Source organism: Nonomuraea sp. NPDC049158 (assembly GCF_040648335.1).
In the GTDB taxonomy this organism is placed as follows: domain Bacteria; phylum Actinomycetota; class Actinomycetes; order Streptosporangiales; family Streptosporangiaceae; genus Nonomuraea.
The window spans coordinates 118,369-233,711 of record NZ_JBEZDM010000001.1 but is presented as its reverse complement, the minus strand read 5'-3'; the positions used below and the strand labels follow the sequence as shown (position 1 = coordinate 233,711).

The following is a 115,343-nucleotide window of genomic DNA, read 5'->3' as shown; positions in this document are numbered from 1 at the left end:
GCCCCGCGCTGCTCGGCCAGTCGATGTTGGCGACCGAGGAGACCCACATGCCCCGTAACTGCCGCTTGGGCGTCGCGGGATCGGTCACGCACGCCGCCGCCGAGACGGCGGGAGCCGTGGCGGGCACCACGAGGGCGGTGAGCACAAGGGTCATCGTGGCCAGGATGGTGCGCAGGGGGTGCGTGGTCACGAAAAGAAGTTTCAGCTTCTCTCGAACTGAGCGCAATAGTCTTCAGCCAATCGAGGGGGCCCAACTTTCCGTCCCACATGTCCGAGTACGGGCGGAAAGTTTCTTCTAACTCGTCAGTAATGTCAATTATCGACATCTGTCAGGAACCGGCTTACTGTGCAGCCGTCGACCCTTAACGAGGGAGCTCCCATGTCACTCTCCCCCAAGCGATTAGCGGCTCTCGTCTCCTCGGTCCTCGCCGCCCTCCTGGTCTTCGCGGGTCAGCCCGCCGTCGCGGCCAAGGACACGCCGCTCTCCGACGCCTTCGCCCGCGCCGCCGCGGCTCAGGACGTCCCGCGCGACCTGCTCGTCGCGCTCGCCTACGCCGAGACCCACCTCGACGGCCACAACGGCGAGCCCAGCGCCAGCGGCGGCTACGGTGTGATGCACCTGGTCAGCAACCCCACCACGAAGGCGCTGGAGAAGGCCTCCAGACTCACCGGGTTGCCGGTCAAGAAGCTGCGCGCCGACACCGCGGCCAACATCCTCGGCGGCGCCGCGCTGCTGCGCGCCAACGCCGACGAGCTCGGCCTCGACGAGGCCGCCAGGAAGGACCCCGGCCGCTGGTACGAGGCCGTGGCGAAGTACGGCAACACCGCCTCGCCCCAGCTCGCCCGCCTCTACGCCGACGCCGTCTACGAGCTGCTCGGCCTCGGTCTCCAGGCCAAGGACGTACGCGTGGCGCCGCAGGAGGTGACGGCCGACCGCGGCCAGTACGCCGAGACGCGCGCCTTCGGCGCCGCCGAGGCGGCCAGCCCCGACTACCCGGACGCCACCTGGGCGGCCGCCAGCTCCAGCAACTACACCGCCTCCAGCCGCGAGTCGAGCTACGCCATCGACCGGGTGGTCATCCACGTGACGCAGGGCTCCTACGCCGGGACGATCTCCTGGTTCCAGAACCCCAGCGCCCAGGTCTCGGCCCACTACGTGGTCAAGTCGTCCAACGGCGCGATCACCCAGATGGTCCGGGACAAGGACATCGCCTGGCACGCCGGCAACTGGACGTACAACACCAGGTCCATCGGCATCGAGCACGAGGGCTACGTCAGTGAGGCCTCGTGGTTCACCGACGCGATGTACCGATCCTCGGCCGCGCTGACCAAGTACATCTGCGACAAGTACGGCATCCCGAAGGACCGCAGCCACATCATCGGCCACTCCGAGGTGCCCGGCGCCGACCACACCGACCCAGGGCAGTACTGGAACTGGACCACGTACATGAGCTACGTGACCGGTGGCGGCGGCACCCCGACATGGACCGCCACGGTCGACAACACCACCTCCGGCCAGTTCACCGCCAGCGCGAACTGGGGCACCTCCACCTACTCCACCCAGCGCTACGGCGCCGACTACCGGTTCGCCGACCCCGTGGCCGCCAGCGACCCGGCCTGGTATCAGGCGACCATCCCCAGCGCGGGCACCTACCGCGTGGAGGTCTGGTATCCGGACGATCCCGGCTACAACAGCTCCGCGCCGTACATCGTGGCCGCCTCCGGCGGCAACCAGACGGTGTACGTGGACCAACGCTCCGGCGGCGGCAGCTGGAAGAGCCTGGGCACCTTCTCCCTCGCGGCGGGCACCGCCAACGTCGTGGGAGTCAGCCGGTGGACCTCCGGCACCGGCCTGGTGATCGCGGACGCCGTCCGCATCAGCAAGGTCTGAGATCTGGTACGGCCCGTGCCCGATCGCGCGGGCCGTACTTGTTCGCCGCGGCCAAATAAACGTCGATAAATATATGCCCATTCGCTAATAAGTGGACCGATGGAAACTTCCCCCTTTGCACGTCCTGGCAAAGGATGTTAGATGGAGGGGTCTTGACCGACCACGCTTCGGGGCGGCGCGGCAGTCGATCGCACTCCGGCAAGGAGGCTCGTGCACATGGCGCTGGTTCTTGACGGCGTCCGCGTACGGCAGCGCGGGGAAACCTGGCTGCACGACATCCACCTGGAATTATCCCATGGAATGACCACGCTCGTCGGGCCGATGGCCGCGGGGAAGACGACGCTGATGCGGGTCGTCGGAGGGCTGCTTCCACCCGACGCGGGGCGGGTCGTGGTGAACGGAAAAGACGTAACGGCTATTTCCGTGCGCAAACGCTCGGTCGCCTTCGTCTATCAGCAATTCATCAATTATCCCTCGCTCTCGGTCTACGAGAACATCGCCTCACCGCTGCGCATGGCGCGTTCCTTTCCCAAGAAAGACATCGATCGGCGGGTGCGCGAGGTCGCCGAAATCATGGGCATCGGCGACCTGCTCGACCGCCGGCCCGCCGAGCTGTCCGGCGGCCAGCAGCAGCGCACCGCGATCGCCCGCGCGCTGGCCCGGCCGGTCGACGTGCTGCTGCTCGACGAGCCGCTGGCCAACCTCGACTTCAAGCTCCGCGAGCAGTTGCGGAGCGATCTGAAGAACATGTTCCGCGACTCGCCGGGCGTGGTCCTCTATTCGACGGCCGACCCGGCCGAGGCGCTGACCTTCGCCTCGCCGACGGTGGTCCTGGGCGAGGGCCGGGTGCTGGACGTGGGCGACGTGGCGGACATGTACGCCCAGCCGCCGACGCTGGCCGTCGCCGCCACACTCAGCGATCCGCCGCTCAACCTGCTGCCCGGCGTCGTGCGCGAGGGCCGGATCGAGTGCCTGGGCAGCTCGTTCCCCTCCCCCGGCGCGCACGCCTCGGGGCGGAACGTGGTGCTCGCGGTACGCCCCCACCAGGTGACGATCCAACGGAGTGGAGCCGGCGTGCTGGAGTTCCCGGCGGAGATCAGGCTCGCGGAGGTGACGGGCAGCTCGACCTTCCTGCACCTGCAGCTCGTCGATGGGCGGCACCTGGTCGCCCAGCTGCCGGGCCCCCAGCTCTTCACCCCCGGCGAGCGGGCCATGGCCTACGTGGACCCGGCGCACATCTTCGTCTTCGACGAGGCCGGCGGGCGCCTGCTCGCCACCTCCGCCGCGGAGGTCGACCTGCATGGCTGACATCCGGCTCGAAGGCGTGGGACACAGCTACGACGGCGGCCGGACCTGGGCGCTGCGGCCGATGACATGGACCTGGCGCAGCTCGCGGGCGTACGCGCTGCTCGGCCCGAGCGGGTGCGGCAAGACGACGCTGCTGAACATCATCTCGGGGCTGCTCTCCCCCACTGTGGGACGGATCTTCTTCGACGACCGCGAGGTGACCGCGGTGCCGACGGCGGGCCGCAACATCGCGCAGGTCTTCCAGTTCCCGGTGCTGTACGAGGAGATGTCGGTCTACGACAACCTGGCCTTCCCGCTGCGCAACCGGAAGTATCCCAAGGCGGAGATCGACCAGCGGGTACGCCGGGTCTCGCAGCTCCTCGGCCTGGACGACCACCTCAAGCGCAGGTCGCGGCGGCTGGACCCGGGCCGGCAGCAGATCGTCAGCCTGGGCCGGGGGCTGGTCCGCTCCGAGGTGGCCGCCGTACTCCTCGACGAGCCGCTCACCGTCGTGGACCCCGCGCTCAAGTGGACGCTGCGCAGCAAGCTCAAGGAGATCCACCGCGACACCGGCCACACGCTCATCTACGTCACCCACGACCAGACCGAGGCGCTGACCTTCGCCGACGAGGTGGTGGTGCTCAACGAGGGCGCGATCGTGCAGGCGGGTGAGCCGACGGAGCTGTTCCTGTCGCCCGCGCACGAGTTCGTCGGCCACTTCATCGGCTCGCCCGGTATGAACGTCGTGCCCGCCGAGATCGCCGACGGAGTGGTCAGGGTGGCGGAGACGGACGTCGGGCAGGCGGTCAGCGACCAAGAGGGCGAGCTGGCGCCGGGGCCGGTGCGCATCGGGGTACGGCCGGAGTTCGCCCGGCTCGGCGGTGAGGGAGCCTCGCCCGGACTGCCCGTACGGGTGACGGGGGTGGACCGGATGGGCGCCTACAACCTCGTGCACGTGGAGGCCGGCGGCCATCCGATGATCGCCAAGACGGAGGCGGACGCCCGGTTCGCTCCGGACACCGTGGAGTTCCTGCGCTTCGCACCGGATCGCGCGTTCCTGTTCAGGGACTCGGTCAGGTGCGGGTCCATCGCACCACTCGACGGGCTCGATGGAAAGGGCGCACCGCTCGACGGGCTCGACGAACTCGACGGAGAGGGCGCATCGTGACCGAGCAGAGCGTCACCGTCGCGGGCAGCCAGGTGGGCGGCGAGATCGTCACCGGCGCCGCCCCGCAGGACGGCACCCCCGACACCCGGGTGAGCCTCAAGCCGAAGAACAACCGCGCCTGGCTCCTCGTGCTGCCGGTCGTCGTGTCGGTGGCCTTCACCGCCGTGATCCCGCTGATGACGGTCGTCAACTTCTCCGTCCAGGACATCTTCAGCCCCGACGACCGGATCTTCGTGGGGCTGGAGTGGTTCAGGTCCGTCGCCCGCGACCCCGAGATCCGCGCCGCGTTCGTCCGGACGCTGCTGTTCTCGGCCCAGGTGCTGCTGCTGGAGATCCCGCTCGGGGTGGCGCTCGCGGTGGCGATGCCGCGCCGCGGGGTCTGGGTGTCGGTGGCCCTGGTCATCGTCGCGCTGCCGCTGCTCATCCCGTGGAACGTGGTGGGCACCATCTGGCAGATCTTCGCCCGCGCCGACATCGGGCTGGGCGGCTGGACGATCAACAACGTCCTGGGCATCGACTTCAACTACACGCTGGACTCCACCGACGCCTGGATCACGGTCCTCATCATGGACGTCTGGCACTGGACCCCGCTGGTGGCGCTGCTGGCCTACGCGGGCCTGCGGTCGATCCCCGACCCCTACTTCCAGGCCGCGCAGATCGACGGCGCCTCGGCCTGGGCGACCTTCCGCCACATCCAGCTGCCGCGCCTGCGCGGGGTGCTGACGATCGCGATCCTGCTCCGGTTCATGGACAGTTTCATGATCTACACCGAGCCGTTCGTGGTGACGGGTGGCGGGCCGGGCAACGCCACCTCGTTCCTGAGCATCCTGCTGTCGAAGGTCGCCGTCGGGCAGTTCGACCTGGGGCCGGCGGGCGCCTTCTCGCTGCTGTACTTCCTCGTCGTGCAGATCGTCTCGTACGTCTTCTTCACCGTGCTGACCAGGTCAGGGAGGTGACCGCGATGGCTGAGGAGCAGGTGGCCGTGGCGCGGCGGGCCGGGCGGCAGCTGCCCTGGGCGCGGGCGGTGTTCTGGCTGTACGCCGCCACCCTGATGCTGCCGCTGCTGTGGATGTTCGGCATGTCCATCCGCCCGAATGAGGACATCCTCGGCAGCTTCTCGCTCATTCCGCAGCGGACCACGCTCGACAATTACCGGACCTTCTTCACCGACCCGGTCTGGTATTCGAGCTATCTGAACTCCATCATCTACACGTCGCTGAACGCGGTGATGTCGCTCATCGTGGCGCTGCCGGCCGCCTATGCCTTCTCCCGGTTCAGGTTCGCCGGGGACAAGCACCTGTTCTTCTGGTTGCTGACGAATCGCATGGCGCCACCGGCCGTGTTCCTGCTGCCCTTTTTCCAGATTTATCAGAGCGTGGGGTTGTTCGATACGCACCTGGGCGTGGCCATCGCGCACATGCTGTTCAACGTCCCGCTCGCCGTCTGGATCCTCGAAGGATTCATGTCCGGGATACCGCGCGAGATAGACGAGACGGCGGCGATCGACGGCTATTCCCTGCCGCGGTTCTTCCTGCGCATCTTCCTGCCGATGATCCGCTCCGCGGTGGGCGTCACCGCCTTCTTCTGCTTCATGTTCAGCTGGGTCGAACTGCTCATCGCCAGGACCATCACCTCGGTCAACGCCAAGCCGATCGCCGCCACGATGACGCGGACGGTGAGCGCGGCCGGAGTGGACTGGGGCCTCCTGGCCACGGCGGGCGTGCTGACCATCATCCCCGGAGCCATCGTCATCTGGTTCGTGCGCAACTACGTGGCTAAGGGCTTCGCTCTTGGAAGGGTCTGACGATGCAGTGGATGGTGTGGACCCTCCCCACGGCCCTGGTCTTCATCGGCCTGGCGCTGCTGCTGTGCGGCATGGCGATCTGGGGCCACTTCTCGCCCCCGGTGGCCCGGCGCGGCTTCCTGCGCATCGAGACCGACCGTGGCGACCGCTTGTACATCGGCCTGATCAGCGCGGCCGTCGTACTCGCCGGCTGGATCGCCGTCACCGACCTGTCCATGTGGCTGGCTCTGGCGTGCGCGCTCCTGGTGACCATCGTGATCGGGATTTGGGGCTGACCGAAGGAGGCATGAGGCGATGAGACGTCCAAGAGGCAGGACCACGGCCGTTGGCCTGGCCGTGCTCGTCCTACTGGGGGCCGGGTGCTCAGCGGGCGAACAGCAGCCCAAGAGCGACTTCACCGAAGCCCAGGGGAAGGCGGCGGCGCAGAAGTGGGTGTCGAGCGAGTTCACGCCGAGCACCCTGTCCAAGGATCAGCAGCTCGCGGAGATGGACTGGTTCACCAAGGCCGCCGCGCCGTACCGCGGCATGGAGATCAACGTCGTCTCCGAGACGATCACCACCCACGAGTACGAGTCGCAGAAGCTCGCCAAGGCGTTCACCGACATCACCGGGATCAAGGTCAAGCACGACCTGATCCAGGAAGGTGACGTGATCGAGAAGCTGCAGACGCAGATCCAGGGCAACCAGAACATCTACGACGCCTACGTCAACGACTCCGACCTCATCGGCACTCACTCCCGGGGCAACTACGTCTTCCCGCTCTCCGACTACATGGCGGGCGAGGGCAAGGCGATCACCTCGCCCACCCTCGACCTGAACGACTTCATCGGCACCAGCTTCACCACCGGGCCGGACAAGAAGCTGTACCAGCTCCCCGACCAGCAGTTCGCCAACCTCTACTGGTTCCGCTACGACTGGTTCACCAATCCCACGTACAAGAAGCAATTCAAGGAAGCCTACGGCTACGACCTGGGCGTGCCCGTCAACTGGGCGGCCTACGAGGACATCGCCGACTTCTTCACCAACAAGGTCAACGGCAACGGGACCATCGACGGCAAGAAGGTCTACGGCCACATGGACTACGGCCGCAAGGACCCCTCGCTCGGCTGGCGCTTCACGGACGCGTGGCTGTCCATGGCCGGCAACGGCGACCCGGGCATCCCGAACGGCCTGCCGGTGGACGAGTGGGGCATCAGGGTGGAGAACTGCCGCCCGGTCGGCTCCTCGATGACCCGCGGCGGCGACACCAACGGGCCCGCCTCGGTGTACGCGCTGACCAAGTACGTCGACTGGCTGAAGAAGTACGCGCCGAAGGAGGCGGCCGGCATGAACTTCAGCGAGGCCGGACCGGTGCCGGCGCAGGGCAACATCGCCCAGCAGGTCTTCTGGTACACCACGTTCACCGCCGACATGACCAAGCCGGGTCTCCCGGTGGTCAACGCCGACGGGACGCCGAAGTGGCGTATCGCGCCCAGCCCGCATGGCGTCTATTGGAAGGAAGGCAACAAGCTGGGCTACCAGGACGCCGGCTCCTGGACCCTGCTCAAGAACACGCCCAAGGAGCGCAGGGCGGCGGCCTGGCTGTACGCCCAGTTCGTCACCTCGAAGACGGTCTCGCTGAAGAAGTCGATCACCGGCCTGACCTTCATCCGCGACTCCGACATCAAGAGCGACTACTTCAAGGACAACTCCGCGAAGTACGGCGGCCTGATCGAGTTCTACAACTCCCCCGCCCGCAAGCAGTGGACGCCGACCGGGACCAACGTGCCCGACTATCCGAAGCTCGCCCAGCTCTGGTGGCAGAACGTCGCCACCGCCGTCACCGGTGAGACCACCGCCCAGCAGTCGATGGACAATCTGGCCAAGCAGCAGGACGACATCATGTCGCGGCTGGAGCGCCGCGGCGGCAACTGCGCGCCCAAGCTGAACCCGGAACGCGACGCCCAATACTGGCTGGACCAGCCCGGCGCCCCCGCACCGAAGCTGGCCGACGAGCGCGGCAAGCCGGCGACGCTGGACTACGACAAGCTCATCGCCCAGTGGAAGTCCGGAGGCTGATCAGTCGCGGCGGGACCGGCGGGTAATCTGTCGGTCCCCTTCCTTAGTGTGCCTACGCGGCCAGTAAGCGCGAATGATTGGATCGGTGCCGTGGAGGCCTCCGTCGAGCAGCTCGTGTACGTCCGTGAGGACGAATACACGGTTGCCCGGATGACCGATGCCCGAACGGCCGACACTCGCCAGACCGATACCCGGACGAGCGCCGACGGCGGGCTCAGCTTCGTCGCGGCGGGCCGCGCGCTGGCCGGCGTACAGCCGGGCGAGACGCTCGCCCTCACCGGCGAGTGGGGCGAGCACCCCCGCCACGGCAGGCGCTTCACGGTGACGGCGTGCGAGCGGATCGTGCCGTCCACCACCCGGGCCATCCAGCTCTACCTGGGCTCCGGCCTGATCCGCGGCATCGGCCCGCGGCTCGCCCAGGCCATCGTCGGCCACTTCGGCGAGGCGACGCTGACCGTCATCGACACCGAGCCCGAGCGGCTCAGGGAGGTCATCAACATCGGCCCGGCGCGGCAGGGCCAGATCCTGGAGGCGTGGCGGGAGCAGAAGGAGATCGCCGCGCTGATGGTGGTCCTTCAGGGCTTCGGGGTCAGCCCGCTGCTCGCGGCCAAGATCTTCCAGGTCTTCGGCCGCGACTCGGCCGAGCTCGTCACCTCCGACCCCTACCAGCTCATCGGCCGGGTGCGCGGCATCGCGTTCGGCACGGCCGACAAGATCGCCCTCCAGTCGGGGGTTCCCGAGCACAGCCCGCAACGGATCAAGGCGGCGCTGCTCGACCGGCTGGAGACGGCCGCCGCCAGGGGCGGCCACTGCTACCTGTCGCTCACCGCCCTGCTCACCCAGACCGCCGAGCTCGTCGAGCAGGATCAGGACGTGGTGCGGCCGATGATCGACGCCCTCACCGCCGAGCGGCGAGTGGTCGTCGAGGCGGCGCCCGACCAGATCGTGGTCTACGGCAAGGAGCTGCACAGCCGCGAGCTCAAGCTGGCCGAGCACCTGGGCAGGCTCTGGCAGGCCCGCTCGACGCTGCCCATGCGCGACTTCCGTGAGGACCCGGAGCTGCACGACGACCAGCGAGCGGCCGTGACCATGGCGCTGACCAGCACCGTCTCGGTCCTCACCGGCGGTCCTGGCTGCGGCAAGAGCCACACGGTGCGGGTCATCGCGGCCACCGCACGGGCGATGGGCGGCCGGGTGACACTCGCCGCGCCCACCGGGAAGGCGGCCAAGCGCCTGTCGGAGCTCACCGGGCTGCCGGCCATGACCGTCCACCGGATGCTGGCCTACGAGCCCGACCCCGACGCGCTGTTCGACCAGACGCCCGCGCAGGCCGACCTGATCGTGGTCGACGAGGCGTCCATGCTGGACCTGCACCTGGCCACCCGGCTCACCTCGGCCATCCCGTCGGGCAGCCACCTGCTGCTCGTCGGCGACAGCGACCAGCTGCCCAGCATCGGGCCCGGCAGCGTACTGGCCGACCTGCTGCGGGTCGAGGAGATCCCGCGCGTACGGCTCACGCATGTCTTCCGCCAGGCCGACGGCAGCGGCATCATCCACAACGCCCACCGCATCCGGGCCGGGCAGCTGCCCGGGATCCCGGGTGGCGGCGGCTTCTGGTTCGAGGAGCTCGACGACCCCGAGGCCGTCGCCGAGCGGGTCGTGCACCTGGCGACCGTGGCGATCCCCCGCAAGCAGGGCGTCGAGCCGGGCCAGGTGCAGGTGTTGTGCCCGATGCGCAAGGGCGTGGCGGGCACCGCCGAGCTCGGCCGCCGGCTCCAGGAGCGGCTCAATCCCGCCCAGGAAGGCCGGGCCGAGCACTGGTCGGGCGCCTCGGCCTTCCGGGTCGGTGACCGGGTCATGCCGATCCGCAACAACTACGACAAGGGCGTCTTCAACGGCGAGACGGGCACGATCATCGGCATCGTCCAGGAGCAGCGGCTCGTGGAGATCGCGATCGACGACGGCGAGACGGTGACCTACGGCTTCGACGAGCTCGACGACCTGACCCACGCCTACGCGATCAGCGTGCACCGCTCGCAGGGCAGCGAATACCCGTTCGTGGTCGCGCCCCTCGTCGCAGAGTCCGGCGGCATCATGCTGCGCCGCCGCCTCCTCTACACCCTGGTCACGCGGGCCCGGTCGTGGGTGGTGCTGGTCGGCGAGCGCAAGGCCCTGGAGCTGGCGGTCGCCCGGCTCGGCGACCGCCGCAACACCGGCCTCACCCGGCGTCTGGCGCATCTGCTGGCCTGACCTTTTTGCTGGCCTGACATCCCCGAAGGAGCACCATGGCCATCGACTTCACTCTCGCCCCCGAGCACGAGAAGATCCGCGACCGGGTCCGGGCCTTCATCCAGGGCACGGTCATCCCGGCCGTCGAGGAGGTGCCGGAGAGCGACCGCGACGCCTATCTCCGGACGATCTTCCGGCTGCGCGAGAAGGCCAAGGCCGAAGGGCTGTGGCTGCCGCACATGCCGAAGGAGTGGGGCGGCATGGGGCTCGGCCACGTCGAGCTGGCCATGGTGCAGTCGGAGGCGGCCAAGACCCGGCTCGGGCCGTGGGTGCTCAACTGCATGGCGCCCGACGAGGGCAACATGCACACGCTGCTGCACTGGGCGAGCGACGCGCAGAAGGAGAAATACCTGCGCCCCCTGCTTGAGGGGAGCAAGATGTCGTGCTTCGCGATGACCGAGCCGGAGGTCGCCGGCTCCGACCCCACGCTCATCCGCACGCGGGCGGTCAAGGACGGCGACGAGTGGGTGATCAACGGCCACAAGTGGTTCATCTCCAACGCCCGGCGGGCGGGCTTCGCCATCCTCATCGCCAGGACCGAGCTCGACCTGCCCGAAGGGGCGCGGGGCGCCAACACGGCCTTCCTCGTCGACCTGCCCTCGCCGGGCTGGAACGACATCCGCGAGGTCGAGACCATGCACGGCTCGACGGGCCACAGCGAGATCGTCATCACCGACCTGCGGGTGCCCGACGACCAGGTGCTCGGCGGACGGGGCAACGGCCATCGGCTCGGCCAATACCGCCTGGGCCCGGCGCGGCTGGCCCACTGCATGCGCTGGATCTCGCAGGCGGAGACGGCGCTCGACATGATGGTCGACCGCGCACTCAGCAGATACAGCCACGGCTCCGTGCTCGCCGACAAGCAGGGGGTGCAGTGGCTCATCGCCGACTCGGCCATGGAGCTCTACCAGTGCAAGCTGATGGTGCTGCACGCCGCGTACAAGATCGACAAGGGCGAGGACTTCCGTACGGAGGTGTCGATGGCCAAGCACTTCGTGGCCAACAGCCTCAACCGCATCATCGACCGGGCGATCCAGGTGCACGGCGCGCTCGGCTACTCCACCGACACTCCGCTGGCCAGTATGTTCCAGCACGCCCGCTGGGCCAGGTTCGCCGACGGGGCCGACGAGATCCACCAGATGCGCATCGCCGAACGGACCATCGCCGCCTACCGCGACTCAGGCTCCACCGCCGCGGCCACCGGCGGCCTCCCCCTGTGACCCGCCGTCAGGGGCTGAGGGCTCTTGGGGCGATGAGGGTCGCCCGCCTTCCGCCGGGCGACACAGCGAGTGTTCGGCGACGACACTTCCCCCTTCTCCGGCCAAGCCTCCGCCGAAGTACGGCGGGGTCGCCCAAGGAGGCGGGCCAGCCAAGGTGACGAGCGGGCCCGACCCGCCCGACTGCCAGCCGAGCAGGCGGCGCGGATGGGCGGGCGGCCGACCCGACCTCCGTTCTGCTGGGCGCACGACCGACGAACAGCCCGACCAATAGCCTCATTCCTGCACCTCAACAGCGCCGGAAACACAAGAGCGGCGGCATCACCACGGCTTCCGCCGCTACTGGCGCATCAGCGCTACTCGTGACCGCTCTCGACGAGCGATCGTCGGATCCTTTGATCAGGGCTGGCTGCTCTCTTCCCTTCTTGAATCAAGCTAGTATTCTTGATTCAAGAAGGGAGGCGGCCATGGACATCCGCGCCATCGGCGAGCGCGTCCGCACCGAACGGGAGCGGGCCGGACTCAACCAGCGGGACCTGGCCCGGCTGGCCGAGCTGTCGCAGCCCACCCTGGCCCGGATCGAGCTGGGCACCCGCACTCAGCTGACCGTCGCCGAGCTTGACCGCATCGCCACTACCCTCGGCATTCCCCTGACTGATCTCACGCGCGGCAACCCGGTTCGCGAGCGCATCCGCATCGCCGCACGCATCGGCCAAGCTGAGCCGGAGGCAACCGCAGCCGCGGTAAGGCAGGCCGTCGACATCCTGGTCCTCGACGACCGGCTGGACCAGTTGGCCGCACCGCACCGCGCCCCCGTCACAACAGCACCAGGACTGCCGGATCCCGGCCTTCCACCCGATGCGCAGGGGCAGGGGCTTGCTCGCACGGTCCGCTCCCTCCTCGACCTCGGCGGTGCCCCGCTGGCCGACCCGGGGGAGCTGGCAGAACGGCTGACCAGCGCCGACACCGCAGTGCTCGACTTCCCCGCTGGAATCGACGGGTTCACCATCACCGATCCCGTCCGCGGCGTCGTCCTCATCACCGTCGGCTCCCGGGCCGTCGCCGAACGGCAGCGCTTCACCTTCGCCCACGAACTCGGCCACCTACTCTTCGGGGACGGCGCTCACAGTGATGCGGTCAGCGCCTGCCGTACCCCCGCCGAAATCCGTTGCGATGCCTTCGCCCGGCATCTGCTGGCTCCGCAGGACGGGATCCGCGCCTGGCTCGGTCCCGCCCACGGCCCGCTCGACGAACGGGCCTGCGCTCTGCTCGCCCGCCACTTTGGCGTCAGCCTCATGGTGATTCTCATCCAGCTGCAACACCTGGGCCTGCTGACTGCAACCCAGGTGGACACGCTGCGAGGACCGACCGGGGCGCAGCTCGCGCGCCGCTACGGATGGGGCTGGCAGTACGAATGCGAACAGGAAGCCGCCCGCACCCAGCGTCCACCCCGCCGGGTCCTCGAACGCGCCACCATCGCCTACCGTGCAGACCGGCTCGGCATCCGGGCACTGGCCAGACTCGAAGGCCGCGACCCTGAGGATCTTGAAATCGGCCTCGCCGACGCCGGCATCAGCCCATGCCCCGCCAATATTCGCCACGCCGATCTCGGACGGCTCCTCACCCGTGCCCGCACCAGCGAGGAAGCTTTACCCGCGTGTCCGATCCCGACGACGATATCTGCATCCTCGACGCGGTGATCTGCGTCCACTTCACCGGCGCCAACCTGCACCCGATCCTGATCGACGTGCTCACCCGGGCCGGGCTCATCCTCCTGGTCCCCTAGGAAGTCTGCCGTGAGATCGCCGGAAAGGACCGGAAATACCCGGGCCTGCGACAACGCTGGGCAAGGCTGGAAGCAAGCGATCGCATCCGCGTACTCCCCGAGCTCGAAGTGGCAACCGCGCCACCTCGTGTCGTCGAGGTGATCGAGGAGATCCGCGGGCTCGAACTCGAACAGGCCATCCGCGCCCGCCGCGATCTGGGCGAGGTCGTCGTGGTCGCCCACAGCGTCCACCTGGCCGAGCAGGGCCATGAGGTCATCGCTGCCATCGACGACCAGGAAGGACAGCGACTCGCAGCCCGCTGGTGCATCCCCGTCCTCGGCATCGAAGACGTCCTCAGCCTCGCCATCCAGCTCGGCCACTTCCCCACGCTCACTGACCTCCGCCAGGCATACACGCGACTCCGCCAGTACGGCGACGGGCTCCTGCCCCTGGAGAAGACCGGCCTACTCGATACTCATCAGCAATGGCTCCAGACATCCTGATCGCCGGTGTGATCGTGCGTGCATTCGGCCTGCCCGGCGTCGATCATCCGCGACAGCGCACGCTCGGCCCCCGCTCTCGCCGGGAAGACCTCGGGATAGGTGCGCACCTCGCCGTGCCGCTGGAACCGGACACGATGCCCCTCACCCTTCTTGGGACCTCGGATGCTGCCCACCGGGCGACGCCCCACCTTGTCCGCCAACTCGAAGACCTGCCCCCGCCGGATCGCCTCGGGCGATGGGGAGAGGGCTGCTGCCCGGCGCCCGTGCGGGCGGCAGCCCTCGTACCCCCGGTTCGGGCGGCGGCTCGCGGGCCTAGGAGGTCGGGCAGTTCTCGCCCCGGCTGCCTCCTGGCTCCTGCGGCTCGGACCCCTCGTACACGTTCAGGGTCGCCTTGCCCGGCTCTGTCATGGAGCCGTTCTCCACCAGCCACGAGTCCGGCACCGACTGCTTCGTTCCGCCGGTTATCGGGTCCATGTCCTCGAAGCTCTGGATGGTCACGCCGCGCTCCTGCAGCATGCCGCGCACCTCGGCCACGGTCCGTCCGATGTAGGGCAGGCAGTGCAACGGCTCGCCCAGGCCGTCGATCGTGGTGCCGTCCTCGAACCGCTCGCCGGGCCGGGCCTCGCGCCCGAGCGTGATTTCGGCGGGCCCCTGGAAGTTCTCCGGGATCTTCACCCCGATGGGGCAGCCACCCATCTTGTCGCAGGTCCCCGGCTGATCGATGGTCTTGATCTCGTCGAGGTACCGGCCGTCGGTGGGCGAGGTGGGGAAGATGGAGCCCACCCACGACGGCGTCGAGGGGATGACCCTGAGGGTCACCTTCAGCCCGGCGTCACGGAGCTGCGCCTCGTACGTGCCGGCGTCGGCGTACAGGTCCTTGATCTCGATGACGTAGTAGCCGTCCTCCTTTTTGATGTCCAGCGCCGCGGCCGTCCCGGGCCCGAGGCCGAGCCCGGTGGGCAAGAGCCAGCTCAGAGCGAGGAACGCGGCCGCCAGCAGGGCCACGCCCGGCACCGCGGCGCGCAGGACCAGCGGCCGGCGCGCGCGCCGCCCTGCCGGTGCGACGGCCCCGGCTGTGGCGGGCTCGGCGGCCATGATGTCGCGCATGAGCTCGTGGGCCGCCTCGGTCATGCCGGGCCCGGCGCCGGGGGACAGGTGGGCGACCACGCGGTCCACGCTGTTCTTCATGATTTTCCCTCCGCGAGTGCGACGGCGCGCAGGCCGTAGGTGGTCAGGTCGAGGTCGGCGGCCGCCAGTTCCTTGGCCAGCCGCTGGCGGGCGCGGTGCAGGCGCAGCCGCGCGGCGCCGCGCGAGCAGCCGAGCACCTTGGCGATCTCGGCGCTGCTCAGCCCTTCCCAGCCGACCAGGGCGAGCAGTTCCCGGTCGTCGGGCGACAGGCGCATGAACACCTGGCGGGTGGCCTCGCCGTACCGGTCGGCCACCGGCCTGGACCAGGTGGACAGCTCCTCGCGCAACCGCGCGGCCAGCGCCGATCGGCGCTCCTCGGCGCGGAAGTGGTTGGCGAGGACCCGCCGGGCGACGGCGTACAGCCACAGCCGGGCCTCATCCCCCGCGGGAATGTCGTCCAGCCGGCGCCAGGCGGTCGTGAACGTCTCGGCGATCACGTCGGCGATGTCGTCCGTGGACTGGGTACGTCGCGCCACATAGGCGGCGATGGCGGGATAGTGCGCCAGGTAGAGCTGCTCGAAGCGTTGCTCCGGCGCCGGGGGCCCGATGTCGCCTTCTCTCCGTTGTTTGGACACACCTCAGCAGATGTCCGGCTTAACGGCTCTGTTTCACAAGAAAGCCCATTTTCTCGAAAGGCTCAGTTTTCACCGGAGACCCGGTAACACCCTGCCGTATCCGGATATTTGCCCATGCGTTGCCGCTGAACGTACCTGAGCGTCGTCGGCGGCGATCGGTCATGCAGCCGATGGAGAGGAAACGCATGAGGTTAGGCAAGGGCCTGCTGGCCGCCATCCTGGCGGTAACGGCCGGCGTCACGACCGCCCCGGCACCCGCCGCCGCGACGCCGGCCCCGACCCCAGGAGTCGCGAGGCAAGAAGGCGCGACGAACCGGCCGACCGGCACGGTGACGCTGATCACCGGCGACCGCGTCGTCGTCACCGCCGCCGGGCATCGGGTGGAGCCGGGAGAGGGCAGGCAGGTGCACTACAGCAGCCAGTACCGCGACGGCCATCTGTACATCTACCCGTCCGACGCACATCCGCTGGTGGCCAAGGGCGTTCTGGACGAGCGGCTGTTCGACGTCACGCAACTCCTGGCCTGGGGGTACGGTGACGCGAAGCGGAGCGACATCCCGCTGATCACGCAGTCGGCCAAGGGGGATGTGCCCGCGCTCCGGAGCGCCCGCCAGGACCGGCGGCTGTCCTCCCTCGGCATGTCCGCCGTGGAGGTGCCCAAGAAGAGCGCCGCCGAGACGTGGAAGGGCATAACGGACGGCGTCCAGACCCTGACCGCCGACCGGACGAAGGTCTGGCTGGACGGCCACCGCTTCTTCACCCTCGACCAGAGCGTCAAGCAGATCGGCGCCACCGAGGCGTGGAAGCAGGGCTTCACCGGCGAGGGCGTCACGGTCGCCGTGCTCGACAGCGGCTACGACCCCACGCATCCCGACCTGAAGAACGTTGTCACGCAGGCACGCGACTTCACCGGTCGCGACGACATCCGCGACAGGAACGGGCACGGCACGCACGTCGCGTCGATCGTCGCGGGAGCGGGAGAGAAGCAACGCGGTGTGGCGCCCGGCGCGAAACTCGCCATCGGCAAGATCGGCGACATCGTGATGCAGGAGTCCGACATCGTCGCCGGCATGGAGTGGGCCGCGACCGAGGTCAAGGCCGAGGTCATCAACATGAGCATCGGCGGCCCGGACACGATCGACGTGGACCCGGTCGAGCAGGCGGTCAACACGCTGTCGGAGCGTACCGGCGCGCTCTTTGTCGTGGCTGCGGGCAACGACGCCAAGCCCGGTACGGTCTTGAGCCCCGGCAGCGCCGACGCCGCCCTCACAGTCGGCGCCGTCGGCCGGGACGACAAGGTGGCCGACTTCTCCAGCAAGGGCCCCCGGCTCAACGACCACGCCATCAAGCCGGACCTCACCGCCCCCGGCGTCGCCATCAGGGCAGCCAACGCCAACGGCGGAGCCGACGCCCCGTACGCCGCCATGAGCGGCACCTCGATGGCCTCGCCCCACGTGGCGGGAGCCGCCGCGATCCTCGCCCAGCGCCATCCCGACTGGAGCGGACAGCGGCTCAAGGCGGCCCTCATCGGCAGCGCTGCCCCCAACGGGAGCGCCAAAATCTACGAGGAGGGCGCCGGACGCGTGGACGTGGCCCGTGCGGTCTCCCAGCAGGTGGCCGCGACGACCGGCAACGTCTGGGCCTCCTTCCCCTGGAACGGCACCGGCGAGCGCGTGGCGACCAAGACGCTCACGTACGCCAACTCCGGCGACACCCCGCTCACCCTGGACCTCGCCGCGGACGGCGAGGCGCTGGAACTGGGGTCCAAGCGGCTGGAGGTGCCCGCCAAGGGCGAGGCGTCGGTCGAGCTGACGATCCGCGCGGAGGGCAAGGCGCCCGGGGACTATCCCGGCGTCGTCACCGCCAGGTCGGGCGACACCGTCGTGCGCACGCTCGCGGGTGCGTACGTGGAGCCCGAGACCTACACCCTGACCGTCAAGACCATTGAGAGGGACGGCCAGACACCCCGCGCCGCCATGGGCTATCTCTACCAGCTCGAGACCGATACCCAGAAGACGCTCTCGTTCGACGACCAAGGCGTCGCAAGAGTACGGGTACCCAAGGGCGAGTGGAACCTCTACGTCAACGTCTACAACTTGGACCAATCCACGACCGCGCATCGGCCCGTGACCATCGACGGCGCGGACCAGGAAGTGACGGTGGACGCGCGCCAGGGGAAGGAGATCACGTTCACGGTGGACGAGCCGACCGCCGTGCAGGACGGCAGCGAGCAGATCACCCTGACCAACGGCTGGTTCGGCCAAGGCTGGTCCAGCTTCGGTGACGACGTCTACGCTCTGCCGGTGCGCCAGCCCGGCCTGAAGTACCTGGCCGGGAGCACCTGGCACAAGAAGGACGCCGCGCCGAGCCCGTACCGCTACGACCTGGTCGACTACCGCACCGGCGGAATTCCGGACGACCTGTCGTACACGGCGCGCACGCGTGACCTGGTGAAGGTGAGCGCGACGTACCGGGCGCCCGGCGTGCCCGGCACGGCCGAGGTGATGGTGGGGCCGCTACTCCCCGGCGGGTCCTGGGCAGGGGGCGCCTGGTTGTCCGAGAGCCCGGAGGTGAATCTGCCGGCCACCATGACGCACTACCGCACTCCCGGTTTCGCCTGGGAAACCGGCATCACGACGGGCACCCACTGGGTGTCGGACGTGAGCCAGGTGCTCGGCCGGCGGCCCATCACCGAGCTGTGGAACGCCGCCGTGACCGGCCCCGCCTTCGGCACGTCCGCGGGCAGCCGCGACGGCGACTGGCTGAACTTCAACGTCGACGGCATCCTCGCCGACGGGCAGGCCGGGCTGATGGGCGGCGACTACGACATCACCGGCACCATCGCCCTGGCCCGCGGCGAGGAGAAACTGGCCGAGACCGATCTGGCGACCTGCGAACCCGGATACACCGAAAGTTGCCGGCTGGACGTCCGCCTGCCCGCCGAGCCGGCGACCTACACGCTGACCACGTCGGCGCGGCGGCCGTCGGCGCTGTCCACGAAGGTCGAGTCGGCCTGGACGTTCCGGTCGCAGCGGACGGCCGAGCCCCGGCCGCTGCCCCTGACCGCCGTCCGCTACGCCCCCGAGGGCCTGGACGACCACAACCGCGCCAAGCCCGGGTCCACGACCGTCATCCCGGTGAGCCTCCAGCGCAACCCCGGCGCCTCCGCGCCGCGCGCGACATCGATCACGCTTGAGGCGTCCTTCGACGACGGGGCGAACTGGCGGCCGGTCCGGCTGGCCCACGCCGGCTCGGGATGGACGGCCCGGATCGCGAACCCGGCCGCCCCCGGGTTCGTCTCACTGCGCGCCAAGGTCACGGACGCGGCGGGTGACCGCGCGACACAGACCATCACCCGGGCGTACGCCATCGGCTGACGGATCCGCGCTCCGGCCGCGTGGGCGCAAGTCCCCCGCGCGGCCGACCGCGGCCCGGCGCTGAATGACCGGCACCACCCCGTCGTCGGCGACCGCAACCTCGGCTTCGTCTTAGAAGGTGCGGGTGGTGACCCAGTTCGCCTGACTCGACGGATTATTCAGGTCGAACGTGGTCCCGGACAGGCGCCTGTCCGGGCCCAGCGAGCCGGTGTATCGGCCTCTGGCTCCGTTCGACCACCCAACGGTGAAGAAGATATTCCGGCCTTCCACCGCGCCTTCTTCGATCGTCCCTACGGCGCCGGACCAGGAGGCGGTCCCGAAGAGCCGCCCGCTGCTGTCCTGTGTCACGTTCATCGTCACTGTGATCGCGCCGCTCTGAGTGAACTGCCACCTGCCATTGACGGAGAACTCGGGCGCCATGACGGTCGCCGTCCGCGAAGCGGAGGACACGCTGGCGGCGCTGGCGGCAGGGGCCAGAGCGAGACCAACACCACCCAGAACAAGAGCGAGGCCGGCCGTGGCAAGCTTGGTGCGCATGGGAGATCCCTTCGTTGATGTTCGATCGGTCCGCTGAGCGGACCTGAGCGCGCTCGTCGGCGTCTTTTCTCGGCCGGGTGGCCTGACGCCTCGTGAGGGCACATCTGATGGTGCGCTGATGGTCAGCGCACCCGGTATCCCATGCTTTCGGGGATTGACCTGGGCAATCGTCGCCAACTGCACCGGTATTGCACGAGCTATGCGCACCGGATATTGGCCCTAAAGCCGATATCGATCCGGGAAAGCGCATGGAGCGGTGCAATAGGCCGCATGGAAGACAGATCTCAGCGCACATCAGGCAGGGCAATCGTCGCCGCCGCAGCAGTAGCGGTCATCGCATCTGTAGTAGCCATATCGGCAATTGCCTGCAGTAATGCAGAAGTCACGCCCCAGCCGCCGATCACCCGCCAGCCGACATTGCCCACACCGACCCAAGAGCTACCCGCCCCGATGGGCGTTGCTGGGCGATGGCGGCGATTACTGTGGCTACTCCCCGCCTCTGCCCTAATCACCGCCCTCGGCTGGGCTGCGGCGGTCCTGCCTGTGCTCGGCTGGGCCCGCTGGACGCTGGTCGGCGCCGCCCTGACCGTAATCGCGAGCATGGTCATTGCCCTATTGCTCGGCCCTGGTGCACGGCGCTTGGCTGGCGAGCAACATCCACTAACCGCCGCCGAACGCAAGCAGATGACCGCCACCGAACGCATCGAGGCGGTCAACGCCGCCCGCCACACCCTCATCCAGGCCGCCACCGGCTTGGTCGTCATCGGTGGCGTCGTCTTCACGGCTCAGGGCCTGTTGTACACCGCCGAGTCTTTGGAAACCTCTCGACAAGCCCAGCACACCGCCAAACAAGGCCAAATCACCGACCGCTACACCAAAGCTGTCGAACAACTTGGCTCGGCCAAGTTGGACGTCCGCCTCGGCGGCATCTATGCCCTGGAACGCCTGGCCATCGACTCTCCCCGCGACCACCCCACCGTCTACGATGTACTGGCCGCTTTCCTTCGCGAACACGATCCTCAGCTCGGGGCCAAGCTCCCGAGAGAACCGGCCACCGACATCCAGGCAGCGCTGACCGTCATCGGCCGCCGCAATCCCGCACTCGGCGGCAGTGCAATCAACCTCGCCGACACCCAACTTCGTGGTGCGAACCTGCCCAATGCCAATCTTCGCGGCGCGAAACTGCCTTATGCAGACCTTCGCGGCGCGGACCTGACCGGCGCAGATCTCCGCGGTGCGAATCTGGACAGCTCAAAGCTGCGCTACGCCTACATGGGCAATGCCGACCTACGCAATGCGGAGCTTCCCAACGCGGACTTACGCGAAGTGAATTTGCCCGACGCGGACCTGCGCGGCGCGTTCCTGGGCAGCGCTGACCTTCGCGAGGCCGACCTCCGAGACGCGGACCTGACCGGCGCGGACCTGGGCAGCGCGAACCTTCTCGACGCGAACCTGGACAACACGAATCTGCGCGGCGCGGACCTAACCGGCATCGTAGGGGCTACAGAGCAGGCGATACGAAACCGAGCTCGCGTCGATGCATCCACCCGGTTCTGACTACGAACACCCCGGTCGCGCCGCTATGGCATGCCGCCGGATGACGGAGACTGAATACGGCCTGCTTAGGAGCTTGCGTCTCCGGTTGCACGAGATCACTTTCCCGTGGATGCGAGGGTGACAGGTGCGCGCAAAGGCCGCACCTCACAAGAAGCGGCCGAACGGCAGCGAGGCCGTCCAGGGGGCGCGGGCCCGGCACGACTGGAAACAACGCCTGAGGCCCCCAAGCGCGCAGCGCCCCAATGAAGTCCTTTGAAAGGAAAACAGCGACACCCACCGGGTGCCGCCGCATCATTCACGCTTGCGGTGCTTACCGCTTACTCGAATCACGCCCTCGGCGTTCCCAACATCGTGGTGACGCCCATCCTGGGCGGCGATGCCGAGTACCTCAAGTGGATCGATGGGCAGGTAGGCACGCTCACCCCGTGACGGTCCGGATGAGCGCGGCGCTGTCGGTGAGGTCGGGAAAGACGACGTCCGCGCCCGCCGCCTTGAGGTCGGTGGTGCTGCTCTTGCCTGATGCGATGGTGATCACGCGTGCTCCGCCGTCCCTCCCCGCGATGACGTCTTGAGGCGTGTCTCCGATCAGCACAGTGAGGTCAGGACTGTAGGTCAGCCCTTGCTTGCTGCGGGCGCGATCCTGTGCGATGGGGACAAGGCGGGCGCGCACGGGGTCATCCTCCCCGTAGGCGCCGATCTCCAGATCAAGGAGGCGGTTCAACCCGAAGATCCTCAGCTTGGCTTCCGCTGACGCCTTCGTGTTCCCTGTCAGGACGGACTGAGTGATGCCGGGTACGTCGGCTCAGCGCCTGTAGCGCATTGAGTGCGCCTGGCAGGACGCGGCCCCGCAGACGCATCTCATGCGCACGCTCCTCATAGTCGCCCGCCTGGAGGTCGATGAACCTCTCGAAGTAGTCGTCAGAGCGCGGGATTCCATGCATGTCGAGCGTCTCGCCGAAGATGACCAGTTCGGGTCTCCCACTGACCTCGGCCATGTCTTTCATGGGCGTGCCGGTCACCTCGGCGAAGGCGGCAGCAAAGACCTCCCGTCCCACCCCGCCCGTTTCGATCAAGGTGTGATCGACGTCCCAGAGAACGAGCCGGTTCGTGAGCACGCGACCGTCCTTCCCGCTGATGGAGACACGCACGCCAAGACTCTCACGTGGGCAGCCGTTCCGGCTTACCGTGGAGAGCGGTGGTTCGGAATGTGCTGGTCCCGGACGTGCGAGAGGGCAAATGCCATGGGTTCGGCTGAGATCTCCATCGGTGAGCGGATCCGTTTCCATCGGACTGCGTCGAAGAAGACTCAGGCGGTGGTCGCCGGTCTGGCGGGCATGAGCGAGGACTATCTGGGTCAGATCGAGCGCGGCCTGCGCACGCCGACTATCGACAAAGCGGTTTCGACATGCTCGGCACCTGGCTTTCGCGCGGCGGCGCCCGCGGCGGCAGCCACCTCCCGGTCCCGGTAGTCTTCGGCCATTTCGCGCTGGCCGCCATCGGCCTCATCGTCTGGATCGTCTATCTCATCGCCGACCTGGATGTGCTGGCCTGGATCGCCCTCGTCCTGCTGGTGCCCGTCGCCCTGCTCGGGTTCGTCATGCTGAGCCGGTGGATCCCGGTATACCGGGCCCGCGCCACCACCGCCCCGGCGGCAGGCGAGCAGACCGCCCCCGCCGAGCGGCATTTCCCGGTCGCCGTGGTCGGCGCACACGGGCTGTTCGCTGTCGTTACCGTAGTCCTGGTCCTGCTCTCCGCCCTGGGAGTCGGCGGCAGCTGACATTCCCCAGCGTTCCACGCCCTCCCCCAGTCGACGCCATCGGCCTCGCGGGTGGTCTCCTCGATCCAGCGGGAGGTCTCGCGCGGCTGCCCAGGTCACCCGCACGCCTCCGGCGCGCAGCGCGCACGCCGGAGGCCGGGACTGTGCCGGCGGTCAGCTCGGGTTGAGATCGTTCTTCCAGATTTCCCGTTCGTCGCGGCGCGGGTCGTGGACGATGACGTTGTCCGGCTGGTTGTCGCGGTAGAAGGTCATCACCGGCCGTTCGGTGGTGTTGTAGGGGGCCCACTGGTCGAGGTCGCCGGTCTTGACGAACTCGACCCACCGCCCGTGCAGGGCGTCCGCCAGTCCCTGGGGCGGGTTCGGGCCGGTGAACTCCGCGCTGTCAGGATTGTCGAGCGTGTCCCACACGAAGGGGAGCGGAAGGCTGTGGCAGGCGCCGAGCTTGACGCGGAGGGTGTTGGGCGTGGCGGGTGACCGCCAGCCGAACTCGAAGACGTGGGTGGTGGCAGGCGCGTCGCCGCGAGCCTCGGCGATGCGGTAGGTGGGGATGCGGAACATGCGGTCGGTCAGCGTCGCGCAGGCGATGCCGGAGGGGGCGTTGCGGACGTACGGCTCGACGCTGGTATCGGCGTAGCGGTCGTAGAAGCCGGCCGGGGCACCGTAGACCTCGGTCCTGGTCCTGAACGGCGCCGCTCCGGGCCAGCCCACCATGGCGGTGGGAACGACGAAGGTCCTGAACTCCTCGACCGTGGTGCCGATCAGCAGCGGCACGTCAGCGCCACGGCCGTCGGCGATGGCGTCGATCGGCAGTCGCGGAACCACCTCGCCGTCGATCACCGGCATGAACGACATGCCGCACGAGGCGATGGTGCTCGCCCCGTACCGAACGGGGTCGGCGCCGGAAGTGACATCATCGCTCACCTCGGCCTGCGCCGTCATCAGGGCGGCGGTGTCCACTGCGGCGAGTGCCTGGGCGGTCGGCTCCACACCCAGCCGGGTGGCGACGGCGGCGGTGACAAGGGCGGCGTCCTGGAGGGTCTGGCCGATGTGCGCGGTGCCGCTTTCGACAATGGCCTGGTGGAACAGCTCCCGGTCGAGGGAGAGCAGGGTCAGCACGCTCATCGCGCCGGCGGACTCGCCTGCCACGGTGACGTTGCCGGGGTCGCCGCCGAAGCCGGCGATGTTGTCCCGCACCCACTCCAACGCGAAGATCTGGTCGAGCAGGCCGCGGTTGGCCGGGACGGCAGCGTCTTCGATGTAGGCGAAGCCGTCCATCCCGAGGCGATAGTTGATGGTGACGCAGACGACGCCGTCGCGGGCGAAGGTGGCGCCGTCGTAGGTCGTCACCGCAGAGGAGCCAGTGGTGAACGCGCCCCCGTGGATCCACACCAGCACCGGCATCGCGGCGTCGGAGCCGGCGGCGCTGGTCCACACGTTCAGGTTGAGGTAACCGTCCCCGGGGATGACCGGGTTGTGGAACAGCTCGCCGAGCTTGCCCTTGAGCGGCGGCTGCGGCGGGGTCGGTCCGAACTCGTGAGCGGGCAACGGCGCACTCCACGTATCGGGCGGCACGGGCGCGCCGAACCTGTTCGGCCCGACGGGAGCGGCGGCATAGGGGATCCCGCGGAAGGACGCGATCCCGTTTTCGATCAGCCCCGATACCGGGCCATAGGCGGTCGAGACCTCAACGGTGGTGGGTGACATGACACTCCTCGGCCGGGACAAGGCGATGCGCACTCGCACAGGGCCGGCCGTCCCCCGGAGCACCGTCCAGGCCGCCAGCTGCGGCCAGTCACCATATCGTTACCCCAAGTGATGTCCCTTCATCTCATTGCCGGGCAACGGAGACCCCGTCGCTGCGGGCGGCGCCCTGTGGCCACCCCCCCATCGGCCTGGGCTATTTGTCCAAACCGGACGTCTGGACAATGTTTGGACGGCTATCCGGCGGATGTCCGTTGCCGCCGTTCGAGGCGCCCGGCATAGTCGGAGCTGCTCTCGCCTCCCCCGCCTATCGGGAAGTCTCCCTCCTTCCAGAGATCATTTCTCGCGGAGAGATAAGGGCGAGAAATTGAGTTCATACCCCGGGCCTCTCACAAAGGAGTAGACCGATATGAAGATCCACGTAGCAGCGGCTGCGATGTCCGTAGCGACGATTGGCACGCTCTTGCTGACCACGGGCCCAGCGAGTGCCCACACGTACGACGGAAAGGACCCCTACAGAAGCGGGTGCGCCAACAGCAAGGTCTACACCGGGAAGAAGGCCTCGCTGAGCAACGAGATCGATGACACCCTGGGCACGATCCGGCTGTATTACTCCCGCCGTTGCGGCACCAACTGGGGCGAGGTGACGGTGCCCAAGAACGCGACCGGCCATATCACCGTCTTCACCAGCCGCAAGAACATCTCCTTCACCTACCGCGCCGGGAACGGCGGGCACCACTGGGGCGACATGGTCTACGCGCCAAGCGGCGTCTGCGCCCAGGCCACGGGCAGCGTGACGGCCGGGATCGGCCGCGTCAACAAGGGCAGCGGCACCACTGCGAAGGCCTGCGGCTGATTTGTGATCGCCCCATCAGCCGCCTGCACCCTGGCGCAACGGCCGCGCTAGCTTGGGCGGCTTGGCGTCCTACTCCCGAGCCGCGGCCAGGGTCGCCTGGTCCCGTCACCGCCCCACTCGCGCTCCATCGTGCCGCATGCCGCTCAGCACCTGACCACTCCCGCGCCGCCCAACGCCAACGACGCTGACCAGCAACTCCGTCCCGGTGTTCGTCGGTGCGGAGAGACGAACCTGGTAAAGCCTCCGCTTTCAGTGGGGGGTTATGCGGCGTGGCATGGGCACGCATCGGCGCTGGGATCGGGGCGCGGCGTGAGATGGTCAGAACCGCCAGGCTGCGCCAGCCCGGCAGGTGAGTGATCGTCTGCGCCTATCTCGGCCCACATGACCTTCCCGCCACACGGGGAGGGGTAGGTGCCCCAGCGGCGCGCCAGGGCGCCTACGGCGCTCATGTGGGGGTCCGGTGGGGTGGTGTCTGGCGGGGTGGGGTCGGTGTCCCACACGTCGATGATCAGTGCGTCCACGCGGCGGTGGACCCGGATACTCACGGCGGCGATGGTGGCGGGGTTGATGTCGGAGTATCGGGGATTGGGGTCGGGGTGGCCAGTGTTCTCGACGGCGCGGGCGAGCAGGTGCCCGGCGGTCCGTTCGGCAGGGCGTTCGAGGTAGGGCAGGCCCCACACTCGGGCGCTGATGCGGGCGACTTGCGCGCCGATGGTGATCGCGGTGTGCAGCGCCAACAGGGTGACCTCGGAGGCGCGCACGGTGGGCGGCACGGGCGCGAACCGGTCGCTCATGAGACCCCGTGATCCTCGGTGGGGAATAGGAGCGGTTCGGCGTCGCGGAGGTAGTGCGCGAGCGTCGGTTGGACAGTGCAGGCTCGCCGCGCCCCCCGGGGCCACCATCGCCGCAGGAATCCGGGGCGGCACAACCGGCACCTCCCGCGCGGGTCGACGCGGTGCCGGGCGTTGATCCCCAGCAAGGCACCGGCCAGCCGCAGGAGCCACCGTTCGGCGGTGGCTTGGTCCACAACGATCGCGGGAACCTCCGCCGCGATCACCTGACCGAGCAACTCTTTCAGCCGCCGGTCATGGACCTCATGGACAGGTGCCGGGGTCATGGCGTGGCCTCGGTGGTGTGGGACATCACCAAGACATCAGCGCCGGTCTCTATCTCGATCAGGGCGCGCATGGCCTGATAGATGCCGTCGAACTCCGACAGATGCTCCGGAGCGGGGATCACCACGGTGCTGATGTCAGGGCGGCACAGCGCTTGGAGAAGCTCACCAAACGCCGATCGCCGGTACGGATGCGGGTGCTCGGTGAAGATGTCGACCAGGTCCAGCCCTGACCGCGCCGCGAACCCGCGCAGGCGCGCGGTGATCTGCTCGCTGGCGGCGGTGTCGGTGTCGGGTCGAAGCCGCACGTACCCCACCGCCCGGCGTCGTGCTGTTGGTGGGAGGGCCGATCCGGGCAGCGGTCCCGGATGCGTGACCGGACCGGCCCAGACGATGGGGCGGCCCGAGACCGCCAGGTAGTTCCAGCCGATCACCGGCTCTGGTGCTGCGTGTTGTGTGGTCACGGTGTGCCTTTCGCGCTGGTCGGCTGGGGGTGCTCCCACAGTGACCAGCAGCCCGCACATGAGGCCATGACCAATAACGCATATGGATATGCGCCCCAGCGAATACCTGGATTCGCAACGTGATCGCGTGGTTACATTCGGGGTGCAGGGATCTCCGATGTGGCGGTGAGTCCAGATGACCGACACGCAGGCGCGGCGCTGCCGCTGCGGGACACGCCTAGCGCGCGACAACACCAGCGGCCGGTGCGCGGCATGCACCACGGGCGCACGTGGGGCGACTGGTACGCCCGCCGGGCCGCCGAGGGTGCCGCCGGAGTTTTGGACCCATCCCAGCATGCGCTCAGCGCTCGACCAGTGGCACATGGGCAAGGTCATCGCGGCCTATCGCGCCCACCCGCACCACGGCCGCCCCTTACGACAGGAAACGGTGGCGGCGTGGGTGGGCATCACCCAACCCCAGCTGTCCAGGATTGAGAACGGCCCGCCGATAACCGACTTGGGCAGGCTCACACAGTGGGCGCGACTGCTGCACATCCCGGCTGACCGGTTGTGGTTTCAGGTACCGCAGCAGCGCGCAGCGCGCCCACCAGAGCATGCCTCAGCCCCGGCCGCGGAACCGCCCCCGGTCCCTGTTCCGGTTTCGGCGCGGGCCACCGTCTCGGGGCCGGGTGAGGATGCGGCGGCGGCAGTGGCGGCGTGGCGGGCGGTGGACGCCCAAATTGGCGGCGCTCACCTGTACGCGACCGTCACCACCTACCTACGCGACCACCTCAGTCCCCACATGTTCAGCGGTGAGGGGACGCAGGTGTTCACCGCGGCCGCAGCACTCACAGAAATGGCCGGGTGGATGGCGCATGATGCCGGAGACGACGACCGCGCCGGGCGGCATTTCGCGCGGGCGCGAGACCTGTCCGGCGTGGGCGACGACCCCCATTTGAGGGTTCACGTGCTCGCGAGCCTGGCCCACCTCGCGCACCATCGCGCCCACCCCGATGACGCTATCGGCTACGCCGCTCAGGGACAGCGCGAGTTGACGGCGGGGCCGGCTCACCCCGAACTGGCGGCGCGGCTGTGGGCGTTGCAGGCTCGCGGGCACGCCGCCGCAGGACGATCACGGGAAACGCGCGCACTGTTGGGCCGCGCTGAGACCGCCCTGCAGGGCAGCCACAGCGCGGCCCCGTCGCCCTGGGTGTCACCGTTTGATGCTGCGTCCCTCGCCGGAGACGCGGCCCGGTGCATGCGGCAGCTCGGCGACCTACTCGCAGCCCAGCGCCACGCCCAGCGAGTTCTAGAGCTGCGGCCAGCCGGCCGCACCCGCGCCCGCGCGTTCGGGCACCTCACCCTGGCCGGTGTGCTCATCGAACGCGGCGCGTTGGACCAGGCGTGTGCGGTCGCGACCGATGTTCTTCATACCACCGGGTCGCTAGGCTCGTATCTGGTGATTCAGCAACTACGCGATCTGCGCGACCAGCTCCAGCCGCACCGCGCCACCGCATGCGCGCGGGGCTTCCTCGACCACCTGGCCGAGGCGTTGCGGCAGCGTGAATGGCTCTACCAGCTCACCACCGACACCACACAGCCAAGGACCAGCCCAACCCCATGACCGAGCCCGACACCCGGCCGCTCTACGAACGCGATCCTGCCGCCTACCGCGCGCACCTGACCGAGGGCAACGCCCGCCAGGCCCGCAAGCGCGTGGGGGTAGACGCCCTCATTTGTGATGATCATGGCCGTGTGCTGCTCGTCGACCCCACCTACAAACCCAATTGGGATCTCCCCGGTGGCATGGCCGAAGCCAACGAACCACCGCTTGATGCCCTCCGCCGAGAACTGACCGAAGAACTCGGCCTCCACCTCCCGAAGGACATGGCGTTGGTGTGTGTTGACTGGGTGCCACCACACGGCCCATGGGACGACTCGGTGATGTTCATCTTCAACGCCGGAACCCTCACCCCCGGCCAAACCGCCGCGCTACGCCTTGCCGATACCGAGTTGGGCGCGTTCGAGTTCTGCACTCCCAACCAAGCGCGGAAGCGGCTCCGGCCGTACGTGTGGGCACGCCTACAGGCCGCGATCACCGCCGCTGACGCTGACACCGTCGCGTACCTGCACAACGGCCGCCCCGTCAGCTAGTCTGCGCAGCGCTTGGCGGTATTGAAGGGAACCTACGCCCGCCGTCTCACTTGAACCCGTCTCTGGACGCGACCTTGTTGTCAGCTTTGGCGCGGCTTCTTTGATGCTGAGCGATTGCCTGTGGGAGCTGGGTGGGCTCGCTCCGGTTAGGGGGCCGCTTGCGTAGGGCAAGCCTGTTTTGGGGAGTCATCTGCGCGACGCTGTTCTTCATGAAAGCACGCTGGGTAACCAGCACACGGGGGACCATCAGGAGTATGGACACGCCGACGGCTTGACCCGGTTATCCGGCCGGCCTGGCGGAACCTGCCCGACGAGGAGATGACCATCCAGGCGAGAGCGGCTGTGCCGGATGCCGAGGTGGTTCTGAGGGCGATCGTGTTTGGTGCTTTTCGCCTGTAGGCGATAGGGACGGGATTACATTTCTCGTGACGAAGGTGTGGCGGTCGCATCGCCCGGGGGTCGTCGGTGCCATCCGGAAGGGGCATCTCATGAGTGGGGAACTCGTAGCGCTGGTTGGGTCGGCATCGCCTTATGTGGTGTCGGCTGTGAGTGCGTATGGGGGCGCGGTGCTCGCGCGCGTGCAGGAGGAGGCCGCTGATGCCACCGTGGGGTGGGGGCGGAAGATCCTTCAGCGGTTCTTCGGTACCGATGCCGAGCAGGCGCAGGTGCCCAGGGAGTTGGAAAGGCTGATCCGCGAGCCTGACAATGCTGACTTTCAGGCTGCGTTGCGGGTGTATCTAGCGGAGTTGCTGCAGGAGGATGCGCAACTGGCCGACGACGTGCGCCGCATGCTGGAGCAGGCCGACAGCGCCACAGGAAACACGGCCTCCGGCAACACGGTGACTGCGTCCGATCGTGGTGTGGCGGCGGGTCGTGACATCACTGGATCGGTGATCACGGGGGACAACTCTTCCATCACCGGACGCTAGATCATGGCCCGGGATGCGGCGGGCGAGGATCAAGAGCGGCTCAACGCACCTGATCGCGCCGTGGTGGCAGGGCGTGACATCAGCGGGAACGTGATCAGCGGCGATGGTTCATCGATCGATGCGCGGACGACTCAGTTGGAACCGGGAAGTCTGCTGGCGCCCGGGAAGGTCGAGATTACTGCTCCGATCAGGTTTCTTCAGGAGCCTCGCGCGGCGGAGTTCGTTGGGCGTGAGGATGCGCTGACGGAACTGGAGGAGAAGCTCGCCGACGATGGCGATCTTGTGGTCATCCGTCAGCTGGTGCGCGGTATGGGGGGAGTGGGCAAGTCGGAGTTGGTCCGGCGTTACGCCCACGCCCATCAGGCCCGCTACCCAGTGGCGTATTGGATCACTGCGGACACGGTAGAGAACATCGAGAAGGGGTTCGCCGCGCTAGCGGCGGAGATCCACCCGCCCATCGCCTTGGTCGGTAACGTGTCAGAGGCAGCTCAGTGGGCGCTCAGTTGGCTACGCGCTCACCCCGGGTGGCTCGTCGTGCTGGACAACGTCGATGATCCCGACCATGCGCGGCCCTGGCTTGACCACCTGGCCGCCGGCCATGTCCTGATCACCACACGTCGTGATGTGCCCTGGTCGGCAACACACTCCGTTTCCTTGGATGTCCTCGACGATGGCCCCTCGGTAGAGCTGATCGCCAAGGTCAGCGGGCACGAGGAGCCTGAAGATCAAGCGGACATTGCCGCGATCGCAGCAGAGCTGGGTTACCTGCCGCTGGCATTGGAACAGGCCGCCGCCTACATCCGCCAGTCGCATAAGAGTCCCGGACGCTACCTGGAGCAGCTACGCCGCCATCCAGCCCGGATGTATGCCAAGTCCGCGGCGGGCGGGAAAGCTGAACAGACGATGGCGCGTTTGTGGGACACACACCTGGAGGCCATCCGCGAACGTGACACCGCCGAGGAGCTCCAAGCAGAACACCTGCTACGTACGCTGGCTTGCTACGCCCCAGACAATATCCCCCGGGCTTTGCTGCTCGGCAACGTCGGCGATCTGGATCTCGACGATGCGTTGGAGCTTCTCGCCTCCTACAGCATGATCACGCGCGTGGGTGAGGACGAGCAGGAGACGGTGAGCATGCACCGGCTCTTCCAATCGGTGATTTACAACGGCCTGGACTACCACAACGCACGCAGCCACGCCGCGCGTGAGCGCGCCCTCACCTGCTTGGCTCAGGCACTCCCAGACGACCCGGAGTCCAATGTGTCGGGCTGGCCTCTCTGGCGGAATCTCCTTCCGCACGTCAATGCGGTCGCTCTTCGCTACCGAGAAGGAACCGAACCAGTGAAACTCGGCCGAGTTCTCAACCAGGCAGCAGCCTTCTCCTCCGTACAAGGCCAGCACCAGCATGCCCACCACCTTTCCAGCCGGACGCTGGCGATCATCGAGGCGGCGCTGGGTCCCGACCACCCCTCCGTGGCTGTCTGCTTGGGGAATCTGGCGTCGAGTCTCAGCGATCTGGGGCGTCCGGGTGAGGCGGTGCCGTTGGAGGAGCGGGCGCTGGCGATCACTGAGGCGGCGCTGGGTCGCGACCACCCCTCCGTGGCCGTCCGGTTGGGGAATCTGGCGTCGAGTTTTTATGGTCTGGGGCGTCTTAGTGAGGCGGTGCCGTTGGAGGAGCGGGCGCTGGCGATCACTGAGGCGGCGCTGGGTCGCGACCACCCCTCCGTGGCTATCTGCTTGGGGAATCTGGCGTCGAGTTTGCAAGCTCTGGGTCGTCCTGGTGAGGCGGTGCCGTTGAAGGAGCGGGCGCTGGCGATCACTGAGGCGGCGCTGGGCCCCGACCACCCACAAGCCAAAGTCTTACGACAGAACATTTCGCTCACATGGAACAGCCCATGTGATTGTGGATCTGGGAAGAAATTCAAGCATTGTCATGGTCGAATTTGATCGATGGCCGCTATATAGCAACCGGGTCGCATAGCTGCTCATCCCGGTGGTCGTCATCACGCACCTGGCCACCATGACAAGAAAGAACAACTCCACCTGCTGACCACCAACCCAGATGCCTACGTTCACACCGATCGTGGGATGCGGGTTCGTAGACCGCAGCGGCTGTAACCCCCAACGTCGAAGCTCCTCGAGGATTTCCGGCAGCGGACGCTCCTCGGCGAACAGAGTGTCGATCTTGGCGTGGATACCGCCCGTAGAGCGATACTCGAGACGACCCGGGCGTGGTCCTTCCCTCCGATGACTTGGCGGTATTGAAGGGAACATACGCCCGCCGTCTCACTTGCACCCGTCTCTGGTCACGATCTTGTCGTCAGCTTTGCCGCGGCTTCCTTAATGCTGAGCGATTGCCTGTTGGAGCTGGGTGGGCTCGCTCCGGTTATGGGGCCGCTTGCGTTTGGGGGGCGCCCGAGCGATTAGCGAGGACCACGCTTGTAAGGGTGGGGGTGTGGGGGGCGCTGCCCCCCACTAGGCGCAGCCCGAAGCCCATTGCGCGAAAGCGCTCCAAAAGCGAAGGCCCATGCTTGTCAGCCCGTCAGCGGCCCGAACTCCTTGCGGGTGTCGATCACGTTCCCGAACAGCTCCCACCGTTCGCCCTTGAACTTCATGAGCTGCATCGACTCGATCGGGAAGCCGTCATCTGCGGCGGTGTTCATCGTCACCCCGGGCAGCAGCATGTTGATCTGTACGTTGCTCAGGCTGCGCATCGCGTCGCGTAGCCCCTCGCGGGTCGGGCACTTCGCGGCCGACATCGTCTTGTTGAAGGAGTCGGCCACCGCCCAGCCGAAGGTGAAGAACGGCACGTTCGGGTCGGCGCCCGGGGCGTACTGCGCCATCTTCGCCTTGTAGAGCTTCATCTCCGCGTCGTCGTTCCACGTCGCGTCCCTGGGGTCCTTGTAGTAGGTGGAGGACACGACGCCCTGGACGTTCTCGAAGCCGACGGGCTTGAGCACGGTGATCGAGGCGGAGACGTTGTTGAGGATGTGCAACGGGTTCCAGGCGGTGTTCTTGGCGTCGGCGGCCAGTGCCTGCGAGCCGAACTTGGGCGTGGTGATGTTGAGGAACACGTCGGCCTTGGACCCTGCCAGGTTGCGCATCTGCGGGTCCACGCTCGGGTCGGTGACCTCGTAGCTCTGCTCGCCGACGACGGTGATCCCGCTGCCCTCGATGGCCCGCTTGAAGCCGCCGAACAGATCCTTGCCGAAGTCGTCGTTCTGGTAGAGCACCGCGACCTTGGCGTTGGGTTTCTCCTTCTTGAGATATTGGGCGTAGACGCGCGCCTCGGAGATGTAGTTGGGCTGCCAGCCGATGGTCCACGGGTGCTTGGTGTCGGTGCCCCACTTGGAGGCGCCGGTCGCGACGAAGATCTGCGGCACCTTCTGCTGGTTGGTGTAGTCCCAGGTCGCCGTCGTCGAGGGGGTGCCCAGCGTCTGGAACAGCGCGAACACCTGCTCCTGCTCGACGAGCCGGCGGGCCTCCTCGACCGCCTTGGGCGGCTGGTAGCCGTCGTCGCGGACCACGAACTCGACCTTGCGCCCGCCGATGCCGTTCTTCTCGGCGTTGATGTAGTCGAAGTACGCCTTGATGCCCTTGGGGATGTCACCGTAGGCGGAGGCGGGTCCCGACAGTGGGTAGATGCCGCCGAGCTTGATGCTCTTGTCGGTGATGCCGGTCGTCTGCTGGCCCTGGCACGGCCCCGACGCCGTGGTGCCCGGCTCGGTCCCGCCCCGCCCCCCGCAGGCCGCCACCGCGGCCAGGAGCATCGCCGTACAGCCGATAACGGATACGCGCATGCCTGTTACTCCTTCCGGAGGGACTTCTTGATCGAGTACGCCGCGCGGCCCGCCAGCCCGGCCAGGCCGGTCGGGGCGACGTACATCACCGCGATGATCAGCAGGCCGAAGACGACGCCGGGCGCGGCGTCGTTCACGCTCTGGGAGATGCTCGGTACGAACATGACGAACAGCCCGCCCAGCAGCGGCCCCCAGTACGAGCCGAGGCCGCCCACGACGAGGCCCGCCAGCAGCGTGATCGAGAGCGTGACGACGAACGAGTCCGGCGAGACGTACCCGATCACCCACGTGTAGAGGCAGCCCGCGATCCCGGCGAGCATCGCGCTCCAGGCGAAGGAGAGCGTCTTGTAGAACGACAGCCGTACGCCCATGACCTCGGCCGCCGCCTCGTTGTCCCGGATGGCGTGCAGCGCCCGGCCGACCCGCGAGCGCAGCACGCTACGGGTCACCAGGAACGCCACGACGGCCACGGCCAGCGTGAGGAAGTACAGCCATTGGTCCTCGGCCAGTCCCGTCCACGCGGGCGGCGCCGGCTTGGCCAGCGTCAGCCCCATGGAGCCGCCGGTGACCGACTCGAACCGTTTGAGCAGCGGTACCAGGAAGATCGCGATGGTCAGGGTCACCAGGGCCAGGTAGAGGCCGCGCAGCCGGACGGCGGGCACGCCGAACGCCAGTCCCAGCGCGAAGGCCACCACGGCGGCGGCCGGCAGCGTGGCCGGGTACGGCACGTCCCAGCGGTGCAGCAGGATGGCCGCGGTGTAGGCGCCGACGGCGAAGAAGGCGCCGTGCCCGAGCGAGATCTGGCCCGCGTGCCCGACGAGCAGGTTCAGCCCGAGCAGCGCCACCGCGTAGATCAGCACCATGGTGAACTGGAAGACCCGGAACGGCACCAGCTGGAAGGGCGCGTAGCAGGCCAGCGCGAGCAGCAGCGCCACGACGATCCAGCGCCAGTTCGCGGGCACCCGCCACCGCCGGGCGACCTGCCCTCCGGGCCCGGCCGCGACCGAAGAATCGGGCTCCTCCGCGACCGAAGAATCGGGCTCCTCCGCGATCGGAGAATCGGGCCCCTTCGCGACCGGCGCACCGGTCGCCTCCGCCGACTCGCTCATACCCGCTCCACCACCGCTCGCCCGAACAGCCCTTGAGGCCGCAGCAGCAGGACGCCGAGGATGATGACCAGCGGCACCCCGATCTTGAGATCCGACCCGATGAAGCCGACGTACGCCCCGGCGAGCGTCTCGGCCACGCCGACGATCAGGCCGCCCACGACCGCGCCCAGCGGGCTGTCGAACCCGCCGAGCGTCGCCGCCGCGAACGCGTAGATGAGCACCCCGCCCATCAGGTTGGGGTCCAGGAAGAGCAGCGGCGCCACCAGCACGCCGGACACCGCGCCGACCGTGGCGGCCAGGCCCCAGCCGAGCGCGAGCGTCCAGCCCACCCGGATGCCGACGAGCCGGGCGGACTGCGGGCCGGCGGCCACCGCTCGCATGCCCAGGCCGATCTTGGTGTGCTGGAAGAGCAGGTACAGCAGGCCCATCACCACGCCGACGACGCCGAGGATGCCCAGCGTCGAGTACCCCACGCTGACGCTCCCTGCCGTGAGCGCGCCCTCGGGGAACGGATTGGGGAAGTCCTTGATGGTGAAGGACCAGATCCACCCGGCGGCGGCGTTCACGAAGATGAACAGCCCCACGGTGACGATCACCACGGTCAGCTCGGGAGCGCCTTCCACCGGGCGGATGATCACCCGCTCGATGAGCATGCCGCCCGCGAACGACACCACGAGCGTGATGACCAGCGCCAGCCAGAACGGCAGCCCGGCGGCGGTGAACTGCCAGGCCAGGTAGGTGGAGAACATCGCCAGCTCGCCCTGGGCGAAGTTGACGATGCCGGTGAACTGGTAGATCAGCACCAGGGCCAGCGCCAGGCTGGCATAGATGGCGCCCGCGCCGAGCCCTTCGACGACCTGCTGCAGGAAGCCGGCCATGGCTAGACCCGGTATCCGAGGTAGGACTGGGCGACCTGCTCGTCCGCCCTGATCCGCTCCGCCGTACCCGACAGCACGATCCGGCCGGTCTCCAGGACATGCGCCTGCTGGGCGATGCCGAGGGCGAGATGGGCGTTCTGCTCGACGACGACCACGGTGGTCCGCTCCTGTTCGTTGATCGCCCGCACGATGCGGAACAGCTCCCGGGTGACCAGCGGCGCCAGGCCCAGTGACGGCTCGTCCAGCAGGAGCAGCCGGGGACGCAGCATCAGCGCGCGGCCGATGGCCAGCATCTGCTGCTCGCCACCGCTGAGGCTGCCCGCCGTCTGCCGCAGCCTGGGCTTCAGCGCCGGGAAGTAGGTGTAGATGCGGTCGAGGTCGGCCTCCACGCCGGTTCTGCCCCGGCGTACGTAGGCGCCCAGGCGCAGGTTCTCCTCGACGGTGAGCGGCATGAATGTGCCGCGCCCCTCGGGCACGTGGGCGACGCCGCGCCGGGCGATGGCGTCCGGCGAGCGGCCGGTCAGCTCCGTGCCGCCGAGCCGGACGCTGCCGCGCCCCCGGACCATGCCGGACAGCGCCCGCAGCAGGGTCGTCTTGCCGGCGCCGTTCGGCCCGAGTATCGCGCAGATCTCCCCCGGACCGACCGCCAGGCTCAGCCCGTGCAGCACCTTCGCGTCGCCGTATCCGGCGACCAGGTCCGTCACCACCAAATCGCTCATACGGCGGTCCCCAGGTACGCCTCGATGACCCCGGGATCGCGCTGGACCTCGGCCGGAGCTCCCTCGGCGATCTTGCGGCTGAAGTCCAGGCAGACGATCCGGTCGCAGATCCCCATGACGAAGCCCATGTGGTGCTCGACCACGACCATGGTCAGGTCGTACTCGTCGCGGATCGCGCGCAGGACGCCGGCGAACTCCTCGACCTCCGCCGAGCTGAGCCCGTTCACCGGCTCGTCGAGCAGCAGCAGGGCGGGGCGGCCGACCAGCGCCCTGGCCAGCTCCACCCGCTTGAGCGTGCCGAACGGGAGCCCGGCGGCCGGATGGTCGGCGACCTCGGTCAGCGCCAGCCGGTCGAGCACCGCGTCGGCCTCGGCGCGCAGCCCGGCCTCCTCGCGGCGCACGCCGGGCAGGCGCAGGCCCGCCGTGAGGAAACCGGCCCGGCCGCGGTGGTGCGCGCCGACCAGCGTGTTGTCGCGGACCGACATGCGCGGGAACAGGCCGAGGTTCTGGAAGGTACGGGCGATGCCCAAGGCCGCGATCGCGTGCGGAGGTACGGCGAGCAGGTCCCGCCCCTCGTACGCGACCCGGCCCGCATCGGCGTCGTGGCGGCGGGTCAGGCAGTTGAACAGCGTGGTCTTGCCCGCGCCGTTCGGCCCGATGAGCCCCACCATCTCGCCGCGCCGCACCGAGAAGCCCACGCCGTCGAGCGCCGTGATGCCACCGAATCTGACCGTGAGCTCGCTTACCTCCAGCACTCCGGCCTCCCGCTGACGGTGAGCGGCGAACAATGTTCTGAAAGCGTAGGAGCCACCGGTCCGAGACCACATTGGGCACGGTCACCCAAGATGCGTCCTGGCTGTTGTCCGCCGGGCACAGGATCTGTCTCGGACCGGTTACGACCTGTTGACCGCCCGGCAAAGTGCATGGATCATCCCGGCATGTCCGGTGGTTTCAGCACGGAAACGCTCACCGGTTCGGCGACGGTCCGCGTCCAGCGCACGCGCATCCTCTCCGAGCTCCTCGATCATCTAGCCGACCTCGCCGACACGGCCGTCCAGACGATGCGGGCCGAGATCCCCGCCTACGCGGCTCAGGACGAGAACTTCCTCGCCGACGTACGCGACCAGGTGGCCCGCCATTACCGCAGCAAGCTGGCCGTGATGCTCGAAGACCGCACGGTCACCGTCGACGACATCGCCTTCGCGCGCCGGGCCGCCATGCGGCGGGCCAGGGCCGGGCTCGCCCTGGCCGACTACATCAACGCCTTCCGCGTGTGCCAGCGGGTCTTCTGGGGGTCGGTGCTGGAGCGGGCCGGCCACTCGGCCGCCGGCCACGAGGCCGCGCTCTCCCTGGCGACCCCGATCATGCGTTACTGCGACTTCGCCAGTACGCACGCGGCCAACGCGTACCTGGAGTTCCAGCACTACGCGGCGGCGGAGGCCGTACACGAGAGCAGGGACCTGCTGGAGACCCTGCTGGCCGGCGGCGCGCCTTCGCGTGGCAGGCAACTGGCCGCGGCCCAGGCGTACGGCCTGGGGTCCGACACCCGCTCGCCCCTGCTGGTGGTGATCGCGGTCCTGCTCGGGCCGCGCGCGCTCGTGATCGGCGAGAACCCGGACTCCGACCGCGGCGTGGACGCGCGGCACGCGGCCTGCGCGGCCCTCTCCAGGGCCGGGGCGAACGGCGCGCGGACGCTGTCGGTCGTCCGGCGGTCGGAGATCGTCGCCATCCCCGCGCTCGGCCCCGGCGGCGACCCGGAGGAGCTGTGCGAGCGGCTGCAGGCCGTACGCGAGAGCCTCATGGGCGAGGGGATCGTGCTGGCGATGGGCATCAGCACGGTCGCCGCGGGGACGGCCGGGATCCCGCAGGCGTATGACGAGGCCCGTACCGTGCTGGAGTTCCTGCCGGAGGACGGCGGTGTGGCCGCGCTCCCCCGGCTATCGCCGTTCCAGTACTTGGCGCTGAGGGCGGACGACACAGCCCGTCACCTGGTGGATCCGCGGATCACCGCGCTCCTGTCCGAGGACCGGGCGCGCGGTGGCGTGCTCACCGCCACGATCCGCGCCTTCGCCGCCGCCGACCTGAACCTGCGCGCCTCGGCCGAGCGGCTGCAGATCCACCCCAATACCGCTCAATACCGCCTGCGCCGCATCCAGGAGCGCACCGGTCGCAGCCTGCGCCGGATCAGTGACCTGCTCGACCTGCTCGTGGCGATCGCCCTGCACGACTCTCTGCCGCCCACCACCAACCAAGGGGGGCAAAGACTGGCCACCGTGACCGATGAGCGACGTGGGAGCGGGGACGTACGGTCGTTCCATGAATCTCGCTGACCGGCTCCACACCGCCGCCGATCGGCTAGGCGGGAGGTCGGTTGTCACGCTCGACGACGAGGCGCTCACCTACGGCGCGCTCGACTTGATGAGCGCCCGCGTCGCCGCGCTGCTGCGGCTGCGTGGGATCGGCGCGGGCGACCGGGTGGCGGTCATGCTGCCGAACGTCCCGGAGTTCGCCGTCGTCTACTACGGGGTGCTGCGGATCGGGGCGGTCGTCGTCCCGCTGGATCCGCTGCTGCGCAGGCGGGAGATCGCCGCGTACGTCGGTGACTGCGGGGCCTGCCTGCTGATCGCCTGGCACGCCTTCGCGGAGACCGCCGAGGCGGGCACCGCCGGCACCCTGACCGACTGCTTCTTCGTCGTGCCCGGCGAGTTCCAGCGGCTGCTGCGCGGTCTGGCGGCCGAGCACGACGTCACCCCGCGCGCGGACGGCGAGACGGCGGTCATCCACTACACCTCCGGCACGACCGGCCGGGCCAAGGGCGTCGAGCTGACGCACGGCAACCTCGGCGGCAACGCCGCGGCCGTCGCCCGCATGCACGCGCTCGGGGTGGACGACGTCGTGCTCGGGGCGCTGCCGCTCTACCACTCCTTCGGGCAGACCTGCTCGCTCAACGCCACCGTCCAGGCCGGCGCGCGCCTCACGCTGCTGCCGCGCTTCGAGGCGGGCCGGGCGCTGGAGGTCATCCGGCGCGACGGCGTCACGGTCTTCCAGGGCGTGCCGACCATGTACATCGCGCTGCTCGACCATCCGGGCGCCTCCGACATGTCGCTGCTGCGCATCCTGGTCTCCGGCGGGGCGGCGCTCCCGCTCGACGTGCTGCGGGCGTACGAGACGCGGTTCGGCTGCTCGATCGTGGAGGGGTACGGGCTGAGCGAGACCTCGCCCGTCGCCTCGTCCAACAGGGGCCGCAACGGCACCCGGCCGGGGTCGATCGGCCGCCCGATCAAGGACGTCGAGATGAAGGTGGTCGACGAGGACGACGGCGAGGTGCCCACCGGCCACATCGGCGAGATCGTCGTCCGGGGTCCCAACGTGATGAAGGGCTACTGGAACAATCCGGCCGCCACGGCTGAGGCGATCCGCGACGGCTGGTTCCACACCGGCGACCTCGGCCGGGTCGACGAGGACGGGTTCTTCTTCCTGGTCGACCGGTGCCGCGACGTGATCATCCGGGGCGGCTATACCGTCTACCCGCGCGAGGTGGAGGAGGTCCTGTACGAGCATCCCGCCGTCCGGCAGGCGGCGGTCATCGGGGTCCCCCACCCGGAGCTCGGGGAGGAGATCGCGGCCGTGGTGACGCTGCGCGCGCCGGTCGAGGCCGACGAGCTGCGGGCCTTCGTCAGGGAGCGGGTGGCGGCCTACAAGTACCCCCGGCACGTCACGTTCGCCGACGAACTGCCCATGAGCCCCACCGGCAAGATCCTCAAGCGCGCCATCGAGACGTTGACTCGCCACCGGTAGTAGAACTACGTTCTGGATACCGGGCGGTCGGTTAGGAAGGTGGCTTCATGCGGGTGCGGGACAAGGTCGTCGTCGTCACGGGGGCGGCGAGCGGGATCGGCCGGGCCATGGCGCTCAGGTTCGCCGCCGAGGGGGCGGCCGGAGTGGTGGTCGCCGACCTCGACGAGGCGGGCGCGGGCGCGGTGGCGAAGGAGATCGGCGACCGGGCCGTGGCCGTACGGGCCGACGTGTCGGTTGAGGCTGAAGTGGCCGCGCTGGCGGAGACGCCCTTCGGTCCGCCCGATCTGTTCTGCTCCAACGCGGGCGTCATCGCCGGGCACGGTCTGGACGCCACCGACCAGGAGTGGGACAGCCTGTGGTCGGTCAACCTGCGGGCCCACGTGTACGCCGCGCGGGCGGTCGTGCCCGGCATGGTCGAGCGGGGCGGCGGCTACCTGCTCAACACCTGCTCGGCGGCCGGACTGATCAGCTGCCCCGGCGACGCCCCCTACGCGGTGACCAAGGCGGCGGCCATCTCCTTCGCCGAGTGGGTCTCGATCCACTACGCGACCAAGGGCGTCAAGGTCAGCGTGCTGTGCCCGCAGGGCGTACGGACCGCCATGCTGGAGCGCGGCGTCGCGGAGGACCACCTGACGGCCCGCGCGGTCGGCGCGTCCGGGGCGATCCTCGACCCGGCCGACGTGGCCGGCACGGTGGTCGAGGGGCTGGCGGCGGAGCGGTTCCACATCTTCCCGCACCCCGAGGTGGCCGACTTCGCCCGCCGCAAAGCCGACGATCCCGACCGGTGGCTGGCCGGGATGGCGCGATTCGTGGAGTCACTTTCATGAAGGGGGAGGCTGACATGAAGGCGGCACGGCAGGCCTGGCGGCGGCTGGAGCCGGTGCACGGGATGATCTACTTCGTCCCCGAGGGCCGGAAGCGGTACGCCGCGCTGGGGCTGAACGGCCGCTCCGGTTACTTCGCCTCGCGCGGGGCGGCGCTCGGCCGGGCCTCCGCCGAGCTGGTCATCGCGACCTTCTACAACTTCCACCCCGATCTCGTACGGAAGGCGCTGCCCGCCGCCTGGGACCTGGCGACGCCCGAGCAGGTGCTGGCCGCGCGCTACGAGGCGGCCGACGAGGCCCTGCGCCGGGCGGGCATCCACGAGCAGCCCGAGCTGGACACGGTCCTCGCGCTGGCCCGGCGCGCCGCCGAGGCCGCCTGCGAGCATCCGCAGGGCCGCCCGCTGTTCGCCGCGCACGCCGCGCTGGCCTGGCCGGACGATCCGCTGCTCCAGCTGTGGCACGCGCAGACGCTGCTGCGCGAGTTCCGTGGGGACGGGCACATCAGCACGCTGGTCACCGAGGGCGTCGGGCCGCTGGACGCGCTCGTGCTGCACGCGGCCAGCGGGGAGGTCCCGGTGGACTTCCTCAAGCTGAGCCGGGCCTGGCCGGAGCCGGAGTGGGCGGCCGCCGGGGAGAGCCTGCGCGAACGCGGTCTCCTCGACGGCCACACGCTCAGCGCCGAGGGCAAGACCCTGCGCCGGCACATCGAGACCCGCACCGACGCGCTGGCCCTGCCCGCCTACTCGGCGCTGGGCGAGGAGGGCTGCGAACGCCTCGCCGAACTGGCCCGACCCTTCGGCCGGGCCATCGTCGACGCGGGCCTCCTCACACCGGGCTGACCTCATCACCCCTTGGGCAGGCCGGTGGCCGGGTCGATCGTGGTGGTGAAGACGTCGCCGTTGCCCGGTGCCTGGTCGCCGGCCGGCGTGCCGTAGGTCAGGCCGGAGACGGCCACCTGGCCCGACGGGGTGGCGGCGGCGAACAGGTTGACCTCGGAGAACGGGTCCACGCCGTCGTCACGGGCGGTGCCGAGCTGAGCGGCGGCCTGCTGCTTCCCCTTGCCGTCCAGCCGGACCGTCAGGACGTCCGCCGCGCCCGCCACCACGCCCACCCGACCCCGGGTGTATCCGGCCAGCGCGACCGACCCTCCGGGCAGCGGCACCACGGCGGCGCCCTCGTCGGCGGCCGGGGTGGCGACGGTGGCCTGCCAGCGCTGCTTGCCCGCGCCCGTGTACGCCGCCGCGACCAGGTCACCCCCGACTCCCCCGGTGGCGACCGCGAGGCCCGCCGTGGTGACGGCCACCGCGTTCAGCCGGTCGTCACCGGTGCCGCCCACCGTGGTGGCCCATTTCCGGGCCCCGTTCAGGTCGTAGGCGGCGAGCCAGCCGTCGAGCCCGCCGAGCGCGGTCGTCCCCGGCAGGGCCGAGGTCGCGCTGCCCGTCACGTAGAGATTCGCTCCGTCGGAGGCCACGCCGTACGCCTTGTCCTCCCCCACCCCGCCGTACTGGCGGCCCCAGGAGAGCGCGCCATCGGCGGACAGGCGGGCGACCAGCGCGTCCTTGTCCCCGCTGTTGGCCCCGTCGAGCGCGCCCTTGGTGTAGCCGGCCACGTAGGCGCCGCCGTCAGGGGCGGCGGCCAGGCCATAGAGGCGGTCGGCCACGCCCGGCGCGCCGAACTGGGTGAGCCAGCGGACCGCGCCCTTGGCGTCGAGCCGGACCACGAACGCGTCGTCCGTGGCGTTGCCCGCGTGGTGGCCGTCCAGGTCGCCCTTGGTGTAGCCGGCCGCGAGCACGCCGCCGTCGGGCAGCGCCGCGACGCCGTACAACCGCTCGTCGGCGGCGGTGCCGAGCTGCCTGGTCCAGCCGTCCGCTCCGCCGCGCACCAGCACCGCGTCGAGGCGGCCCGCGTACGGCTGGCCGCCGACGGGCCCGCTCGCCGCGAACCCGGTGGTCAGCGATCCGTCGGCGTGGGCCGCGACGCCACCGGCCCAGTCCTGGGCGGCCGTGCCGTACAGCGGGGCGGGCAACCCGGCCGGCGGCGTGACGCTCAGCCCCGGGCCGAGCTCGGCCATCGCCTGCTCGAACGCGGGCGCCCAGACGGTCCAGTCGTGGCCGCCGTCGAGCACGCGCAGCTGCGCCGAGATCGCGGGCGAGCGCCGGGCCGCGTTGTAGAGCGCGGCGGACTCGAAGTCGAGGTCGTGCTGGGCGTCGGCGGGGTCGGGGTTGGCGTACTCGTCGTCGCCGACGGCCACGAACAGCCGTACGGGCAGGTCCTGGTCGAGCTTGGGGAGCAGGGCGGGGTAGTTCAGCTCCCGGTACACCGCGTCGGCGAACTTCTCGCCGCCCTGCCCGTAGGCGCCGTAGTCACGCGTGGAGGAGTCGCCCGGCGGCAGCGGCGTGTAGACGGCCGGGCTGAGCACGATGGCGCTGCCGAACAGGTCCTGGTGGGCCAGCGCGAAGCGCAGCGCGCCCGAGCCGCCCATGGAGTAGCCGCCGATCATGCGGGCCTGGCGGATCGGCGCCGTGCGGTACGTCGCGTCCACGTGGGCCACCAGGTCGCGGGTCAGCGCGGTCTCGACCGGCCGTCCTGGCAGGTCGGAGCCGGTGTAGCGGGAGTCCACATACCAGCTCCCGCGCTCGCTCCACGGCGCGTCGGGCATGACGGCGATGAGCGGCGGTATCCGCCGGGTCCGGATCATCGCGTCGAGCGTGTCCTTGACCCGGGTCCACGCCTGCATCGAGTCGCCACGACCGTGCAGCAGGTACAGCACCGGGTAGCGATCGGCGCCCTTGGCGTAGCCGTACGGGAGGTAGAGGTTGTAGGCGATGTTCTCCCCCAGCGCCGCCGAGGGCGCGGCGGCCGCGGTGATCGTCCCGGTCCGGCCGGCCCGCACGCGCGCCTCTCCCGGTACGGCCAGCAGCACGACGAGGGCGAGGGCCATGAGCGCACCGACACCGCTCCATCGAGATAAGGGCATCGGTCGCTCCCTGTAAACGTTTACCGAACAATCTGTCCAGTGGTTCAGGAGAGTTTCCTGGTGCCCTTTGATCCATGTCAAGTATTCAAATGATCACATGTCGTGATTCTTGCGATTTGCCGCCTAAATGACCTCTAGGCTGAGCCCAGAAAGATCCCTCCTCTACCGCGACGACCTGGGGACCCCTGATGACCGAGGACGCGAACGACGACGTAATGGAACAGCTGAGCCGCATAGACACCTCAGTGGCCCATCCGGCCCGTGTCTTCGACTACTGGCTGGGCGGCAAGGACCATTACGCCGCCGACCGCGAGACGGGTGAGCAGATCCTCGAGGTCATGCCGGAGCTGGCCATCATCGCCCGCGCCGAGCGGGAGTTCCTGGCGCGGGCGGTGCGGCACCTGGTCGTGGAGGCGGGGGTGCGCCAGTTCCTCGACATCGGCACCGGCATCCCGTCGGCCGACAACACCCATGAGGTGGCCCAGGCCGCCGCGCCCGAGGCGCGCATCGTGTACGTCGACAACGACCCGATCGTCCTGGCTCACGCCCGCGCGCTGCTGCGCGGCACCGACGAGGGCCTGACCACGTACATCGACGCCGACCTGCGCGATCCGGAGACGATCCTGGAACACGCGGCCAAGGCGCTGGACTTCACCCAGCCCGTCGGGCTGATGCTGCTGGGCGTGGTGGAGTTCGTGCCGGACGACGAGCAGGCGTACACGGTCGTCGCCGAGCTGATGCGGGCGCTCCCCTCGGGCAGCTATCTGACCATCGCCTCCAGCGTGAGCAGCCCGGCCATGGACCGCGCCGCGGCCATCTGGAACGACAGCGGCGCCACGCCCATCACGATCCGTACGACCGAGCAGCTCATGGAGTTCTACAAGGGGATGGAACTGGTCGAGCCGGGCATGGTGTCGCTGCCGAAGTGGCGTCCCGAGCCGACCACCCAATATCGCGGCCAGGAAGTGTCGCAATACGGCGCTGTCGGCCGCAAATCCTGACCTTCTACCAAGGCTTTCGGACAGTTGCTTGACCGCAACTCGACGATGAGCACGATGCACTCGCCCGCTTGACTATTCTCCTGGTGAAGCTTTGACAATTGCAGGATCGAACCAGGGGTGAACATGAGTGACGCAGCGGGGGCCTCACGTTCGTCCGGACGTCCCAAGCGGACACGTGACGTCGGCGAGGTCGGCGAGCCGGAGCTCCGGCAGCTGCTGGCCGGCCTGACCGCGGTCCGCGACGGCGACTTCGGCACCCGGCTGCCGGACGACGCCGACGGGCTGCTCGGCGAGATCGCCTCCGTCTTCAACGGCATGGTCGACCAGCTCTCGCTGTTCACCTCCGAGGTGACCCGCGTCTCCCGCGAGGTCGGCACCGAGGGGCGGCTCGGCGGTCAGGCCGAGGTGCCGGCCGTGTCCGGCACCTGGAAGGACCTCACCGAGTCCGTCAACGCCATGGCCGGCAACCTCACCGACCAGGTACGCAGCATCGCCCAGGTGACCACGGCCGTGGCCCGGGGCGACCTGTCGCAGAAGATCACCGTGGCGGCTCGTGGCGAGATCCTGGAGCTCAAGAACACCGTCAACACGATGGTCGACCAGCTGTCCTCCTTCGCCGACGAGGTCACCAGGGTGGCCCGCGAGGTCGGCACCGAGGGCGAGCTGGGCGGCCAGGCCGACGTCAAGGGCGTGGCGGGCACCTGGCGGGACCTGACCGACTCGGTGAACTTCATGGCCGGCAACCTCACCGCCCAGGTCCGCAACATCTCGCAGGTGGCCACCGCCGTGGCGCGCGGCGACCTGTCGCAGAAGATCACCGTCGCCGCCCGAGGCGAGATCCTGGAGCTCAAGAACACCCTCAACACGATGGTCGACCAGCTGTCCTCCTTCGCCGACGAGGTCACCAGGGTGGCCCGCGAGGTCGGCACCGACGGGCGGCTCGGCGGGCAGGCCGACGTCAAGGGCGTCTCCGGCACCTGGAAGGACCTCACGGAGTCGGTCAACGTCATGGCCGACAACCTCACCGCCCAGGTACGCAGCATCGCCGAGGTCACCACCGCCGTGGCCAAGGGCGACCTGTCGCAGAAGATCCGGGTGGATGCCCGAGGCGAGATCCTGGAGCTGAAGGAGACCATCAACACGATGGTCGACCAGCTCTCCGCGTTCGCCGACGAGGTCACCAGAGTCGCCCGCGAGGTCGGCACCGAGGGCAACCTGGGCGGCCAGGGCACCGTACGCGGCGTGTCGGGCACCTGGAAGGACCTGACCGACAACGTCAACGTCATGGCCTCCAACCTGACCAGCCAGGTACGCAGCATCGCCCAGGTCGCCACCGCCGTGGCCAAGGGCGACCTGTCGCAGAAGATCACCGTCGAGGCCAAGGGCGAGGTCGCCGCGCTCGCCGAGACCATCAACACGATGGTCGACACCCTGTCCGCCTTCGCCGACGAGGTCACCCGAGTCGCCCGCGAGGTCGGCACCGAAGGCCAGCTCGGCGGCCAGGCCCGGGTGCCGAACGTGGCCGGCACCTGGAAGAACCTCACCGACAACGTCAACTCGATGGCCGACAACCTGACCAACCAGGTACGCAGCATCGCCCAGGTGACCACGGCGGTGGCCAAGGGCGACCTGACCCGCAAGATCGACGTCGACGCGCGCGGCGAGATCCTGGAGCTCAAGACCACCATCAACACGATGGTCGACCAGCTGTCCTCCTTCGCCGCGGAGGTCACCAGGGTGGCCCGCGAGGTCGGCAGCGAAGGGCGGCTGGGCGGCCAGGCCGAGGTCGAAGGGGTCTCCGGCACCTGGAAGCGGCTGACCGAGAACGTCAACGAGCTGGCCGGCAACCTCACCCGCCAGGTCCGCGCCATCGCCGCGGTGACCAGCGCGGTCACCTCGGGCGACCTGACGCGCTCCATCACCGTGGACGCGGAAGGAGAGCTCGCCGACCTCAAGGACAACATCAACTCGATGGTGGAGTCGCTGCGCGAGACCACCCGGGCCAACGAGGAACAGGACTGGCTCAAGTCCAACCTGGCCCGCATGTCCGGGCTGATGCAGGGGCATCGCGACCTGGCCACGGTCGCCGAGCTGGTGATGGACGAGCTGGCACCCCTGGTCGCGGCTCAATACGGCGCCTTCTTCCTGGCCGAGGAGACCGAGCTGCAGCTCATCAGCGCGTACGGCTTCGCCGCCGACCCCGAGCGGCCGATCCGGTTCCGCATCGGCGAGGCGCTGGTCGGCCAGGCGGCGCGCACCCACAAGACCATCGCCATGACCGACATCCCGGCCGACTACATCACCGTCTCCTCCGGGCTCGGCCGCACGGCCCCCGTCTCGGTGGTCGTGCTGCCGATCGTGGCCGAGGAGCAGGTGCTCGGCGTCATCGAGCTGGCCTCGGTCTACGCCTTCACCCCGGTCCACCGCGCCTTCCTCGACCAGCTGATGGAGACCATCGGCGTCAACCTCAACACCATCGTCGCCAACGCCCGCACCGACGAGCTGCTCGTGGAGTCGCAGCGGCTCACCGTCGAGCTGCAGACCCGCTCGGCGGAGCTGCAGAACCAGCAGGAGGAGCTCCAGCGCTCCAACGCCGAGCTGGAGGAGAAGGCGACGCTGCTGGCCACCCAGAACCGCGACATCGAGACCAAGAACCTGGAGATCGAGCAGGCCAGGCAGGAGCTGGAGGAGCGGGCCCAGCAGCTCTCGCTGGCCTCCAAGTACAAGAGTGAGTTCCTGGCCAACATGAGCCACGAGCTGCGCACCCCGCTCAACTCCCTGCTCATCCTGGCCCAGCTGCTCTCCCAGAACCACACCCGCAACCTCACGGCCAAGCAGGTCGAATACGCGGGCATCATCCATTCGGCCGGCTCCGACCTGCTGCAGCTGATCAACGACATCCTCGACCTGTCCAAGGTCGAGGCCGGCAAGATGGACATCAACCCCGAACGCGTGTCGCTGCGCCAGCTGCTCGACTACGTGGAGGCCACCTTCCGGCCGATGACCACGCAGAAGAGCCTGGACTTCCTGATCACCACCGCTCCGGGCGTGCCGACCGAGCTGCTCACCGACGACTCGCGGCTGCGCCAGGTGCTGCGCAACCTGCTCTCCAACGCGGTCAAGTTCACCGAGACGGGCAGCGTCGAGCTACGGATCGAGCCGGCCAGCCCGGCCGAGCTGCCCGTTCCCGCGCGCCCGCACGGCGCGGCGGTGGCCCTGCGGGTCATCGACACCGGCATCGGCATCCCGGAGCAGCAGCTGGAGGTGATCTTCGGCGCGTTCCAGCAGGCCGACGGCACCACCAGCCGCAAGTACGGCGGCACCGGGCTGGGCCTGTCGATCAGCCGCGAGATCGCCTACCTGCTCGGCGGCGGCATCACCGCGCAGAGCACTCCGGGACAGGGCAGCGTCTTCACGCTCTACCTGCCGATCGCGCGCCCCGACTTCGAGGACTACTCCGCCCCCGACATCAAGCCGCTGCCGTCCGCCGCCAGGCACAGCCTGCCCGCCGCGCCCGTGGTGCCGCAGCAACGGCGGCTCCTGATCATCGAGGAGCGGCAGCGCGGGCTGCTGTCCCTGGTCGCCGAGAGCGTCGTGTCCGACCTGGCCAACACCCGCGACCTGGCCCACCTCAACGGGACCGTCGAGGTGGTCACCGCCGCGGGCCCGGAGGAGGCGGCCGCCACGCTCGCCGCCGAGGCGTGCCACTGCATCGTCCTCGACATCGACATGCCGGATATGGCGGCGTACGGCCTGCTGGAGGCCATGGACGGCGACCCCGCGCTCCAGCAGGTGCCGGTCCTGGCCTACAACAACTGGCGCACCAACCCGCAGCAGGAGGCGACCCTGCAGGCCCGCGCCAGCAACCGGCCGCTGGAGCTGCTGTCCAGCCTCGACGAGCTGCGCGAGCGCATCGCCCTGCACCTGACCGCCGACCAGCCGAGCGACGTGCTCCCCCTGGTCCGGCCGGCCAACGTGGGCGTGCCCGCCGGGCGCGAGGTCGACGACACGCTGGCCGGGCGTACGGTGCTGGTGGTCGACGACGACGCCAGGAACCTGTTCGCGCTCACCAGCATGCTGGAGATCCACGGCATGAACGTGCTGCACGCGGAGAACGGCCGCAAGGGCATCGACACGCTCATCGCCCACCCGGAGACCGACCTCATCCTGATGGACGTGATGATGCCGGAGATGGATGGCTATGCCGCCACGGAGGCGATCCGGGCCATGCCTCAGTACGTCGGCCTGCCCATCATCGCGGTGACGGCCAAGGCCATGCCGGGTGACCAGGAGAAGTCGCTCGCGGCGGGAGCGAGCGACTACGTCACCAAGCCGGTCGACTCCGACCATCTCATCGAGGTGATACAGCGCTGGATGACCTCCTAGCGCAGTCCCCCGGGAAAAGCTCGTGTCCATCCCCAGGAGTCCCACGTTGCAACCAGCACAGCAGCCTGGCGCCGCCCATGCGGAGGCTTCGGCCGATGACGCGAACGTCGGGCGGCTGGCCGCCACGATCGAACGGCTGCGCAAGGAGATCCAGGACGCCCACCTGGCCGCCGACGGGCGCGCCCTGATCGAGCTGGCCAAGGGCGTCCTGGTCGAGCGGCTGCGCTGCGGCCCCGCCCAGGCCGGCCGCCAGCTCACCACGCTCGCGGAGCAGGCCGGGATGTCGCAGCTGGAGCTGGCCTCGGTCATCATCGACCAGGCGGCGCAGGACCGCATCAGCGAGACGGCCGGCGAGTTCCTGCGCTTGGCGGCGACGGACCACGACCGTGCGCGCCACTCCGTCTCCCTGCGGCTGCGCGCCGCCGAGAGCGGCGCGCTCGGCGCGAGCGACACCCAGGCGGTCGCCGAGTCGCTCCTGGAGCACGCGCTGGCGCCGCTCGGCGCGACGACGGTCGCCGTGTGGGCCGCCGGTCCCGACGCCTCGCTCAGCCTGGCCGGCTACGCGGGGCTCAGCGCCGAGGAGGCCATGCGGTGGCGGTACGTCCCTCCGGGCGTGGCCACCCCGGCCCGCCAGGCTCTCTCGGAGCGCCGGACCGTCTGGTTCCCGGCCCTGCGCGAGGCCGGTCTGCCCACCATCGGGCACCGGCAGGCGGCCGAAGGCGGGCGGGTGACGGTGCCCGCCGGCACGGGCGGCCGCATCCTGGGCGTCCTGGAGATCGGCTGGCCGCATGATCTGGAGCCGCAACCGCCGCAGATCGAGCGGCAGATCGAGGCGCTGGCGGACCTGTGCGCCCATACCCTGGACACGTTCGCGCCGGACGGGCCCGCGTCGCCCGACCCGGCCTTCTCCGAGCTCGTCGACCTGGCCGATGGGCTCCATGATCCCGCCCTGGTGCTCTGTCCGCATCTCGACAGCGGCGGCAGGCTGACCGATTTCCGCATCGTGCACGCCAACAGCCGGTTCGCCGACCCGGCCGGGCGTCCGCGCCATCGGGTGACCGGGGCGCTGCTGCTGGAGGCGTACCCGCTGGCGGCCGAGAACGGCGGGCTGTTCGCCAGGGTCGAGCACGTACACGCGACCGGCGAACCGTTCCGCACTGACCGCATGACCCTCGACACCCTGGTGGACCAGGTGCGGCTGAGCACCGAGGCCGGCGTCAGCGCCACCCGCCACGGCGACTGCGTGCTGCTCATCTGGCGGCCGCAGGACGAACGGGCGCGGCTGGCCGGCATCCTGCAGCACGCCCAGCGCCTGGGCCGCATCGGCGGCTTCGAGGAGAACGCGCTCACCGGCCGGGTCACCTGGAACGACCAGCTCTTCGCCCTGTACGGCCTGTCTCCCGGCGACGAGCCGATCCCCCTCGAACGGCTGCGCGAGCACGCCCATCCCGACGACGAGACCGGCATCGGCCGGTTCCTGCGCACCGTGCTGCACCATCGGCGCTCGGCTTCGACGGCGTTCCGGCTCCAGCGGCCCGACGGGATCGCCCGGCACATCCGCGTGGTGGCGGAGCCGGTTTTCGGGGCCGACGACCGGTTGCTGGCCGTACGCGGTGCTTATCAGGACATTTCCTCACAGCACTGGACCGAGGTGGCGCTCGCCGCGACCCGCGACCAGCTCGCCCACAGCGAGCAGCAGACAGCCGAGCGCAACCGCCTGGCCCTGCAGCTGCAGCGGGCCATCATGCCGCCGACGCACGACACGACGGACGCCTTCGGGCTGCGGATCGCCGTCCGCTACCGGCCCGCCGAGGAGGAGCACCTGATCGGCGGCGACTGGTACGACGCCGTCGTGCTGCCGTCCAAGCAGGTGCTCCTGTCCGTGGGCGACGTGGCCGGGCACGGCATCCAGGCGGCCACCGGCATGGTCGTGCTGCGTAACGCCCTGCGCGGCCTGGCCGCCACCGGCGCGGGGCCCGGCCAGCTGCTGACCTGGCTCAACCTCGTCGCCCACCATCTCACCGACAGCGTGACCGCCACCGCGATCTGTGGCCTGTACGACCCGCGGACCAAGGTCCTGCGCTGGGCCCGCGCCGGACACCTGCCGCCGCTCCTGGTCCGGGGGACGAACGCGGCGGAGCTGCCGATGGTTCAGGGGCTGCTGCTCGGCGCGGTGTCGGAGGCGGCGTACGAGGAGGGGCAGCTGCAGCTCGAAGCCGGTGACACCCTGATGATGTACACGGACGGGCTCATCGAACGCCGGGACCGGGCCCTGCAGCATGCCCAGAACCACCTGCTCGTCATCGCCGGGCAGCCGGCGCAGACCCTCGACCTGCGGCTGGACCACCTGCTGACGCACTGCAACTCCGACACCGACGACGACACGTGCCTGATCGGTGTCGAGTTGCAGTGACGCCTGTGGTGACGCCGCTTCGGCCGGCGCTATGTGGCGCCGGCCGAAGCAGCGTGACCGGGGACCTCAGTCCGACAGGCCCTTGCGCAGGTCGTCGAGGACCTTGCGCAGGATGCGCGAGACGTGCATCTGCGAGATCCCGAACTCCGCGGCGATCTCGGCCTGCGTCATGTTGCCGTAGAAGCGCAGCAGCAGGATCTTCTTCTCCCGCACGGGCAGCGCGTCGATGAGCGGCTTGACGGCGTGCTTGTCGACCAGGGAGTCGAGCGATTCGTCACGCTCGGGGATGACGTCACCGAGGGACGCGGAGTCGTCGTCGACACCCGTCGGGGCGTCGAGCGAGAGCGTGCTGTAGGCCGCCGAGGCGTCCATCGTGAGCAGCACGTCCTCCTGGGAGATCTTCATCTTCTCGGCCAGTTCGGCGACCGTCGGGGAGCGGCCGAGGGTCTGGCTGAGGTCCGAGACGAGCTTGTTGAGCTCGGAGCGGCGCTCCTGGTAGACGCGCGGCACCCGGATGGCCCAGGTACGGTCCCGGAAGTGGCGCTTGACCTCGCCGGTCATGGTGACGACCGCGTAGCCGCGGAAGTCGTGGCCGAGCTCGGCGTCGAAGCCGTTGATGGCCTTCATGAGGCCGACGTAGGCGGCCTGGCGCAGGTCTTCGATGGGCTCGCCGCGGTAGCGGTAGCGGCGGGTGATGTCGTTGGCCAGCCACTCGTGCATCGCCACGAGACGCTCGCGGATCCGTACCTTGTCGAGCTCGGTGGTCTCCGGCTTGACCATTTCGACCAGGAGTTGTTCGGCGGTCATCTCGCTGAGCACGAGTACCTGAGGCTGAGCGTGAGCCTGCTGGACGGTCATTCCTGCTCCTCATATCTACTGCAGGCGGTCCCGTCCAAAGACAAAAGCCCAGACAGAGACACGCCTCGATAACACGAGACGAAGCCCTCTGCTGGACTTCGTATTCATTATCTCCCATTTTCCGGAGATGTCACGCCCCGCGAGATCACAAAAAGGTCACGCACCACGCGGGCGGACCCTCAGCCGCGCTTCCAGAAGGCCTCCGGCAGCGCCTCGATCTCGACCACGGCCTGTTCGAGGTTCGCGGCGAACGGCAGCAGCGCCTGATAGACCGGCTCACCACCTTCGGCGAGCCGGCGGATGACCTCGGCGTTCAACCGCGCCCGGTCGACCACCTCGGAGCGGAACGCCGTACGGTCCCCCTCGTAGCCGTAGGCGTCGAGCAGCAGGTGCAGCCGCCGGGACCGATCCTCGAACGCCGTGAACCCCTGCTCTGTGACGACGCGCCGGGCGTGCAGCGGAACCCAGGTCAACGCGCTGTAGGCCAGATCGCGCTCCCGCGAGGACGGCCCGGCGGTGTCCCAGTCGACGAACCCGACCAGGTCGTCCTCCTGCCACACCGCGTTGTAAGGAGAGGCGTCGTGGTGCCCGATGACCAGCCCCGGCCGCCAGGGACGCCCGGTGAACCAGACCGCGTCCGGCTCGGGCACGAACGTCGCCGTCGCGTCGTGCAGCCGCCGCATCCAGGCCCCGACCTGCTTGAGCGCGCTGTCCGACCAGGGCCAGGCGGGCCAGGGAGCCTGCTCCCCGATCGTGTCGCCCTGGAGGTAGGTCAGCACCTCGCGCCCCCGCTCGTCGAACCCGAGGACCCGCGGCGCCCCCTCGAACCCGGCCGCCTCCAGATGGTTCAGCACGGTGTGGACGGTGCGCGTCCACGGGTTGGCGGGCCGATGGACGGTATCGCCGATGCGTACGCCGCCGACATGCCTGCCACCCGGCAGGGGCTGCTCATCCATGACGCCGTTTCTACTCCCGGCCCGCCGGTCGCCGCACCTGGTTTTCCTGCCTGGCCGGGGACGAGCCTGGTCAACTGGTCCGCGTATCTCGTCCCAGCTCGTCATGGCAGGGACCATAGAGATCACTACCGGCAGAAACGCCCCACCCCGCGGAAACGGGGGCTCGCGCGGTCATTTAGCATGATCGTGGTAAAAATGTCCCGTGTCGTCCGATGAACCTTTATCCATGGCCAGTCAACCGCCCGGTAACCTTTCGCCGACCACCTCCCCGGGCTCGCCGGCGTTCGGGACGCCCGACCCCTCGCCGTCGCTGGTAAGCCCGTGCCCGCACATCCCCGCGTGCCCGCCGCCCCTGTGCCTCCCCTCGCATCTACGCGCGCAGCCGGTGCAGGCCTCACTGGCCAAGTCCGCGCCACTGCTCGAGGACACCGACGGCGCCGCGAAAGGCTACGAGACCGATGCGGGGTACGTGCGGAAGTTCGCCGGCACCATGGACGACTCGGCCACCGGCGTGGACGCCGTCAAGCAGTGGACCCCTCGCTTCGAGGGCTGGAATCTGGCCCCCATGGCCGGAGTGCCCATTGTCGGGCTGATGTTCGTCAACCGGTTGAACACCATCGCCGACACCTGGCGGGACAGCGCGGGCATCCTCTCCGAAGTGCTGCGCACCGACAGCGGCAAGATTGACAAAGCCGCGGACAACTACGTCGCCGCCGCGCGGGCCAGCACCGCCGAGTGAGGAGAGATTCGCGATGTCGACTCCGTCTGGAGAACCGCCGAAGCTGATCGTGCCGGGCAGCACCACCCCTGTGGCCAATCAGCAGCTCTATGTCTCCAACGCCAGCGGCACCGTACAGCGGACCGTCACAGTCGCTCCCAAGCCGCGCACCGACCCCGGCTTCTACAAGCGGCTGATCACGGAGCTGAATCCGCTGCGCCAGTCCAACAGGGCCGCGATGGCTGTTTCGGGGCTCGGCGTCGCCGCGCTCGCGCTGGACGTGGCGGCCACCCTCAACCTGGGCAACCCGTTCCTGTTCTACGATCGGCGTGAGCAGTGGAAGAGCATGGCCGGACTGCTGGAAGGCAGCCGGTCCGACTTGTGGCGTGCCTTTTTTGATGACATCTCCCCCAACTGGAAGGGCCAAGCGAGGGATACGCTCCAGCAGTACGTCCGCTTTAACGTCAACGGCTTGTACGGCCAGCTTGGCAAGATCACTGACGAGATGAGCGGCGCCATGCACGGCCAGTACAAAGAGGTACTGGAGTACGACCTGTCGGTGTTCGGGCTCTACGCCACTTCGGCCCCCATACTGCGCGCCGTCGCCGCCATGAGCGCACACCCGGTGGGGAGGGTCGCCCTGATGACCCAGGTCGGCCTGTTCATGAGCGCGGCAGGAAATCTGGTCAAGCAGTTCGCCGACGTGTACAAGTCTTACGAGGGCGCCCTCAACAAGCTGGAACTCAAGCTCAACGATCTGAGGGGCGCCTTCTACCGGTCCGGCAACCCGGCGCTGGGGGCACGCGATCTCCACCTCACCCCTGCGATCGCGGACCCCACCCAGCTGGAAAACTACTGGGTTCCCATGTCGAAGGAAGCCTCATGAGGCGTGTCGAGGCGTTCGCCGGGGGTCGGCAGGACGACGTCGACGGACTGCTGCGCGAGACGGACGGCTGGGCGCGCACCCTGGCCGGGGCGCTGGGCGAGTTGGAGGAGGAACGGCTGGCGGGCGCCGACCCGTCCGAGGTCGTCCGCGCGGAGGTGTCCGGCACCGGCCGCCTGCGCGGGTTGTCCATCGACCCGCGCGGCCTGCGCGGCCTGGACCATGTCCAGCTCGCCCAGGCCGTTTGCGAGGCGATCGCCGCGGCCCACCTCGCAATGGGGGAGCGGCTGACTCAGGTCGTCCAGGATCTGACGGGACAAGCGCCTGACACCGCGGGCACAGAGGGCGCCGCCGACCCGCTCGACGGCCACATCCGCAACGTGCTGCGAGGAGAGTGAGCGATGGAGGGCATGGAGGAGGCGCAGGCGCGGCTGGAGGCGTTGATCGCCGCCGCCGAGCAGGCGGAGGCGAGGGTGGAGGAGTGGAGTGCCGCCGAGTTCGCCGGCGTGGCCGACGAGGGTGGGATTGTGGCCGTCACCGACGCGCTCGGCACCATCGCGCGGTTGGAGATCTCCCCGCGGAGCAGGAGGCGACTGGACGCGACGGGCTTGGCCGCCGCCATCCTCGCGGCGATCACGACAGCCGAGGAGGCCGCGGCGGCCTCCAGAGACGCGCTGCTAGGGAGTTTGCACGCCGCTTCGGGCACGATCGCCTAGCCCTTCACCTGCGCTTTGAGATTGTTGAGCTTGCGCCGGCTCGCCGTCCTGCGGGGGCGACCTACGCCGTCCCCGCCAGGAGCCGTCGGGTGCGGGCCGGCGCCGAAGGGGGCAGCTCGGCGAGGATGTCGGCGAGGGTGACCCCGGCAAGGCTGCCTCGCCACGCCTCGTGCGCGTCGGCCATCTTCTCGGCCAGGACGCACGTGCGGCGGCAGTCCTCGGCGGGCAGCGCGCCCCGCCCTCGCCGGCGGATCTCACGGCACGCGTACGGCGGGGACGTGCCGTCGACGGCCTCGACGATCCGCAGGAGCGTAATCTCGGAAGGGGGCAGCGCGAGCCGGAACCCGCCCCGCGGACCCGTGGTCGCGCCCAGCAGGCCGGCCCTGACAAGCGCCTTCAGCTGCTTGGTGAGATAGGGCGCCGGGAGGTCGTAGTACTGCGCGAGCTGTGCCGCCGACGCGCTGGCTCCTGCGTCGAGCTGCGCCAGCGTCGTAGCGCAGTGCAGAACCCATTCAGTACTCACCGGCAGCTTCACGCCTCCGAGCCTATCGCAGACATTATGGACCTGTTTAGTCCGTGATAGCGTTTCCCGCGTCAGCCAGAGAAGGAGAGATCATCATGCGGATCGCGATCGCCGGTGCGACCGGCAACATCGGGGCCCTCACTGTCGCCGCCCTCGAACGCGGCGGGCACGAGGTCGTGCGAATCAGCCGCTCGCTGGGCGTCGACCTGTTGACCGGTGACGGGCTCGACGACGCGCTGGCCGGCGTCGAGGCGGTCATCGACGCCACCAACGGACCGGCGACCGACCAGGCCGAGACGGTGGCGTACTTCGGCACCGCCACGCGCAACCTGCTCGCCGCCGAGGAACGAGCCGGCGTCCGTCACCATGTGCTGCTCTCGATCGTCGGGATCCATGGCATCGAGGGCAACGCCCACTACGCCGGCAAGCGGGAACAGGAGCGCCTCGTGTCCGAGGGACCGGTGCCGTGGACGATCGTCCCGGCCACGCAGTTCCACGACTTCGCCGCACTGGTGACGAGCTGGACCGAGCAGGACGGCGTCGCGACGATCCCGCCGCTGCTCGTACAGCCGATCGCGCCCGCGGACGTGGCCGACATCCTCGCCGAGATCGCGCTGGGCGAGCCGCGGGGACGTTACGTCGACGTCGCCGGGCCCGACCCACAGGACCTGGTGGACATGGCCCGGCGCACCAACGAGGCGCGCGGCCGTACGGTGAAGCTCGTGCCCACGTGGTCGGTGTTCGACCCGGCGGCGGCCGGCAACGCGCTGCTGCCCGGTAAGGACGCCCGCATCGCGCCGACCACCTTCGACGCGTGGCTCGCGCAACAGCGCTAGCCCGGCGGGGCAAGACGGATGATCTGGTCGCGGAGGGCATCATCAAGGGGCGCATTGAGAAACCCGTTGTCGACGCCATGATCACAGCCCAGCACGATCGAGACACGGACAGGCGGACCTTCCGCATATCCGAACAGGAGATCGAACCAGTCGGCCGGATCGCAGCTGACCTCGTTCAGGATCTCCTTGTCCCCAGCGTCCAGGGCGTTCAGCGTTTGCGCCAGAGATCCTGCCGTCCGGCGGTCGTGCTCACGCCGCGGAGCCCGCTCACCAGCCCTGGTCGCACGCCTGCACACCAGGACGGAGATGGGCTCGTCGGGCACCATCCGCTCGTCCTGGCCCCGGCGCTCGCCGGGTATCTGGCAGGGGTCGTCGGGGTGCACGAGCCGCCATGTTCCGGTCCGGTAGGCGGCGGTGAGGCTCCGGCCTACGTACGAGCGGGATTGGACCGTGCCGTTCGTGGTCCGGACGCAGCCGTTGACCTCCTCGGCGCTGCCCACCCAGAGCCCTCCGCCGCCGGGGTAGGCGAACCGGATGAGGTAGTTGGTCATCGGGCCGCCCTTCAGCGTGCACATGACATCGCGCTCCTCCGTGCTGACCGGAAGGTAGCCGAGGTCACGGGCCATGGCCTCGGCGTCGCCGGTCAGGGTCCGTGATCCGGCCAGCCGCTCGCCGCCCATGCGGGTGTTGTCGCCCGGGTACGCGCAGATCATCGCGGTGACCGGCCTGCCGGGCACGAGGTAGTCGCCGACCCCGTCGATCTGCCCGGCGGCAGGCACCCAGCCACCGGCGTGGCGGCCTCCCCACTGTTGCGGGCACGACGTCAGGACGGTTGGCGGGCTGCTCACCGAGGATGAGGTCAGGACGGTGGCCGCGCAGATCGCGGTGACGACGACGGCCACGTGACGGAGATTCACAAAGGTGAGACGTCACCCGCCCGCCGACCGGTTCAGGTAGTTGAGCACTGATGCGGTCGCGGCGGCCGCGTTACCACGGTGCCACTCCGGCGGGGTCGAAGAACGCCCCGGTGGGCCCGTCGGCGCCCAGCAGCGCGGCTCGTACGATCGGGGCCGCGCCCTCCTCGACGGTCTGCGTCCCGCTGAAGCCGTTGAGATCGGTGGCGGTGTAGCCGGGGTCGACCACGTTGACCCGCAGTTCGGGGCAGAGCCTCGCGTACTGGACGGTCAGCATGGCGAGCGCGGCCTTCGAGGCGGTGTAGGCCAGGGCGGGCACGTGGGACTCGATGCGGTCGGGGTCGTGGACCCGGGCGAACGAACCAAGACCGCTGCCGACGTTGACCACGACCCCATGCCCGCGGCGCCGCAGCAGCGGCAGGAACGCGTGGGTCACCCGGACGACGCCCACGAGATTGGTGTTCAGGACGGTCTCCATGTCCGCCCCGGTGAACTCGCTCGCCGGAGGCGCACCACCGGCGATCCCCGCGTTGTTGACCAGGACGTCCAGGCCGCCCTGCTCCTTGTCCACGAGTTCCGCGGCCGCCTGGACCGACGCCTCGTCGGTGACGTCGATGAGCAGCGGCAAAGCGCCCAGCTCCTTCGCCGCCCGCCGGGCGTTGTCCGCGTTGCGTGCGCCGATGTAGACGGTATGGCCCACTGCGACGAGTTGACGGGCGGTCTCGAAGCCAAGGCCCTTGTTCGCCCCGGTGATCACTGTCGTTGTCATGACTCCAGCCTCACACCGTCGTCGCAGGTCGTACCAGCGAAGGGTCTTCCTGGGAACACCCGTACCAGGCACGAGCGGGTGGGTGGTGCGACGATGAGGGGGTGAGCGGCAACGGCGAACTGGCGACGATCCTGCGGGTCTGGCGCGAGCGACTGCTCCCCAGACAGGCGGGCCTGCCCGCCAATGGGCTGCGGCGCACGCGGGGCTTGCGGCGCGAGGAGCTCGCGATGCTGGCGGGCGTGTCGGCCGACTACATCGTGCGCCTGGAACAGGGCCGCGCCTCGACGCCGTCGGCGCAGGTGTGCGCCGCGCTGGCGCGGGCGCTGCAACTGGACGACGCCGAACAGACCCATCTCTTCCTGCTGGCCGGCCACGCGGTCGGCAGCGGGCGGATCGGCCAGTTGATCCCGGCGAGCGTACGCAGGCTGCTGAACCGGCTCGATGATCACCCGATCGCCGTGTACGACGCGATGTGGGCACTCATCCTCTGGAACCGACCGTGGGCGGCGCTGATGGGCGACCCATCGGCCCTCGACGAGGAGGAGCGCCACATGCTCTGGCGCGCCTACACCGGCCAACCGCACCGGATCATCATGACACCCGACGAGTGGACGGCCTTCGAGCGCTCGATGGTCGCCGACCTCCGGCGGACCGCCGCCCGCTACCCCGACGACCCGCGGCTGCACGCGTTCGTCCAGCAACTCCGCGAACTCAGCGACTCCTTCCGCACACTGTGGGACGCCCACCTGGTCTCCGACCACCACCAGGCAACCAAGGCCGTCGACCACCCTGAGGTGGGCAGAATCGACCTGGACTGCGACATCCTCACCAGCCAGCACGGCGACCTGCGGATCGTGATCTACACGGCGCAGCCGGGCAGCGAATCAGAGACCAAACTCGCCCTGCTCGACACCATCGGCACCCAGACCATGACGCCCGGCTAGAGGCGGCGTGTCCGCCGACTGCTGGTCGCCCACCGTCGGCAACCTGGACGTGCACCGCTCCTCCGGCGTCGGCAATCACGCCTTCTTCCTGCTCGCCAACGGCAGCGGCCCATCGGGCTGGGGCGACAGCCCGACCTACGACGGCTCCACCGTCATGCGATCCACTCGCCACCGCGGGAACGATCGACCTGGACTGCGGCACCCGGCTGGCCGGGAGACGGCGAGCCGGGTCGCCGTCACCCGGGCGTCGGGATGCTACGCGGGCGGCTGGAGGACGCTGACCACCTGGGTGGTCCTCGCTGACTCCATGGTCGAATTGCCGAACAAGAGGAGGGCGTACGTGTGTTCCCCGGCCCTGGTCGGCGTATCCGAGAAGCTGAACGACCCGTCGGCGGCGGTGGTCAACTTCACCAGGTGCTTCGAGGTGACGCTGCCATCCGGGCTGACGACCTTGCGCGAGACGGAGATGATCGACCCCGGGAAGGTGATGCCGTCGGCGCCGACGGTGCCGCTGAACTCGAGTCGCTCGCCGACGTTGCCCGTCGCCGGTCCGGTCACGGTAAGCGTCGGCTCGTACCGGGACACTGTGACGGTCACCGAGGAGCCGCTACCCCAGAACCATGAGTTGCCCGGCCAGTACACCTGATACTTGAACGCCCCGAGGGACGGCGGGGCGTCGGTGAATTGGTAGGTCCCGTCCGCCGCCGTGGTGATTTCCTGGAACGGCCTGGAGGTGCCGTCGGGGAGCCAGCGGTACAGTTCGAGCGTCTGCGCGCCGGGGGGCAGTCCACTGCTCAGCGTGAGTCGTCCGCTGAGGGTCGACTGCTTGAGCGCGGTCACCTTGGAGGGAGCCGTCAAGGTCAGCGTGGAGGAGTGGTAGGGCGAGGGCGGCAGCCGCCAGAGGTGCATCCGCCCGGTGCCGGGCTCTTTCAAAACCGCGAAGGTGAGTGTGCCGTAGAACTCGATGCTGCCCGCCACGACGGTCTTCCCCTGGTGGGCGGCTGTGTAGATGACCTCCGCGGTGGTCGCGTCGTACACCACGAGCTCCGCCGCGTCGCCTGCGGAGGAGTTCCAGCCGCCCACGACGTAGGCGCCGTTCGGGCTGGCCGCGACAGCGGTGGGGAGGCCGTGCTCGCTCAGCTCGCCGCTGTCGTAGGCGCGGGTCTTGGCGTTGGTCGTCGTGTCCCAGGCGTCGAACCGGTGGGTGTCGGCCAGCGCCGACAGCGCCGCCGACCCGTAGTCGGCGAGGGCGAGGTCCCGCAGGGACGTGTCGGCGCGGATCTCACCGCGCGGGGTGGCCGGGGTGGTGCTGACGTCATACACCCTGATCGAGGCGGGGTCGGCTCCCGGCTCTCCCGCCACCAGAGTGCTCCCGGCGACGGCGACCAGCGGAGGCTGCGTCGTGGCCGGCCCGACCGGGACGAGGGTGGGTGTCGGCCTCCACAGCTCGAGGGCGACGACGCCTCCTTCCCCCGCTTGGCCGCACCCGTATCCGGCCCACAGCCGCTCGTACGACTGGGCCAGCGTGGACGGGCACGGGTAGGCGGCGAGGTCGATCCGCTTGGTGATGGCGAGCGTTGCGATGTCGATCTCGATCACTTCATGCGAATCGCGCAGCGCCGCGTACACCTTCCTGCCGTTGTCCGCCACGGACAGGGCCACGGCACCGGACAGGCCGCTGATCGTGTCGATGAGCGCGCCGTCGCTTTTGGTGACCACGATCCGATCGTCGGCGGCGACGAAGATTTTGCCGCTCTGCCCCACCACGTCGCCGCCCCTGTCGGCGGCGACGCCGAGGTCGGTGACGGTCGCGGCGGCCGCGGCGGCCGCGGCGGTCGCGGCGGTGGGCGCCTGAGTGACGAGCAGGGCCGCCGCCAGGAGCAGGGCCCCGGCCCAGGCGACTAATCGGCGGGACAGCGGAGCATGGGCAGAGGTGGATGGGCGCACAGGCACTCCGTTCTGGAGGAGAAGGGGAGAGTCGAGCACCCCGGCATGACTACGGGACCCGCCCCCACTGACGATCTTCGTATATCGAACACATATTCGCATGGCGTGGGATTGCCGTCTAGAGCATCGGGCAGAGGGCACCGGCAAGAAGGGTGTGACGAGCCCAAACAGTGTTGAACTTGCTGTGACTTGCCTAGTCAATGCTGGGCGGACATAACGTCCCCCGATGCACATCGACGAGTTGGTCGAGCACTGGACGATCCTGGACGAAGAGCGCGACCTCGTCGCTGTACCTGACGCCGCGAGACCCCCCAGCTCGGCCGCCCCCGCATCTGCAGCGGCCAAGCCCAGCCCTGGCCCGGCCGGCCGATCACCTCTGCCTGGCGGAAAACTGACATGGGGGCCAAGGCCGGTCCGGCGGCAGTGCACGGCATCCCGATCCATAAACAGGACGCGCTGGTGTCCGTCCGTGCCCACTGAGTCGCCGAACGGCCATTCACCGGGGTTCCGGACGAGCGAATGGACAGACGCGCTCGACACGCGCGCGATCGCCAGCTTCCCGACCGCCGCGTCGTAACCCGGGGACGAGCCGCCATTTTGACCTTGACCCCCAGGTCAGCCTTTAGCGTCGCGGTCACTCACCTGTGGACAGAGAGGACACCCATGGACGGCATGGCAGGCAAGGGCGTGGTCATCACCGGAGGCGGCACGGGGATCGGCCGTGCCACGGCTCACCAATTCGCCGCCGAGGGCGCGCGGGTGCTCGTCGTCGGTCGTACCGCCGCGCGTCTGGAGGAGACCGCTGCCGCGTACCCCTCGATCAGTACGTTCGTCGCAGACGGCGCGGCAGCCGATGGGCCCGAGCGCATCGTCGAGGCGGCGGTACAGCGGCTGGGCCGGATCGATGTCCTGGTCAACAATGCCGCGATCACTCGGCCCGCCGCGCTCGGGACGATCGATCGCCGTACCGCCGAAGAGCAGATCGCCACCAATCTCCTCGCTCCCCTCTTCCTGGCCCAGGCCGCCCTGCCGCACCTGGCCGCCGCGAAGGGGACGATCGTGAATGTGTCCTCCAACCCACCCTCGTACGGCTGGCCGGACAACTCCGTCTACGGATCGACCAAGGTGGCGCTCGACTTCCTGACGGCCACCTGGGCGGTCGAGCTCGCGCCCAAGGGCGTGCGCGTCGTGTCCGTGGCGCCCGGCATCACCGCCACACCCGTGCTGGCGCACGCCGGATTCACCCAGGAGCAGATCGCCGCCGCGGGCGAAGGACTTGTCGGACGCATTCCGCTCGGTCGCATCGCCCAGCCCGGCGAGATCGCCTGGTGGATCGTGAACGTGACGCGGCCCGAGGCCGGGTACCTCACCGGCACAGTGGTTCGCGTCGACGGCGGCCTCTCTGTGGCAGCAGGGCAAAAGGCATAAACTGCGGCAGTGCTGATCGGGGAGCTGGCGCGAGCGAGCGGCGTCACCGTCCGGGCCCTGCGCTATTACGAGCAGCAGGGCCTGCTTGAGCCGGAACGGGCCGTCAACGGGTACCGGCACTATGACGGCGGCGCGGTGGCCAGGGTCCGCAACATTCAGCTCCTGCTGTCGAACGGCTTCACCGCCCAGGACGTACGCGGCTTCCTGCCCTGCCTGGACGACGGCGAGGTCTCGCTGGGACCGGCCTGCCCGCCCAGTGTGGAAGCGGTGAGCAGAAAGGTCGCGGCCCTGGAGGAGCGGATCGCCGAGCTGAGCGCCGTACGAGATCGGCTCGTGCAGGCTCTGACCGGCAACGCGACGCCACGGCAACCCGAACCCGGCACCATCGCTCGCCACCCCGCTTACACCCGCCCCGCTCACGATTAGCGGTCACGATTAGCGGAGTGGGCTTTCCCGCACCAGCTGAGGTGACGGGCGGTCGGCCCGATCACCGGCGCCTTGGCCGCAGTGGCGGCACTGGCCTCGGCGGCGCAGGTGGTAGGCCAAGGCTGCGGCGGCCAGCGCCCCTCCCCAGACCGGCCAGAACGTCTCCGGCAGCCAGGCGCCCCACTCCGCCATGGAGAACCGGCCCGCGATCGCCCCGCGGATGTACGTCATACCGGCCACCGTGATGATGATCGCGACCAGCGTCGCCGGGATGATGGCGAGCAGCGGCGGCACCCGCTTGCCCCTCAAGCCGAGGATCCAGCGCGGGAAGACCTCGCCCCAGCGCTGCGCCAGCCCGAGGGTGAGCACGCCGCCGCCCGCCCCGAAGGTGGCGAGGTAGGCACCGGCCAGCCAGATGCCGGGAGCATCGCGTGCGCCTTCAACGAGGAACTCCTTGCTCACCCCCAGCGGGACGCCGAGCGCCCAGCACCACCGGGTCGCGCAGTAGACCAGCGGCACGGTGGCGGCGATGTAGACGGCCCGGCGCCCCCATCGAGTCGCCGCCTCGGGCGCGGTCCAGCCGTCCTGGCCGGTACGCCCACACGTACGGCAGGCCTCACGGCGACGCCGCTGATAGGCGAGCGCCGCGGCGGCCAGCAGCAGTCCGCCCAGCACGCACACGAGCTGGTTGACCACCGGCCACGGCCAGGCATCGGCCAGGGTGGTGCCGCCCACGTTCAGGTCGAAGAGCGGCGCGACGGCCAGCAACGGGCTGTAGGCCACGCCCATCATGAGGCGAGAGTCGGGGATCACGACGATCAGTACGGCCGCCGAGGGCCAGGCCAGGAGCAGGGGTATGAGGGAGACCAGGCCCCGCCCGCCTTGGCCGGTACGGGTCAGCGTCAGTGCGAGGATCGCGCCGAGCACGCCGAACGCGGCGATCCACCAGCCGCCGGGACGCGGGGTGGCGCCGGCGAGGATGGACAGCGCTCCGTCCAGATCGGGGTCGGAAGCTCCCCAGGGGAAGCCGGGCGCGCCACGTGCCCAGGCCATGCCGAGCAGGCCATAGCCCAGAGACCACAGGGCCGCCGCGTAGGCCGACCACGCGGGCCAGCGCGAGATCAGGGATCGTGGGGTTGTCGTTGCCATGCGACCAGCCTGCTGGCCGGGGTCGATCCGGCCCATGTGCCATTCGGCCGATCTTTGCCCTGTTCCGGGGCTGCGAGTATGCCATTCGGCAGAGGTGGGCGCCGCTGGAGCTCGCGTTCAGGCTCTCGACGTGTAGTGAGCGTCGAATCCGATGTCGGTAACCCTTTCACCTGGACCGACGTGGATGCTTTCCCCCTCGCATCCGCTTTCTCGCCAAATGTTGTGTGCGAACACTGTGTTGTTGATCACCGATCTGGCGGCGAATGAGCTACCGAGGCAAAGGTGAAGGGGAACTGACCGATTAACGTCCAAGGCTCCGTTGAAGTCGGTGTCGTCGTAGAAGCACAGCCTGGACTGCGGGCATGCTGCGGCGGTACGCGGCTTTGATTCTGCGGCAACTGGGCCGGCGTGTACCCGCTGGGATTGTGGGTGAGGCGAGGAGACCGCCGAAGCGGACGAAGCGATGCAGAGCCCGCCGAGCATGGTGACGACGGGCAGGAGCACCGACATCGTGGATCTGCGCATCTTGCTCTCCGATGCAGTCCCGGGGGTCATCCGCCGAACTGGCAGTGATCCACCCTGTCTGCCTCCACAGTCACCCGAGCAGCGGGCACGACGTCATCCCCAAACCTCGGGGGTGCCGCGGAAGACCCCAACCGCAGTTCAGCGGCGGTCTCGGCGCATTTCGTGGCGTTGCCGCAGATAGAGGCCGACCAGCAGCCCCACTCCAACCCCCACCACGGCCACCGTCAAGCCGTAGATCCCCCAATACCGCCCGGCGAACATCGACACCCGCACATCCACCTCACGGGCGTTCACCCCGAAGAAGGTGAGCACCAAGGTCACCGGTATCGCCACCGTGGACACGAACCCGACCGCCACCGTCCACCGCAGCCGCCGGTCCTCATCCGCCCGCCGCTCCAGGCTCTCGATCGAGGTCAGCTCGGCTCTGATCGCCCGGCCGAGCCGTTCGAGCATGCGCGCCACGTTCTCCGCCTTGCCCACCAGGCCCATCGTCGCGTACAGGGCGTCGTGGTAGCCCGCCACCCGCAACGACGGCACCATCATCCCGAGGTCCGCCGTCGCCTCGACGCTGTAGCTGAGGTCCAGCTCCAGGTCGCCGAGCTGGTCGGTCAGTGACTCCAGGCTCCGGCGCCGCTCCCGCGTGTCCTGCCAGCCCCGGTCGCGGCCACGGAACGCCTCGACCGCCTGGTAGGCCACCGACCGGATCTCGCGCAGCCGCGCCGCGCTCGCCACGCCCTGCACGGCGGAGAGGAAGATGCCGTCCTCCACGTACTTCGGCTGACCGCAGAGCACGCTGACGTACGGGCCTACGGCGGCGGTCGTCTGCGGGCGCCGGTTCAGCTCGCTCGGGTACGTGATCGTGCTGAACTCTTCGCGCTCCGGGAGATCGCCGCGGTAGATCACCCGCTTGACCAGGTCGTCGGACGTCTCGGGCGGGAGCTGGGAGCTGAAGGCGAGCTGGTGGCGTTCGGGGAAGAACCCGCCGGTGCCGCCCGCGAGCTCCGCGGCCACCTCCTCCAGCGAGCGGCCGTCGATCTTCAGGTCGGCGTAGAAGCAGTCCTCCAGCAGATCGACCGTGTCGGCCAGCTCGTCCTCGACGTCCAGGCTCAGCACGGCCACGATCTGCGTGGACGGCACCGCGAACAGCCACAACCGGGCACTCGCGAGCGGCCGGTCCCAGCTCTCGAATTCGATCTTGTGATGCTCGAGAGCCAGCTTGTGCAGGACCTGAGGGGTCGCCGAGCCGGTGAAGTAGGTTTCCGGCCGTCCGAGCCGTGGCCGCTCGCCCGCCGACGCCGCCTCCCCGCCGTCCGTCACGTGCCAGGGTGTGGCGAAGATATTGGTGAGTCGTACGCCCTGCTCTGGACGGATGCCGAACAACGTCACGATCTCGAGGGTATCGCGGGGTTCAGCGGCCCCCCACGACAGCCGCGCGAAAGGGGCGCGACAGGGGCCGCTTGTTATCCTCGACGAGCCACGAACCCCCCGTCTCCCCAGGAGTAGCACCATGGACGTGTTGCGGGTTGTCTCGCTGATGGCCGCCACGATGACGATGGGGCTGGTGGCCGGTGTCTTCGGCCTTTACGCGCACACCGTCATGCCCGGCCTGGCCAAGACCGACGATCGCACCTTCATCGGCGCGTTCCAGGCCATGGACCGGGCCATCATCAACCCGTGGTTCATGGGCGGCGGCTTCGTGGGCGCCCTGACCTTCACCATCCTCGCCACGGCGACCCACATCGGGCGGCCCGAGCTGCCGTGGGTCGCGGTCGCGCTCGTCCTCTACATCGTCACGTTCGTCATCACGATCGCGATCAACGTGCCGCTCAACGACGCGCTCAAGGCGGCCGGCGACCCCGACTCCATCGCCGATCTCGCCGCGGTCCGCGAGCGCTTCGACGAGGCCCGCTGGGCGAGCTGGAACCTCGTCCGCGTCCTCGCCTCCACGACCGCCTTCGGCCTGCTGGCCTGGGCGCTCGTCGTGCACGGTAAGTCGAGCTGATCGAAGCGGAATCCACCCTGAGCGGCGGTGCCCGAGAGTAATCTTCCGGCAACAGCCAGTTGCCAGGAGGCCCCCACCGTGTACTCCTCCCCCGCCCGGCGGCCGTTGACCGACGAGTCGATCGATCGGCTTCTTGAGGGCGTGGCCGAGATCGCCGAGCATGCCGTGGCCGACCACGCCACCGCGGAAAAGCACTACCGCGACTCCTATACCCTCGCCGAACGCGTGCGAGAGCAGGACTCCACGTCCGGCCGGATGGTCGGCGGGCTGAGACTCGAACCGCTGGTGTCGCTCATCGTCCAACGCGTGCTCCTCGCCGAGAGCATGGTCGACGAGCACGAGGAGGCCGCCCAGAAGTTCATCGCCTGGTGGGTCGACCTCGCGGTCTGCGCGGTGATGGCGCTGCTCACCGGCGTTCCGCTGACCCGGGTACGCGCGGCCGCCGGCGATCCGAGCTCGTGCATGTGCCAGGCCGAACTCGCCTGCCTGCCTCCCATCCCCGAAGCCGACCGCCGACTGGCCGAGCTGGCCGGCAGCATGGATCAGTGCTGGACGCCGGAGGGCATCCCGGTCGGCGGCAAGGCGTTCGCGGCGGAGCTCGGCCTGATCCTCCAGCGCGACCCCGAGGGAAACCCGCTGCTCGTCGAGGACGGGACTCCGGAGGGGCGGCGGCAGCGCCTGTGGGGTGAGATGTGGCGCAAGCACCGGATGCCGCTCCTGCCGGAGACCGGCGACCTCGTCCAGGCCCTGACCGCGGCCGGTGTCGCGCCGCCCATGGTGGACAACGTCCGCTTCGCCGCCGAGGCCGTGGAGATCGCCGTAGCGGCCAAGGAACGCGCGTGGGAGCTGTCCGATGAATGGGACGGTGCGCGCCCGTCCGAAGAGAGCGACCTCGTCGACTCCCTGTGGAAGCAGGCGGATGAGCTGCCCCACCTGCTCACCGCCTACGCCCGCGTCCTGACCGCGCTCCTGCCCACGCTCCGCGCGCTCAGAAACCTGCCCGACGAGCGCCAAGACTGACCGCACGACTGACTGATGGACGGGCGATTGCTACAGGTGCACGACTGAAGGACGGGCGCGTGCTACGACTGGAAAACGGCGGCCAGTTCCGGGATGCGGGCCCGGTAGCCGTCGAGCAGCTTGCGCGCCGTGCCGACCGAGTCGACGAGGGGGTGCAGGGCGAACGCCTCGACGGCCAGCCGGGACGAGCCCGACAGGGCGGCCTCGATGGCCGTCTGCTCGACCGCCTTCACCTGCTGCACGAGCCCGAGGAAACGGCCGGGCAGCGGGCGGGTGGCCAGCGGCCGGACCCCGGAGCCGTCCACCGCGCAGGGGATCTCGACGACCGCCTCATCGGGCAGCCCGGCCACCGCGCCGCCGTTGCGGACGTTGAGGATCATGGTGGAGGGCTCGCCACGCGCGATGGCGCCCACCAGGGCCAGCGCGATGCCTTCGTAGCCGCCCGCCTCCAGGTCGACGGCGTCGCGCTCACCGGCGTCGGTGATCTCCCGCGTATCGGCCATGTACGACTCGTCGCGCTCCTTGCGTGCCCGGCCCCACTCGGTGAGGGCCTGCTCGGGCTGTGCGCGTACGGCCTCGTAGAACCGATCCTGCTGCCCGAGCAGCGACTCGCCACGGGTCTGCCCGGACATGGCGGCGACGGACTCGCGGGTGAAGTAGTAGTAGTACAGATACTCGTTGGGCAGCGCCCCCAGGGTCCGCACCCAGTCGCCGCCGAAGATCCGGGCCTCCTCGACCTGCCGCAGCGCCACGTCGTCGGCGAGCAGGTCAGGCAGCACGTCACGGCCCTGGTGGGTGAGCCCGCGCAGCCAGCCGAGGTGGTTCAGCCCCACGTAGTCGGGCGACACGCGGGCCGGGTCGAGCCCGAGGGCGGCGGCGGCCCGGCGGACCAGCCCGATCGGCGAGTCGCAGATGCCGATCACGCGGTCACCGAGCACGCTCCGCATGGCCTCGGTGATCATGCCGGCCGGATTGGTGAAGTTGATCACCCATGCCTGGGGCGCGAGGGCGGCCACCCGTTCGGCCACCCGTACGGCGACCGGAATCGTGCGCAGGCCGTAGGCGATGCCGCCGGGCCCGGTCGTCTCCTGGCCGAGCAGGCCCAGCTCCAGCGCCACCCGCTCATCCGCGGTGCGGCCGGCCAGCCCGCCGACGCGCATCGCCGAGAAGACGAAGGTGGCATCGCGCAGCGCGGTGTCCAGGTCGGTGGTGGTCAGCACCTCGGGCGGGTGGTCGTGCCCGGCGGCGAGCTGCTGGAGCACGTGCCGGATGGCGGCCAGCCGGTCGGCCGACACGTCGTACAGCATCACCTGCTCCACGCGCGGCTTCGCGGTGTCGCGCAGCAGCGCGCCGTAGACCAGCGGGACCCGGAAGCCGCCGCCGCCGAGAACGGTCAGTCTCATCGAAACCCCTTCATCGCCACCGCTCGAATCGCGGCCGCTGGCACACGAATCGCCACCGCTGTCACACGACCTGCACCTCGGCACCCGCGGCCGCGCAGTTGCGCAGCGTCGTCTCGTCGGCGCCCTCGTTCGTGACCAGCACGTCGATGTCCTCAGGACCGCACACGCGCAGGGCGCCCGTGCCGGGGAACTTGTGCCGGTCCACGAGTAACACCACCTGGCCCGCCGCCGCGATCATGGCGCGCTTCAGCGGCACCTCGGCGAGCGTGGTGTCGACGAGCTGGCCGTCCGGCCGGATGCCGCTCACGCCCAGGAACACGCGGTCGGCGCACACCTGGCGCAGCGCCTCCTCGGTCAGCACGCCGACCAGCGAGTGGTATGTCCGGCGGACCATGCCGCCGAGCAGCAGCAGCTCGACCGCCGGGTCGGTGCGGAGCACGTCGAGGACGGCGAGGCTGGAGGTGACCACGGTGACGTGGCGGCCACGCAGCCGGCGGGCCAGTCGCATGGTCGTCGTCCCGATGTCGAGCAGGACCACGTCGCCGTCGCGGACAAGCTGCGCGGCGCGGCCGGCCACCGCCTCTTTGTCCTGCTCGTCGACCACCGCCACCTCGGCGAAGGGCCGGTCGGCGTCGGCGTCGACCTCGGCGAGAGCGCCGCCGCGCACCCGCCGCAGCGTGCCGTCGCGGTCGAGCACCTCAAGGTCGCGGCGGATGGTCGACGGGCTCACGCCGAGTTGGCTGGCCAGATCGCTCACGCTGGTGGCGCCTGAGAGGCGGACCCGGCGCATGATCTCGGCATGCCTGAGGCGCTGAAGCACCCGGGAATCGTATCAGTCATATTCGCGCATGAGCGAGCATCATTGACCAAAACCTCGCGTGAAACACTTGAAGTGCGCGAGCAAACATGCAAGATTGCGCACATCTCGCTCTGTCGAGGAGGACTTGTTCTGTGTCTGCCCAGGCGTACGACCCTCTAGCCGATCAGCGAACCCCGGAGGGGCCGCAGTTCGACGTCTTCTTAGCGGGCACGGTCTTCCTCGACATCGTGTTCACCGGGTTGCCCGCGATGCCCGCGGCCGGCACGGAGATCTGGGCCGACGGCATGGGCTCGTGCCCGGGCGGCATCGCCAACCTGGCCATCGCGACCAGCCGGCTGGGCCTGCGCACCTCGCTGGCCGCCGCGTTCGGGGACGACGACTACGCCGACTTCTGCTGGCGTACGCTCGCGGAGCAGGAGTCGGTCGACCTGTCCAGGTCCCGGCGCTTCGAGAACTGGCACTCGCCCGTGACGGTCTCCATGGCCGTCGACCGCGATCGCAGCATGGTCACCCACGGCCACTCCGCTCCCATGGCCGCCTCGGACATGATCGGCGCCCCGCCGCGCTCCAGGGCGGTGATCGTGACGCTGTCGGCCGAGGAGCCGCTCGGCATGCCCGGCAAGTGCAACTGGGCCGAGAAGGCGCAGCTCGACGGGGCCCTCATCTTCGCCGACGTGGGCTGGGATCCGTCCGGCACCTGGTCGGCCGCCCTGCTGGAGCAGCTCGCGGTCTGTCACGCGTTCATGCCCAACGCGGTCGAGGCCATGGCCTACACCGGCACCGATAGCCCGCGTGACGCCCTGTACGCGATCGCCGACCGGGTCCCCCTCGCCGTGGTCACCGACGGGGCGAACGGCGCCATGGCGATCGACTCCCTGACGGGCGAGGAGGCGTTCGTCCCGGCTCCGCGGGTGACCGCGCTGGACCCGACCGGCGCGGGGGACGTCTTCGGCGCGGGCCTCGTGCTCGGCACCCTGTGCGGCTGGCCGCTGGCCGACCGGCTGGCGTTCGCGGGGGTCTGCTCGGCGCTGGCCGTTCAGCAGTTCGGCGGCTCGCTGGCCGCGCCCGGCTGGGGGGACATCGCCGACTGGTGGCACGAGGTACGCGCGGCGGCCGGTCACAGCGGCGCCTATGGCGACTCGCTGGCCCGCCGCTACGGCTTCCTCGACAAGCTGGTGCCCACCGACCCCGTCGGCGCGGTACGCCGGGCGGCGGCCACCATCGCCCGGCAGGCCGACGTGGGAATGGCGCCGCGGACGCCGGGTAAGCCACCGGCCAGGACCGCCGCCGAGGCGTCCGGCGGGCCTGAGGGCACCACGGCGGACGGTCCACCCGACGAGCCCGAGGACCCGAACACGCACCGCGTGCCTGCGCAAAAGGAGTAACACCATGATCCCCCCGACGCCTCGCAGGCGTGCCGTACTCGCCGCCACCGCCGTGGCCCTCGCCGCGACCGCGTGCGCGCCCGGCTCCTCGGCTCCACCGCCGGCCGCCTCGTCGGCCGCGCCCAGCGCGGTGCGCACCGACGCCGCGGCCCTCGGCAACGTGACGCTCACCATCTGGGACCAGGAGGTACGCGGCGGGCAGGCCGCCCAGATGAAGCAGCTCAACGCCGCGTTCGAGGCGAAATACCCCAACATCAAGCTCAAGCGGGTCTCCCGCTCCTTCGACGACCTCAACACCACCCTGCGCCTGGCGCTGAGCGGCAACGAACCCCCTGACGTGGTGGAGGCCAACAACGGCCGGTCCTCGATGGGCGCGTTCGTGAAGGCCGGCCAGCTCCGCCCGCTGAACGCCTACGCCGAGGCGTACGGCTGGAAGAAGCGCTATCCGGACTCCGTCCTGCGCTATTCGAGCTACAGCGCCGACGGCAAGGTGTTCGGCGAGGGCAACCTGTACGGCCTGCCGCAGGTCGGCGAGGTCGTCGGCATCTTCTACAACGCCGCCAAGCTGACCAGCCTGGGCCTGCAGCCGCCGAAGACCTGGGAGGAGTTCCAGGCCGCGCTGGCCAAGGCCAAGGGCGCCGGCGAGATACCCATGCAGCTGGGCAACCTCGACAAGTGGCCGGCCATCCACGTGTTCGGCACCGTGCAGGGCCGTAACGTTCCGGCCGCCCAGATCGGCACGCTGGCCTTCGGCCGCAAGGGCGCCTCGTGGAACACCCCCGACAACACCAAGGCCGCCCAGCAGCTCGTCGACTGGGTCGACAAGGGCTACTTCAACAAGGGCTTCAACGGCCAGGGCTACGACCCGGCCTGGCAGGCGTTCAGCAAGGGCCAGGGCGTCTTCCTGATCGGCGGCACCTGGCTGATGGCCGACATGGAGAAGGTCCTGGGCAAGAACCTCGGCTTCATCCTGCCGCCCGGCGCCACACCCGACGCGCCGCCCGTCGCGACCGGCGGCACGGGCCTGCCGTTCGCCATCACCGCCAAGAGCCCCAACCCCGACGCGGCGGCGGCGTACATCGACTTCATCACCAACGCCGACGCCATGAAGGTGCTCACCACCACCGGCAACCTGCCCGTGGCCGACACCGACCAGCAGAGCGTGCCGGCGGGCGCGCAGCAGGACGTCTTCAAGGCGTTCGGCACCGCGACCAAGAACGACGGCCTGGTGCCCTACCTCGACTACGCGACGCCGACCTTCGCCGACACGCTGGGCGCGGCGCTGCAGGACCTGCTGGCCAAGAAGGCGACGCCGCAGGAGTTCCTGGCCACGCTGGAGAAGGACTACAAGGCCTTCGCGGAGAGCAACGGGTGAGCGTGGCCCGACCTCCCGGGGAACCCCGGCGCGTCGCCTATCTCTACATCCTTCCGGCGTTCGTCATCTACGCGGCGTTCCTCCTCTATCCGATCGGCCGGGCGGTACAGCTGTCGCTGTACAACTGGGACGGGCTGTCCGTCGGCACGTGGGCGGGTCTGTCCAACTACGCGGCGATCGTCGCGGATGAGGGGCTTCGTGACGCCTTCGTCCACGCCCTGGTGCTCGTCGCGTTCTACGCGCTGGCGCCGCTGGCCATCGGGCTGATGCTGGCCGCGATACTCAACCACGCCAAGGTGCGCGGGCTCGGGTTCTTCCGGACGGTGGTGTTCCTGCCGCAGGTGGTCGCCATGGTCGTGGTGGCCGTCGCCTGGCGGCGCGTGTACGCCCCGGACGGCACGCTCAACGGCCTGCTCGGCGCGCTCGGGCTCGACTCGCTCACCAGGGGCTGGCTGGGCGACTACACCTTCGCGCTGCCGGCGGTCGGCGTGGTCGGCACCTGGTTCGAGACCGGCCTGGTGACCGTGCTGCTGCTGGCCGGGATGAGCCGCATCCCTTCGGAGCTGTACGAGGCCGCGCGGCTCGACGGGGCCGGGGCGGTCAAGGAGTTCTTCGCGGTCACGCTGCCCTCGGTACGCGGGGAGATCGCGGTCGCGCTGACGCTGACCGTGATCGCCGCGCTGCGCACCTTCGACCTGGTCTACATCACCACGCGCGGCGGTCCCGGCACCTCGACCTCGGTGCCGTCGTACGAGGTCTACCACCGGGCCTTCGGGCTCAGCCAGATCGGCTCGGCGGCGGCGATCGGGGTCACCCTGACAGTGGCCATCTTCGCGATCTCGTTCATGATCAACCGCTTCGCGGACAGGGGGGCCTCGTGATCTCGCGCGGGGAGCGGCTGGCCAACTACGTCATCCTGTCGGCGTTCGCCGCGTTCGCGCTCTTCCCCATCCTGTCGATCCTGTTCGCCGCGCTCGGCCCCGACGACAGCGCCGACGCCACCGGGCAGGGGCTCAGCGTGGCGGGGCTGCACGTGGGCAACTTCTCGGCGGCGTGGGAGATCGGACGGTTCGGCACCTATCTGCGGACCAGCCTGATGGTGTCGGCGTTCGTCGTGGTCGTCAGCGTCGTGCTGTCGATCATGAGCGGGTACGCGTTCGGCACCATGCGCTTCCGCGGCCAGTCGGTGCTGTTCTACCTGTTCATGCTCGGGATCATGATGCCGAGTGAGGCCATCGCGGTCCCGCTCTACTTCGACCTGCGTTCGCTCGGCCTCATCGACACCTTCTGGTCGGTCGCGCTGCCGCAGGTCGCGCTGTCGGTGGCGTTCGGCACGTTCTGGATGCGGGCCTACTTCCGGGCCAGCAGCCGGGCGATCGTCGAGGCCGCCCGCATCGACGGCGCCTCGACCTGGCGCATCCTGTGGCAGGTGCTGGTGCCCCCGGCCCGGCCCGCCGTCGTCACCCTGACCGTCCTGGTCTTCATGTGGACGTGGAACGAGTTCCTCATCCCGTTGATCATGGTGACCAGCGAGTCGCTGCGGACCGCGCCCCTGGGGCTGGCCTTCTTCCAGGGCCAGTACACCTCCGGCTTCACTCTTCTCGCCGCCGGGTCGGTCATCGTGGCGACCCCGGTCGTGATCTTCTACCTGTTCCTCCAGCGTCACTTCGTCCGCGGACTGCTCCAGGGGGCGGTCCGCGAATAACCCCCCGGAGGTTCCCTTGAAGAGGTCGCTCCACGCGCTGGTAGCGGTGGCCGCCGCGCTGGTCTTCGTGCCGGCGGCGCCCGCGCTGGCCTTCGTGCCGACCGCGCCCGCGCTGGCCGAGCATGCCCCCGCTCCACCCCTCGACCTCGACGCGCTGTTCGTCGGCGCCCATCCCGACGACGAGGCGTTCAGCCTGTCCACGCTCGGCCAGTGGAACGAGGACCACAAGATCCGCGCCGGCGTCGTCACCGTCACCCGGGGCGAGGGCGGCGGCAACGCCGTCGGGCCGGAGGAAGGCCCGGCACTGGGCCTGCTGCGGGAGGCCGAGGAGCGGACCGCGGTCGGCCGGGCCGGTGTGCGAGAGGTGTTCAACCTCGACGACGTCGACTTCTACTACACGGTCAGCGCCCCGCTCACCGACCAGATCTGGGGCGACGACACCCTGGAGAAGGTCGTCCGGGTCGTCCGCCAGACCCGGCCCGAGGTCATGCTGACCATGGACCCGGCCCCCTCCCCCGGCAACCACGGGAACCACCAGCAGGCCGCGCGGCTGGCCGTCGAGGCGTTCTACGCGGCGGCCGACCCGAAGGCCTTCCCCGAGCAGCTCACCCGTGAGGGGCTGCGGCCCTTCGCGCCCGCCCGGCTCTTCCTCGGCGGCGGGCGCGGCACCTCCCAGGTCGGTCCGGCCTGCGCCGCGACGTTCCGTCCCACGAACCCGGCGCAGAACGTGTACGGCGTGTGGAGCGGACGCCCATCCCAGAGCCAGGGCGGCAAGACCTGGGCCACCATCGAGCGCGAGGCCCAGCGCTCGTACGCCTCCCAAGGCTGGGCCGTCTTCCCCGACGTGCCGTCCGACCCGGCCCAGCTGGGCTGCGACTTCTTCACCCAGGTGGACTCGCGGGTGCCCTTCCCCGAGCCGGGCAGCGCGGCGGCGGCCGCGCCGACGGCGATCCTCGACGGCGCGCTGACCCGCGCGGCCGGCACCGTGCCGCTCGGCACCCTGCTCGACCTGCGGCCCAGTACGTTCGACGTCCGCCCGCGAACGGCGTTCACCGTCAAGGTCACCGCGACCGCCCCGTCCGGCGAACCACTCGGCCGATCGTCCGTCGCGCTGCGCGCCCCCCAGGGGTGGCAGGTCAGCGGCTCCGGTGACCTCGGCAGGATCGCCCAGGGGCGTACGGGATCCGCGACGTTCACGGTGACACCGCCCCAGGGCGCGAGTGAGCGGGCTCGCCTGGCGGCCACGCTGACCACCGAGCATGGACGCGGCTACACCGACCGGCAGGTCGAGGTCAGCCCGGCCGTACGAGGTGGGCAGCAGCTGCTTCCCCAGGTCGCCCAGTACGAGAAGTGGACCGCCGAACTCGGCGTGCCGCAGCTGCGCGGCCTGGTCACGCCCGTGCTCACCCTCCCGTCCGGCGGCTCCCGCCAGGTGGGCGTCGTGGTCACCAACGTGAGCGGCACCACCCAGTCCGGCACCGTACGCCTGGACCTGCCCGCGGGCTTCACCGCCGACCGCGCCGAGGCGCCCTACAGCGGGCTGGCGGCCGGGGCCTCGACGACGGTGCCGTTCACCGTCACCAACTCCGACCCCGCGCTGAAGACCTCGAACCAGGGCGGCGACTACGCGTACACCATCACCACCACCAGCGCGGACGGATCGTCGGTCAGCAAGCCCGCGCTCGAACTGGTCCCGGCGACGTCCATCCCGCAGGCCGCGGCGGCGCCGGCCGTCGACGGCGTGGAGGGCGACGGTGAATACGCCGGCCCCGCCCTCGACATCTCCCGCCTGTGGGAGGGCACCGCGTGCTCGTCGGCGGCGGACTGCTCCGGCACGGCCAAGGTGAGCTGGCGGGACGACACGCTGTTCCTGATGGTCCACGTGAAGGACGACGTCGTCGGCACCCGCCTGCCGGCCTCCGACTGCAAGCGGCACTGGCGTACCGACTCGGTCGAGGTCACCCTCGACCCGCGCGGCACGTCGGAGAACACCTCCACGACGTTCAAGGCCGCGGTGCTGCCGGTGACGGCCGAGGGGCCGCCCTGCGCGCTGCGCGACGCCGACAACCACCAGGGACCCGCCACCGGCATGCGGGTGGCCTCGAAGGTCTCCGCCGGGGCGTACGACGTGGAGATTGCCATCCCGATAGAGACCCTGCCGGGAGCGGTCGATCCCGCGCATCTCGGGCTCAACATCCTGGTGTACGACTCCGACACCCAGGACAAGACCGGCCAGACCCGGATCGGCTGGTCGACCTGGGGTGGCGTACAGGGTGACCCGTACCGGTGGGGCGTGGCGACGCTGCCCGGCTACCAGCCGCCGGCCGATCGGCCGACCACCCCGCCCGACCCGGTGATCCCCGACACCGGGCTGTCCAGCCTGGACTCGCCGCAGTCGCTGGAGCAGGCGGTCCGCGTCCACCTCCCGCTCGCCGGCGGTCCCGCGGCGAAGGAGTCGGAGAGCGGCCGGGTGGTCTCCGCCATGAGCGGACGCAACGCCGTGAAGGTGACACTGCGCGCCAACGCCGCCGGTAAGGCGCACCTGTTCGTCCGCGACGACCAGGGCACGGCGGGCAGCCGCGTCGTCACCGTCTCCGGTAAGGGCACCACGACCGTGACCGTACCCCTGACCCGTGCGACGGGCGGCCACCCGACAGTGGTGGCGGGATGGCAGGCCACGAGCGGCGGCACGCTGGCCTCCCAGGTCCGCATGCGCTGACAGCACCGGCGTCCGCATCGTCGAACCCCTCGTCTCGACGATGCGGACGCCGGGCATCTGACCGATCCTGCGGGCTGCCGCCGTCAGACGTCGCCTTTAGATGCGGCCTCTAGATGTCGTCGGCCTTCCAGTGGGTCAAGCCGTAGGTTTCCGCGATGGGGCGCCACGCCTCGACGAATCGGGCCTTCGCCGTCTGGGCGTCGCCCGATTTGTCGAGGCCGCGCTGGTAGTCGGGATCCTGGGCGATGGGTCCGGTGCAGCCCTTCGCCAGGTGGCGCCGGGCCCAGGTGAGGAAGGCGGCGTCGGCGGAGTAGGAGGCGTGGAGCGCGGCCACGAGGGACTCCTTGAGCGCGGGGCCTTCCGGCAGGGCGGTCAGGTCGAGCGCCTGGGCCATGGTCAGCTGATCGCGCCGGTTGACGGTGATGTTCTGGATGGCGTTCACGCCGCCCCGCTCGCATTTGCTCGCGCGGGCGATGGCCCCCGACAGGCCGGCGCGGATCGAGTGGCTGTTGGTCAGCAGATCATCCAGACCGGTGGCCTGCCGGGCGGCCTGGTCGGTGTCGGCCGCCGGTGATCCGGTGCCGGTCGCCGGTGCTGAGGTCGCGCCGGTGGCATCGGTGAGCACGGGCACCTCGTCCTGCCGCGCCTGGGTGTCTCCTTCACCGGAGGGCCAGGGGTGACCGGAGGCGAGCCACCAGACCAGCCCGAGGGCGAGCGCCGGCAGGATCAGGCCGAGGAAGACCAGCGACGTCCAGGGGCGCGGCCGATCCCAGGGGTCCCATTCCCCACCGTCCGCCCGCGCCGGTGGCTCCGCGAGGGCCGCTCCACACCTCGGGCACCGGTCGAGGTTCCCGGCGTCGGCCCCGCATCGCCCACAAAGGCGGCCGGAGCCCGATTCATCCACCAATGCACCTCTCCCTAATCAATCCCGAAAAGCCAGGACAAATGCTTTATTGCTGATTCGTCGCGTCGACGACCGCCCGCATTACCGAAAGAAGACTATTTGATAACGAGCCGCTCTTGAGATATTCGCCCACTATAGGCTCACCGCCACGCACGAATGAGCGGGAGAGTACAACACTTGTGGTACGCGACGTCCCGATTTCCGGTTTTTTCGCCACCAGCTGTTTCATAGCCCTTTGAGCACATTCGAATGGTTGGCAACCCTCATCCCAATGAGCACCTCATGACACAACTTCGCGATGAAAACCAAGTGGGCGCGGAGGAGGGAAACGCAGTGCATTCCGGTCCGGATTTCACTGTGTCCGGCCATAACTCAACTGTAGAATCGAGGCCGTGCAGCTGCGTTACTGCTTCCGCTTGGACCCGTGCGTCGCCATGCCCACGCCGAGGGGCTGCCGTTCATCACCAATGGAGAGCTTTCCAAGCAGGTCATCACCCAGGCCAAACAACGTCCCGATCGGGCGTGGCTGGGTGAGGTGTCGGCGGTGGTGCTCCAGCAGGCCCTCGCGGACGCCTGCGTGGCCTACCGCAACTTCTTCGCCAGTTTGTCCGGCAAACGTCAGGGGGCGAAAATCGGCCCGCCCCGGCTGCGTTCCCGTAAGGACAACCGGCAGGCGATCCGGTTCACCAGGAACGCCCAGTTCACGATCACGACAGGCGGGAAACTGTCCCTGCCGAAGATCGGTGACATCAAGGTGCGCTGGTCACGCCGCCTGCCGTCCGATCCGTCCAGTGTGACGGTGATCAAAGACGCGGCGGGCCGGTACTTCGCCTCGTTCGTGGTCGTCGTCGCCGAACGGCCGTTGCCCCGTATCGAGGCTGAGACCGGTATCGATCTGGGGTTGGGGCATTTCGCGGTGCTGGCCGATGGCCGGAAAGTCGACTCGCCCCGGTTTCTGCGTCGGGCGGAGAAGAAGCTCAAGCGCCTTCAGAAGGTGTTGTCGCGTAAGGAGAAGGGTTCGGCGAACCGGGTCAAGGCCCGGATCAAGGTCGCCAAGCAGCATGCGAAGGTCGCCGATGCGCGCCGGGAGTTCCACCATCAGACCTCCATGCGGATAGTTCGCGAGAACCAAGCGATCTATGTGGAGGACCTGGCGGTCAAGGGGCTGGCCCGTACGCGGCTGGCCAAGAGCGTGCACGATGCGGGCTGGTCGGCGTTCGTGGGCATGCTGGCGTACAAGGCGAAACTCTACGGTCGCACGTTCGCCCGGATCGACCGGTTCCATCCCTCCTCCAAGCTCTGCTCGGCGTGCGGGAACCTGGCGCAGGTGATGCCGCTGAGCGTGCGGGAGTGGGTGTGCGCCTGTGGCGTGAGGCATGACCGGGATGTGAATGCCGCGATCAACATCTTGGCCGCCGGGAGGCGGCAGGTCGCCGCTGGACGGAAACCCGACCCTGAGATGGGCGGGAAGCGGAGACCCCAAACGCCTGTGGAGGCAGGTAAGACCCCACGCCCAGCGCGCAAGCGCCAGGCACGGGGCACGGCCGACGAAGCAGGAAGCCACCGAAATGCCGCATGACACCATGCGGCACAGGCGGAATCTCCGGGATGCATCCCAGGGAGCGCGTCAAACGCAGTTCGTGGTCACCTCGTTGTCCATGGGCCCGGGCGGGACGATCAACGGCCCGATCGTCTTCGGCGAGCACGCGTCGGCGTCCTATGGCCAGGCACATGACTCGCTGGGAGGCTTCGATAGGCACGGAATACGGCCTGCACATCACCGGTGGCCAGGTCAAATCGCCCCATCGCGATGGGTAAGCACGCCCGCGCCACCGTCAACCACCTCGGCTCGCCGGCGCCTGGTACGGCCGCACAGCTCCTGGACCAGCTGGAGAGACTGCTCGGCGAGCACGAGTCGGTCGTGGACGAGCCGGGCAAGGCGCGCCGGGACGCGGCCGACGTCCGGCGGGAGCTGGCCGAGCCGGAGCCGGACCGGTCGCGCATCCTCGACGCCCTGAAGCGGCTCTCGCTCAGGGCGGGCGAGGTGTCGGTCATCGTCGAGGTCATCGGGAAGATTCGCGACCTGTTCTCCTAGGTCCACCGAGGGTTTCGTCACCCGACCGTCTCGGTCCCTGTGACGGTCCGTGGTGGCTGGGGTCCCTTCGGGGAGAGAAGGAAGGCGGTCCGTCGCGGCTGGAGCCCCACGGTGGGACCCCCTCCGGGGGAGCGGAAGAAGACGGGCCGTCGTGGGTGTCCGGTCCAGGGGCGGACACCCACGTGGGTCAGAAGTCGTCGGGGGTGCGGATTCGGTCGCGGACCCACACGCCGGCTGCCTTGAGGCGAGAAGTGCCGGTGAAGGGGCCGTTGGGGCAGGTGCCCTCGGTGAAGACAGCGCCGGAGCGTTCGTCGTCCGAGTAGTTCCAGTTCGTCCAGCTGATCTTCTTCTGGGCCATCAGGTCCAGGTACTGCTGCGACCTCGTGAAGTTGTTCGACCCGTCGCCGGAGGAGGTCTGGGTGCCGAACTCGGTGACGAACATCGGGATCTTGTCAGCGGCCCTCGACAGGGTGTTGAGGTATTCGGTGCCGTGGGAGGCCGCGTAGAAGTGGAAGGTGTACATGATGTTGGTCGCGTTGACCGGGTTGTTGACGACCTCGGTCTCGCTCGCGCCGTCGGAGACGCCGAGGGAGGACCAGGCGCGGGTGCCGACCAGGATCGGGGTTTCGGGGTCGTACTGCCTGATGACGGGGATGAGTTGCTGGGCGTAGTTCCTGATCGTGGACCAGGAGACGCCACTGGGCTCGTTGGCGATCTCGTAGAGCAGGTTGTTCTTGCCGTTGTGCCGTTGGGCGATCTCGGTGAAGAACGTCTTGGCGCGGGCCAGGTTGTAGTTGGGGTCGCCGGGGGTGAGCATGTGCCAGTCGACGATCGCGTACATGCCTCTGGCCGTCGCCTGCTCGATCAGGTTGTGCACCCGGTCGGTGAACAGCCGCGGGTTGGTCTCGTAGCCGTCCTCCTGGATGTACATGGAGATGCGCAGCACGTCGGCCTTCCAGTCGTCGGCCAGCGCGTTCAGTGACGCGGTGTTGAGGCACTGGTAGTACCACTGCAGGCCGTGCGAGCTCATGCCGCGCAGCTGGATCTCCTTGCCGTGCTCGTTGCAGAGCCTGACCCCGCAGACGTGCAGTTGGCCGTTGGCCGCGACGGGGGTGCCGGTGCCGCCCGCCTGGGTGGTGGCCGTAACGGCGGCGCTGCGGTCCGACTCGTTGTCCGACGGGTCGCGGGCGGTGACCGTATAGGTGTGCGTGCTGCTGGGCGCCAGGCCGGTGATCTGGGCGGTGGCGGCCGTTACGGTGGCCACGACGGTGTCGCCCTCGCGTACGCGGTAATCCTTGATGGTGCCGCTGTTGTCCGTGGCGGCGTCCCAGGCGAGCGTGATGGAGGCGGACGTGGTGCCCGTGGCGCGCGGGTTGCCCGGCACGGACGGCTTCTCGGTGTCAGGTGGTCCGATGACTGAGGCGCTCAGCCGGTCGAGGTTCGGCCCGCCGTTCGCGGTGGTGGACGTGGCGCGGACGGTGTTGGCGCCCGCGCTCAACGCGGCCGCGACCGTGACCTCCTGCCAGGTCGTCCAGGCGCCGGTGCCGGGGAAGTCCCGGTTCACGGTCGTGCCGTTGACCGCGATGGCCATCGGGCGGTTGACCGTGGTGCCGTTGGCGAAGCGCAGGGCCAGTGTGGCGTTGCCCGCGGTGGCCGCGTTCACGGTGAACTCGACGTACGAGCCGACGACGTTGTCGAGGTTGACGAAGCCCGTGCCGGTGTACCCGGCGTGGTTCGACTCGACCACGCCCTGCGAGATCGTGGCGTTCTCCGCCTGGTAGTCGTTCGACGGCGCGGCCACGTCGGCGTCGATGTAGTCGAGGTTGGGCCCGCCGTTGGCGGTCGTCGCCGTGGCCCTGACGGTGTTGGCGCCCGCGTTGACCGGCGCGGTGATCGTGACGTCCTGCCAGGTCGTCCAGTCGCCGGTGCTCGGGAAGTCCCGGTTGACCGTGGTGCCGTTGACCGCGATGGCCATCGGGCGGTTGACCGTGGTGCCGTTGGCGAAACGCAGCGTGATCGAGGCGGTGCCCGCGCTCGGGGCGTTGATCGTGGTCTCGACGTAGCTGCCGGTCAGGTTGTCGTAGTTGACGAATCCTGTCCCGCTGAATCCGGCATGGTTGGACTCGACCACGCCCTGCGAGATCGTGGCGTTCTCCGCCTCGTATCGGGTGGGAGCCGCGGCCTGGGCGGGGGTGACGGGTAAGAGGGCGGCGGCGAGCGCGGCCAGCGCGACGAGCCGGATGGATCGGTGCATCGGGGGGTGCTCCTACTCGTTTTATTAGGAAAGTTAACTAACGAGTAATCTGGAGCGTAGATCGGAGGTCTTCCGGCAAGCAAGACCCAAATCTGACCAGCTCGGTCAGACCCGGGTCTTGCTCGCCGAAGGCCGCGTCCCGGCCGGTGGGTGCGCCGGCGGCGGCCAGGACGCGGTCCCTGTTACCAGGGGGCGGTGCAGATCGCCCGGCTGCCGGGCACGCCCCTCGGTGCCCCGCAGGCGCGGAACCGCAGGTTCGGGTCGCTCGATGTGCGCGCGGCGGGGGTGGTCACGATGTCCCCGTCCCAACGCGCCTCGAACGGACCGCAGTAGCCCCAGGTACGGCCCCCTGCCGTCACGGACATGGGCGCGGCCGACGCGCTCGCGCGGGCATGAGGGCGCCGGCGAATAGGACAGCTGACACCGCAGCCACCCCGAGATGTCTTTTCTGCATGTTTCTCCCCCTGGTCTACGTGAAATTCCTGACCCCTTGTCGTCATCACGGTAAACAGCGGCCCTGTCAAAAGGCTGACGTCATCCTTTCGGCAACCTGTCGCCCCAGCGCGGTGCGGCCGTATTAAGGATGGCTATGAAGTAGCACTCCGGGCAGGATGTATTCCGGTACGCGCGGAAACCGTCCTTCCTTGCTGCATGGTGGAGAGTGCGAACAGGTGATCGTGTCATTGGGGATGGCGCGCACCGTCGGGAGATCGCGGAAAGGTCCACGGATGGAAACGGGTACGGGGATCCGGTTCAGTGTGCTGGGACCACTGGAGATAACACGGGGCGGCCGGCCGGTACGGCTCTCGGCGGCCAAGCAGCGCATCGCGCTGGCGACGCTGCTGGTGAACGCCAACCACCACGTACCGCCCGACAAACTCATCGAGTACGTGTGGGGCGACGACGCGCCCAAGCAGGCGCGCGCGGCCCTGCACACCCAGATGACCAGGCTGCGCCGGGCACTGGACGACGGCGCCGGCGGGCGGCCGCTGATCGAGACCATGGGGGCGGGATACCTCCTACGGGCCGACGCCGACACCCTCGACGTCGAGCGGTTCCGCGAGCTCGCCGAGCAGGCGACGCGGGCGGCCGGGGCGGGCGACCAGCCGGGAGAGTCCGGCCTGCTGCGCGAGGCGCTCGGGTTGTGGCGGGGACCGGTGCTGGTCGACGTGGCGTCGGAGTCGCTGCATCGCGATGAGGTGCCCCGGCTGGGAGAGGAGCGGATGCGGCTGCTGGAGCGCTGGTTCGACCTCGGGCTGCGGACCGGCCGCCACGAGGAGATCATCGCGGACCTCAAGGCCGCCACCGCCGAGCATCCGCTGCGCGAGCGCCTGTGGGAACAACTGGTGCTGGCCCTCCATCTCGCCGAGCGCCGAGCCGAAGCGCTCGAGGTCTACCGCCACGTCGCCGCCCTGCTGCGCGAGGAGCTCGGCATCGATCCCGGCAGTGAGCTGCGGCGTCTCCAGCAGGCCGTACTGAACGGCATTTCCCTGACGACGGCGCCCGCCGAACCCGAGACCCCTCCCCCGGCCTCGGTGCCGCGCCAGCTGCCGTCCGACCTGGCCCGGTTCACCGGTCGCCACGCGGACCTGGCGAAGCTGTACGACTTACTTCCGGAAGAGGGAGAGCACCGGCCCATCGTCATCGCGGCGATCGGTGGCGCGGGCGGGGTCGGCAAGACCGCGCTGGCCGTGCACTGGGCCCACCAGGTGCGGGAGCGCTTCCCCGACGGGCAGCTGCACATCGACCTGCGCGGGTTCGGCCCCGGCGAGCCGATGGCGCCCGCCACCGCCCTGGAGATGATGCTGCGGTCCCTCAACGTGCCCGCCGACCAGATCCCCACGGCGGTCGAGGCCCGCTCCGCGCTGCTGCGCAGCACGCTGGCCGGGCGCCGGGTGCTGGTGCTGCTGGACAATGCCCGCAATACGGCCCAGGTACGACCCCTGCTCCCCGGGTCGGACTGTCTGGTGCTGGTGACCAGCCGTACCCGCCTGGCCGGGCTGGCCGTACACGATGACGCGCGGCACGTCTTCCTGCGCAGGCTGCGTGACCACGAGTCGCACTCGCTGCTGGGCAAGATCCTCGGTGCCGGGCGCGTGTCCGACGAGGCCGCGGCCGCGGCCGAGCTGGCCCGGCTGTGCGCCCACCTTCCGCTGGCGCTGGCGATCAGCGCCGAGCACGTGACCCGGCGGTCCGGCGCGCGGCTGGCGGACCTGGTCGCCCAGCTGCGCGACGAGCGGTCCCGCCTCGACCTGCTCGACGTGGACGACGATCCGCAGATGAGCCTGCGGGCGGTGTTCTCGTGGTCGTACCAGGCGCTGGACCCGCGGGCCGCGCGGGCGTTCCGGCTGCTCAGCCTGCACAGCGGGACGGAGTTCGGGGTCGGCGCCGCCGCGGCGCTGATCGGGGTCCCGCCCGCCGAGGCACGGCGGCTGGCCGAGATCCTGACCGACCGGTGCCTGCTGGAGACGGGCGGCGTCGAGCGGTATCGCATGCACGACCTGATGCGCGTCTACGCCGGCGAACGGGTCGAGGCCGAGGAGTCCGACGCCGACCGGCTGGCCGCGGTCAAGCGCCTGCTGTCGTGGTACCTGCACACCGTCGACCAGGCCGACCAGGTGCTCAACCCGCAGCATCAGGGCCTCCCGCTCCCGCCGCTGGAGCCGTCGTGCGAGCCGTACACCTTCTCTGGCTACGACGACGCGCTGTGCTGGCTCCAGACCGAGCACGCCAACCTCATGGCCGCCGTACGGCGGGCCTTCACCCTCGGCCAGTACGGCGTGGCATGGCAGCTGCCGTGCGCGCTGTGGAGCTTCTTCAACCTGCGCAAGCACTGGGACTCCTGGATCTCCAGCAACGAGATCGGCCTGGAGGCCGCACTGCTACTGGGCGACGCGCACGCCGAGGCCACGATCCGCACCAGCCTCGCGCTGGGTCACTGGGACCACCGGCAGTTCAAGGACGCGCTCCCGCACGCCGAGATCGCGCTGGCGCTCCAGCGTGATCTCGGCGACCGCTGGGGCCAGGGCAACGCGCTGAACACGCTCGGCATGGTGCACCGGGACCTGGACGCGGCGGAGGCCGCCGTCGTGTGCCACCGAGAGGCGCTGGCCATCTTCACCGACCTCGGCTATCACTGGGGGCAGGCCATCGCCTCGGCCGGGCTCGGCCGGGCACTGCTCGCTCTCGGCCAGCCGCGTACGGCGCTGCAGCACCATCTGTCCGCACTCGCCGCCTTCCGCGCGATCGACAATCTCTGGGGCGAGGGCATCGCGCTGACCGACATGTGCATCACATACGCCGCGCTGGGCGACCACGAGGAGACGATCCGCTGGTGCTTCCGCTCGCTCGACCGCAGCCGGGAGATCGGCGACTGCAACACCGAGGCCCGCACCCTGCACATCCTCGGCCAGGCCCTGGCGGCGACCGGCTGCCCGGTGCTGGCCGTCGAGACCTGGCGGAGGTCCCTGACCATCTTCGACCACCTGGCCGACAGCCAGGCGGCACAGGTGCGCGCCAGCATCGCCGAGGTGGAGGCGGACGCCGGCTTCTCCACGGAATCCCTGCTCGAACCGGAGAAGGCCTGGCTCTCGGAGATCACCTCCTCATCCCGCATCTTCTCCTCATCCCGCGTCGCCTCCTCATCCCGCTGAGCCCTGAGGGCTCCACCGGCTCAGTACGGATCGCGCGAAGACGGTGAGGTAATGGGTCTCGCCATAGATCCGGGCCGCGTCCTCGGCCGCCCGCGCACAGCGCCGCAAAGCGGCTTCGGGGTCGCCGAGCCTGCCGAGCTGGTGCGCCAGGATGACCTCACCGGCGAGAACATGCGCGTCACCCGCGCCGAACGTACTCCGGCCCACCTCCAGGGCCCATTCGGCGAGCTCTCTGGCCCGCTCGTGGTCTCCCGGCCCGTCCAACCGGCCGCCCACCCACCAGGCCAGGTTGGTGAACAGCGTGATGGCGCCCCAGCCATCTAGCGTCCCCTCTTGGAGCGCACGCTCACCCAGCTCGTCGAGCCAGGCGACGGCATCGGCGTCGAGCCGCGGGTCACCGATCTCCTCGAGAGTGGCCTCGATGTTGTCCAGGGTGTCGGCGATCTCGCCGTTACCGATCGCGACCTTGTCGGCGGCGAGCTCCCGCCAGAGCTCCACCGCCCGGCGGGGATTCCCGCCCCACCGGGTCCAGACCGCGATCTCGAACCGCCCACCGAACACGATGTCGCTGTCCGCCCCGTACACCCGCGTACCGACCTCGACGAGCTCCTCCGCCAGCGCGAGCGCCTCTTCCTCGCGGCCCACCGCGCCGACCTGGCGGGCCAGCGTCAGGCGGCAGAGCAACGTCTGCTGATGCTCCGCGCCCAGGAGCCGTTCGCTCTCTTCCACCGCCGACCGCGCGAGGTCGAGCGCCCGGGCGGGCTCTCCGCTCTCGTGAAAGCGCGCCCCGATCCACCAGGCCACCCGGTCGCGAAGGGCGATCACCTCCTCCGGCGGGGCTCCGCTCTCGGACGCCCTGGCCAGGGCTCGTTCCAGCCAGCTCACCACGTCCTCGTCGCGACCGGCCGAACTCATCATGTAGGCGAAGTCCAGCGCGGCCTCGAAAAGCCCCGCGTCGAACGCCTGGTGAAGGGCGCGCTCGGCGATATCCATCCGGCTCCGGAAATATGCCGACCAGCCGACCTCCACGACATCACCCGCGGTGACGAAGGAGACGACCGCCTCCCAGATCTCTCCCGGCACCTCGGACAGGCCTCGAGCCTCGTCCAGGGCGTCGGCCAGATAATCGAACGCCACATACTGCTCGTCCTCGGCCGGAACCAGCAGGCTGCTGGTCGAGTGCAGCGGTTGCGTCGCCCAGTCCAGCGCCTGCTCCCACGTTTCCGGGCGAACACCGGCCCGCAGGTAGCCCTCGTGCAACTCGCGCAGGAACGACAGCGGCACCGGCCGCTGCACCCCCGCCCGCCGTACGTCGACCGCCGCACTCACCAGCGCGGCGCCGCGCGGCCGGCCCTCCGGCCAGGAGCCTTGAGCGTCCAGCCATTCCTGGAACAGCTGCGGGCCGGCGGCCAGATACTGGCTCACGCCGTACTGTTCGCCATGCGCGAGCGCCTGCCGGATCCGGTGATCGTCGACGTCGGCCGCCGCCCGCCGCTCGTCCGGCGACCACAGGCGCTCGATCCGGATCTCCAGCGCCTGCTTCAGCACGGCTCCCGCCAGCCGGTGCGCCTGCCGTTCACTGTCGCTCAGGCCCGGGCTCGACCGAGGGCTGTAGCGAGCCCGCTCGTGCGATCTCATCGTGGCCAGGACCACGCAATGACGGTCAGGGGCGGCGATCAGCGGGCTGACCATCTCCGCCGTCAGGCCGTCCACGCCCAGGTACAGGTCCAGCTCGTCCAGCCAGACGACGCTCTTGCTCCGGCGCCGCGCCAGGTCCAGGGCCTGCGGCAGGTCCGGCTTGCCCACCGGGCGGATGAACGTGTGGTCCGGCAGGCAGGCGCGCATCGCCTCGTAGGCGGCTCTGGTCTTGCCGGCCGTCGACTCGCCCACGACCAGGACGAACCTGCTCACGGCCAGCGCCCGCTCCAGGTCGTCGCTCCGGTCGCGGCGGGTGTACGGCGGGCATCGGTCGATTGTGCCGTCGGGCCCGGTCAGCGGGGGCGCCAGGTGGACCCCGATGCTGAGCGGGTCTTCGATGTCACGCACCTGGGGCGGCTTCCCCCGTTCGCCGGTGTACAGCTGCGGCCGCGTGGCCGCGTTCCGGTCGATCGCCCGCTCGGCTCGTACGGTGAGCACCGCGGCCCCGCCGCTGACCGCCCCCACCAGCACGGAGCCGACCAGCGCGGGCATGGACGAAGCCAGGAGTGAGACGACCGCGCTCGCCATCGCCGCGAGCACCAGGAGCCACCAGCCGCGCAGCCACCTCATATGCCTGCCGCCCTCCGTCGCCCCATGCGCATAGTGCAGCAGAGTATGACTCAGATGTACATGATCTTACATGGGAATCGGCGCGATATATGACGGCGAACGCCTCCCGATTACGGCGTTCCATTCCGTTCCATTCAGTTCCATCGTCGGGATGAAATTCGGCCCCGCAGCCCCGCCATCAGGCAATATGCAGAATGATCCACGCCATAAAGAATATGTGACTTTTTACCTGTCCCAGGACGGTGCGCATTCTCTTTAATTGCGGCACAACCCCTTCAGAGAGGTGTGCACCACACATGCGAAAGATTCTGTCCATCCTGGCGTTGGCCGCGGCCATGGCCGGTGTTCAAGCGGTCTTCGCCTTACCGTCCCGCGCGGACACCCTGGCGAGCCTCTTCACCGGCAATCTCATCGTGTCGGCGGCCCAGGGCAAGGTGAACAACATCACCATCTCCACCGACGCCCTCGGCAACGTACTGGTCAGTGACACCGGGGACGTCATGCGCGCCGACGGAGGCGACTGCACCCGGGTCACCGCCAACCAGGTGCGGTGCCAGGGCGTCACCGTCGTCCGGGTCTTCGCCGGCGACCTGGACGACACCATCACCAACAACTCCGCGGTCAGCACGCAGCTGTTCGGCGAAGCGGGCCGAGACACCTTCAGGGGTGGCAGCGGCTCCGACGGCATCACCGGCGGCACGGGCGACGACACCGCGTTCGGCAACGGCGGTGACGACTTCTTCCAGGCCGACGCCATCGACGGCAAGGACAGCTTCTCCGGTGGCGCGGGCTCGGACCTGGCGGCGTACAACAACCGGGGCACCGCCCAGACCATCACTCTGGACGGGGTGGCCAACGACGGCACGGCCGGCGAGGGCGACAACCTGGGCAGCGACGTGGAGCGAGTCTTCAGCGGTGCGGGCTCCGACCACATCACCGGAAACGCCGCGGCCAACGAGATCCGGGGCGGCAACGGCGACGACGTCATCAACGCCGTCGACGGGATCGGCGGCAACGACACCATCAGCGCCGACGGCGGCACCGACACGTGCGACTCCGACAGAGGCGACACCGAGCTCAACTGCGAGATCTGACGAAAGGTGCCCGGGCGGCGCGCTCACACCGCCGCCGCCCGGGCACTCGGGTCAGGCGGTCGGCTTGAAGGAGCTGTCGCCGCGGAACAGCGTCGTGTCCTCTGCCTTGTCCAGGCGGAGGGCGTTGTCGCGGTGGCGGACGAACCGGCCGGGGTAGTTGACCGACTCCAGCCGTACCGACCCGTCCACCGTGCCCTGGCGGGCGTGGAAGGTCGCGTCGCGCTTGAACAGCGCGGTGCCGTCGTTGGCGTCGAACCGGACCAGGAAGTCCTTGTGCCGCAGGTATCGGCCCGCGGAGTCGACGAAGGAGTATCCCTTGGCGTCGGACAGGCCGGGCACGACGCGCAGCGCGAGCGCGGTCGCCCCGATGCGGCCCACGGCGCCCGCGGCCTGGATGTACGCCTTCGGGTGATTGACCGACAGGAAGGCCCGCGAGACGCCCGTCGGCAGCAGCCCGCCCCCGCCCGTGGCCGTGGCCCGGGTGAAGGTCAGCGTGCCGAAGCCGAGGTGGTCGTACTTGCTGCCGCCGTAGTCCCCGCCTCCGCCTTCGGGGGCGAGCCGCTTGCCGTACGCCTCGATGTGGGGCACCGGCAGCCCGCGGCGGACCCCGTAGTGGTTGTTGAGCAGCGCCCAGACCGGATCGTTCATGCCGCGTCCCGCCGCGGAGACCTCCGTCTGCTCACGGGGTGCGCAGTTCTGTCCGGTCCCCCACTTGTACGTGGTGAACGGCACGCTCTCGCCGAGGTTGTACTTGGCGACGTACTGGGCGCCCTTCATGAACCGGTCGTCGGCGTGGCCGTACAGGTCGATGCCCTGGTTCCAGGCCATCTCGCACAGCACACCCATCAGCCCGATGCCCAGGCTGGCATGGCCCTGGTCGCGGCCGCTCTCCTGCCACTGGCCGAGGCCGCCGGGGTGGAGGAACGGCACCGCGTTCATGATGGCGCCGTTGCCCTTGCCGTGCTTGAAGTACTCCACGGCCTGGTCGACCTTGGCCTGGTCGTCGCAGAGGATACCGATGGCCAGGATGGAGGCCATGGCGCACAGGTCCCAGTTGGCCCAGTAGTTGGTGATGCAGGCGTCGTTGTGCCCCCGTAGGAACCGGTCGTTCAGCGGGTAGAAGACGGTGAGCATCATCTTCTTGAAGCGGCCGAGGTCGAAACCGGGATAGCCGCGCATGATCTCGCCGACGTTGGCCAGCTGCCAGCCCTGGATGCCGGCCGCGAGGAAGCGGTCGGCGTTGCCCGTCACCGCCTTCAGCGCGGCCGACCAGGCGTTGAGGATGTCGCGGGCGGCGTCGCCGTGGGCCCTGTCGCCACTGATCTTCCAGCGCAGCGCGTTCTGGTAGGCGGCGGCCACGTCGATGGCGAGCTGCACGTGATTCGCCCCCGTGCCACCTCTGACGACCGTCTCCACCGGGCGGGCCTTCCAGGTGCTCTTGGAGCGGCTGTTGGCCACCAGCTTGTCCCAGCCCGCCTTCCACGGCTGGGCTCCGGCGTTCACCTGGGCCCGCATCCGGTCGAAATCCGGCTGCGTGTGCAGCATGCCGGGGTGCCTGAGCGCCGCGGCCGAGGCGCCGGCGGGCAGGGCGGGGAGTACGGCGGCGCCCGCGCCCACGGTCACGGCCGCCTTCAGCAGGCTCCGGCGGGAGGGCTGCGTGGTCATGGAAGTCCTTTCCCAGGGGTCACTCTTGTCGCAGGAGACGGAACCGCCTGTCCGGTGATAACAGAAATCTCAGGGTGAGACCCGGCTGCGCTGAGGCACCGTCGCGGGGTCGGCGGGCCGCGCCCTGGTGACGTACTGCGGGACGGGGGCGCGGTCGTCACCGGTGTCGCGGGTCAGGCCGTAGCGGACGATTCCCCTGGCGGGGTCGAGCCCGGTGGAGATGTCCCGCCAGACCTCGCTCCAGGTCCGGGGCGCCACGTTGAGGTCGATGTCCGTGCCGCTCTCGTTGTTGTGGACGGTGACCTGGCCGTCCAGGTAGTAGAACTCGTTCTGCCACATCTGCTGCTGACCGGGGGGCAGCCGTACGAAGCCGGTCTCGGGAGCGCCCATCCAGGTGACGCCCGGCGCCTGCTCGTCGTCCATCCGCCGCCCACCGCCGGACGCGACGTGGAACAGTCTGCCCTTCAGCCCGGTCCAGGTGGCGGCCCGGAAGTCGCCGATCCGGCTGCGGTAGAGGATGCCCCAGCGGACCTCGACGTAGCCCTTGCCGGTGATGGTGATGTAGTCGCCCCGGTGCGTCATCTGGGGGGCGCCGCCATACCTGGAGTAGCCGTGCTTCCCGCCGATGGCCAGCGTGCCCGCCGCGCGCCGGGGCAGCGGGGCGGGACGCCGAGCCTTGGGCGGCGCCTGGTCCACCGTGTCGACGGTGCGCCCGTACAGGCCCGCCGGACGGCTCCGCGTCTGCGTCGGCTTCGGCGTCGGCTTCGGCGTCGGCTTCGGCGTCGGCTTCGGCTTCCGCGAAGGGCGCGGGGAGGAGGCGGGCACGGAGGTGGCGATCGCCTGCGCGGCCCGCCCGCGCGGCGGCTCAGGTTGGAGGTTGTGGACGATCACCGCGCCACCGGCGATCAGCGCGGCGCCGGCTGCGGCGATCGCGACGGGCTTGGCCGCCAGCGAGGAACCCACCGCGCCGGCCGCCACCTTCCCCTTCGCCACCAGGCCGCCCTTCACCACCAGGCCGCCCTTCACCACCAGGCCGCCCTTCAGCGTTGGTACGGCTGCCGTCCGCGCCATCTCCAGCAGGCCCACCGCGAACCCCGCCGGGACGGCCACCAGGCCCAGCCCCGCCAGCAGCCGGTCGGCCGGAACCAGGTCTGTCAGACGATCCGCGCAGGTCCGGCACTCGCGCACGTGCCGCGACAGCCGCTTGCGCCACAGGGGTGACGGCGTGCCCGTCCAGCCGTCGGCCACGTACGCCAGCCCGGCGCAGCGAGGATAGGCCGAGAGCGCCCGCACCACCGCGCGGGCCGACTCCAGCCGCCGTTTGACCCGCTGCACGCGGACGGCCGCGTGTCTCTCGTTCAGGTCCAGGCCGGCGGCCAACTCCGCCCGGGTGAGCTCGTTCGCGGCCTCCAGCCACCACAGCGTGAGCACCTCGCGGTCGTCGGTGTCGAGCCAGCGACTGGCCTCCACCGTCTCCTTGCGCTGCCCGGACAGGCCGAGCCGGGTGACGGTGAGAGCAGCGAAGTCGGCACTGGCGTCGGCCATGCCCAGCGCCTCGTCGAGGGCGGCGGTGTTGGTGGTGGTGGCGGCGGTGGCCCGCCGCCACTCCCGCACCTGGTTCAGGGCGATGGCGACCAGCCAGGATCGGAAGCTCCTGGGATCGCGCAGTCCGGACAACCCGGTCACGACCCTGGCCATGGTCTCCTGCACGACGTCGTCCACGTCCGGGTGGCCGTTCATGGCGCGGCCGGCGATGTTGTACACGAGCCGCAGATGACTCCGCACCAGCTCGTCGACCGCTCTGTGATCGCCCGCCCCGGCCGCCAGCACCGTTTCGACCTCGTACGTCGGCCGCGCGTACATCCATCACCCCGATCCGGAGCTCCGATGCTCCGACCAGGAGACGGGAACATCACCACTGAGATAACACAAAACACCATTTTGTCGCTTATATGCCTGTTGGTGGAGTGGTGCGCACGATGAGGTCGTGGACATGCGACGAGGTGAGTGGTGGTGTGGGTGTCGCCGGGCAGCGCTGTCGTGCTCGGACAGGAGCGTCGTGGGTCAGTTACCGGCGCGGATGAGGCCGTGTTCGTAGGCGTACACGACGGCCTGGACGCGGTCGCGGAGGGCGAGTTTGGTGAGCATCCGGGCGACGTGGGTCTTGACGGTGGCTTCGCTGACGTACAGACGGGCCGCGATCTCCGCGTTGGACAGGCCGCGCGCGACCAGGTGCAGGACCTCGAGCTCGCGTGCGGTCAAGCTGGCGACCTGCGGTGGCGGCGGGAGTGGCGCGGGTGTGCGGGCGAACTCCTCGATCACCCGCCGGGTGACGGCCGGGTCGAGCAACCCCGCGCCGGAGGCGACGACGCGGATGGCGTGGACGAGGTCTTCCGGGGGCGCGTTCTTGAGCAGGAAGCCACTCGCCCCCGCCCGAAGCGCCTCGTAGACGTAGGAGTCGATGTCGAAGGTGGTCAGGACGATGACGCGGGTCGGCGGCGGGGTGTCGGCGAAGAGGCGTTGGGTGGCCTGGATGCCGTCCAGCCTGGGCATGCGGATGTCCATGAGTGTCACGTCCGGGCGGAGCCTGCGTGCCGCGGTCACCGCGCCGAACCCGTCATCGGCCTCGCCCACCACCTGGATGTCGGGCTCCGCCGAGATGATCAGGCGCAGCCCGGCGCGGATCATCTGCTGGTCGTCGGCCAGAAGCACGCGGATCGTCATGAGCCCTGCCCGGACTGCCCGAACTGCCCGGACTGACCGGTCAGCCGGAGGACGGCGGTGACACGGTAGCCGCAGCCCGGCTGCGGACCGGCCTCCAGCGTCCCGTCGTAGAGCGCGACCCGTTCGCGCATCCCGACAAGTCCGTGGCCGCTCCAAGGCGTCGGCCCGTCGGCCGGTGGTGACCTGCTGTCCGTCTGTGCTGACCTGCCGTCCGCCTGCGGTGGCCTGCCATCGTCGAGGACATCCAGGCGTAGCGTCTTGTCGCCGTAGTGGATCACGCAGTCGATCCGGGTGGCGTCGGCATGCTTGCCCACGTTGGTGATCGCCTCCTGCAAGATCCGGTACGCCGACAGGTCGATGCTGGGCGGCAGCGGTAAGGGAGTGCCCTCAACCCGCAGCTCGGCCCTCAGGCCGCCCGCCCGGAGCGGTTCGAGCAGGTCACCGACGTCGGCCAGCCGTGGCAGGGAGGTGTGCGACACGGGTGCGTCCGGTTCGCGGAGCAGGGCGAGGAGCCGGTGCATCTCGGTCAGCGCTTGACGCCCGGTCTGCTCGGCCACCAGGAGCGCCTCCCGCTCGGCCTGCTGTTCGGGCCGCAGGAGCCGGCGGATCCCGCCGACGTGCAGCGCCATCGCCGCCATGCTGTTGGCCACCACGTCGTGCAGCTCGCGGGCGATCCGGGCGCGCTCCTGGTTGACCGCGGCCGCCGCCCGCCAGTCGGCTTCGCGCTTGATCTGCGCGGCCCGCTGTTCGGACAGCTCGGCGCGGATTTGTCTGATGCTCACCGCGTGACCGGCCAGCCAGACACCCGTCACGAACACACCCGCGTAGAGCAGGTCGGCGGGCGAGGGTCCCTTCTCGATCAGCACCGCCACCGCGACCAGGCCCAGTGACACGGGCAGGACCGCCATGGGGTGCCGCGCGTGGAAGGCCGCCGAGAAGATCGCGATGACCAGGGCGAACAGCGTCGAGAAGCCGCTGTTGGAGTCCACGCCGAGCGCGGCCTGGACGATCTGGCCGCCGAACACGATCACCAGCACCGCCGTCGGGGCCCGTCTGCGCCATGCCAGTGCCAGGCCCGTCACCAGCACGGTGGCGGCCACCGCCGGCCGGGAGCCGCCCACGACGGTGCCGGACCACACCTCCGCCTGGGCGAGGCCGGCGATGCCCAGCGCCAGGAGCACGTCGCGCCGGTGCGGCGATGCGGTAAGCCTGACCATGGGTTGACGATAAGCCTGCGGGGAGCTGCGGCGAGTCAGCCTGGGGGACGACGTTTTCAGGTGCGGCCGTCATCCCGTGGGCGGACCCGGATCGAGCCGTACTGCCGACGACCGCGGTGGCGTCCCGGCAGGACATTGAGGCGTCGGCCGCCATCGAGACGGTCGCGACCACGGGAGGGACATCATGTCCGCTTTCTCCGACGCCCGGCGTCTCCGCCGCGTCGCGGCGGGGCTCAGCCTGATCGGCTTCGGCACGCTGCTGGTAGCCCAAGACCCACTCGACCCGACCGGCGGAACCGGTTTCTACGGCGCCGCGGTCGGCCGGCCGGGACTGATGACCGCCTCGGCGCTGACGCTGCTGGCATCGGCGGTGCTCACCGTGCCCGCGATCGGCGGCATCGTCCACCAGGCTCGCGACCGCGGCTCACTGCTCGCCCACCTGGGGGGACTGTGCACCCTGCTCGGCGCGCTGGGACACATGGGACTCGCCACGGTGTACCTCGTCATGCGGTCACTGGCCGGCGGCGATCCGGCACAGATGCGGGCCTTCGAGGACAGGCTCAACGCCGACCCGGCGCTCGTGATCTTCTTCGTCCTGCTGACCAGCTTCGGCATCGGCATAGCGCTGCTGGCCTGGGCGGCCTGGCGAGCCGGGCTGATCGGCTGGTGGGCCCCGGCGCTGATCACCGCCGTCGTGATCGTACACAACGTGTTACCCGATGACCCGCCGGCCGCGGTGGAGCTCGCCGCGCTCGGCGCGATCGCGGTGGTGTTCGGCCGGCTGGGCGTACGCACCCTCAGGCTGTCCGACACCGACTGGGACGTCACCGCCATGCCCGCACCACGACCGGCCGCGGCGACCCCCACTGTCACCTGAACGTCCGAACCTGAGCGCCTTGGGCGAGGGGGGCTCCCCGGGACGGTGGCAACCGGGCACCCCTGGTTTCGGTCTCCGGCAAGGACATCGCGGAACCCGCTAATCTACTGCTCGCGTGTCATCAGGACCGAGCGCTGGGCAGGGAGGGCGATGACACAGGGAACCCCGCTGGATTGGCCCGAGGCGGAAGATCGTCTCCCACCGGACTCGTGGGGGCGCGGACCTGCCCGTCAGTCGTTGCTGCCGTGGTCGTTCGTCGGCCTGATCGCGCTGCTGGTGGCGGGCCGGTTCCTGCTGGCGCCCCACCTCACGGCTCCGGCGCTGCAGACGTGGGCCACCATCTTCGTGGCAGTGTGTGTGCAGGCGCTGCCGTTCCTGGTGTTCGGGGTGGCGTTGTCGGCAGCCATCACCGCGTTCGTGCCCGCCTCGTTCTGGACCAGGGCCCTGCCGCGTCAGACCTACGCGGCGGTGCCGGTGGCCGGGGTGGCGGGCGCGGTGCTGCCCGGGTGCGAATGCGCCTCGGTGCCGGTGGCCTCGGGGCTGATGGCGCGTGGTGTGGCGCCCGCCGCGGCGCTGGCGTTCCTGCTCGCCTCGCCGGCGATCAACCCGGTTGTGCTGGTGGCCACGGCGGTGGCCTTTCCCGGCGACCCGGCGATGGTGGTCGCGCGGTTCGGCGCCTCGCTGGCCGTGGCCGTGCTGGCCGGCTGGATCTGGGCGCGGTTCGGGCGCACCGAGTGGCTGCCGGTGCCCCGCCGTACCACGGCGCCCGGGCCTGGCAAATGGGGCGCGTTCGTGGACGCGATGTGCCACGACCTGCTGCATACCGGCGGGTTCCTGGTCATCGGCGGGCTGACCGCGGCGACGCTCAACGTGGTGGTCCCCCGCTCGTGGCTCACCTCCGTGGCCGGGATTCCGGTGGTGTCCGTGCTGGTGCTGGCGCTGCTGGCGGTGCTGTTGTCGATCTGCTCGGAGGCCGACGCGTTCGTGGCCGCCTCCCTGACCGCCTTCTCGCCCACGGCCAAGCTCGCCTTCCTGGTGGTGGGGCCGATGGTCGACCTGAAACTGATCGCGTTGCAGGCGGGTACGTTCGGGCGGCCCTTCACCTGGCGCTTCGTGCCCCTCACGCTGACGCTGGCGATCGGCGTCAGCTTCGTCACCGGATGGGTGCTGCTGTGAAACGCCAGACGCAGAGCCTGATGCTGCTGATCCTCGGCGGGGCGCTGCTGAACATCTCCGCCTTCTCCACCACGTACGTCAACTACGTCAAACCGGGTTTCCGGCCGTTACTCGTCGGAGCCGGGGTGGTGCTGGCGACCCTCGCCCTGGTGTCCCTGGTCAGGCAGTGGCGCGGGCAGGCTGATGGGCACGACCACGGTCACGACCACGGGCCACGGGTGGCGTGGCTGCTGGCCGTGCCGGTGTTCGCCATCGTGCTGATCGCACCTCCCGCGCTGGGCTCGTTCGCGGCAGGCGGCGAGGACGACGCGCCCGCGCCGCGCCCGCCCGCCCCCGCGGCCTTTCGTGAGCTCTCCGACGGCGCGCCCCGGCTGGCGCTCGGCGAGTTCATCGGGCGCGCCTACGACCCCGCCGGCACGTCGCTCGCGGGCCGGCAGGTCAAGCTGACCGGCTTCGTGGTGCCGTCGAAGAAGAAGAATCTCTGGTACGTCACCAGGATGCAGATGAGTTGCTGCGCCGCCGACGCCCTCGCCTTGAAGGTGGCGGTCCGGGGCGTACCGGCTCCGAGGGAGAACTCCTGGGTACAGGTCACCGGCTCATGGATCCCGTGGAAGGGCAAGATCCCCAACGGCTACGTGATCCCTGACATGACCGCCACCGACGTAGTGAAGATCGATCAACCGGCGGAGCCGTACGAATAGCCAAATTGCCCGCCGGATTATGGCAACTCGGTGGGGTTCTCGGCCGCGTGATCGCTGGTTACACTCCGGTCGGTACCGAGCCGCCCCACGGGGCGGCTCATACAGCTTGTCACCCACCGGGGAGGGTTCAGTGATCTCTCCGGTGTGCCTCGACGCGGGGTGACCTGATGCCTCCTTGGCGGCGTGGTGAGTCCATGCAGCCTCGATGAGGAGGATCTTGTGTTATCCAGTCCCCGCTTATCCCGCGCGCGGCGGCTCGCGTTGGTGGTCATCGGCCTGAGCATGGTGGCGGTGATGAGCCCGGCAGCGGCGCGGGCCACCCCCACGCCTTCTCCCGCGAACGGGAAGTGGCAGGCCACCCCCGTCACCGGCGCCCAGCTCGTCGAGGGCGCCAAGTCCCCGACGGGCAAGCTCGCCAAGAGTGACCAGGCGCTGTTGCGGACCACTTCGCCGGCGCCGATCAACATCATGGTCAAGCTGGACTACGACTCGCTCGCCGCCTATCGGGGCGGGCTGCCCGGTCTGCCGGGCACCAGTCCCGCCGTCACCGGCAAGGCCCTCGACACCAGGAGTGCCGAGGCCAAGAAGTACGGCCAGCACATCGAGAGTGTGGAGAAGGCGTTCCTGGACCAGCTGGCCGGCAAGGTTCCGGGGGCCGTGGTGGGCCAGCGGGTCAGGACCGTCTATGGCGGCATCGCGCTCCGGATCCCGGGCAACAAGGCGGCCGAGGTGTTGAAGCTGCCCGGCGCCGTCGCCGTACAGGAAGACAAGCCGCAGCAGCTCCTCACCGACTCCAGCCCGGAGTTCATCGGCGCCAACACCATCTACAACCAGCTCGGCGGCAGCAACTCCTCGGGCAAGGGCGTGATCGTGGGCGTGCTGGACTCCGGCGCCTGGCCCGAGCACCCCCAGTTCGCCGCCCCGACCGGCCTGCCCGCCCCGGGTCCGACCAAGGACGGCACGCCCCGGGTCTGCGACTTCGGCGACAACCCGCTGACCCCGGCCAGCGATCCCTTCACCTGCAACAACAAGCTGATCGGCGGACAGCCGTTCCTGGAGACCTACAACGCGGTCTTCGGCGGCGAGGTCTACCCCGACAGCGCCCGTGACTCCAACGGGCACGGCACCCACACCGCCACCACGTCGGCCGGCGGCCCGGTGGCCGACGCGAACCCGATGGGGATCAGCCGCGGCCCGATCCACGGCATCGCGCCCGCCGCCGAGGTCTCGGTCTACAAGGTGTGCGGCGCGGAGGGCTGCTTCCCGTCCGACTCGGCGCAGGCGGTGGCACGTGCCATTCTGGACGGCGTCCGGGTCATCAACTTCTCGATCTCCGGTGGCTCCGACCCCTACAGCGACCCGGTCGAGCTGGCCTTCCTCGACGCGTACGCGGCGGGCGTGCTGGTCTCGGCGTCGGCGGGCAACTCGGGGCCCGGCGCCAACACCACCGACCACCGCAGCCCTTGGGTGACCACGGTGGCCGCGTCCACGCAGACCAGAACGTTCCAGTCCACGATCACGCTGTCCGGCGGTGGCGCGACGGCGACGATCAAGGGCGCGTCCGTCACCTCGGGGCTCGCCTCGCCGCTGCCTGTGGTGCTGGCGTCCGCTCCGCCGTACTCCAACGCGCTGTGTGACACCCCGGCGCCGGCCGGGATCTTCACCGGGAAGATCGTCGCCTGCGAGCGCGGCCCGAACCGGGTGCTGAAGAGCTTCAACGTCAGGCAGGGCGGCGCCGCGGGGATGATCCTCTACAACGCCTTCCCGTTCGACGTCTTCACCGACGCCCACTGGGTCCCGTCGGTGCACGTCAACAAGCCCGAGACCGACGTACTCATGAGCTTCCTGTCCGCGCATCCGGGCGCGACGGCGTCGTTCACCCAGGGGGTCAAGGCCAGCTGGCAGGGCGACGTGATGACCTACTTCTCCTCGCGCGGACCCGGCGGGGACTTCCTCAAGCCGGACGTCACCGGGCCCGGCCTGCACATCCTGGCGGGCATGACCCCGACCCCCGAGTCACCGCTCGAAGGGCCGCCCGGCAACCTGTACCAGGTCATCCAGGGCACGTCCATGTCGGCGCCGCACGTGACCGGCTCGGCCGCGCTCGTGTTCGCCCTGCACCCGACCTGGACACCGGGACAGGTGAAGTCGGCTCTGGAGACCACGGCCAAGACCGCGGTCACCAAGCAGGACCGCGTCACCCCCGCTGACCCGTTCGACATGGGCGGCGGGCGCATCGACCTGACCAAGGCCGGTGACCCCGGGCTGACCCTGGACGAGAGCGCGGCCAACTTCATCGCCTCGGCCACCGACCCGCTCAACCGGATCGACCTCAACCTGCCCTCGGTGAACGCGCCGACCATGCCCGGCCTCATCACCGCCAAGCGCACGGTCACGAACACCACCAGCAAGTCGCTCACGTTCTCCGCCTCGGCCACGACGGTCAGCGGCGCCAACATCACGGTGCTGCCGGCGCGCTTCACCGTCGCGCCGGGCAAGAGCACGAAGCTGACGGTGGTCATCACCGCGCCGGATCTGCCCGACGGGCAGTACTTCGGCCAGGTGAACCTCAAGCAGGTCGGCGGCTCGCGTGCGCTGCACCTGCCGGTGGCCTTCTTCCGTCAGGAAGGCATCGTGCCGGTCGACCAGACCTGCGCGCCGGCCACCATTCCGCGGAACACCGGTGAGTCCACCTGCACGGTCACCGTGCAGAACAACAGCCTGTCCAGCGCCGAGGTGACCGCGCTGAGCACGCTCGACGCGCGCCTGCGGCTGAACAGCGTGACCGGCGCCACCAAGATCGGCACCCAGATCGCGACGGCCAAGGCGACACTGCCCGGCCGCCAGCCCGACAAGCCGACGATCGCGCCGGGTGCGGGTCCTGCCGGATATCTTCCGTTGGACGCCTTCGGCATCACCCCGACGCCGATCGGGGACGAGCAGGCGCTGAACTTCACGGTGCCCGCCTTCACCTTCGCCGGCAAGACCTACACCAGGATCGGCGTGGTCTCCAACGGCTACAGCGTCGCCGGCGGCACCAACGGCGCCGACGACATCGCCTTCCTCCCGCAGACGCTGCCCGACCCGGCGCGGCCGAACGCCGTGCTCGCCTCCTACTGGACCGACCTCGACGGCACCGGCGCCCCCGGCGTCTTCGCCGGGACGCTGACCGACGGCGTCAGCCGCTGGCTGGTACTGGAATGGCGGGTCCACACCTTCGGCACGAGCAGCCTCAAGGTGTTCCAGCAGTGGATCGGGCTCAACGGCGTGGAGGACATCAGCTACGCCTACGACCCGGGCAACCTGCCGGGCGACGCCCCCGCGGGCGCGGGACTGACCGTGGGCGCGGAGAACGATGAGGGTACGGCGGGCGACCAGATCTCCGGGCCGCCCACCCAGGACCTCGTGGTCACGAGCACACCCGGCGCGCCCGGTGGTGCCCTGACCTACTCGATGAAGATCAAGGGGGTCAGCCCGGGGGTCGGCAACGTGACGACGGCCACCTCGACCCCGCAGGTCAAGGGAATCACCGTCGAAGTGGACAAGATCACCGTCCAGTGACCTGACAGAGCCGCGGGCGGCCCGGCCGCCCGCGGCTCAACACACCTGGTGTCCGCCGTGCCGCATCCATCCGTGCCGCACTACGCGTCAGACGGGCCTGACCTCAAGGAGGCTCGCTCCCGCGGCCAGCTCGATGACCTCCGCCAACTCCAGGTCGGCCTGTGCGAACAGCGTCGCGTACTCCTCCCGGCTACGCTCACGGGCGCCGTTGAGGAGAGCCAGCATACGCAGATCGAGATCCTTGCCCACGTGCGGCGCGTCGTCGTCGGGCAGCACCGCCTCCAGCACCAGTACTCGCCCGCCGGGGTTCATCGCGCGGCGGACATTGCGCAGAATCCGCACGGCATCGCCATCACCCCAGTTGTGCAGGACACTGGCCAGCAGGTAGGCGTCCGCGCCCGCCGGCACCGAGGCGAAGAAGTCGCCGGCCACGGCCTCGGACCGGTCAGCCAGGCCCTCCGTGGCCAGCAGTTCTCTGGCCCCGTCCGCCACGTGGCCGAGATCGTAGAGGATGCCGCGCATGTCCGGATGGGAGTGCATGACCGTGGCCAGGATGTGGCCCCTGCCCCCGGCGACGTCCACCAGGGTGCCGACGCCCGCGAAGTCGTACTGCTTGACCAGGGCTTCCGTGAACGAGATGGCCCTGGCGGTCATGTAGGCATCGAAGATCCGCGCCGTATCCGGCTTTGTCGCTAGATATTCGTATACCTGGCCGTGCTTCGTGACGAATGCTGAGCTTCCAGTCCGCACCGTGTCCGGAAGCCTGCCCATCGCGTACCAGAAGCCGTCCTCGCCGATCATGCGAATCGAGGACCGGATCGAATCGGGGACGTCGGAGCGGAGCACGGTGCCCGCGTCGGTCAGGTCGTAGCCATCGGAGCCGGCTCTGCGGACGACCCCCATACTGACCAGCTCACGCAGGACCCGGCGGAGTGAGGGGGCGTGCGCCCCGCACCTCTTGGCCAGTTCCTCGGTGTCGAGCGGCCCGTCCGCCAATTGGTCGGCGACGCCCAGATCCGCCATCGTCAGTAAAGCCGCGAAACGCGAAATGCCGGCAACCGCCCCCCAGAGGAGGCTGTCGGAGTTTGACATATTTTCCTTCCATCACAAAAAGTAGTCAGAGCGTCCGGGTGGCCTGCTGGTGCCAGACCAGCAGCCGTCGCTCGGCGAGCACGAAAAGCGTGTTCACGAGGAAGCCGAGCACCCCCAGCAGGGCGATCGTCGCCCACACTGTGGGCGTCTCGAAGCTGCGCTGCGCCACGAGCATCTGGTAGCCGATGCCGTTCGTACTGCCGAACACTTCGGAGATCACCATGAGGATCAGCGCGAGCGACAAGCTCAGCCGCAGGCCCGCGAAGATCTTGGGTGAGGCGGCGGGGATGACGACTTGGCGTAGGCGCTGCGCCTTCGACAGTCCGAAGACGATGGCGGTCTCGGTGTAGGTCCGGTCCACAGCCCTGGCCCCGTCCATCGAGTTGAGCAGCACCGGCCAGATCACCCCGAACACGATCGCGGCGAGCTGCATCTGCAGGCCGGCCCGGAACAGCGCCAGGAACAACGGCAGCAGCAGTGGTGGCGGGATGGCGCGGCCGAACTCGATCAGCGCGTTCACGTAGTCGGCCGCCACCCGCGAGCGCCCAAGGACCACGCCCAGCACCACTCCGATGACCGAGGCCAGGAGCCAGCCGGAGAACATGCGCCCCAGGCTGGGCAGGATGTTGTCCATCGCCTCGTCGGTGAGGAACAGTCGTGCGGCCGGGCCGGAGAACCACAGGTCGTACATGCGGGAGACGATCGTGGTGGGCGGCGGGAAGTCCGTGTTCTCCAGTTGCCGCGTGACGAGTTCCCAGAAGACGATGACGGCGGGGATCAACCAGAGCCTGGCGAGCGACCTCACTACACCGCCCCCGTCCGCACCCGATGCCAGCGGAACAATCGGCGCTCCGCCGCCTGCAACGCCACGTTGGCCAGCAGGCCGCATCCGCCGGCCCAGAACGTGGCCGCCATGATGAGGTCGGTCCTGCCCCCGCTCCCCGCCTGGATCACGAAGACCCCCAGGCCCGTGGTGCCCCCGGCGAGCAGCTCGGCGCTTACGGCGATGATCAGCGCGACCCCGGCGGCGATCCGGATGCCGGTCGCGACGAAGGGCGCGGCACTGGGCAGGCTCACCCTGCCGAGCACGGCCAGCCCCCCGAATCCGAAGCTGCGCAGCGATTCCTTGGCCAGCGGGTCGACGTCGTGCATGCCGTACAACGTGTTGATCAGTATCGGCCAGACGGACGCGTAGACGATGACGGAGACCTTCATCAGTTCGTCCGCCGGGATCAGCAGGATCGCCAGCGGGATGATCGCGACAGAGGGGATGGGCCGCAGGAACTCGAGCAGCGGCCGGACCGCGCGCTCCATCGGGGTCAACGCACCGAGCAGGACCCCCGCCGGGACGGCCACCACCACCGCGAGCAGCAGGCCGAGCGCCCAGTTCGTGAGCGTCGTGAGAACTCCCAGCAGGAAGTCTCCGTCGGCCGCGAGGAGCACCGCCTGATACAGGATGGCCGAGGGCGGCGGGAAGACCACGCCGCTGCTCAGCCCGAACCGGATGACCAGCTCTCCGACGGCAAGAAAGCCCGCGGCGCCCACGACGCCGCGGAGCAGTCGTGCACGAGTCATCCCTTGGATGGTGCCGCGATGACGGACTTCACGTCGAAAGGACTGGTGAGGTACTTGTAGTCGAGCATGATGTCGGCCACTTTTTGCAGTCGGGTGGCGCTCAGCTCGCTCGGATAGGTGCCCAGCGTGATGACCGAAGCGGTCTTCGCGTCGATCTTCGTGTACTTGGGCAGCATTGCCTCGACCTCCTTGCGGTTACTCGATACGAGGCTCTGAGCCTTGGCGAGCGCCCGTTGGAAGGCGGCCAGCGTCTTCGGGTTCTTCTGCGTCCACCCGTCCGAGGCCATCCAGCCCGAGATCGGCATGTCCTCGGTCTCGCCCGTCATGGTGTCGGCCAGCTTGTGGAAGCCCAGCGTGCTCTGGGTGGCGGTGATGAACGGCTCGGTTAGGAGGCCGGCGTCACCCTGGCCGCTCTTGAGCGCGTTACCCATGTCAGGGAGCGGCTTCTCGGCGAAGTTGATGTCCTTCTCGGTGAGGCCCGCCACTTTCAGCTGCGTCGCCACGGCCAGCGTGGAGATGTTCTTGAGGGTGTTGACCAGGACGGTCTTTCCCTTGAGGTCAGCGACCGTTTTGATCCGCGAATCGTTCGGAACCATGATGTTGAAGGTGTTGGGACCGGCCTGGTACATGTCCGCGACCAGTTTGATCTTCTCACCCCTACCGATGGCCATGAAGGTCGAGACGTAGTTGGTCGCAGAGATGTCCAGCGCACCGCTCTTGATCTGCGGGAGGGCCACCGCGCCGCCGGCGATGACGACCGGCTCGACCGTCAGGCCCTCTTCCTTGAAGAAGCCTTTCTCCTTGGCGATATAGAGCGACACGACGTCGGGGACCGGCAGCACGCCAACCTTGAGAACAGTCTTCTCTAAGCCCTTGCCGTTGGCCGACGAGCCAGCGGCGTCGCTGTTCCCGCTACAGGCGGTGAGGGTGAGAGCGACTGCGGCGCCGAGAATGAGGGCGCGACAGCGCAGTGTGCGGGTCATCGGGGGGGGTCTCCTACAAGGGAAGCGCGTCTAGAGATACGGCATCAGCGACACCGAGCGTGAAGCGTAGCGGAGGGAAGATCAAACCTGAAGCGCTATGCCACGTATATACAGATTTTTCAATGAAAAACAATCTATGTGGGCGATGGAGGCTCTATGTACCTAGAGTGCTGTTGATGATCATCTGCCCGGATTGACATGATTTTTCGGATACATGTGTTGTAATATAAAATCTGCTTGAAACATCAACAGAAAAAATTATCGCGTTGGATCGGTTGCAATTTCCGAGGAGTTGGCTAACCTCTCGACTTCGTGATCCAATTGGCCGCCAACTTGCCTGCAATCACTCGGCAGTGTGACCAATTCCCTGCAGCAGGCCACGCGAGAGGTTGCCACCAGTGAGGACAACGACGACCAAACACGGTCGCGTCGGGGCCCCCGCTCTGCCGGGACATTCAGTAGCGAATTCGAAGTCAGCCGAGCCGGTGCCCGCCCGCGGCAGCGCAATTGCCCTGAGCAATTGGCGGGTGCGGACCCGCCTCATTTCTCTGATTGCCATTCCGACCCTGGTGGCAGTGATACTGGGCGGGCTACGCGTCACCACCTCGATCAGCAGCGCCCAGCAGTATCAGCACATCAGCAACGTGAGTTCCCTCGTCGCGCAACTCGGCGAGCTGTCCCGCGAGATGGCCCTCGAACGTGACCTCTCGGCGCAGTTCGTCGCCTCCAACAGGGCATCGGCCGAGAAGGAGCGGCTCGCGGCCCAGCAGGGCATCGTGAACGCCAGCGTGGTGCGCACGACCTCGGCCGCCGCGACGGCCGAGGACTCGCTGTCCGATCTCGGCCGCAAGAAGCTGGCCACCATCCGCACCAGGCTGACCCAGCTCGCCTCGCTGCGCGCCACCGTGGCCGGCACGCAGCTGCCGCCGCTCCCGACGATGGAGAAGTATTCCGAGGCCATCACCGAGATGCTGCAGCTCTACGACGAGGTCACACAGGGCTCGACAGACGAGCAGCTCATCTCCACGACCGCGGCCCTGCGAGCCATGGCCCGCTATGAGGAGGAGACCTCCAAACTGCGGGGCCTGCTGATGATCGCGCTGGTCAGGGGGTCGTTCGAAGAACCCGAGTACAAGGCGTTCCTCGATGCCCGCTCCAGGCGTGAGAGCGAACGCACCTCGTTCCGCACCGTGGCCACCGTCGCCCAGCGGCAGTTCTTCGACAACACGGTCGCCAGCGTAAAGGTCGGTCGGGGCGAGTTCTACATGAACAGGGCCGTGTTCCTCACCAACACGGGCCTGTCCCTGCGGCGGCTCGACACCTCGACGAGCGACGACGTCGCCCGCTGGGTCGAGTCCATCAGCGACACCGTGGACAGCGCGCACACCGTGCAGAAGGCGATGTCGCAGCAGGTCGCCACCATCAGCGCCGACGTCCAGGGCAATGACCAGTACGTGGCCGGGCTCAACATCGCCCTCGTCATCACCCTGATCATCCTGGTCCTCGCCGTCACCGCCGTCATGGCCCGCTCGCTCGTCCGGCCGCTCAGGCGGTTGCGCGGAGACGCGCTCAAGGTCGCCGGCCAGACGCTGCCCGAGCTCGTGCGGCAGCTCCGCACCAGCGAGGTCAGCGCGGACGATGTACAGGTGCCGCCGATCGCCGTCTCGTCGACGGACGAGATCGGGGAGGTGGCGCGGGCCTTCGACGAAGTGCACCGGGAAGCCGTCCGGCTGGCGGGCGAGGAGTCCAAGCTCCGTAGCAACGTCAACGCGATGTTCGTCAACCTCTCGCGTCGCAGCCAGACGCTGGTCGAGCGGCAGATCACCCTCATCGACGGGCTGGAGCAGGGCGAGCAGGACGAGAGCCGGTTGGCGAACCTGTTCAAGCTCGACCACCTGGCCACCCGCATGCGCCGTAACAGCGAGAACCTGCTGGTCCTCGCCGGTCAGGACCCGCCGCGCCGCTGGAGCCAGCCGGTCAAGCTGATCGACGTGGCCCGCGCCACGCTGTCGGAGGTCGAGAACTACGAGCGGGTCGTCCTGCAGGTGCCCGACGGCGTGTCCATCGCGGGTCAGGCCGTCAACGACGTCATCCACCTGCTGGCCGAGCTGGTGGAGAACGCGCTGTCGTTCTCGCCAAACGAGACCCGCGTGACGGTCTCCGGCAGCCGGATCGACGGCGGCGGCGTGATGCTGTCGATCACCGACTCCGGCATCGGCATGACCCAGGACGAGCTGGCCGCGGCCAACGACCGCCTCATCGACGCGCCCATCGTGGACGTCTCGGTGTCGCGCCGCATGGGCCTGTTCGTGGTCGCCCGGCTGGCGCACCGGCACGGCATCCGCGTGCAGTTGCGCCTGCACGGCTCCGGCGGTCTGACCGCCATGGTGCTGATGCCAGAGGCGCTGCTGGGCGCGCCGACGCCCGCCTACGCCGGCATGCCCGGCGGAGGCCGCGAGGAGGCTTACCCGACGCCGCCGCCGTTGCCGGCGGCCACCTATCAGATGGGTCCGGGGCACCCGTCGTATCCCTCCATCCCGCCGGTCTCAGCAAGCGCTTGGCCCTCGACGCCCCCGCGGCCTGCCGAGACCGGCCGGCCTGCCGAGCCGCGCGCGAGCTACGGCTCCTACGACACCGGCGACATCTGGACGCCGTCGAGAACGCCGGTCGGCTGGTCCGGCGACAACGGCCTGCCGAAATGGCCCACTGGCGACCAGCCGCCGAACAGGAGCCGCGGCGACCGGATGGACGGCCCGGAGCGGGCCAGATACGACTTCCCCGAGACCGAGTCGGCCGTCACCGGCCCGATCCCGACCGTGAAGCCGGCCTCTGCGGGTAACGAGTACCTGCCGATCTTCGCCTCGGTGGAGTCGGCCTGGTTCGAGCACAGTGACAGCGGCGCGAACTGGAGCTCCGCCCAGGCGGATGCCGGCTGGCACGCCGCGGCGGCCGCGGTCGAGCCGGTACGTGACGGCGCGACGGCCGCCGGGCTGCCCAAACGGGTGCCTAAGGCGAACCTAGTGCCGGGTTCGGCCGACACATCCACCGCGCCGAAGAACGTCCCGCCGGCGCCCCCGATCTCACCCGATCGGGCGCGCAACCGCCTGGCGAGTTTCCAGAAGGGACTCCGGGCCGCGCGCGAGGACATCAGTACGGGCAGGGCCCCTTCTACCGGCCCCATGAACAGGGAACAGGGTGCATGAACGACCTGACTTACGTGGGGCATGGGCTCGACTGGCTGATCACCGAATTCGTCAGCACCGTCCCAGGCGTCGCCCACGCGATCGTCGTCTCATCCGATGGACTGCCCCTCGCGGTCTCGGCGGCCTTTCCCGCCGACCGGGCCGAGCAGCTGGCCACGATCGCCGCGGGGCTGGTGAGCCTGACGCTGGGAGCGGCCCGGGTCTTCGAGGCCGGTACCGTCACCCAGGCCGTGGTGGAGATGCAGCGGGGGCTGCTGCTGACGATGTCGATCAGCGACGGCTCCTGCCTGGCCGTACTCGTCGCGCCTGACTGCGACATGGCGCTCGTGGCGTACCACATGACGCTCATGGTGGAACGGGCCGGCCAGGTGCTGACCCCCGCTGTACGCGCACACCTACGTACCAGCCTGGCCAGGTGATTTCCGAAAGTTTCAAGAATTCAGACCTAGGTTGAGCAGATTCCCCAGGTCACCGCGTGTCGAATATGGCGGCCCACGTGGTTCCTTGTCTCTCGAAAAGTTTTTAAGAATACTCCGAATGTTTCGGGGTCACATCGAGAGAGGGGCAGCGGATGAGGATGACCACCAGAGTGCTCGGCACCTTGATCGCCGCCGCGATGTTCGTCATCGCGTGGCTGACCATGGCTCCACCGGCCTCCCCGGCCTCGCTCACCGAGGTGACCAACTTCGGCACCAACCCCAGCGGCCTGCGCATGCACCTGTACGTACCGAACAACGTCGCGGCCCGGCCGCCGATCCTGGTGGCCGTGCACTACTGCACGGGCTCCGGCCCGGCCTTCTACTCCGGCACCGAGTTCGCCTCGCTGGCGGACCGGTACGGATTCATCGTCATCTACCCCTCCGCCACCAGGAGCGGGTCCTGCTTCGACGTCTCCTCGCCCCAGGCGCTCAAGCACGACGGCGGCAGCGACCCGGTGGGGATCGTGTCCATGGTCAAGTACGTCGAGCAGCACAACAACGGCGACGCCTCCCGGGTCTACGTGACCGGCGCGTCCTCGGGCGGCATGATGACGAACGTGCTGCTGGGCGACTATCCCGACGTCTTCAAGGCCGGGGCGGCGTTCATGGGCGTGCCGTTCGGCTGCTTCGCCACCACCGACGGCTCCAGCTGGAACAGCGCCTGCGCCAACGGCACCATCATCAAGACCCCGCAGCAGTGGGGCGACCTCGTACGCGGCGCCTTCCCCGGCTACACCGGGGCGCGTCCGCGCATGCAACTGTGGCACGGCACCGAGGACGCCACGCTCCGCTACCCGAACTTCCAGGAAGAGATCAAGCAGTGGACCGACGTCCACGGGCTCAGTCAGACCCCCACCTTCACCGACCACCCGCAGGCGTCCTGGACCCGGACCCGCTACGGCGGCACCGGCACCACCGTCGCCGTCGAGGGCGTCAGCATCCAAGGCATCGGGCACAGCCTTCCGCAGGGCGGCATGGCCGCCGGGGTCATCGCGTTCTTCGGACTGGACGGCGGGTCCACCGGCCCTTCGCCGACCCCCACTCCAACTCCCACGCCGACGCCGGGCGGACCCTGCGGCGTCACCTACACCATGAACAGCTGGAACACCGGATTCACCGCATCCGTCACCATCACCAACACCAGCGCGTCCCCGATCAACACCTGGTCCCTGGTCTTCACCCTCCCCGGCGGGCAGACGGTCACCTCCGCCTGGAACGCCACCGTCTCCCCCTCCAGCGGTCAGGTCACGGCCAGGAACGTCAGCTACAACGCCACCATCGCGCCCGGAGCCTCCACCAACTTCGGCTTCCAGGCCACCCACACCGGTAACACCGGCAAACCCACCTCCTTCACCCTGGGCGGGACGACCTGCACCATCGCCTGACCACCCCCAACACGGTGCCGGAGGCGAACGACCTCCGGCACCTGCTCATGTAAGCGTCGCCGCGTCCTGGCGCGTATAGGGAATGTGGAACAACGGGAGTTCGAGGAGTTCTACCAGGAGAGCCGGGACGCGTGCCTGCGGGCCGTGCTCGCCGCCACCGGGGACCGCCCGCAACTGGCGGAAGACCTGGTCGCCGAGGCGTTCGCGCGGGCGTGGACGTCCTGGCGGAAGGTTCGCCGCCATCCGGCGCCCCGCGCCTGGATCGTCCGTACGGCGCTGAACACCCGGATCTCCTGGTGGCGGCGACGGCGGCACGAGGTCGCCCTCACCGGTCACGACGCCGCGGAACCGGCGACCGCCGCAGCCGGCGTGGACCCCGCGCTGCTGGCCATGCTGCGGCGGTTACCGCGACGGCAGCGGGAAGTGATCGCGTTACGCGTCTTCCTCGATCTGGACACCGAGTCCACCGCCAAGACGCTCGGAATCGCTCCGGGAACCGTCACCGCCCATCTGTCGCGCGCCATCGCGACCTTGCGCGGCGACCTCGCCACAGCCAACAGCCAGGAGGGTGAGCTATGAACGACCAAGACGTACTGGACGCGCTCAAGGACTCGATGCCCGGAGTACGGATGAACACCCCGGTAGGCGACATCGTGGCCGCGGGGCGGTCGCGCCGACGGCTCAAGGTCACAGGGCTGGCCACGGGGACCGCCCTGGTGTCGGCGCTGGCGCTGACACTGGCGACCGGTGGTCCCAGCGTGAACGCGCCCCCGGTCGTGGGCGGTTCCGTGCACGTGCGGCTGGCCGCCTTCTCGGTCGACAGCAACGCCGACGGCACGGTCACCGTCAGCATGACCAAGCGGCAGACCCAGGATCCGGAGGTCCTGGAGCGGACCCTGGCCGAGGCCGGTGTCCCCGCGCTGATCAAGATCAACGAGTTCTGCGACTCGCCGGTGGACGTGCCGGGGTTCGACGACGTCTGGAAGGAGGGGCCGCGGCGGCCCGACGGAGAGCCGACGTTCATCATCACGCCGTCGGCCATGCCTGCGGGGACCAAGGTGCTCATCAGCCTGCGGACTCCTGACTACAAGCCCGAGTCGGGGAGCAAGCTGGGGGGCATGTTCGGCCTGGTGCGTACGGACGCCCCACTGCGCTGCACCACGGACATTCCCACTCCCACCACGGCCGTTCCCACCAAATAGCCGCGCCTCCGGGGCGGCGACGTGCACCGCCGCCCGGTTTCAGAGCATCGACAGGAGCGCTAGCGGTGCTAGAGTTGTCGGCATGTCGATTCAGGCGCGCCGGGAGCGCGAGCGGGCGGAGCGGGAACGGTTGATCATCACAGCGGCCCGGACGCTGGCCGAGGCCGAGGGCTGGGAGGCGGTGACCACGCGCCGCCTGGCCGAACAGGTCGAATACAGCCAGCCGGTGCTCTACAGCCACTTCAAGGGCAAGGACGCCATCATGGCGGCGGTGGCGGTGGAGGGCTGCGCCGACCTGGCCGTCGACCTGCACGCGGCCCGTACCTCGACGGACGACCCCCGGCAGGCCCTCGCCGCCGTCGGCGCCGCCTACGCGGACTTCGCCGAACGGCGGCCCGCACTGTACGACGTGATCTTCAGCCTGGCCGTCGACCTGCCCTTCGCCACCCCCGAGGCGCCGGCCCCCCTGCAGGCGGCCTTCGGCGAGCTGAGCCAGGCGCTGGAACCACAGGTCGGCGACGACGACCTCGGCCTGCTCACCGAAACCTTCTGGAGCGGCCTGCACGGGCTGGTGACGCTCATGCGCGGCGGCAGACTCCCCCGCGAGGCCCACGACCGGCGGCTGGCCATCCTGGTCGACCGCTTCTCCCAGCGTCCCTGACACAAGCTTCAGGCAGGGCAGTGGGCGCTTCTCCCATCGCCCCTCTCCCCCCGACGCAACTTCAGGCCGGGCAGTGGGGCGCGCAGAGCAGGAAGATGGGGGCCCCGCTGTGCACCAGCAGCGACTCGGCGTCCTGGTTGGCGTCCAGCGGCGCCCACAGCGTCAGCGCGGCCAGGGCGGCGAGCACGGCCAGGAGCACGGGCCGGCGTCGTGGCCGGGGACTGAGCAGGGAGCGTACGCGCTCGGGGACATCTGACGAGTGGTAACCCATCGCCGGAGCCGCGGGAGAAGACGACGCGGCCAGTGCGGCGAGGGCGGCGCGGGCCAGCGCCCGGGCGGCGAGCGCGCGGTCGCCGACGGCGCTCGCGGCTTCTTCGTCGGCCCAGCGTTCGGTGGCGTAGCCGACGGCCTGGGGAAGGCGATACAGCAGCGGGTTGACCGCGGCGGCCGCCTCGGCGAGCGCCCGGCACCGGTGGTGGCGGTGGGCCAGATGGGCGTTCTCGTGGGCCAGCAGGACGCGTCGCTCGTCCGTGCCCAGGGCGTTCAGCATGCCGGTGGAGACCACCACCCGCCCGCCACCCCGGGCGGGCAGGGCGAACGCCTCGGGGCGGACCTCGTCGATCACGACCAGGTCGCCCGGCCCGCCGTCCAGATCGTCGGCGACGCGGCGGACCTCGGCCATGGCCCGCCGATGCCGCAGGATCGTACGGACCAGCCGGATCGCGGCGACGCCGAGAGCGAGCGCCGCGCCCACGGCGACCGGGGTGGGCACGGGATCGGCGTCGTCCCAGGACTGCAGGGACCAACCGCCGAGCCACGCCACCAACCGGATCTGGGCCAGCAGGGTCCAGGTGAGCAGCGCGAGCGCGTACGCGGTGCTGACCGCCGACACCAGCGCCGCGGCGACCAGGGCACGGCCGGCGGTCGACGGTGGCAGCCAGCGCGCCAGCGGCGGGGCGACCACGCCGAGCAGCAGCGAGATGAGCAGCGGCAGGTAGACGTCGACGCGCATGTCAGGTGCCGCCGCTCTCGCGCAGGAGCCGCTGCAGCAGCGCCTCGTCCTGCTCGGACAACTCCCCGACGAACTGGGCCAGCACCCGGGCCCGGTCCTGGCCCTCGCCGAGCAGGTTGCGCATCTGCGCCGCCCGCCGGGCGGCCTCGTCGCGCTGGAAGGAGTAGGCGTAGGCGCGGCCACTGCGGATCCGGCTGACGGCGCCCTTGTCGTGCAGGCGGCTGAGCACGGTCATGACCGTGGTGTAGGCCGGCGGAGGTGTCAGCCGCTGGGCCACCTCGCCGGGGGTCAGCGGGCCAGGGGTGCCGGCCAGGATCGCCAGCACCTCACTCTCCAGGCCGCCCCGGTCCCGGCGTTGGCGCGATGGTGAGGTCATGAGCGCTCACTCTCTACTTACAGCTTGTGTAGCAGAGTAGCTCTAGTACCTGGGCGATTCATCCCCTTCAACTACTACTAACTATGTAGTAGAAAGGTAGGGGGGTTCGGAGATGTCCTTCTCGTGACGATCATCCAGGTAGGGGGCGGCTGGGATGTACGAGAGATCGCGGAATTGGCTGCTGGGGTCGGGGGCACGCTGGGTACGGTGGACGGCCTTGTGGCTGCTCCGGCTGGCGGACCTGCGGCGGGCGCGCACCACACCCGCACCCGACGCCGGCACGGTGCGCATCCTGCTGTTCCACGCGTACGGCATGGGCGGCACCATCCGTACGGTGCTCAACCTCGCCGGATACCTGGCGCACGAGCGCGAGGTCGAGATCGTCAGCCTGATCCGCGAGCGGAACCAGCCGTTCTTCCCGCTCCCCTCAGGGGTGCGGATCTCGGTCCTCGATGACCGTACCCGCGACAAAGGCAGGCTGCGCAGATGGCTGTCGCGGCTGCCCAGCGTGCTGGTCCCGTCGACCGAGCCCTCCTACCGGCGCTGCTCGCTGCTGACCGACCTGGTGCTGCTGCGCCACCTGCGCTCGCTGCGCGGCGGGGTGCTGATCACCACGAGGCCGAGCCTCAACCTGTTCGCCGCCGCTTTCGCACCGCCCGGGGTCATCACCATCGGCCAGGAGCACCGCAACCTGGCCGCGCACAAGCCCGAGCTGCGCAAGGTCATCAAGCGCCGGTACGGCAAGCTGGACGCGCTGGTCACGCTGACCCGCGCCGACCTGGACCGCTACGCCAGGGCGGTGCCCGAGGTCCATCTGGCCTGCATCCCCAACGCCCTGCCGCCCCTCGGCGGTGGCGACGCCTCGCTGGACGGCACGACCGCCGTCGCGGTGGGGCGGCTGGATCGGGTCAAGGGCTTCGACCTGCTCCTGGCGGCCTGGCGGCTGGTCGGCGAGCGGCATCCGGAGTGGACGCTGCGCATCTACGGGTCGGGGCCGTGGCGCGAGCGGCTGAAGACCCAGATCGAGGAGTCGGGGCTGGACGGACGCGCCTTCCTCATGGGGCGTACC

The 115,343-nt window shown here is 69.5% G+C and carries 98 protein-coding genes (2 of these 98 only partly in view); 58 read left to right on the top strand and 40 right to left on the bottom strand.

Annotated elements, in window-relative coordinates; genetic code table 11:
- A protein-coding gene (locus AB0B61_RS01095; RefSeq protein WP_358426014.1) for a family 10 glycosylhydrolase crosses the window boundary here: on the bottom strand, positions 1-190 show its 5' portion. 1,775 nt of this gene lie to the left of the window's left edge; only the first 190 of its 1,965 coding nucleotides appear in the window; its start codon is at positions 188-190; its stop codon lies off the left edge, out of view.
- A gap of 189 nt (positions 191-379) precedes the next feature.
- Between AB0B61_RS01095 and AB0B61_RS01090 the strand changes: the two genes are divergently transcribed.
- From AB0B61_RS01090 to AB0B61_RS01040, 11 genes are all read left to right on the top strand, one after another.
- A complete protein-coding gene (locus AB0B61_RS01090; protein ID WP_358426011.1) occupies positions 380-1,891 on the top strand; it encodes an N-acetylmuramoyl-L-alanine amidase in 1,512 nt (503 codons plus the stop codon).
- 216 nt (positions 1,892-2,107) lie between these two features.
- Entirely contained in the window at positions 2,108-3,199 is a 1,092-nt protein-coding gene (locus tag AB0B61_RS01085) for an ABC transporter ATP-binding protein (protein WP_358426008.1), read from the top strand.
- A complete protein-coding gene (locus AB0B61_RS01080) occupies positions 3,192-4,346 on the top strand; it encodes an ABC transporter ATP-binding protein (RefSeq protein WP_358426005.1) in 1,155 nt (384 codons plus the stop codon). The genes AB0B61_RS01085 and AB0B61_RS01080 overlap by 8 nt, the downstream gene beginning before the upstream one ends.
- A complete protein-coding gene (locus AB0B61_RS01075; RefSeq protein ID WP_357941954.1) occupies positions 4,343-5,302 on the top strand; it encodes a sugar ABC transporter permease in 960 nt (319 codons plus the stop codon). The genes AB0B61_RS01080 and AB0B61_RS01075 overlap by 4 nt, the downstream gene beginning before the upstream one ends.
- 95 nt (positions 5,303-5,397) lie before the next feature.
- On the top strand, positions 5,398-6,150 hold the full coding sequence (locus tag AB0B61_RS01070; protein WP_357647321.1) for a carbohydrate ABC transporter permease: 753 nt from the start codon (positions 5,398-5,400) through the stop codon (positions 6,148-6,150).
- A gap of 11 nt (positions 6,151-6,161) precedes the next feature.
- On the top strand, positions 6,162-6,425 hold the full coding sequence (locus AB0B61_RS01065) for a DUF2160 family membrane protein (RefSeq protein WP_358316370.1): 264 nt from the start codon (positions 6,162-6,164) through the stop codon (positions 6,423-6,425).
- Positions 6,426-6,444: 19 nt separating this feature from the next.
- Positions 6,445-8,208 (top strand): ABC transporter substrate-binding protein, encoded by a 1,764-nt coding sequence (locus tag AB0B61_RS01060; RefSeq protein WP_358426002.1) that lies wholly within the window; start codon positions 6,445-6,447, stop codon positions 8,206-8,208.
- A 90-nt stretch (positions 8,209-8,298) separates the two neighbouring features.
- A complete protein-coding gene (locus AB0B61_RS01055) occupies positions 8,299-10,458 on the top strand; it encodes an ATP-dependent RecD-like DNA helicase (RefSeq protein ID WP_358426000.1) in 2,160 nt (719 codons plus the stop codon).
- Between the two features lie 35 nt (positions 10,459-10,493).
- On the top strand, positions 10,494-11,717 hold the full coding sequence (locus AB0B61_RS01050) for an acyl-CoA dehydrogenase family protein (RefSeq protein ID WP_358425997.1): 1,224 nt from the start codon (positions 10,494-10,496) through the stop codon (positions 11,715-11,717).
- Between the two features lie 464 nt (positions 11,718-12,181).
- Positions 12,182-13,414 carry an ImmA/IrrE family metallo-endopeptidase gene (locus AB0B61_RS01045; protein ID WP_358425994.1) on the top strand — a complete coding sequence of 411 codons (1,233 nt, stop codon included), beginning with the start codon at positions 12,182-12,184 and terminating at the stop codon, positions 13,412-13,414.
- 224 nt (positions 13,415-13,638) lie between these two features.
- Complete coding sequence (locus tag AB0B61_RS01040) at positions 13,639-13,983, top strand: hypothetical protein (protein WP_358425991.1); 345 nt, start codon at positions 13,639-13,641, stop codon at positions 13,981-13,983.
- Here the strand turns inward: AB0B61_RS01040 and AB0B61_RS01035 are convergent.
- The 3 genes from AB0B61_RS01035 to AB0B61_RS01025 form a co-directional block, all read right to left on the bottom strand.
- The gene (locus tag AB0B61_RS01035; protein WP_358425988.1) at positions 13,959-14,156 is read right to left on the bottom strand and encodes a hypothetical protein; all 198 of its coding nucleotides are present in this window, start codon (positions 14,154-14,156) and stop codon (positions 13,959-13,961) included. The two genes, AB0B61_RS01040 and AB0B61_RS01035, sit on opposite strands and share 25 nt — an antisense overlap.
- A 139-nt stretch (positions 14,157-14,295) precedes the next feature.
- Positions 14,296-15,171 (bottom strand): hypothetical protein, encoded by an 876-nt coding sequence (locus tag AB0B61_RS01030; RefSeq protein WP_358425985.1) that lies wholly within the window; start codon positions 15,169-15,171, stop codon positions 14,296-14,298.
- Positions 15,168-15,746, bottom strand: a complete 579-nt coding sequence (locus AB0B61_RS01025) for an RNA polymerase sigma factor (protein WP_358425982.1) — start codon at positions 15,744-15,746, stop codon at positions 15,168-15,170. Before AB0B61_RS01025 ends, AB0B61_RS01030 begins: the two co-directional genes overlap by 4 nt.
- A 185-nt stretch (positions 15,747-15,931) precedes the next feature.
- On the opposite strand from AB0B61_RS01025, the gene AB0B61_RS01020 reads away from it, so the two are divergent.
- On the top strand, positions 15,932-19,123 hold the full coding sequence (locus AB0B61_RS01020) for a S8 family serine peptidase (protein ID WP_358425979.1): 3,192 nt from the start codon (positions 15,932-15,934) through the stop codon (positions 19,121-19,123).
- A 111-nt stretch (positions 19,124-19,234) separates the two neighbouring features.
- Here AB0B61_RS01020 and AB0B61_RS01015 read toward each other — a convergent pair whose 3' ends face one another.
- Positions 19,235-19,660 carry a hypothetical protein gene (locus AB0B61_RS01015; RefSeq protein WP_358425976.1) on the bottom strand — a complete coding sequence of 142 codons (426 nt, stop codon included), beginning with the start codon at positions 19,658-19,660 and terminating at the stop codon, positions 19,235-19,237.
- A 141-nt stretch (positions 19,661-19,801) separates the two neighbouring features.
- Between AB0B61_RS01015 and AB0B61_RS01010 the strand changes: the two genes are divergently transcribed.
- Positions 19,802-21,217 carry a pentapeptide repeat-containing protein gene (locus tag AB0B61_RS01010; protein ID WP_358425973.1) on the top strand — a complete coding sequence of 472 codons (1,416 nt, stop codon included), beginning with the start codon at positions 19,802-19,804 and terminating at the stop codon, positions 21,215-21,217.
- Positions 21,218-21,523: 306 nt separating this feature from the next.
- Entirely contained in the window at positions 21,524-21,646 is a 123-nt protein-coding gene (locus AB0B61_RS01005) for a hypothetical protein (protein WP_358425970.1), read from the top strand.
- On the opposite strand, the gene AB0B61_RS01000 is transcribed toward AB0B61_RS01005, so the two are convergent.
- Positions 21,636-21,938, bottom strand: a complete 303-nt coding sequence (locus AB0B61_RS01000) for an HAD hydrolase-like protein (RefSeq protein WP_358425967.1) — start codon at positions 21,936-21,938, stop codon at positions 21,636-21,638. The genes AB0B61_RS01005 and AB0B61_RS01000 overlap by 11 nt on opposite strands.
- Positions 21,922-22,365: a hypothetical protein gene (locus AB0B61_RS00995; RefSeq protein WP_358425964.1), complete on the bottom strand. Its 444-nt coding sequence runs from the start codon at positions 22,363-22,365 to the stop codon at positions 21,922-21,924. The genes AB0B61_RS01000 and AB0B61_RS00995 overlap by 17 nt, the downstream gene beginning before the upstream one ends.
- Positions 22,366-22,422: 57 nt before the next feature.
- On the opposite strand from AB0B61_RS00995, the gene AB0B61_RS00990 reads away from it, so the two are divergent.
- Together AB0B61_RS00990 and AB0B61_RS00985 are read left to right on the top strand one after the other, a co-directional pair.
- On the top strand, positions 22,423-22,686 hold the full coding sequence (locus AB0B61_RS00990; protein WP_358425961.1) for a helix-turn-helix transcriptional regulator: 264 nt from the start codon (positions 22,423-22,425) through the stop codon (positions 22,684-22,686).
- Positions 22,623-22,994, top strand: coding sequence for a hypothetical protein (locus tag AB0B61_RS00985; protein ID WP_358425958.1), 372 nt, complete (start codon positions 22,623-22,625; stop codon positions 22,992-22,994). Before AB0B61_RS00990 ends, AB0B61_RS00985 begins: the two co-directional genes overlap by 64 nt.
- 153 nt (positions 22,995-23,147) lie before the next feature.
- On the opposite strand, the gene AB0B61_RS00980 is transcribed toward AB0B61_RS00985, so the two are convergent.
- Positions 23,148-24,698, bottom strand: coding sequence for a carboxylesterase family protein (locus AB0B61_RS00980; protein WP_358425955.1), 1,551 nt, complete (start codon positions 24,696-24,698; stop codon positions 23,148-23,150).
- A 406-nt stretch (positions 24,699-25,104) separates the two neighbouring features.
- Here AB0B61_RS00980 and AB0B61_RS00975 point away from each other — a divergent pair, with 406 nt between their 5' ends.
- A complete protein-coding gene (locus AB0B61_RS00975; RefSeq protein WP_358425952.1) occupies positions 25,105-25,551 on the top strand; it encodes a DUF2690 domain-containing protein in 447 nt (148 codons plus the stop codon).
- 260 nt (positions 25,552-25,811) lie between these two features.
- Here AB0B61_RS00975 and AB0B61_RS00970 read toward each other — a convergent pair whose 3' ends face one another.
- Together AB0B61_RS00970 and AB0B61_RS00965 are read right to left on the bottom strand one after the other, a co-directional pair.
- Positions 25,812-26,345 carry a hypothetical protein gene (locus tag AB0B61_RS00970; protein ID WP_358425949.1) on the bottom strand — a complete coding sequence of 178 codons (534 nt, stop codon included), beginning with the start codon at positions 26,343-26,345 and terminating at the stop codon, positions 25,812-25,814.
- Between the two features lie 319 nt (positions 26,346-26,664).
- Positions 26,665-27,129 (bottom strand): hypothetical protein, encoded by a 465-nt coding sequence (locus AB0B61_RS00965; protein WP_358425946.1) that lies wholly within the window; start codon positions 27,127-27,129, stop codon positions 26,665-26,667.
- Between the two features lie 361 nt (positions 27,130-27,490).
- Between AB0B61_RS00965 and AB0B61_RS00960 the strand changes: the two genes are divergently transcribed.
- The 4 genes from AB0B61_RS00960 to AB0B61_RS00945 all read left to right on the top strand — a co-directional run bounded on the left by AB0B61_RS00960 (position 27,491) and on the right by AB0B61_RS00945 (position 32,138).
- Complete coding sequence (locus tag AB0B61_RS00960) at positions 27,491-28,732, top strand: helix-turn-helix transcriptional regulator (protein WP_358425944.1); 1,242 nt, start codon at positions 27,491-27,493, stop codon at positions 28,730-28,732.
- Complete coding sequence (locus tag AB0B61_RS00955) at positions 28,729-29,262, top strand: NUDIX hydrolase (RefSeq protein WP_358425941.1); 534 nt, start codon at positions 28,729-28,731, stop codon at positions 29,260-29,262. Before AB0B61_RS00960 ends, AB0B61_RS00955 begins: the two co-directional genes overlap by 4 nt.
- 488 nt (positions 29,263-29,750) lie before the next feature.
- Positions 29,751-30,191, top strand: coding sequence for a hypothetical protein (locus AB0B61_RS00950; protein WP_358425938.1), 441 nt, complete (start codon positions 29,751-29,753; stop codon positions 30,189-30,191).
- A 3-nt stretch (positions 30,192-30,194) separates the two neighbouring features.
- Complete coding sequence (locus AB0B61_RS00945) at positions 30,195-32,138, top strand: tetratricopeptide repeat protein (protein ID WP_358425935.1); 1,944 nt, start codon at positions 30,195-30,197, stop codon at positions 32,136-32,138.
- Positions 32,139-32,725: 587 nt separating this feature from the next.
- Here AB0B61_RS00945 and AB0B61_RS00940 read toward each other — a convergent pair.
- Genes AB0B61_RS00940 through AB0B61_RS00920 form a run of 5 tightly spaced genes read right to left on the bottom strand, consistent with a single transcriptional unit; the run spans position 32,726 to position 37,452 of the window.
- On the bottom strand, positions 32,726-33,991 hold the full coding sequence (locus AB0B61_RS00940; RefSeq protein ID WP_358425932.1) for an ABC transporter substrate-binding protein: 1,266 nt from the start codon (positions 33,989-33,991) through the stop codon (positions 32,726-32,728).
- Between the two features lie 5 nt (positions 33,992-33,996).
- The gene (locus tag AB0B61_RS00935) at positions 33,997-35,100 is read right to left on the bottom strand and encodes a branched-chain amino acid ABC transporter permease (RefSeq protein WP_358425929.1); all 1,104 of its coding nucleotides are present in this window, start codon (positions 35,098-35,100) and stop codon (positions 33,997-33,999) included.
- Complete coding sequence (locus AB0B61_RS00930) at positions 35,097-35,978, bottom strand: branched-chain amino acid ABC transporter permease (protein WP_358425926.1); 882 nt, start codon at positions 35,976-35,978, stop codon at positions 35,097-35,099. Before AB0B61_RS00930 ends, AB0B61_RS00935 begins: the two co-directional genes overlap by 4 nt.
- Positions 35,979-35,980: 2 nt before the next feature.
- Positions 35,981-36,697 carry an ABC transporter ATP-binding protein gene (locus AB0B61_RS00925; RefSeq protein ID WP_358425923.1) on the bottom strand — a complete coding sequence of 239 codons (717 nt, stop codon included), beginning with the start codon at positions 36,695-36,697 and terminating at the stop codon, positions 35,981-35,983.
- Positions 36,694-37,452: an ABC transporter ATP-binding protein gene (locus AB0B61_RS00920; protein WP_358425920.1), complete on the bottom strand. Its 759-nt coding sequence runs from the start codon at positions 37,450-37,452 to the stop codon at positions 36,694-36,696. The genes AB0B61_RS00925 and AB0B61_RS00920 overlap by 4 nt, the downstream gene beginning before the upstream one ends.
- A gap of 183 nt (positions 37,453-37,635) precedes the next feature.
- Between AB0B61_RS00920 and AB0B61_RS00915 the strand changes: the two genes are divergently transcribed.
- The 4 genes from AB0B61_RS00915 to AB0B61_RS00900 are packed head-to-tail and all read left to right on the top strand — an operon-like array spanning position 37,636 to position 42,158.
- Positions 37,636-39,027: a helix-turn-helix domain-containing protein gene (locus AB0B61_RS00915; protein WP_358425917.1), complete on the top strand. Its 1,392-nt coding sequence runs from the start codon at positions 37,636-37,638 to the stop codon at positions 39,025-39,027.
- Entirely contained in the window at positions 39,014-40,495 is a 1,482-nt protein-coding gene (locus tag AB0B61_RS00910; RefSeq protein ID WP_358425915.1) for a long-chain fatty acid--CoA ligase, read from the top strand. The genes AB0B61_RS00915 and AB0B61_RS00910 overlap by 14 nt, the downstream gene beginning before the upstream one ends.
- A 47-nt stretch (positions 40,496-40,542) precedes the next feature.
- A complete protein-coding gene (locus AB0B61_RS00905) occupies positions 40,543-41,322 on the top strand; it encodes an SDR family oxidoreductase (RefSeq protein ID WP_358425912.1) in 780 nt (259 codons plus the stop codon).
- A 14-nt stretch (positions 41,323-41,336) separates the two neighbouring features.
- Positions 41,337-42,158, top strand: a complete 822-nt coding sequence (locus AB0B61_RS00900; protein ID WP_358425909.1) for a hypothetical protein — start codon at positions 41,337-41,339, stop codon at positions 42,156-42,158.
- Positions 42,159-42,163: 5 nt separating this feature from the next.
- Here the strand turns inward: AB0B61_RS00900 and AB0B61_RS00895 are convergent, their stop codons facing one another.
- Positions 42,164-44,296: an alpha/beta hydrolase-fold protein gene (locus AB0B61_RS00895; protein ID WP_358425906.1), complete on the bottom strand. Its 2,133-nt coding sequence runs from the start codon at positions 44,294-44,296 to the stop codon at positions 42,164-42,166.
- Positions 44,297-44,484: 188 nt separating this feature from the next.
- On the opposite strand from AB0B61_RS00895, the gene AB0B61_RS00890 reads away from it, so the two are divergent.
- From AB0B61_RS00890 to AB0B61_RS00880, 3 genes are all read left to right on the top strand, one after another.
- Positions 44,485-45,297, top strand: a complete 813-nt coding sequence (locus AB0B61_RS00890) for an SAM-dependent methyltransferase (RefSeq protein WP_358425905.1) — start codon at positions 44,485-44,487, stop codon at positions 45,295-45,297.
- A 123-nt stretch (positions 45,298-45,420) separates the two neighbouring features.
- Positions 45,421-49,683: a HAMP domain-containing protein gene (locus AB0B61_RS00885; protein WP_358425902.1), complete on the top strand. Its 4,263-nt coding sequence runs from the start codon at positions 45,421-45,423 to the stop codon at positions 49,681-49,683.
- A gap of 46 nt (positions 49,684-49,729) precedes the next feature.
- Positions 49,730-52,096: a SpoIIE family protein phosphatase gene (locus AB0B61_RS00880; RefSeq protein WP_358425899.1), complete on the top strand. Its 2,367-nt coding sequence runs from the start codon at positions 49,730-49,732 to the stop codon at positions 52,094-52,096.
- A 66-nt stretch (positions 52,097-52,162) separates the two neighbouring features.
- Here the strand turns inward: AB0B61_RS00880 and AB0B61_RS00875 are convergent, their stop codons facing one another.
- Positions 52,163-52,954, bottom strand: coding sequence for a SigB/SigF/SigG family RNA polymerase sigma factor (locus tag AB0B61_RS00875; RefSeq protein ID WP_358425896.1), 792 nt, complete (start codon positions 52,952-52,954; stop codon positions 52,163-52,165).
- Positions 52,955-53,133: 179 nt separating this feature from the next.
- Positions 53,134-53,910 carry a phosphotransferase gene (locus AB0B61_RS00870; RefSeq protein WP_358425893.1) on the bottom strand — a complete coding sequence of 259 codons (777 nt, stop codon included), beginning with the start codon at positions 53,908-53,910 and terminating at the stop codon, positions 53,134-53,136.
- 226 nt (positions 53,911-54,136) lie between these two features.
- Here AB0B61_RS00870 and AB0B61_RS00865 point away from each other — a divergent pair, with 226 nt between their 5' ends.
- Genes AB0B61_RS00865 through AB0B61_RS00850 form a run of 4 tightly spaced genes read left to right on the top strand, consistent with a single transcriptional unit; the run spans position 54,137 to position 56,227 of the window.
- A complete protein-coding gene (locus AB0B61_RS00865; RefSeq protein WP_358425890.1) occupies positions 54,137-54,649 on the top strand; it encodes a hypothetical protein in 513 nt (170 codons plus the stop codon).
- Between the two features lie 13 nt (positions 54,650-54,662).
- Positions 54,663-55,514, top strand: coding sequence for a hypothetical protein (locus AB0B61_RS00860; RefSeq protein ID WP_358425887.1), 852 nt, complete (start codon positions 54,663-54,665; stop codon positions 55,512-55,514).
- Positions 55,511-55,909 carry a YbaB/EbfC family nucleoid-associated protein gene (locus AB0B61_RS00855; RefSeq protein WP_358425884.1) on the top strand — a complete coding sequence of 133 codons (399 nt, stop codon included), beginning with the start codon at positions 55,511-55,513 and terminating at the stop codon, positions 55,907-55,909. Before AB0B61_RS00860 ends, AB0B61_RS00855 begins: the two co-directional genes overlap by 4 nt.
- Positions 55,910-55,912: 3 nt before the next feature.
- A complete protein-coding gene (locus tag AB0B61_RS00850; protein WP_358425881.1) occupies positions 55,913-56,227 on the top strand; it encodes a YbaB/EbfC family nucleoid-associated protein in 315 nt (104 codons plus the stop codon).
- 61 nt (positions 56,228-56,288) lie between these two features.
- Here the strand turns inward: AB0B61_RS00850 and AB0B61_RS00845 are convergent, their stop codons facing one another.
- The gene (locus AB0B61_RS00845; protein ID WP_358425878.1) at positions 56,289-56,750 is read right to left on the bottom strand and encodes an Rrf2 family transcriptional regulator; all 462 of its coding nucleotides are present in this window, start codon (positions 56,748-56,750) and stop codon (positions 56,289-56,291) included.
- A gap of 95 nt (positions 56,751-56,845) precedes the next feature.
- Here AB0B61_RS00845 and AB0B61_RS00840 point away from each other — a divergent pair, with 95 nt between their 5' ends.
- Complete coding sequence (locus AB0B61_RS00840; RefSeq protein WP_358425875.1) at positions 56,846-57,586, top strand: NAD(P)H-binding protein; 741 nt, start codon at positions 56,846-56,848, stop codon at positions 57,584-57,586.
- Here the strand turns inward: AB0B61_RS00840 and AB0B61_RS00835 are convergent.
- On the bottom strand, positions 57,583-58,488 hold the full coding sequence (locus AB0B61_RS00835; protein ID WP_358425872.1) for a hypothetical protein: 906 nt from the start codon (positions 58,486-58,488) through the stop codon (positions 57,583-57,585). The genes AB0B61_RS00840 and AB0B61_RS00835 overlap by 4 nt on opposite strands.
- Before the next feature lie 85 nt (positions 58,489-58,573).
- Entirely contained in the window at positions 58,574-59,269 is a 696-nt protein-coding gene (locus AB0B61_RS00830; RefSeq protein WP_358425869.1) for an SDR family NAD(P)-dependent oxidoreductase, read from the bottom strand.
- 101 nt (positions 59,270-59,370) lie between these two features.
- Here AB0B61_RS00830 and AB0B61_RS00825 point away from each other — a divergent pair, with 101 nt between their 5' ends.
- Entirely contained in the window at positions 59,371-60,213 is an 843-nt protein-coding gene (locus tag AB0B61_RS00825) for a helix-turn-helix transcriptional regulator (RefSeq protein ID WP_358425866.1), read from the top strand.
- 255 nt (positions 60,214-60,468) lie between these two features.
- Here AB0B61_RS00825 and AB0B61_RS00820 read toward each other — a convergent pair whose 3' ends face one another.
- The gene (locus AB0B61_RS00820; RefSeq protein ID WP_358425863.1) at positions 60,469-62,160 is read right to left on the bottom strand and encodes a hypothetical protein; all 1,692 of its coding nucleotides are present in this window, start codon (positions 62,158-62,160) and stop codon (positions 60,469-60,471) included.
- A gap of 663 nt (positions 62,161-62,823) precedes the next feature.
- On the opposite strand from AB0B61_RS00820, the gene AB0B61_RS00815 reads away from it, so the two are divergent.
- Both AB0B61_RS00815 and AB0B61_RS00810 read left to right on the top strand, forming a co-directional pair.
- Entirely contained in the window at positions 62,824-63,588 is a 765-nt protein-coding gene (locus tag AB0B61_RS00815) for an SDR family oxidoreductase (RefSeq protein ID WP_358425860.1), read from the top strand.
- Between the two features lie 9 nt (positions 63,589-63,597).
- Positions 63,598-64,014 carry a MerR family transcriptional regulator gene (locus AB0B61_RS00810; RefSeq protein ID WP_358425858.1) on the top strand — a complete coding sequence of 139 codons (417 nt, stop codon included), beginning with the start codon at positions 63,598-63,600 and terminating at the stop codon, positions 64,012-64,014.
- Positions 64,015-64,023: 9 nt separating this feature from the next.
- Here the strand turns inward: AB0B61_RS00810 and AB0B61_RS00805 are convergent, their stop codons facing one another.
- The 3 genes from AB0B61_RS00805 to AB0B61_RS00795 form a co-directional block, all read right to left on the bottom strand.
- Positions 64,024-65,163, bottom strand: coding sequence for a hypothetical protein (locus AB0B61_RS00805; RefSeq protein ID WP_358425854.1), 1,140 nt, complete (start codon positions 65,161-65,163; stop codon positions 64,024-64,026).
- Between the two features lie 117 nt (positions 65,164-65,280).
- Entirely contained in the window at positions 65,281-65,646 is a 366-nt protein-coding gene (locus AB0B61_RS00800; protein WP_358427669.1) for a peptidase inhibitor family I36 protein, read from the bottom strand.
- Between the two features lie 180 nt (positions 65,647-65,826).
- Positions 65,827-67,074: a hypothetical protein gene (locus AB0B61_RS00795; protein WP_358425851.1), complete on the bottom strand. Its 1,248-nt coding sequence runs from the start codon at positions 67,072-67,074 to the stop codon at positions 65,827-65,829.
- Positions 67,075-67,195: 121 nt separating this feature from the next.
- On the opposite strand from AB0B61_RS00795, the gene AB0B61_RS00790 reads away from it, so the two are divergent.
- Together AB0B61_RS00790 and AB0B61_RS00785 are read left to right on the top strand one after the other, a co-directional pair.
- Positions 67,196-67,690 (top strand): anthrone oxygenase family protein, encoded by a 495-nt coding sequence (locus tag AB0B61_RS00790; protein WP_358425848.1) that lies wholly within the window; start codon positions 67,196-67,198, stop codon positions 67,688-67,690.
- Between the two features lie 78 nt (positions 67,691-67,768).
- Complete coding sequence (locus AB0B61_RS00785) at positions 67,769-68,710, top strand: hypothetical protein (RefSeq protein WP_358425845.1); 942 nt, start codon at positions 67,769-67,771, stop codon at positions 68,708-68,710.
- A 62-nt stretch (positions 68,711-68,772) separates the two neighbouring features.
- On the opposite strand, the gene AB0B61_RS00780 is transcribed toward AB0B61_RS00785, so the two are convergent.
- Together AB0B61_RS00780 and AB0B61_RS00775 are read right to left on the bottom strand one after the other, a co-directional pair.
- The gene (locus AB0B61_RS00780; RefSeq protein ID WP_358425842.1) at positions 68,773-70,113 is read right to left on the bottom strand and encodes a 6-phospho-beta-glucosidase; all 1,341 of its coding nucleotides are present in this window, start codon (positions 70,111-70,113) and stop codon (positions 68,773-68,775) included.
- Positions 70,114-70,174: 61 nt separating this feature from the next.
- The gene (locus tag AB0B61_RS00775) at positions 70,175-70,933 is read right to left on the bottom strand and encodes a DeoR/GlpR family DNA-binding transcription regulator (protein WP_358425840.1); all 759 of its coding nucleotides are present in this window, start codon (positions 70,931-70,933) and stop codon (positions 70,175-70,177) included.
- Between the two features lie 131 nt (positions 70,934-71,064).
- Here AB0B61_RS00775 and AB0B61_RS00770 point away from each other — a divergent pair, with 131 nt between their 5' ends.
- Genes AB0B61_RS00770 through AB0B61_RS00750 form a run of 5 tightly spaced genes read left to right on the top strand, consistent with a single transcriptional unit; the run spans position 71,065 to position 78,117 of the window.
- A complete protein-coding gene (locus AB0B61_RS00770) occupies positions 71,065-72,318 on the top strand; it encodes a PfkB family carbohydrate kinase (RefSeq protein WP_358425837.1) in 1,254 nt (417 codons plus the stop codon).
- A 4-nt stretch (positions 72,319-72,322) separates the two neighbouring features.
- Positions 72,323-73,693: an extracellular solute-binding protein gene (locus AB0B61_RS00765; protein ID WP_358425834.1), complete on the top strand. Its 1,371-nt coding sequence runs from the start codon at positions 72,323-72,325 to the stop codon at positions 73,691-73,693.
- Positions 73,694-73,695: 2 nt separating this feature from the next.
- On the top strand, positions 73,696-74,574 hold the full coding sequence (locus AB0B61_RS00760; RefSeq protein WP_358425831.1) for a sugar ABC transporter permease: 879 nt from the start codon (positions 73,696-73,698) through the stop codon (positions 74,572-74,574).
- Positions 74,571-75,398, top strand: coding sequence for a carbohydrate ABC transporter permease (locus AB0B61_RS00755; RefSeq protein ID WP_357941824.1), 828 nt, complete (start codon positions 74,571-74,573; stop codon positions 75,396-75,398). The genes AB0B61_RS00760 and AB0B61_RS00755 overlap by 4 nt, the downstream gene beginning before the upstream one ends.
- Positions 75,399-75,414: 16 nt before the next feature.
- A complete protein-coding gene (locus AB0B61_RS00750) occupies positions 75,415-78,117 on the top strand; it encodes a sugar-binding protein (protein ID WP_358425828.1) in 2,703 nt (900 codons plus the stop codon).
- 109 nt (positions 78,118-78,226) lie between these two features.
- Here AB0B61_RS00750 and AB0B61_RS00745 read toward each other — a convergent pair whose 3' ends face one another.
- Positions 78,227-79,021, bottom strand: coding sequence for a hypothetical protein (locus tag AB0B61_RS00745; RefSeq protein WP_358425825.1), 795 nt, complete (start codon positions 79,019-79,021; stop codon positions 78,227-78,229).
- A 424-nt stretch (positions 79,022-79,445) separates the two neighbouring features.
- Here AB0B61_RS00745 and AB0B61_RS00740 point away from each other — a divergent pair, with 424 nt between their 5' ends.
- Positions 79,446-80,600 carry a transposase gene (locus AB0B61_RS00740; RefSeq protein ID WP_358425822.1) on the top strand — a complete coding sequence of 385 codons (1,155 nt, stop codon included), beginning with the start codon at positions 79,446-79,448 and terminating at the stop codon, positions 80,598-80,600.
- Between the two features lie 231 nt (positions 80,601-80,831).
- Entirely contained in the window at positions 80,832-81,116 is a 285-nt protein-coding gene (locus AB0B61_RS00735; protein ID WP_358425819.1) for a hypothetical protein, read from the top strand.
- Between the two features lie 187 nt (positions 81,117-81,303).
- Here AB0B61_RS00735 and AB0B61_RS00730 read toward each other — a convergent pair whose 3' ends face one another.
- Positions 81,304-83,370, bottom strand: a complete 2,067-nt coding sequence (locus AB0B61_RS00730) for a cellulase family glycosylhydrolase (RefSeq protein ID WP_358425816.1) — start codon at positions 83,368-83,370, stop codon at positions 81,304-81,306.
- A gap of 728 nt (positions 83,371-84,098) precedes the next feature.
- Here AB0B61_RS00730 and AB0B61_RS00725 point away from each other — a divergent pair.
- Positions 84,099-87,023: a BTAD domain-containing putative transcriptional regulator gene (locus AB0B61_RS00725; RefSeq protein WP_358425813.1), complete on the top strand. Its 2,925-nt coding sequence runs from the start codon at positions 84,099-84,101 to the stop codon at positions 87,021-87,023.
- Here the strand turns inward: AB0B61_RS00725 and AB0B61_RS00720 are convergent.
- Positions 87,012-89,291 (bottom strand): hypothetical protein, encoded by a 2,280-nt coding sequence (locus tag AB0B61_RS00720; RefSeq protein ID WP_358425810.1) that lies wholly within the window; start codon positions 89,289-89,291, stop codon positions 87,012-87,014. The two genes, AB0B61_RS00725 and AB0B61_RS00720, sit on opposite strands and share 12 nt — an antisense overlap.
- A 296-nt stretch (positions 89,292-89,587) precedes the next feature.
- Here AB0B61_RS00720 and AB0B61_RS00715 point away from each other — a divergent pair, with 296 nt between their 5' ends.
- Positions 89,588-90,385, top strand: a complete 798-nt coding sequence (locus AB0B61_RS00715) for a hypothetical protein (RefSeq protein ID WP_358425808.1) — start codon at positions 89,588-89,590, stop codon at positions 90,383-90,385.
- Positions 90,386-90,436: 51 nt separating this feature from the next.
- Here AB0B61_RS00715 and AB0B61_RS00710 read toward each other — a convergent pair whose 3' ends face one another.
- The 4 genes from AB0B61_RS00710 to AB0B61_RS00695 form a co-directional block, all read right to left on the bottom strand.
- Positions 90,437-92,050 (bottom strand): AbfB domain-containing protein, encoded by a 1,614-nt coding sequence (locus AB0B61_RS00710; protein ID WP_358425805.1) that lies wholly within the window; start codon positions 92,048-92,050, stop codon positions 90,437-90,439.
- 69 nt (positions 92,051-92,119) lie between these two features.
- Positions 92,120-93,913: a sigma-70 family RNA polymerase sigma factor gene (locus AB0B61_RS00705; protein WP_358425802.1), complete on the bottom strand. Its 1,794-nt coding sequence runs from the start codon at positions 93,911-93,913 to the stop codon at positions 92,120-92,122.
- 201 nt (positions 93,914-94,114) lie between these two features.
- Positions 94,115-94,774, bottom strand: coding sequence for a response regulator transcription factor (locus tag AB0B61_RS00700; RefSeq protein WP_358425799.1), 660 nt, complete (start codon positions 94,772-94,774; stop codon positions 94,115-94,117).
- Positions 94,771-95,991: a histidine kinase gene (locus tag AB0B61_RS00695; protein WP_358425796.1), complete on the bottom strand. Its 1,221-nt coding sequence runs from the start codon at positions 95,989-95,991 to the stop codon at positions 94,771-94,773. The genes AB0B61_RS00700 and AB0B61_RS00695 overlap by 4 nt, the downstream gene beginning before the upstream one ends.
- 184 nt (positions 95,992-96,175) lie before the next feature.
- On the opposite strand from AB0B61_RS00695, the gene AB0B61_RS00690 reads away from it, so the two are divergent.
- From AB0B61_RS00690 to AB0B61_RS00675, 4 genes are all read left to right on the top strand, one after another.
- Entirely contained in the window at positions 96,176-96,868 is a 693-nt protein-coding gene (locus AB0B61_RS00690) for a hypothetical protein (protein ID WP_358425794.1), read from the top strand.
- A gap of 150 nt (positions 96,869-97,018) precedes the next feature.
- Entirely contained in the window at positions 97,019-98,044 is a 1,026-nt protein-coding gene (locus AB0B61_RS00685; RefSeq protein ID WP_358425791.1) for a permease, read from the top strand.
- Positions 98,041-98,745 (top strand): TIGR03943 family protein, encoded by a 705-nt coding sequence (locus AB0B61_RS00680; RefSeq protein WP_358425789.1) that lies wholly within the window; start codon positions 98,041-98,043, stop codon positions 98,743-98,745. The genes AB0B61_RS00685 and AB0B61_RS00680 overlap by 4 nt, the downstream gene beginning before the upstream one ends.
- Before the next feature lie 219 nt (positions 98,746-98,964).
- Positions 98,965-102,306 (top strand): S8 family serine peptidase, encoded by a 3,342-nt coding sequence (locus tag AB0B61_RS00675; RefSeq protein ID WP_358425786.1) that lies wholly within the window; start codon positions 98,965-98,967, stop codon positions 102,304-102,306.
- Between the two features lie 87 nt (positions 102,307-102,393).
- On the opposite strand, the gene AB0B61_RS00670 is transcribed toward AB0B61_RS00675, so the two are convergent.
- From AB0B61_RS00670 to AB0B61_RS00655, 4 genes are read right to left on the bottom strand one after another with little or no spacing between them, the layout of a single operon-like run.
- Positions 102,394-103,398 carry a methyltransferase gene (locus tag AB0B61_RS00670; RefSeq protein WP_358425783.1) on the bottom strand — a complete coding sequence of 335 codons (1,005 nt, stop codon included), beginning with the start codon at positions 103,396-103,398 and terminating at the stop codon, positions 102,394-102,396.
- 25 nt (positions 103,399-103,423) lie between these two features.
- Positions 103,424-104,203, bottom strand: a complete 780-nt coding sequence (locus AB0B61_RS00665; protein ID WP_358425780.1) for an ABC transporter permease subunit — start codon at positions 104,201-104,203, stop codon at positions 103,424-103,426.
- The gene (locus AB0B61_RS00660; RefSeq protein WP_358425777.1) at positions 104,203-104,973 is read right to left on the bottom strand and encodes an ABC transporter permease; all 771 of its coding nucleotides are present in this window, start codon (positions 104,971-104,973) and stop codon (positions 104,203-104,205) included. The genes AB0B61_RS00665 and AB0B61_RS00660 overlap by 1 nt, the downstream gene beginning before the upstream one ends.
- Complete coding sequence (locus AB0B61_RS00655) at positions 104,970-105,956, bottom strand: ABC transporter substrate-binding protein (RefSeq protein WP_358425774.1); 987 nt, start codon at positions 105,954-105,956, stop codon at positions 104,970-104,972. The genes AB0B61_RS00660 and AB0B61_RS00655 overlap by 4 nt, the downstream gene beginning before the upstream one ends.
- Positions 105,957-106,525: 569 nt before the next feature.
- Between AB0B61_RS00655 and AB0B61_RS00650 the strand changes: the two genes are divergently transcribed.
- The 6 genes from AB0B61_RS00650 (at position 106,526) to AB0B61_RS00625 (ending at position 112,886) form a co-directional block, all read left to right on the top strand.
- Positions 106,526-109,159 (top strand): nitrate- and nitrite sensing domain-containing protein, encoded by a 2,634-nt coding sequence (locus AB0B61_RS00650; RefSeq protein ID WP_358425771.1) that lies wholly within the window; start codon positions 106,526-106,528, stop codon positions 109,157-109,159.
- On the top strand, positions 109,156-109,578 hold the full coding sequence (locus tag AB0B61_RS00645) for a roadblock/LC7 domain-containing protein (protein ID WP_358425768.1): 423 nt from the start codon (positions 109,156-109,158) through the stop codon (positions 109,576-109,578). The genes AB0B61_RS00650 and AB0B61_RS00645 overlap by 4 nt, the downstream gene beginning before the upstream one ends.
- Positions 109,579-109,730: 152 nt before the next feature.
- Positions 109,731-111,023 carry a PHB depolymerase family esterase gene (locus tag AB0B61_RS00640; protein WP_358425765.1) on the top strand — a complete coding sequence of 431 codons (1,293 nt, stop codon included), beginning with the start codon at positions 109,731-109,733 and terminating at the stop codon, positions 111,021-111,023.
- Positions 111,024-111,107: 84 nt separating this feature from the next.
- Positions 111,108-111,602 carry a sigma-70 family RNA polymerase sigma factor gene (locus tag AB0B61_RS00635; RefSeq protein ID WP_358425762.1) on the top strand — a complete coding sequence of 165 codons (495 nt, stop codon included), beginning with the start codon at positions 111,108-111,110 and terminating at the stop codon, positions 111,600-111,602.
- Positions 111,599-112,225, top strand: a complete 627-nt coding sequence (locus AB0B61_RS00630; protein ID WP_358425760.1) for a hypothetical protein — start codon at positions 111,599-111,601, stop codon at positions 112,223-112,225. The genes AB0B61_RS00635 and AB0B61_RS00630 overlap by 4 nt, the downstream gene beginning before the upstream one ends.
- 82 nt (positions 112,226-112,307) lie before the next feature.
- Positions 112,308-112,886 carry a TetR/AcrR family transcriptional regulator gene (locus AB0B61_RS00625; RefSeq protein ID WP_358425757.1) on the top strand — a complete coding sequence of 193 codons (579 nt, stop codon included), beginning with the start codon at positions 112,308-112,310 and terminating at the stop codon, positions 112,884-112,886.
- Between the two features lie 61 nt (positions 112,887-112,947).
- Here the strand turns inward: AB0B61_RS00625 and AB0B61_RS00620 are convergent, their stop codons facing one another.
- Positions 112,948-113,898, bottom strand: a complete 951-nt coding sequence (locus AB0B61_RS00620) for a M56 family metallopeptidase (protein WP_358425754.1) — start codon at positions 113,896-113,898, stop codon at positions 112,948-112,950.
- A 1-nt stretch (position 113,899) separates the two neighbouring features.
- A complete protein-coding gene (locus AB0B61_RS00615; RefSeq protein ID WP_358425751.1) occupies positions 113,900-114,274 on the bottom strand; it encodes a BlaI/MecI/CopY family transcriptional regulator in 375 nt (124 codons plus the stop codon).
- Positions 114,275-114,428: 154 nt separating this feature from the next.
- Here AB0B61_RS00615 and AB0B61_RS00610 point away from each other — a divergent pair, with 154 nt between their 5' ends.
- A protein-coding gene (locus AB0B61_RS00610; protein ID WP_358425748.1) for a glycosyltransferase family 4 protein crosses the window boundary here: on the top strand, positions 114,429-115,343 show its 5' portion. Its footprint extends 444 nt past the window's final position; only the first 915 of its 1,359 coding nucleotides appear in the window; the start codon lies at positions 114,429-114,431; its stop codon lies off the right edge, out of view.

Bases quoted from the DNA above. Each gene is read 5' to 3' on its own strand.
- AB0B61_RS01090 (WP_358426011.1), top strand. From the start codon at position 380: ATGTCACTCTCCCCCAAGCGATTAGCGGCTCTCGTCTCCTCGGTCCTC.
- AB0B61_RS01085 (WP_358426008.1), top strand. From the start codon at position 2,108: ATGGCGCTGGTTCTTGACGGCGTCCGCGTACGGCAGCGCGGGGAAACC.
- AB0B61_RS01080 (WP_358426005.1), top strand. From the start codon at position 3,192: ATGGCTGACATCCGGCTCGAAGGCGTGGGACACAGCTACGACGGCGGC.
- AB0B61_RS01070 (WP_357647321.1), top strand. From the start codon at position 5,398: ATGCTGCCGCTGCTGTGGATGTTCGGCATGTCCATCCGCCCGAATGAG.
- AB0B61_RS01065 (WP_358316370.1), top strand. From the start codon at position 6,162: ATGGTGTGGACCCTCCCCACGGCCCTGGTCTTCATCGGCCTGGCGCTG.
- AB0B61_RS01060 (WP_358426002.1), top strand. From the start codon at position 6,445: ATGAGACGTCCAAGAGGCAGGACCACGGCCGTTGGCCTGGCCGTGCTC.
- AB0B61_RS01050 (WP_358425997.1), top strand. From the start codon at position 10,494: ATGGCCATCGACTTCACTCTCGCCCCCGAGCACGAGAAGATCCGCGAC.
- AB0B61_RS01045 (WP_358425994.1), top strand. From the start codon at position 12,182: ATGGACATCCGCGCCATCGGCGAGCGCGTCCGCACCGAACGGGAGCGG.
- AB0B61_RS01030 (WP_358425985.1), bottom strand. From the start codon at position 15,171: ATGAAGAACAGCGTGGACCGCGTGGTCGCCCACCTGTCCCCCGGCGCC.
- AB0B61_RS01020 (WP_358425979.1), top strand. From the start codon at position 15,932: ATGAGGTTAGGCAAGGGCCTGCTGGCCGCCATCCTGGCGGTAACGGCC.
- AB0B61_RS01015 (WP_358425976.1), bottom strand. From the start codon at position 19,660: ATGCGCACCAAGCTTGCCACGGCCGGCCTCGCTCTTGTTCTGGGTGGT.
- AB0B61_RS01010 (WP_358425973.1), top strand. From the start codon at position 19,802: ATGCTTTCGGGGATTGACCTGGGCAATCGTCGCCAACTGCACCGGTAT.
- AB0B61_RS00990 (WP_358425961.1), top strand. From the start codon at position 22,423: ATGTGCTGGTCCCGGACGTGCGAGAGGGCAAATGCCATGGGTTCGGCT.
- AB0B61_RS00985 (WP_358425958.1), top strand. From the start codon at position 22,623: ATGCTCGGCACCTGGCTTTCGCGCGGCGGCGCCCGCGGCGGCAGCCAC.
- AB0B61_RS00980 (WP_358425955.1), bottom strand. From the start codon at position 24,698: ATGTCACCCACCACCGTTGAGGTCTCGACCGCCTATGGCCCGGTATCG.
- AB0B61_RS00975 (WP_358425952.1), top strand. From the start codon at position 25,105: ATGAAGATCCACGTAGCAGCGGCTGCGATGTCCGTAGCGACGATTGGC.
- AB0B61_RS00970 (WP_358425949.1), bottom strand. From the start codon at position 26,345: ATGAGCGACCGGTTCGCGCCCGTGCCGCCCACCGTGCGCGCCTCCGAG.
- AB0B61_RS00960 (WP_358425944.1), top strand. From the start codon at position 27,491: ATGGGCAAGGTCATCGCGGCCTATCGCGCCCACCCGCACCACGGCCGC.
- AB0B61_RS00955 (WP_358425941.1), top strand. From the start codon at position 28,729: ATGACCGAGCCCGACACCCGGCCGCTCTACGAACGCGATCCTGCCGCC.
- AB0B61_RS00950 (WP_358425938.1), top strand. From the start codon at position 29,751: ATGAGTGGGGAACTCGTAGCGCTGGTTGGGTCGGCATCGCCTTATGTG.
- AB0B61_RS00945 (WP_358425935.1), top strand. From the start codon at position 30,195: ATGGCCCGGGATGCGGCGGGCGAGGATCAAGAGCGGCTCAACGCACCT.
- AB0B61_RS00940 (WP_358425932.1), bottom strand. From the start codon at position 33,991: ATGCGCGTATCCGTTATCGGCTGTACGGCGATGCTCCTGGCCGCGGTG.
- AB0B61_RS00935 (WP_358425929.1), bottom strand. From the start codon at position 35,100: ATGAGCGAGTCGGCGGAGGCGACCGGTGCGCCGGTCGCGAAGGGGCCC.
- AB0B61_RS00930 (WP_358425926.1), bottom strand. From the start codon at position 35,978: ATGGCCGGCTTCCTGCAGCAGGTCGTCGAAGGGCTCGGCGCGGGCGCC.
- AB0B61_RS00925 (WP_358425923.1), bottom strand. From the start codon at position 36,697: ATGAGCGATTTGGTGGTGACGGACCTGGTCGCCGGATACGGCGACGCG.
- AB0B61_RS00915 (WP_358425917.1), top strand. From the start codon at position 37,636: ATGTCCGGTGGTTTCAGCACGGAAACGCTCACCGGTTCGGCGACGGTC.
- AB0B61_RS00910 (WP_358425915.1), top strand. From the start codon at position 39,014: ATGAATCTCGCTGACCGGCTCCACACCGCCGCCGATCGGCTAGGCGGG.
- AB0B61_RS00905 (WP_358425912.1), top strand. From the start codon at position 40,543: ATGCGGGTGCGGGACAAGGTCGTCGTCGTCACGGGGGCGGCGAGCGGG.
- AB0B61_RS00900 (WP_358425909.1), top strand. From the start codon at position 41,337: ATGAAGGCGGCACGGCAGGCCTGGCGGCGGCTGGAGCCGGTGCACGGG.
- AB0B61_RS00895 (WP_358425906.1), bottom strand. From the start codon at position 44,296: ATGCCCTTATCTCGATGGAGCGGTGTCGGTGCGCTCATGGCCCTCGCC.
- AB0B61_RS00890 (WP_358425905.1), top strand. From the start codon at position 44,485: ATGACCGAGGACGCGAACGACGACGTAATGGAACAGCTGAGCCGCATA.
- AB0B61_RS00885 (WP_358425902.1), top strand. From the start codon at position 45,421: ATGAGTGACGCAGCGGGGGCCTCACGTTCGTCCGGACGTCCCAAGCGG.
- AB0B61_RS00875 (WP_358425896.1), bottom strand. From the start codon at position 52,954: ATGACCGTCCAGCAGGCTCACGCTCAGCCTCAGGTACTCGTGCTCAGC.
- AB0B61_RS00870 (WP_358425893.1), bottom strand. From the start codon at position 53,910: ATGGATGAGCAGCCCCTGCCGGGTGGCAGGCATGTCGGCGGCGTACGC.
- AB0B61_RS00865 (WP_358425890.1), top strand. From the start codon at position 54,137: ATGGCCAGTCAACCGCCCGGTAACCTTTCGCCGACCACCTCCCCGGGC.
- AB0B61_RS00860 (WP_358425887.1), top strand. From the start codon at position 54,663: ATGTCGACTCCGTCTGGAGAACCGCCGAAGCTGATCGTGCCGGGCAGC.
- AB0B61_RS00855 (WP_358425884.1), top strand. From the start codon at position 55,511: ATGAGGCGTGTCGAGGCGTTCGCCGGGGGTCGGCAGGACGACGTCGAC.
- AB0B61_RS00850 (WP_358425881.1), top strand. From the start codon at position 55,913: ATGGAGGGCATGGAGGAGGCGCAGGCGCGGCTGGAGGCGTTGATCGCC.
- AB0B61_RS00840 (WP_358425875.1), top strand. From the start codon at position 56,846: ATGCGGATCGCGATCGCCGGTGCGACCGGCAACATCGGGGCCCTCACT.
- AB0B61_RS00830 (WP_358425869.1), bottom strand. From the start codon at position 59,269: ATGACAACGACAGTGATCACCGGGGCGAACAAGGGCCTTGGCTTCGAG.
- AB0B61_RS00815 (WP_358425860.1), top strand. From the start codon at position 62,824: ATGGACGGCATGGCAGGCAAGGGCGTGGTCATCACCGGAGGCGGCACG.
- AB0B61_RS00805 (WP_358425854.1), bottom strand. From the start codon at position 65,163: ATGGCAACGACAACCCCACGATCCCTGATCTCGCGCTGGCCCGCGTGG.
- AB0B61_RS00800 (WP_358427669.1), bottom strand. From the start codon at position 65,646: ATGCTCGGCGGGCTCTGCATCGCTTCGTCCGCTTCGGCGGTCTCCTCG.
- AB0B61_RS00790 (WP_358425848.1), top strand. From the start codon at position 67,196: ATGGACGTGTTGCGGGTTGTCTCGCTGATGGCCGCCACGATGACGATG.
- AB0B61_RS00780 (WP_358425842.1), bottom strand. From the start codon at position 70,113: ATGAGACTGACCGTTCTCGGCGGCGGCGGCTTCCGGGTCCCGCTGGTC.
- AB0B61_RS00765 (WP_358425834.1), top strand. From the start codon at position 72,323: ATGATCCCCCCGACGCCTCGCAGGCGTGCCGTACTCGCCGCCACCGCC.
- AB0B61_RS00735 (WP_358425819.1), top strand. From the start codon at position 80,832: ATGGGTAAGCACGCCCGCGCCACCGTCAACCACCTCGGCTCGCCGGCG.
- AB0B61_RS00730 (WP_358425816.1), bottom strand. From the start codon at position 83,370: ATGCACCGATCCATCCGGCTCGTCGCGCTGGCCGCGCTCGCCGCCGCC.
- AB0B61_RS00725 (WP_358425813.1), top strand. From the start codon at position 84,099: ATGGAAACGGGTACGGGGATCCGGTTCAGTGTGCTGGGACCACTGGAG.
- AB0B61_RS00720 (WP_358425810.1), bottom strand. From the start codon at position 89,291: ATGAGGTGGCTGCGCGGCTGGTGGCTCCTGGTGCTCGCGGCGATGGCG.
- AB0B61_RS00715 (WP_358425808.1), top strand. From the start codon at position 89,588: ATGCGAAAGATTCTGTCCATCCTGGCGTTGGCCGCGGCCATGGCCGGT.
- AB0B61_RS00710 (WP_358425805.1), bottom strand. From the start codon at position 92,050: ATGACCACGCAGCCCTCCCGCCGGAGCCTGCTGAAGGCGGCCGTGACC.
- AB0B61_RS00705 (WP_358425802.1), bottom strand. From the start codon at position 93,913: ATGTACGCGCGGCCGACGTACGAGGTCGAAACGGTGCTGGCGGCCGGG.
- AB0B61_RS00700 (WP_358425799.1), bottom strand. From the start codon at position 94,774: ATGACGATCCGCGTGCTTCTGGCCGACGACCAGCAGATGATCCGCGCC.
- AB0B61_RS00695 (WP_358425796.1), bottom strand. From the start codon at position 95,991: ATGGTCAGGCTTACCGCATCGCCGCACCGGCGCGACGTGCTCCTGGCG.
- AB0B61_RS00690 (WP_358425794.1), top strand. From the start codon at position 96,176: ATGTCCGCTTTCTCCGACGCCCGGCGTCTCCGCCGCGTCGCGGCGGGG.
- AB0B61_RS00685 (WP_358425791.1), top strand. From the start codon at position 97,019: ATGACACAGGGAACCCCGCTGGATTGGCCCGAGGCGGAAGATCGTCTC.
- AB0B61_RS00670 (WP_358425783.1), bottom strand. From the start codon at position 103,398: ATGTCAAACTCCGACAGCCTCCTCTGGGGGGCGGTTGCCGGCATTTCG.
- AB0B61_RS00660 (WP_358425777.1), bottom strand. From the start codon at position 104,973: ATGACTCGTGCACGACTGCTCCGCGGCGTCGTGGGCGCCGCGGGCTTT.
- AB0B61_RS00655 (WP_358425774.1), bottom strand. From the start codon at position 105,956: ATGACCCGCACACTGCGCTGTCGCGCCCTCATTCTCGGCGCCGCAGTC.
- AB0B61_RS00645 (WP_358425768.1), top strand. From the start codon at position 109,156: ATGAACGACCTGACTTACGTGGGGCATGGGCTCGACTGGCTGATCACC.
- AB0B61_RS00640 (WP_358425765.1), top strand. From the start codon at position 109,731: ATGAGGATGACCACCAGAGTGCTCGGCACCTTGATCGCCGCCGCGATG.
- AB0B61_RS00630 (WP_358425760.1), top strand. From the start codon at position 111,599: ATGAACGACCAAGACGTACTGGACGCGCTCAAGGACTCGATGCCCGGA.
- AB0B61_RS00625 (WP_358425757.1), top strand. From the start codon at position 112,308: ATGTCGATTCAGGCGCGCCGGGAGCGCGAGCGGGCGGAGCGGGAACGG.
- AB0B61_RS00620 (WP_358425754.1), bottom strand. From the start codon at position 113,898: ATGCGCGTCGACGTCTACCTGCCGCTGCTCATCTCGCTGCTGCTCGGC.
- AB0B61_RS00615 (WP_358425751.1), bottom strand. From the start codon at position 114,274: ATGACCTCACCATCGCGCCAACGCCGGGACCGGGGCGGCCTGGAGAGT.